Raw genomic sequence first — 115,343 nt, forward strand, 5'->3', positions numbered from 1 at the left:
GAGGCCCCTGACGCAAGACGGGGCGGGAGTTTCGACCATCAGCTGCTGACGATCCTCGGAGGATCTCGCGTGTGGAGAGCACGTAGTGTCCGTGCCTGCGCGTTGAGTGGCCCAGCTGACATCGTCACGATGATCGACTCCACGGCAGCTAGGTCTGCAGACATCGCGTCTTCGAGCCTGCCTTTGACTGCCAAGCGATTTCGCCGCGTGTCGCGGGCCGGACTCCGAATTTCACACAGCTGGAGTGCAGGTGGATAGTCACAGCGTCGACGTCAAGTTCCTCGGCCGCCGGGCCGAACCGGTCCGGCCCGCCCCCGCGCTGACGATGCCGGCGCACGGTGTCGCGATTCGGACGGAGCAGTGCTGACATCCGTGGCGAGAGGTGTCCGCGTAAACGGACTCGTATCCTTCGGTGTTCGAATACGTAAGAGCGGGCGCGGCGCCTCCACCTCGAGGGTGGGGCCGCTCGTACCACTGCGCGAAGGTGAGCTCCGATACGAAGACATTGATCGGCACGAGAGTCCTGGCATAGCAACGCAACTGCGGCAGTACGGCAGAACACCAGCAAATCGCGTTTCGATGCGGTGCTGCACCAGTACATTGGTGGCGACGAGTGGTACTCCGATTGGCGCCTACCCCCGCGGCAGTCGTGCCACCACACCCTCGACGGTGGCCGCCGCGATCAGAGCGCTAAGCGTCGACGTCTGCGAGGCCCGGAGGGACTGCGGGATCAACGAGGATTTATTCTGGTGCCGAAGAGTCGGACCGTATGGGAGATCGTCGTGTTTCCGCCCTGGCACTGTGGGTCGCCCGTGGTTACTGTTGTAACCGTGGTGAGCGCGGCTACGTGCCGGATCCTGGTGACTGCATTGGGCCGCTCGCGAGGCCGGCTATGTCGTCCTGCCGTCGCGGAGGCGAAGATCGCCCTCTAGTCACACAGTGTGGAGAAGCTGGGCGTAAGGCAGCGCACCGGGTACACGACTGAAGTAGCCGGGCGCAGCGACGGGAGTCGTTCGAGAGGCGAGGGTTCGGCGGGCTGATGTTGTTGGGCAGGGCGACTGCGTGCCGGACGCTCGACCGGCTGCTTTGCGAGACGCGATCGGGGCACAGTGGCACGCTCGTGTTGCGCGGGGACCCTGGCATCGGAAAGTCAGCGTTGCTGGACTACCTGGCGGAGCGAGCGTCAGGTTGCCGGGTTGTGCGCGCTCAAGGTGTCGAGTCGGAGATGGAGCTGGCGTTTTCAGGCTTGCATCAGCTTTGCGCTCCGATGCTCCACCAGCTCGAGCGCCTGCCAGCCCCGCAGCGAGATGCGCTGGGCATCGCGTTCGGGTTGCGCGCAGCGAACTCGCCGGATCGCTTTCTGGTCGGCCTGGCGGTCCTGAGCCTGCTGTCGGAGGTCGCGGAGGAGCAGCCTCTCGTGTGCCTGATCGATGACGTGCAATGGCTCGATCACGCCAGCGTCCAGGCGCTGGCGTTCGCCAGCAGGCGGCTGCTCGCCGAGCCGGTTCTTTTGGTGTTCGCGGTGCGTGAGATACGGCAGCAGGAGCTGCTGGGCTTGCCGGACCTCGTGGTTGGTGGAATCGGCGATCGCGATGCGCGCCAGCTGCTGACCTCCGCGATCCGTGGGCGGCTGGATGCGCAGGTACTCGACCGAATTATTGCTGAAACGCACGGCAACCCGCTGGCGCTCCTGGAGTTGCCCAGGGGGCTCACCTCTGCTCAGTTGGCGGGCGGCTTCGGGCTTCCCACCCGGCCGCTGGCGAGCCGCATTGAGCAGAGCTTCCGAACACGCCTCGAGGTGCTGTCGCCCGAGACGCAGCTGCTCCTTCTGACGGCGTCGGCTGAGCCGGTTGGCGACGCGAGCTTGCTGTGGCGCGCGGCTGGACTACTCGGGATCGACCCCAGTGCTGCGGCGCCAGCCGAGGACGCGGGGTTGCTCGAGCTTGGGGCCCGGGTACAGTTCCGGCATCCGCTCGTGCGTTCAGCGGCTTACCAGGCCGCGACCTTGAGCGATCGCCGGAAAGTGCATCGTGCACTGGCCGAGGCGACCGACCAGCACGCCGATCCCGACCGTCGGGCCTGGCATCGCGCCCGTGCGGCACCCGGGCCCGATGAGACGGTCGCCGCTGAGCTGGAGCACTCGGCCAGCCGGGCCCAGGGACGCGGCGGTATCGCGGCGGCAGCGGCGTTCCTGGAGCGCGCGGCCGAGCTGACGCCAGAGCCAGCCCGGCTGGGAACACGGGCGCTGGCTGCAGCCCAAGCCAAGTTCGACGCTGGCTCGCCTGACAGAGCGACCGAGCTCCTCGCGACCGCCGAGATGAGTCCGCTTGACGATTTGCAGCGGGCGCGGGCGGAGCGGCTGCGTGCCCAGATCACGTTTGCGCGCAATCGCGGCAGCGGAGCTCCAGCGCTGCTGCTCGGCGCTGCCACGCGCCTGAGTCAGCTCGACGCCGGGCTTGCCCGTGAAACCTATCTTGAAATGCTCGGCGCGGCGATGTTCGCCGGCCGGCTCGGCGGAAGCCGCGGGCTGCGCGAGGCGGCCGAGGCGGCTCGCGCCGCGCCTCCGGGGCCACGGCCGCCCCGAGCGATCGACCTGCTGCTCGACGGTCTCGCGACCCGGTTCATTGAGGGCTACGCAGCGGGCGTCCCGCAGCTTAAGAATGCGCTGCGCGCGCTAAGTCGCGACGCTGGTCTCAGCGAGGACGACGCCCGATGGCTTTGGCTAGCGTGCCGCGTCGCAACGGATGTGTGGGACGACGAGAGCTGGCACGAGCTCGCCTCACTTCAGGTCCGGCTCGCCCGTAGTGCCGGCGCGCTCAATGTTCTCCCTATCGCGCTCACCTACCGTGCCGGCGTGTGCGTCCACGCCGGAGAGTTCGCGGCCGCGTCGGCTCTGATCGATGAAGCGGAGACGATCACACAGGCAACTGGGAACGCACCCCTCCGGTATACATCGCTGGTGCTCGCCGCCTGGCGTGGGCAGGAGCCCGAGGTACTGAAGCTGACCCAGGCCAGCCTCGACGATGCGACCCGCAGAGGTGAGGGAAGGGCGATTACGCTCGCCGAGTACGCGACCGCAGTGTTATACAACGGTTTTGGTCAGTATCAGGCCGCATTTGAGGCTGCACAAAAGGCGTGCGAACTAGACGATCTAGGGCTGTGTGGCTGGGCGTTGATCGAGCTAGTCGAGGCGGCCGCCCGCAATGGCAGGACACAGGCCGCCGCGGCGGCATTCGAGAGGCTCGAGGAGCGGACACGGGCCAGCGGCACCGACTGGGCACTGGGAATAGAGGCACGCTCGCGCGCGCTGCTGAGCGACGCCGCCGCCGCCGATGCCCTCTACCGCGAGGCGATCGAGCGGCTCACCCGGAGCCGAATCGTTGTTCATCTCTTCCGCGCACGCCTCCTGTACGGCGAGTGGTTGCGTCGTGAGAACCATCGCTCGGCCTCACGCGAACACCTGCGTGCCGCCCACGAGATGTTCAGCCACATCGGGGCAGACGGCTTCGCCGAGCGTGCGCGCCGTGAGCTTCTGGCCACCGGCGAGACCGCACGCAAGCGCACAGTCGATACCTTCGGCGAGCTTACGGCGCAGGAGGGCCAAATCGCCAGGCTGGCTTGCGACGGGTATACCAATCCGGAGATCGGCGGCCAGCTGTTCATCAGCTCTCGTACCGTCGAGTGGCACCTGCGCAAGGTGTACACGAAGCTGGGGATCGGCTCACGCAGAGAGCTTCGTAACATGCTAGCCAGTAACGGAAACACATGCTAGCCAGTAACGGAAACGCGGCGCTGCCGACGTAACGATCGACGACGCCTCGACCACTCAAGAGATGCGATCCGGCAAGCCTTTCGAGGGGATTCTGTCATCTGACCGATGTCGGGTGGCCGCCTCTGGCCTAGCGCCTTGTGCTCCGTAGTGCGCAGGCGTGGGCGATCGCTTTCGTGGCTAGGGTCGGGGTCCCGCCGACTAGGAGGCGTATCGGCCCGTAACCGTGGTCGTGCATTGTGAAGCGACAGCCTCGAAAAGTGCTGCTATGTCGTTGATCACGTCGATTACGATGAACACGTAGCCGATCAATCCAGGCGGCGAGTCCAGCAACGGGGGTCCACTGCAAGTGCCCCACTCTCGTACGGCTCTTGTGAATCTGTGCGCGATGCCGCTGAAGGGGAGCGCGACGGACATGGCGCCGGTCGCGTCGGCGTCCCCCTGAATAACTATCATCGGCAGAAACACTTTCTCGACCCGATCACCGTCGAGATCAGCGGGAACGCTCAGCAGTCCCGGACAGCAGCGCCCAGCATCGACCGGTAAGCCCCAGTGCGTGCCCGTCCATTCGATGACCGCGTGTAACCGCGACACCATAGGGTCCCAACTCAATACGAGGTCGGATCGGTGAGAGCGTCCTACTGTCATCCGCCCAGCGGCCGCGGACAGCATCCACACTCGGCTAGTTCCCTGTTCATCGATGTAGGACAGGCAGGTTTCCTCAATTCGGTTCATGACTACCCCGCGGAATCCTGAATCGCCGAGCGACATGAGCGCTGCTCATTCGCCGATATTTTGTTTCTGTTTCGGCCCGCGATCGCGTTGCGGCGTCACGGGCGCGTGCGGCCATACCGTTCCGGAGTTCGGGTGTGGTGAGGAGCCGCAGCATTGCCTGGGCCATCCCGTACACATCGCCGCGACGGTAGACCAGTCCCGCGCTGGTGGGTAGAACCAGCCCCACGGTGGCGGGGTGTTCGGGGATAACCACTGCACGGCCGGCGGCTAAGACATCCAGTAGCGTCAGCACATCAGAGGTGTTGCTCGGCACGACGAAGTCTGCGGTGGCAATCAGGTCGGTCCACTGCTGCCCGGAGGGATCCTCGATCAGGTGAACGTCGGTCTCGACTTTATCCGCGGCCGCCTGCCGCACGACGGCGCCGCGTTGCGCACCGGTCCCGACGAGTAGGAGCTGCGCCTGCCGAATCTGCCGCACCACGGTGAACGCCGCGGCAAGTTGCTCGGCATGCCCGGGGTCGTCGAACGGGCCTAGCGCGACGATGGTCGGGAGGTCCGCGAGTCCGGCCGGCAACTGGTCGGGCTTCGGATGGTCGAGTGGGCGGTGCTGGTGATGGGTCGGCGGGCCTGCCTCGGTGCTTCTGGAATTGGTGTGTGTGTCGGGCATTCTCTGTTTCCTCGTTGTCAACGATTCGCACCTGTCGGCAGATCGTGGGTGTGGTCTTGACTGACCTATTCGGGCCAGCTGGAGTTCTCGATGATGTCGACGAAATCAATGTGGTGGAAGCCGGGAACGAAGTGCTCGAGCACGTCCGCATTGACGGTGCCGAAGGTACTGTCGGGGCGATGTCTGAAGCCGTCGGTGAAGGCATGCAGGATGTTCTTCTTGAAGTTGGGCCGCGGGTGCGCCTGAGTGATCTCGGCGAGGAGCGCTTCGGGGAGGTCGCCTCGTCCTATTCCGAGGACATCGGTCTCCACGCCGGCGGTGACCAGTGCAATTTCCGGCGCCAGCCGGTACGGCACTTCCGGGGTGGTGTGCAGCGCGATTGCCTCCCATACGGTTCGTACGTCGGCGGCGTGGATCCCGCGGCTGGTGATAAACCGTTCGGCTTCGTCTGCTCCATCGAGTTCGAATCGCTGGGTGTCGCCGCGGAAGGTCTCCGTCAGGCCGAGATCGTGGAACATCGCGCCGACATACAGCAGTTCCGGATCGGCTGTTCGTCCCAGTCGCCGTCCGTGGAGCGATCCGAATAGATAGACGAGACGCGAATGGTCATATAGTAACGGCGGCGCCGCTTCGCGTACGAGTTCGGTCGCATCGTTCGCCAGGGATGAATCAGGAATTGCGATCCCGGCTATCGCCTCGGTCATGGTGACTCTCTAAAAGTGTTAGTATTAAACGGAACTCGGTATCAAGGTCGAGAGTGCGCTCTGCGGCCTCTAGTGTTCTGCAGCCGGCTCGCATGGAGCCGGCTTTCCAGTTCGCCGATGATTCGCTGTCGGGATCGGCGGCGCCGGAGCGGATGGTGTTTGGCCACAGCGTGAACCCGGTCGGTGACGAGGCCGACCGCGCGGTTCACGCTCTCGCACCGTGCTCTCCTGCGGGTGTCCTTCGTCAAACAACAGCAGCGGTGGCGAAATCAATAGCAGTGTCGAAATAGTTCGGGCGGACCCATGGCCAGCGCTCGTGATTGTCGGCCAGCCTCTCAGCTGCGTCGTGCGCATCTTTGCGGGCGAGAAGGGCATGTACCAGTGCATCGTGCTGCTCCGGTGTCCGAGCCGGGTTGTCGATATCCGCCTGTAGCTCGTCATCGGTGTCTTGTTGGACGTGTCGCCAGAACTCACGGTCGGTCATCGACCTCATCGGCTTCCGAGATTCCATGCCCGGTCTGGATGGATCGACGACATCCTTGGCGAGGAGCTCCTCGAGGTCGGCGAAATTTCCTGCTTGTGCTGCGGAAAGGAACGCTTGTGTAAGGCGTCGATGCGGTGCCGAGTTCATCGCAGCCCGGTGCTCGCGGTGCCCTCGGTGCGCACGTCGCGCCGCGATTCGATTACGGGCACGTCTGACGAGTTGCCTCGTGTTGGCCACACCGAGTTGAAGAACTTCTGAGATTTTCCGGTATGGGTAGTCGAAGGCCTCCCGGAGAACATAAGCGGCCCGTTCCGAGGGTGTCAGGTCCTCCAGTATCAGCAGCGCCGATTGGACCTCCTCACGGAGTTCAGCTCCTGTCGCCGGGTCGATATGGGGGTCCACCGGCTCAGGTAGCCTACGGAGGTCGTATATCTCGTGCCGTTTCCTGGCGGATTGGGCAAGAGTGATGGCGAGCCTGGTCGTCGTTGTCGCCAGGAATGCCGACGGATTGATGACCACCGTGCGGTCGGTGCCTTGCCATCGAAGCCAGACGTCCTGAACGATGTCCTCGGCCTCGCTCGCGCTTCCAAGGATTCGATATGCGATTCCAAAGAGTCGAGGTCGAACGCTGAGGAAGGCCGAGGCAGCCTGATCAAGGTCGCTGATCTCCCGCCCGCTGCCGTCTGCGTACGTGTCCAACAGCTTCGCGTCCATGGTCTCGACTCCCTCTGCTCCTGTGTGGTGCCATCTGGCAATGTCACTGCAACTACAGTCGCGCTTCGGGCCTACCCATCGCGCCCTTGAAGTCCGTGGTCGGCACCCTGGTGCGAGGAAACCAGTGGGATCATCCGTGGCGCGAACTGAGCTGCGGCGCCTTCATGGCTCACAGGGCAGGCGGATGCGGCACTATTCATGGGAGCTGAGAGGGTGGTGCAGTCCGGGGTTGAGCGGAAGGCCTCGGTCCGCCCGGCTGACATTCTCATGCACTAGGGCTCAAAGGATCCACGACGAGGGTTGTGTGCTGACCCCCGCTGGACACTTGAATGCGTCGCGTTTTCCCTTCGCAGTCCTCGCCATAACGCTCCTCACGCGCTCTCCTGCCCGCGCCTGACTGCCGGCGGTGCTTTCCCGTTCGGTATCACCGTGCTTGTCGCCGCTCAGCCCTTCGGTTTCTTCGTGTTCGCCTACGGCCGTTGCCCCGTCTGGAGCGGATCCGGCGCACCGCGGTCGTCGCCGGGGCTCGAGACTGTCATGGGCTACAACGACAACGATCCCGACCCCTCGTAGGTCGAGGTCGAGGTCGATGACGAAGCACGGCGCGGGCGGCGTGTTTGCCTTGATGATGTGATCGGCGAGGAATCACTCACTCGCGGCACCGTTTCGAGCAGCCGGCAGGACGGGTGCTCCTCTCCGTGGAGCGCGATGACGTCATTGGGTGAGTTAATTCTGTGTGGCAGAGAATCTTTGGCGTAGTGTACGTGAGTCCGGGTGTTGTCGCCCGGAGCTACTGCCATCCGTCCTCATCTCGCCTGCGGAGGAAACTCCCTACTGAAGTCCGTCTCGACTGGTACGCGCCGGGCCGCGCCGACCTTCCGCGATCGTTAGCATGGGTGAACGCTCGGTGCCGGGCACGACGAGTAACCACTGGGGAGGCGTGTACGTTCCCTGAGTAGATAGGCGCTCGGTGCCTCTGGGCCGAAGGTGTCTGCTTCGTGTATGTTTCTGGCGGAGCCGAATTTGTTTGCGTTGTACGGGTGAGAGCGTCGTCGGTTTCCATATGCGAGATCCAGGCATGAAACGCATTCACGATCTACGCCAGGTAGCCGGGCATCCATGGCTATGTCTGTCGCTGTGTGGCCATCCCCGTTGTTGAACTGGTGACAACGAGAACGATGAGCACAACGCCGAGCAGAGTGCGGGGGTCTCCGTGCTCCTGGTTCCACCGGATCTGTCGGTCGCTAACCTAGTCTCAATCGGTCCGGTCGTTATCCTTTACCTCATTATTTTCCAACGCATTTCGTCAGTGTCATAACCCGCGAGGCTGTCACGGATAAGCCACGTTCAGATCGTGCATGTGTTCCCTGGCCACCAATGTGAGCGCTTCCGCACCCCGTAATCGCAGTGGTGCGCGTACTCTGGCCAGTTCTTCGTCGTGTGGATTCATTCTTCTGTGTCGCCCGTATCGCCGACCTGCGCCTGCAGCATAGTGTTCGATCAGCGGTCGCTTACTGCTCGCTGAGGAGCTGCGCGAGTTCTGTCGGCGAGCTCTCGCTGTAGGGCGGGAAGACTACGTCGATGGACTCGTCGGCGGGCGAGAACAGCACTGACTTGTTGTGGGTGAGGTTGTCGAAGCCTGCCTTGCCCAGATACTGGCCGATGCCCGAGCCGCCGACGCCTCCGAATGGAAGGCTGGGGAACATCAGATGCAACATCGTCTGATTGACCGCGCCGCCTCCGAAGGGCAGTGAGGTCAGTAGCGACGAGACCCGCTCCTTGTCTTGGCTGAAAATGTAGGCGGTGAGGCCCGACGGCCGCTCCTTGATCGACTTCACAACCTCGTCGAGGTCGCTGTAGCGCAGGATGGGGAGGATCGGACCGAAGATCTCCGCCTCCATTACTTTGTCGCTCTCCTGGACCGGATAGAGGATCGTGGGCGCGACATAGCGACCCTCGACGTCGACGTCGCCGCCGATGGCGACCTTTGCCGGGTCGATGAGGCCGGCAAGCCGCACGACGTCTTTCTGGGTGGCGATGAGCGACAGGTCGGGGTTCGCCGTTGGATCCGTGCCGTAGAAGTCTCGGACGGTCTTCGTCGTCTCGGCCACGAATTCGTCGGCGACGGATTCGTGCACATAGACGTAACCGGGGGAAACGCACCATTGCCCTCCGAACGCCATGGCTCCCCAGACGAGCTTGCGTGCGGCATCGGCCAGGTTTGCGGTCTGGTCCACGATCGAGGGGTTATGCCCGCCGAGTTCGAGGAGCACAGGCGTGAGGTGCTCCGCGGCTGCGTGCATCACGATCTTGCCGACCGGCACACTGCCGGTGAAGAAGATGAAGTCGAACGGCAGCTCCAGTAGCGCTGAGACGACGGTGCGGTCGCCGCGCACGAGTGCGACGTCTTCCGGCTCGAAGTAGTGCGGGAAGAGCTCGCTGAGCGTGTCAGCCGTGTGGCTGCTGACCTCGGAAGGCTTCACGATCGCAGGGTTTCCGCCGGCCACGATTGATACCAGGGGTGCGACGACCAGAGCGAGAGGTGCGTTGAAGGGGGCGATGAGCAGGGTGACGCCGTAGGGGTCATGGAAGACTTTGCCCTTGTAACCCTGTTTGGCGAAGGTTGCCGGCAACGGTGCGTCGGTGGGCTCCATCCACTGGGCGAGATTTGTTTTCGCGTCAGCGATCGCGCCGAGCGCGGCACCGAACTCGAATGCGATCTCGAAGGTGGCGGTCTTGAAGTCAGCCGCCAGGGCAGCAGTGAGTGCATCCTGGTTCTCGGTGATCAGGCGTTCGAGACGGGTCAGCTGCTTGAGCCGCCAGTCCAGTGACTTGGTGGCATCAGAGGCGAAGCGGTCCTTCTGAGTGCGGAACAGCGAGGTGAAGTCCAGGGTGTCGGACGTGCTCGGCGCCGCGATGGTGATCGTCATTGTTCATTCCTTTCAATGCAAGGCGCGGCGTGGTTTATAGCCGCTAAGGAGTCGACATGAATCCGTATGGGGTGGTGTCGGCATGAATCCATAGGGGGTGATTCCATATGGATGGGAATTGCGCAGGGTCTCATGTCGGCATCCTGGGTTGGTGACAGGGTTGTGCGAACGCGGCGTGGTCGAGACCCTCGGGGCGGTTATCGAAGAAGCTGGGAATCTGCGGCGTGCGATCGCCGCCGATGTCGAGGCGGGCAGCGGCGATCCGCACTTCTGGGTTCGAGGTGGTGGTTCGTCTGCGCCGGAGTCCTCAGCGCTCCCGACGGCTCACCGAGCCGGCGACCGATATGACATTTCCGCAGAGCAATATGACGTGGCTGATCGATGAGCTGGAGGCGGCCGGGTTTGTCGAGCCGATTGGCCGACCCCGGTGATCGCCGGGCGAAGATCGTGCAGCTCACGGATCTCGGATACGACCGGCTCGCCGTCGTCTGTACAGTCTGCGCTTCCCCGATCGCCTCCTGGATCGGAGTCCGCTTTTGCGTGTCGAACAGCTTCGTGTCCATCCTCTCGACTCCTCTGCTCCTGTGTTACCTGCGCCATCTGGCAATGTCACTGCAACTACGGTCGCGCTTCGGGGCTGCCCATCGCGCCCTTGAAGTCCGTGGTCGGCACCCTGGTGCATGGTTGTGGCCACTTGCGGATGGTGCTCGTCGAGACTTGAGGCCACCAGGTGAAGGCGGGGATCAATTGTGGTCTGACGGGGAGGAGCGGCTCGCTCCCAAGCGAAGGTCGAACTGTAGGCATCGGAACTCTGCGCACTCGTCTACGACCCGAGTGGTTACGCACAGCAGCTGTGGATCTCGCCGAAGGCGTGCACACTCCCGGCCAGGAGAACCTGCGGATACGGCCGAGCCGAATATGCGGTCTTGATTTCCAACTGGCACGGCCGAATGGTTCGTCGGCTGCGGCGACATTTGGCCCTTCCGCCGCACGGCCTATTCGACGCGCTGCCCACACCAGCCGAATGATCGGTCGGATCGGCCGGTCGGAAAAGCGTGAGGTCGACAGTATCCACTGGGGGCGAGCGTGCGCCCTGCGCGGCGGCGGAATCAAACGTCAGTTCGCTCTCATCTTTAGCGTCGCAGAAGTGGAAACATCCACGCCCACAACAAGGGTGGGTTGTCGGCAATGTGTAGCGGCGGCCTCGGCAGCAGGCGTCATCTCGCGAGCGGTGAGGACCCTGCGTGTCTCAAACGTGCGTTGCACCGCCTTGTATGTGGCCCGCTGGAGTCCCGGCGGCGGACGCCCTCGACGCTTCCGGGGTTGTGTCATCGTCAAGAATCGGGTGGGTCACCCCCGACTGCCTGCTCTGCGTCGGGTAGCGTCCCGCGGATCTGTTTGCGGGAACGGATGCCGAGTTTGGCGAACACTTTGCGTAGGTGCCATTCGACCGTGTGTGGGCTGATGAACAGCTGCGCTCCGATTTCCGGATTCGTTAGTCCGTCACCAGCGAGACGGGCGATCTGCGTCTCCTGGGCGGTGAGGGCATCGCGTGCTTCAAATGTGCGACTACGTACCGTCTCGCCGGTCGCCAGAAGTTCGCGTCGGGCGCGCTCGGTGAACGCTTCGGCCCCCATGTGGCCGAGCATCTCGTGGGCGATACGTAAGTGCTTGCGCGCGTCGATGCGCCGATTCTCGCGGCGAAGCCATTCGCCATACACCAGGTGGGCGCGGGCGAGATGAACGACGATCCTGGTGTGCTCGAGCCGTTCGATTGACTCGCGGAACAGGCAGTCTGCGGCCTTGCCGCTGCTCAGGAGCGCCCTCGATCTGGCCAGGATGCCAAGGGCCCAGTCGCTGCCGGAGGGGAGTGTTCGTTCCTCGAGGCGTCGCAGGGTGTCGACGGCCGCCTCGTGGGCGCCGCTTCTGACGGCCGCCTCGACGAGCTCGACGAGAGACCACCCGAAGAAGCCAAGATCCTCATGTTCGCATGCTCGTCGGGCACCGTCGAGGGCGTCCGGGTAGCGGCCGCGACCGTTGTAGAGGACCGCGGTGACGTAGCCGGCCATCCCAATGATTCTGCCCTCGCCCCTGGCGGTCGCGTTCTCGACGCCGGCCTCGATCATCTTGACGGCCTGGGTGTCGTCGCCGCGCCAGGCGGCCAGCACCAGCGACGTGTACTTCACGCGCGCGTAGCCGTTCGCCTCCGTGAGCGCATCGGCCTCCTCGATCAGGGCGGATGCGGAGGCGAACTCGCCGGCGTGCAGATGCACGCTTGCGCGGTAGATGAGCGCTACTGGAAGGACTCCGAGTGCGCCTGTATCGCGGGCAAGCTGGACAGCGCGAGTGGCCAGTTCATGCCATGCCTCGTCGTCCCACAGCTCGTGTGCGACCGACTGCGCTATGGGGCATGCGAGCCAGAGCCACCGTCTGATGTCGTCGTCGGTGGGGAGTACCTCTTGCCGAAAGGCCTTCAGTCCGCGCCGCAGGATGGGTGCTCCGGCCGGGTAGCCCTCGGTGAAGCGCGTGGCGAGCCCATTGAGGAGAAGGTCGAGCGGCCGCGCTGGCAGCGGTCCCGGTGGTGCGGCAAGCGCTGCTTGGGCTGCCTCTCGAACTACGCGCTCACCTCCGAGCCGGCTGGCGAAGATCGCCGCTCCGAGCGCTTCGAGGTATGTCTCATGTGCCAATTCGTCATCGAGACCCTCGAGTTGCTTGGCTGCATCGAGAAGTAGCGGCGTCGCGTCACTCCCGCGTCTGCGGGTGAATGCCATCCGGGCTCGTAACCGCGCCAGTCGGGCGCGCTGAAGATCGTTCAACGGGCTTAATTCTGCTGTTGCGAGAAGGTCGTATGCCGCATCAGGCGCTGCCGCCTCGAACTTGGCTTGTGCGGCGGCGAAGGCTCGCCTTCCCCGTCGGGCCGGATCAGGTGTCAACGCGGTCGCTCGCTCTAAGAATGCCGCCGCCGCTGCGACGCCGCCGCGGCCTTGTGCCCGGTTGGCGGATCGCTCCAGCTCGCTGGCAACGGCCTCATCGGGGCCTATCGCCGCGTGCGCGCGATGCCACGCTCGGCGGTCGGGATCGGATTCAGGATCGGTCGCATCGGCCAGGGCACGATGCACCGCCTGGCGGTCACCCAAGCCTGCCGCGCGGTATGCAGCTGAGCGCACCAGAGGATGGTGGAAACGCACTCGCACGCCGAGTTCGATCAGTCCCGCAGCTTCGGCTGGCGTTGCTGCCTCGGCTCCGATCCCGAGCCGTGCGGCTGCGCGTCTCAACAGGGGCACATCACCCACTGGCTCCGCCGCCGCGGTGAGAAGCAGTTGTTGCGTTTGGGCCGGAAGCGACTGGACGCGCCGTAGGAAGCTTTGCTCTATTTGGCTCGACAGGGGCTGCGCGTCGGGACTGCCGAACCCGCCCGCCAGCTCCGCAGCGGTCAGCCCCCGAGGCAACTCCAGCAGGGCGAGCGGGTTACCGTGCGTTTCGGCGATGATCCGGTCTCTCACGTGCTCGTCCAGTCGCCCGGGTATCGCCGAGTCAAGTAACGCACGCGCATCGTCGTCGCGTAAGCCCTGGACTGTGAGCTCCTGCAGCCCCATGAAAGCGCGGTCGTCGCGAGTACCTCGCACAGCGAACACGAGTGCGACGCGCTCTGCGAGGAGGCGGCGGGCGACGAAGACGAATGTTTGCGCGGATATGCGATCAAGCCATTGTGCATCGTCGACGAGGCACACGATCGGTTGCTTCTCGGCGGCCTCGGCCAGCAGGTTGAGCACCGCAAGTCCGACCAGGAAGCGATCCGGCGGGTCCCCGCTGCTGACGCCGAGCGCTACGGCCAGCGCACCGCGCTGTGGGGCTGGAAGGTGATCTAGATGGTCCATTAATGGCGCGCAGAGCTGCTGCAACCCAGCGAACGCGAGTTCCATCTCGGACTCAACGCCTGCTGCTCGAGCGACGCGACATCCTTCCGCGCGCTCTGCCAGGTATTCCAACATGGCGGTCTTGCCGACACCGGTCTCGCCGCGTAAGACCAGCACCTGACTCTCGCCGGTCTGCACACCCGCCACCAGCCGATCCAGCGCCGCGCATTCGCTTCGTCGACCACGCAGGTTCAGCGCCGGTTCGTTGTTCGACATCTGCACTGCCACCTCGTCGCGTATTTTACGCGCGACCGCGGGTGGTCGGGGGTCGAACACGTCGAGTGCAGAATCGGGACGGTACAGAACAGGTTCCGTGGGGACGCGTGGAGCAGGATCCGGCAAGTTCTGACTTTTCGGTTTGTTTGGGGTCGCGGCGGCGCAGTAGTGGCCGCAACCGGGGGCCGATGCATCCGATTCCGCTCCCACCGGAGGAGTCAGTCAAATCAGGGGCGATGGCGGATTCGAAACTTGAAACGGATCGTCCTGTCACAAGCGGCGAGGCTGTTCGGTCATAGCTGACAACACCGGACCAGACCGGTGATAGGAACAGGAAGGTTTCACCATGGCGATTGTCGTCATTGCCGGCGTGGCATCGCTTAATCGGCACGGCCAGGCAGCCGTCACACGGTAGATCGCCACCGGTGACACGATCTGGACGTACCGGCATCGGCGAGGGTGGGCGAAGTAGCTAACCGACCGCGGCCCTCGCGTTGTCGTTTGCGATACCCCAGTGTTTTTCGGCGGCTCTTGTTGCCGAGATGGGGCAGTCTCTCCGGCACATGGCTTGAGACCGCTGATGGTATAGAGCGTTTGCCCTTATCCGAGCCACACCCGCGACGAATTGGTCACCTCGAAACGCGAGCGGCATGACCTCCCTGAATCAGTTTCACTGACCTCGTAAACAACGGCGAACCGAATCCGGCTTGCCGACTGTCATTCTCGGCACTCAAGGCCGGGGCCAGTACAGAAAAGAGTTCGACATGAAGAACCTTGCTCGTAGCGCACTAGTCGCGGTCGCGGCCATCACGGTCATCGGAGGGGTCGGCGTCAGCGCGGCGGCGGCAGATCCTGCGGAAGCTGTCGATAGTCAATCGTTGGCCCACCAGTCGTCGATCCACAAGTCGTTCCCTCATCATCCTCACCATCCCCACAACCCCGTCGCTCCGCACCGACTCGGCCCCAACCCATTCGGTCACGACCGGGGGGGGCCTACAGAACGTCACAGGTTCAACCCGTTCCCGTGGGGTCTGTGCCCCGACGTCTCGCCCCAAAGTTACTGTCTCCCTCGCTACCTGTAGGGACAGCGACTCGAGAGACGAGAATCTGACGCTGCCGACTACCGCGATTCCGGCCCACGCAGGCCGGTACTCCCGAAAGGGCCGGATTTCGTATCACCTCGCTGTGCCTCTATCCGGCGACGCCGCAACGCGTCGTTAGTCACCCACCACGGGTGGCCGCAGAGCCGGTCGGAATCAGGGGGACCCGCATGTAGGCGGCCACTGCCACCCCACTCGTTTGGCCGTTCTTTCGACGGCACGACTCTTTCTCGTCCCGCGGCAGAACCCAACGCTGACAACTCCAGCACACCGCTTCACGTATCAAAGGCGAACACCATGACTACGATTCACCTTCACCAGACCACCATCGCCACTCCCGCACAGATCCTCGCAGCCTTCACCGATTTCGGACCAGGCCGCTCGACCATCTTCGCCAACAGCACCGACGAGTACCTCCGCGTGCACAGCCAAGGACCTGATCACGTCGACGTCACCGAAGGCTCCCACGGAGTCTGGGAGCGCCTACATTACAACTGGTCCGACCCTCACCGAATCCTGATGATTACCACTGATTCCAACATTTGGGGCCGGAACTCAGGCCACACCTACACCCTCACCAGCAAACCCGGTGGGATGACCGACGTGGACGCCGTCGTCGTCCGCGAGGGCAAGAACATCAGAGGGCGTCTCCTCGCGATCGTGCTCGGTGCCGGCGGCAGGCGCGTCCTGGAAAGGCAATTCGGGCAGACCATTAAGGCCGTGGAGGCCCGCTACCAGGACGCGAGCGCGGCCGACCTCTCGTAGACCCGGGAGCAGAAGACTGGGGGTAAGAAAGAAAGGACATGTCATGACTAATTCACGCCGTCGGTTCGAGGAGGTGCGGGAGTTCAAAGCCCCGCCCGCTCTGCCAAAGAACCTGCAGAAGGTCCTGGTTGATCTCATCGAACTTCAACTACAAAGCAAGCAAGTCCACTGGAATCTGGTCGGCACCAACTTTCGCGACTTGCATCTGCAACTCGACGAAATTGTCGATACTGCTCGCGAAGCCAGCGACACGATCGCTGAACGGATGCGCGCCCTCGACGCGGTACCCGACGGGCGATCCGACACCGTCGCGGCGTCCACGACTTTGCCTACCATCCCTCCCTCCGAGCTGAGCACCACCAATGCGGTCGACCACATTGGCACCCGTGTCGATGCCGTAGTCGCCACCATTCGCGCGGTTCACGACGAGGTCGACGCGGCTGACCCCACCAGCGCCGATCTCCTGCATCGCGTAATCAACGATCTGGAAAAGGCTGCCTGGATGCTCAAGTCCGAAAACCACACACCGTGGCGGCGAACATGGATTGACACGGAACTCTGAGGACGACCGGCGGGAGCAATCATGATCACGAGGTCCGGCAACCCGAGTTCCGTGCACTACCAATGGTGTCCCGGGTGTCCCAGTTGCACGCGGGGCGATGACCTGGCGTCGGGCCCCCGTCTCCCGCGGACCGGGCCCGAGGGACAGGACGGTCACCATGAACGGGGAGAGGAATGTGTCGACTCCGGCTCGCGTTGGTGTATGCGACCTCGAGGACCGAACCGCGGACATCGACTCTGACCCGATCGTGCTGGGCGTCAGTCCGATCAAAAAACCGGCTGAATGATGTACAAGCCGGTTTAGGTCTGGGAGAGAATGTACTCCGTGCGCTGGCTCCTCCTCTGGTCCGCCAGGATCAGCAGATGTTTCGATCTCCGATCGCCGAACATGACACGGTTCAGGGCGTGGATTCGCCGCGAACTCGATTCCCTCACCACCGATTAATCAGGTACGTGATAACCACACCTGAGCGGTCTGTATGTAGTGACGTCGGTTGACGGAGCGGTTCCAACGCACTGAGCAAGGCGCGGCCGGATTTCGTGGGACGCCGTCACAGCCGCCACGAGTAGAAGAGCGTGTGGGCGCAGCGAAAATTCAACGTCAGAGGCGCCGACTCGGATGAAACCGGGTGCAGCGAACGAGAGAAGCGAGTCATCCATGAACGAGAAGGCTTGGTCGGTGAACATCGTCATCGACGAGCAGAAATCCGAAGAGGCGGGTATCCAGACGCGAGCGCGCGCCCTTCTGCGTGCCAGTGACCGGACCACATTCGTAGGGGTGGGGCGCGCGAGACGAAATCCGCGACATACCGATGTTCTGGAAGTCAGCGAAGATATGGCAGCTGCCCGTGCCCTGGCAGATCTGTCGCATCAACTGTTCGAAGCAGCCGCCGAACGGGAAGGAGTCACGCGGAGCGTGCTCCACTCCGCGCGCCTCGCAGACTTTCGCCGTCCAGGTTCTTCCGCCTGAGGTGACACGCATTGCGCTACACGTTCGCACAACTGCGGGGTCTGGAGTGTCGCTACGTCAAATGGACGTTGGCATAAAGTTGTTCGCGATGATGGCAGCCAGTTCTGAAATGTCCGATGCGGGTCTCCCTAGAATCCCGGCTTCGGCGCGGCCACCCCGACGACATGTGGACGATGGAATCCGGCTCCGAACGGATTGGGCCGGTGCGGCTCTGTGCCCCGGGGCACGGTAGCGATAGACCGAATTTTCCGTCACTGAATATTCCGGACGGCGGTCGCGCATCGAGGTCGAGCAGTTTCGGACGAACGAGTCAGGTGATGGTGTGAGCGTCACTGTGGCCAAAAGGAGAGTGACAATGTGATGCTTCCTATGGTCCGGGGCAAGATGGGAAATCTGCCCGTGGAACTGACCAGTTTCGTGGGTCGTCGCCGCGAGTTGACGGAGGCGAAGCGGCTGCTGTCGCTCGCTCGTCTGGTGACACTGACGGGTGTTGGTGGTGTCGGCAAGACGCGACTGGCTGTGCGTGTGGCCGCTAACGTGCGTCGCGCTTTCGACGACGGGGTATGGCTGATCGAGCTGGGGGAGCTTAGCGATCCGGACCTGTTGGCGGACACCGTCGTCGCCGCATTGGGGTTGCGGAAACAGTCCTCCGACCCGTCGCTGGAGTTGTTGGCCGAGCATCTCGCGGATCGGCGGGTGCTGCTCGTGTTGGACAATTGCGAGCACCTGGTGGAGGCGGCCGCGGTGCTGTCCGAGACGTTGCTGCGGCAGTGCCCTGGGCTGCGTATCCTGGCAACGAGCCGCGAACCGCTGGGCATTGGCGGAGAAGCTGTGATGCGAGTGCCGCCGCTGACGGTCTCCGATCCGGACCGGCCGTCATCGTTGCAGGGCTTGGCCGAGCACGACGCTGTCACGCTGTTCGCGCAGCGGGCCGAGGCCACGGCTCCAGGATTCGTTCTCTCCGAGGCCAACCGGGTCACGATCACTCGGATCTGCCAACGCCTGGACGGGCTTCCACTGGCTATCGAGTTGGCGGCGGCCCGCCTGCGGGTCCTGAGCCCGCAACAGATTCTGGATCGACTGACCGATCGCTATCGGCTACTCACTGTGGGCAGCCGCGGTGCGCCGGTCCGCCAGCAGACCCTGAAGCTTTCCATCGACTGGAGCTACGACCTGTGTGAACCGGTAGAACAGCAGCTGTGGGCACGGCTGTCGGTGTTCGCCGGTGGCTTCGAGCTCGATGCCGCGGAAAGTCTCGGCACCGGGCTCCTCGCGCGGGAAGAGGTGATGGACGTAGTGGCTCGTCTGGTCGACCAGTCGATCCTGATCAGGGAAGAGGCGAGCACCGTAGCGCGGTACCGGCTACTCGAGAGCCTGCGCGAGTACGGATATCAGAAGCTGAGGGAGATGGGGGAGGAGGCGGCATTGCGCCGGCGGCACCGCGATTGGTGCCTGCAGTTAGTTACGCAGGCAGAGGAGGAGTGGATCGGCCCACAGCAGCTCGCATGGATCACCCGGTTGGAGCGAGAACAGCCGAATATGCGTGACGCTCTGCAGTTCTGCGTGACCGAACCTGGCGAAGACGAGGCTGAGGCCGGCCTGCAGGTCGCCGCCGCCCTACACACGCTCTGGCTCACTCACGGTCTGCTCAGCGAGGGCCGATGCTGGCTCGATCGGGTGCTGGCCCATCACAGCGGCCAACCCACCGCAGAACGGATCAAGGCGTTGTCCGCCAACGCTGCGCTGGCCGCAATTCAAGGCGACCTCCGGAAGGGCGCGGTGCTCGTCGAGGAGGGGGAGACCCTCGCTGCGTACCTGGGAGACACCGGGTTGCAGGCCATCGTCACGCACGTCGACGGACTCCAGGCGCTCTTCGGCGGCGATCTGCCGCGCGCCGTAGCCTGCTTCGAAGCCGCCCTCGAGGGATTTCGCGCCGAGGGCGACCTGATGCGGCTGATCGAGGATCTCGTCGGGTTGGAGCTGGCCAGCGGACTGCTCGGCGATATGCCCCGGGCGATCGCGTGTAAGGAGGAGGTGCTCGCGATCACGGAACTTTACGGCGAGTCAGTGCAACGGGCGTGCTCCCTGTGGGCGTTCGCACTTGCGGTATGGCAGACCGACCACATGCACGCCTCCAGGCTGCTCGAACAAAGCGTGCGGCTTGCACGGGTGGTGGATGACCGACTCAATGTGGCCATGTCTCTGGAGGCGCTGGCATGGATCGCCGCGGCCGACCACCTAGACCGGCGGGCCGCCGTCCTGCTGGGCGCCGCCGCCGCGCTGTCACAGACCGTAGTCGGCGCCACGATCGCCGTCCCGACCCTGCTCACTTACCACGACGAATGTGTGCGGCAAGCCCGTCGCGCGCTGGGGATGCAAGTGTTTGACGAGGAGGTGCGGCACGGCGAGGCCATGACATTCGAGAACGCGCTTGCCTACGCGCTCGACGAGCACCGGACGGCATCGCGGACTCGCGCCGACACCGCGACCGGGTTGACCAAACGCGAGCGGCAGGTCGCCGGTTTGGTCGCCGAGGGCCTGACGAACAAGGCGATCGCCGCCCAACTGGTGATCTCGCAGCGCACCGCGCAAGGGCATGTGGAGCACGTCCTCGCCAAGCTCGGCTTCACATCGCGTGCACAGATCGCCGCCTGGGTCGTCGAGCATGGGGGGACCGAGCGGACGGGCTAAGCCAGCCCTACGGTCTGATGATCGGTCAAGCGATCCTGGGGTTCTCCAGCACGAGGGCCCTGACCCGATCCGACGCACACGCCGAGCACGCCGTAGCGGGCTTCGCGGAGCCGGAGTTCGGTCGCGAGGGTGAGCACGTATCTGGTGCCGGACGATCCGAACGGGTGACCGATCGCGACGGCGCCGCCGTTCGGATTCAGGCGCCCCTCGGGAACTTCGAAGCCGTCGAGCTGATTCGGTAGCTCGCGGAGCACGCCGAGGGCTTGCGCGGAATACGCCTCGTGAATCTCCCACACACTGATGTCGCCGGGATTCAGGCCTGCCCGCGCGAGGGCCTTGGGGATCGCGAAGGCGGGCGCGATCCCCATGATGTGCGGATCGAGAGCGTACGTCGCCGACGCCACCACCCGGGCCAGCGGTTCGACGCCGAGGTTTTCTGCGGCGGCCGCGCTGGCGAGGACCACTGCGCTCGCCCCGTCGTTGAGCGGGGACGAGTTGCCGGCCGTCATCTGGGTGGTATTCGGTTGCGGCGCGAGCGCTGCAAGCTTCTCGGCGGTGGTGTCCCCCCGAATGCACTCGTCGTGCTCGAACCGGCGGGCCGGCGCTTTGCGGCTGGCAGGAATCTCGACAGGTTCGATCTCCATGGCGAGGCGGCCCGAATCGCGGGCGGCGGCAGCGCGCTGGTGTGAGCGTAGTGCGAAGGCATCGATTTCTTCGCGGGTGAGGTTGTAGCGGTCCGCGACGTTCTGCGCTGTCTGCATCATCTCGATGTATGCGTTGCGCGCGAGGAGTGTCGGGTTGGGAGGGCCGCCCGCGCCGGCCCACATCGTGTCGAGCATGAAGACCGGCCCGCGTGGCATGAATGGCGCGTCCACCTTCATCAGAGCCCATCCCGAGACCTGGAACTGGCCCACTGAACTGGAAAATTCGGTGACAGCCAAGAGGCACGCACGATGCGGAGATAACGGGGGTTGGGCGCCCTGGTTCAGGGCGGCCATTTTGGGGAGGGCGGCGCGTAGTTTTCGCTGCCGGAGACGAGTAACAGAGCTGGAAGGGCGATCGAGACGACGGAGTGGTGATGAGCATGGCTAACCCGTGCAGAAGCTGAACAGAAGCTTGGTTACCGAGGGATGTTTCCATGCAGTGGAGGACCAAGACTCCCCTACGCAAGTGGTCACATCCGGCTGGGCTATCGCGCGAGCGAGGGTATCCACCGTTGATCGATGGCGCGCTCGGCAGCGGCGCGGCTTTCCTTCGCCAGGGGGACGAGGTGCTCCATACTAGGTGTGACAGGTGCAAGGATGAGCTCGGTGGTGATGAACTCCGGTTCGAGGCCAGTCATGGCCAGTCCATGCGGGAGCCAAGGCTGCGCGTGGTCCCAACCGTCGCGGGGAGTGCCAGGGCCGAAGCCGCCGCCCCGGGTGGCAAGCACCAGCATTTCCCGGCCCCCGAGCAGCGGGGCGTGAGTGTGCGCGTCCAGCGAGAGCCCCGGCGCGATCAAGTAGTCGACCCACGCCTTCACGCTGCTGGGCGGCCCATAGTTGTAGAGCGGCAGGCCCAAGATGATCGTGGTCGCCTCACGGACTTCCTCTACGACCAGCTCGGACACTGCCCATGCCGCCGACTGTTCGGGACGGCGCTCAGCCGCGGGTGTCATCCCTGCCAGCGCCGATGCGGTGTTGAGATGAGGTAGTGGACTCGCGCCGAGGTCGCGATAGGTGACTGTCCCGTCGGGATGCGCCGCCTTCCAGGCAGCGGCCGCGCGTGCGGTCAGGGCACGGCTGACAGACGCGGGCCCGGAGATGCTCGAATCGATGTGCAAAAGGTGAGCCATGAGGGTCACACTTCCTTGTCGTAAGATGCAAATAGTCTGTTGATTTCAAATCGTGCAGGGGCCGGTGAGTTCGCCGGCCCTTCTTTTGCACGGCGTCGGGCGAATGACCCAAGGCCGTATCGCGGCCAGATCCCCTTCGGCCGGCACTCTGCACCGCGTATTGGCAACTGAACGAGCTCTGAGGATCTGCCCGGGCAGTCCCGATGTCGAGCCACCGTCCTCAATCTGCCGCCGTCACCTTCGCGGCCAGCGTCGCCAGTTTGGCGTCTAACTCCATGGCGGCCGTGCGAAGCGGTCGATTCGGTTCGACAACCATGAGTGATGACGGGCGAATATAGGTTAGGGCGCTTCGGCCGTGCTGTTCTTCGGTGAGTAGGAGTTCAACCGGAGCGAAGAGGCCCGCCGTCACGTCGTGGCGCAGCATGGTGATCGCGATCAGCGGGTTGCCGATCACGATCCGTAAGACTTTTCTTCCGAGACCTGCCTTCTTGATCCAACCACCATGGTTCCACAGCGCGAACAGCATGAAGCCACTCGGGCCGACGTGTGATTGCACCTCGTGTTCATACGATTCCCAGGTGTCGAATCGTGCTGCGATGTCGTCGATCGGTACTGGCTTGTCGCTGACGTCGGCAAGCAGCGCATCGACGAGATCATCGAATCTCTTTGTGCTGTCGAATCGTAAACGGACTCCAAGAAACGGGATTTCGAGGGGATCAGAGGCGGGCATGATCGGCATCCGCGGCGGCGTCTGGCTCTTGGTGTTCAACTCGCTCGTGCACATGAGCGGTCGCTGTGTGATCAACCAGCAGGCTGAGCAGTTCGGGGCGGCTGTAGTGTCCCCTGGCATCCATCTTCGCCTTTCGCCGGTCGATCAACGAGAAGTCGAGATCAGCGATAACCTCTCCCTCGCCGGAACGCGCCGGCTCACCGAGTAATTCGCCCATTGGTGACACGATCGCGGTGAAGCAGCCACCGGATATCGGGCCGATCGGGGACCCGGTGTCCGCCATGATCTGGGCCTGCTGACCGGGATCGAGCCAGGCGGTGGCATTGACGAAGAAGCTGGCCGACTCGAGTGCGTGATTGCGCACGCTGACCTCGGTCTGCTCGGCGAAAAGCGGGCCACCGAATGAGCCCGGGAACATTCCCGAGTGAATCTGCTCCCTGTCGGCGATGAGGGCGTAGCGGGCCAGCGGGTTGTAATGCTCCCAACAGGCCAACTGGCCGATGCGCCCGACCGCGCTGTCAACGGCCCGCAGTCCAGAACCGTCGCCCTGTCCCCAGATCATCCGTTCGTGGTAGGTAGGTGCTATCTTGCGCCGACGCTGAATCAGGGTGCCGTCGGCGTCGAACAGCAGTTGTGTGTTGAACAGGGTGCCACCATCCCGCTCATTCACCCCGATGGACACCACCATTCCCGCTTCTCTCGCCGCGTCAGCGATGACGTGTGTGACGGCCGACGGTATGGTCACCGCCTGATCGAGCAACCTGAGTTGCTCGACACCAATTTCGAACGGTCGCTGTACGAACGAGAAATACGGGTAGTACGGGACCACCGACTCAGGGAATGTGGCAAATTGCACGCCACGGCGCCCCAGGTCGGCGATCTTGCCCACCACCTTCTCCACGGTTCGGTCGCGGCTGTAGAGCACCGGACTGATTTGTACTGCAGCTGCTCTCACGATGGTCATTTCGACCACCCGACAAGTGTGGTGTTCATGCTCTCGCTTCCTCTGCTCTTGGTTGGAGTGTCATCTGGCGATTCCACTGCAACCACCGTCGCGCGTCGGGCCTGTCCGTCGCGCCCTTGAAGTCCGTGGTCGCCACCCTGGTATGTGCAAGCGGCCGCACACGGACGGTGATGGCCGGGACAGTGACCACGGAGAGGTCGCGAATCTGCGGGGCGGCAGCCGACACCCAGGTGACGTCCATCGGCACCACGATGCTGATCGCGATGCCCACAACGTCAACGTGCGGCTAGCGAGCTCGTCTTCGTCGATGAACAGGAGGGGTTCAGCAGCCGTGCCACTCGCGCGTGCGCGCAATGAGCTGCGCGGGTGAGAAGGGTCCGAAAGTCAGAGGCGGTGACGGCGAGGCGCGCTCGGTTCATGACTGCACGGGCGTGATCGCTGGAGTGTCCAGCTGCCGGCGGGGTGATTGTGGGAGTCCGCCACTGGTCATCCTGATCGGGCTGGCGAAGCCCGGCCATCGCAGCCGTCTCCGGAGGTAATGTGGTCCGGCAGGACATTTGCTGGTCGCACCCTCCGCCGGGTGTGAGCCTGTGAGCTGGGGTGATGGCATGTCCCGGGCAGTGTGGTGTCGGCGCTTTCGGGATAGCTCAGGGTGTTAGTGGGCACCCATGGGCCAGCCTAAGAATTCTTGAATTGTGTTGCACAGCGTAGTTTTGGATACGCGCGTGTTTGGTTGGCCTGTTCGAGCTCGTAGCGGAGACTCATGGATCCCGGCAGCCGCATTGCCGCTGCACACAAGAAGGTCCGACATACTCTCTGCTACTTGCCGCGCCGGCCGACGGCACACGAAGGCCATTCTCGGCGTCGATGAGGTGATCCGGAACACGACCGAGACAGGATGCGAAGGCCACCCGGCCTAGTTGGCTGCTGCGCTGAGCTGACGATGCAGGGCGCCACCATCCCAATAGTCGGTACTGGAAGTAATGGCATCGTTGCTGACTTCCACAATTTGGACGCCCGCTAGCCGCAAGCTCTGTCCAGCTGGCTGGTACGAGCCAAAGCGGCCGTGTAGGTGACCGGTCAGCTCGTACGTAATCGCAGCCCGGTTGCCATCCACTAGAATCGAATCGCACGACCAGTGCACGTCGGGTAGCGCTTCGAACAGCCAGGTGATGCCAGCCGCGATCTGCGCCGGGCTGTCGTGCTCCGCGCCGGCCGCGATATCTCGGTGTCGGCAGGCTGTGGCGTAGAGTTTCGCCACTTCGTCGGACCTATGGTCGTTGTAGGCCTGGTAGAGGCTGGTGACGAGCTGAAGGGTTGAACCCATTGGGGCGTATCTCCTTTGGGGTAAAGCTATCTGAGACGAAAAGTCTGCATCATTATTGTTGTGGAAGTGTCGGCGCAGAAACGACCCGGGCAGGTCAAATGCTTGCGCACTGCTAATGGTGATTGGTGTGAGCTCAGCAGGGCGTTTTGTCCACGTCCTGCTACCGCGATTGCGGAATGCGGACTATAGGGCAGGCGTTTTGATCCCCGTCCTGGAGGTGCCCCAACGCTCGTTGCTGATTCGGCTATGGTCAGATGACTTTGACTGGTAGCGAGGACAATCCGCGGGTCACATTGTTCAACTCGCGTTCAGGCTCACCCTGTATTTCGAATCGGGCCACACTCCGTGCCAGCGCGCCCAAGACTGCGTTACCCTCGAGCTTGGCCAGCCCTTGACCTGGGCAACCATGGATACCGTATCCGAATGCGACATGATCACTCGCATTGCGTCGTACGTCGAATACGGCGGGGTCCGTGTACTGCCGTTCGTCGCGGTTGGCCGACGCGAACATGAGCAGGACGCGAGACTGTGGCTCGAGCACAAGGCCGTCGGTGGCATAAGACTTGGTGGTCACACGTGCGAACATTTGGGCGGGTGACTCCAGGCGCAGTACCTCGTTGAATGCGTTCGGGATCAAACTGGGGTCCGCGCGAACGAGATCCCACTGCTCGGGGTGCTGAGCAAATAGCCAGATTGCACTTCCGATGGCGCTAATTGTGGTATCGAACGCCGGGATTGAATATCCGGCCATGAGTGGGACAACTGCCTCCTGTGGGATATCGCCTCGGGCTGCAGCCTCGTGAATGGTGGTCGCCAAACCGCCAGGGGCCATGCGGTCGGCTGTGCACTTCTCCGCAAGCCAGTTGAACATCTCACCGGCGATCGGCAGGTTTTCCGTGCTACGCGCGTTGTCAGGGCCCATTGCGTTGAAGGTGGCAGAACCCCATCGCAATAGCTCGTCTCGCCCTTCCTCTGGGAAACCAAGCATTTCGAGGACGACCGAGATCGGAAAGGTTCGAGCGAGGTCTAGGACCGCATCGAAGTTGCCGAGTGCGAGCAACCCCTCGATGTGCTTGTCTGCTTTCGCTTCGATTGCGGGACGCAGAGCGGCGAGGGCGCGTGGGGCGAGCCGCTCCTTCAGCACGTTCCTGAGTTGGGTGTGTCCCGGAGGATCCGAGTTGATGATGGTGCCGGCCATTGCACCGTTGATGGATGGGTTGAGCCCAACGCCCTTCGCGGAGGAAAACGTCTGCCAATCATCGAGGGCAGCCCGGACCTGCTCGTAGCGCGTCAGCACGTACATCTCGTACTTGGGTAGGTAGACGAGGGGCGCGATCTCGCGAAGCTCGCGGTAGAGCTCGTACGGATTCGCTAGGACTTCGTCGGTGAAGAGGTCGATATCGCTGTGCGGCATCAGCGAGGTTTGGGTTTGGCTAGTGGCCACGGGAAACCCTTTCGTCGAGGAGGAATCGGGATTTGGTAGGGAAAGTCTCTTCGTTTCACTCGCTTTCGCGAGATAGTGCCCGCAGTTTACGAACGGCGATCCTGTGGTTGACGGCGGCAACAGTGACCCCATGCTGGTTCCGCCAGCGGAACAGGCCGGTGCCGGCTCGTAGATCGCCGGCGAGCGTTTCACATTCGCCGGAGGCAGGGATGGGGCCGGAGATGGCAATCGCCAGTCCGAATGCCTCTGTCCAGTAGAAGGGGGCCGAAACATAGGGGCTCGCCGAGGTACCGCGGACAAGGGACTGGCCGGCAATCCGGGCTTGCTCCAGCGCTGCCGTCCAGAAGGGTGTACGTGGCGCCAGGACACGTGCACCTCGCACGCGTGTGACGTCACCCGCGGCGACGACTTCGGCGGTTGCCCGGCAATATTTATCAACGACGACGCCGTCGATAAGGTCGAGACCCGAGTCGGAAAGCCACTCTATGTTGGGTCGGCACCCGACAGCGGTAACGACGACATCGGCTTCCAAGGTCAAATGGTCCGATAAGGCTAGACCCGTTACGCGATCTGGACCAGTAAGCCGAATCTGCTGCGGCGCAGGTTCTAGAACGACCCCGGCGTTGATCGCAGCCCGGGTAATAAGGTCAGAGAGATCGGCCCCAAGGTGGGGGACAAGCGTGTCGTGCCGGCTGACCACGGTGGTCTCGAGTCCCGCTGCAACGCACGCAGATGCGACTTCAGTCCCCACGAACCCCCCGCCGATCACGAGCGCCGAGTGCGCCCCCCTGATCTCCTCACGCAGTCGGACTGCGTCATCCAGGGATCGCAGTACCGTTTCACCCGCACCGTCGGGGCGTAGCTGACGGGCGCGGGCTCCGCTTGCAATAACCACACCTGAGTATTCGAGTGCACCCCCGCCCGAAAGGGTTACGCGCTTTCGTTTGATGTCCAGTCCGATCGCGCGACCGGGCAGGAAGTCGATACCATCCTCCGGCCTCGGAAGATGAACCGACTCAGCCGGCTCAGTCCCGCAAAGCAGTGCTTTTGACAGGGCCGGGCGTGTATACGGTGGGTGAGGCTCATCTCCGATAATCGTGATCGGCCCATCGAATCCGGCGCGTCTGGCAGCTTCTGCTGCTGCGATTCCTGCCGCGGATGCTCCGACCACGACAACACCGGCTGGGCTCATCGGCTGACTAGGATCGCGGCGACCGGGCACACTCGCGCACCCGCGGAGGCCTCGCGCTCAAGTTCACTGGGCACCTGTGGTTGCAGGATCTCGACATCGTCCTCATCTGGGAGATGGTAGATGCGCGGGGCGGCTTCTTCGCACAATCCGTAGCCCTCGCATCGTCCTGGGTGGAGAGACAACTCCATTTGGTTACTCCTGATCCGTGCGCGTGTCATGCTCTGGTTGTCCGGTTGGTCGACGGGCATGACCCGTTGGAGGTCCTGGCTCGTCTGAGCAAGGACTATCGACGCAATCGCGGACTGACCGGTCACGCTTTCAGATGCCGACACGACGCCACTGCCTCGAAATCGATTCCTCTGTGTCACCGGAGTCCGAGATCGCCTCTTGTGTCCGACGCCACAAGCTTATGGTGATGAAATGCGCATCGTCCAACAGATGTCACGGATGTGAACCATCGACGACGGCGATGTGTTCGCGGGTGAGTTACTGAGCACCTGAATAATTCGGATCGATCCCCTCGCCGAGCGAGGGCTGTTCTAACGCGTGCTCGGAGTCTCAGAGGCCGTCGCCCTCCGTGCGCGATACCGGTTCAAGGGCTGCGGCGGTCGCTGCCACACGGGCCCTCAACCAGCGATGGCCTGGATCATTCGTGTGGCGGGGATTCCAGTAGATTTCCTCGTGGATATCTGGAACAGATATTGGAGGCTCGACTAGCTTCAGACCGTCCATCCGTTGCATCGCAGTTGATCGCTCCAATACGAGGCAGGCGAGCGAGGTGCCCCGGATCAAGAGCGGCGCCATGAGGAAGCTCTCGATCGTCAATTCCACCCGTCGTTCGATGCCGAGGCTGGCTAGATGCCGATCGGCCAGGTTGAGCTGTCGTTCGTTACCGATCGAATAGACCATATGAGGCAAAGTCAGGTAGTAGTCAAGATCGAAATCATCGAGAACCGATGGGTCATGCATTTCACCGTCCAACATGCACAACCACCGATCGGTGAACAGGGGAGTGCTTGGTAGCGACGTTGGACCCATCGTCTCCCGCGGTTCAATGATCAGGTCCGCGCGATCTAGCCGGACGAACGTTTGCACATCTGCAGTACGCGGAAGCACATTGATGGTGACGTTAGGTGCCTCTGCCGACAGCGTCCTAATAAGCGGACCGAGCACGACGGCGGTGGCGTAGTCCGATGCGCTGATCGAGAAATACCTCGTAGCGGTCGACGGAACGAATGTATCTTTCTCGTTGTCGAAGACCACCCCGATGGATATCAAAGCCTCTTGCACGGACGGGATCAGAGCTTCCGCGCGACTCGTTAGCGTCAAGCCTCGGCCGCTCTTGACCATGAGCGGATCGTCGAACAATCGGCGGAGGCGCGCGAGGGAACCACTCATCGCGGATTGGCTGAGGTTCAGCCGTCTCGCAGCCTCTGTGACACTTCGAGTGTTCAACAGGGCGTCGAGGTCTACCAGGAGATTCAAATCAATACCTCGGAGGTCCTGCACTGAACTATTGTATCGCTCCCGCCGATGGATCGCATCCGTGACATCTGTTAGACCGCGTGTGGTTCGCGCCATATGGTTTTGGTGTCAGGCGAGCGACTCGCTTCGAATGACATTGGCGGACTGAACCAATCCCTCTGCCATCCACGTATTTGCACGAGCCGTGACGGTCTTTGCATCAACCTAACCGACCAGCCGGCGGATCGTGCCCGATGTGGGAGGACCACATGGAACACAATGTCGTTCAACCCCTGGACCAAAAAGAGTTCCGTAACGTCGTAGGACATTTCGCGAGTGGTGTCACGATCGTGACAACTGAACACGCGGGGATTCGATATGGGGCGACGATCAGCGCCGTATCTTCCCTCTGCGCAGATCCTCCCCTGGTGCTCGCTTGTGTGAACCAGCGACTGGGCACGCACGCGGGAATTCTCAACTCTCGCCGGTTCACCATCAATATTCTCGGGGAGGGTCAGGATTCGATCGCGCATACCTTCGCGACCCCTGGAGCTGACAAATTTCGCGATGTCGAGGTTGTAGAGGGACCACATGGCCCGCGCCTGGCGGAGGCGCTTGCTCATCTCACATGCGAAGTTATCGACGAGGTTGAGGGCGGGACGCACAGGATCTTCGTCGGCAAAGTTCTTGAGGCTCAGGCTGGCACAGGGAGTCCGCTGTCGTATTTCAGGGGCCGATTCGGCAGCTTCGTGCCGTTCGAAAAGTCGTCCTGGCTTCGCACACAAGCCGAAAACTCAGTTTCCCACAAATAGGAGGTTCCTCGAATGAGGACAGGAAAACAGTATCTGGAGTCACTCCAGGACGGACGCCAGGTCTACGTCGGAGGTGAATTGATCGACGACGTTACAACTCACCCCAAGACCAGCGGGTACGCGAAGGCGATCGCTGAGTACTACGACTTGCACCTCGCTCCGGAACACCAGGATGTCCTGACCTTCGTCGACGACGACGGTGTGCGAAAGTCGATGCACTGGTTCCTGCCCCGGACAAAAGCCGACGCCGCCCGTCGCCGCGCCTATCACGAATTCTGGTTCCGGCACTTCAAGGGAGGTATCTTCACGCGGCCACCGGCCGGAATGAACGTCGTGATGTACGCCCAGATCGACGACCCGGAACCCTGGGAGGACAACGCGATTGTCGCTGACGGGCGCAAGATCCCGTTCGCCGACAACATCCGGGCACAGTGGGCGCGTGTCACCTCGCACGATGTGGCTCTATCGCCGATGTTCGTGGATGTGCAGTACGACCGGGGACGTGACGATGCCCTCGGCGAGACTCCGATGTTGAGCATCAGGGAGCAGAACGACAAGGGCATCGTCGTCCGAGGCTGGAAGGCGATGGGAACCTCACTTCCCTTCGTCAACGAGTTGCTCGTCGGCAACCTGTGGCGTCCGGGGCAGACCTCGGATCAAACTGTGTACGCGATTGTCCCGGTGAACACCCCAGGGCTCTCGCTGGTGTGTCGCCAATCGAACGCCACCCCGGATGCAGACCCCTACGATCACCCACTGTCGACCATCGGTGACGAACTCGACGGTATGGCGTACTTCGACGACGTCTTTATCCCGTGGGAGAACGTTCAGCACATCGGCAACCCAGACCACGCAAAGTGGTACCCGCAACGACAGTTCGACTGGGTCCACATCGAGACCCAGATCCGGCACGCGGTCCATGCCGAACTGATCGTCGGTCTCGCGCTCCTCCTGACCAACGCGCTGGGAACAAACAACAACCCGATCGTGCAATCGCAGCTTGCCGATCTCGTCCGCTTCCGGGAGACCTGCAAGGCATTCGCCATTGCCGCCGAGGAAACCGGCTTCACCACCGCGGGCGGGTTGTACAAACCCAACAACATCTACGTCGACCTCGGACGCGCCCACTACCTCGAGAACATCCACAACGCCGTCAATCAGTTGATCGAGTTCTGCGGTCGCGGTGTCGTGATGTCACCGACGAAGGCCGACTTCGATCATCCATTCCTCGGACCTCGGTTGGAGGAGGCGCTGCGTGGCACGTCGATCAGCGCGCGGGATCGCGTGGCAATCTTCCGGCAGATCAGTGAAAGGTATCTCACCCAGTGGGGTGCGCGGCATGAGATGTTCGAGAAGTTCAACGGTACCCCGCTGTACCTCGTGCGGTTGCTGACGATGCAGCGCACCGAGTACCAGGTCGACGGCCCGTTGACCGACCTTGCGCGACAGGTTCTCGGCTTCGGCGACACCGAGGCGCTCGCCGCTCGGGCGGCCGAGGTGGAGAAGAAGTCCAACTGGGCGTCCGTTGCGTACCAACCCGAGTACGCGCGGGAGCAGGACGTCCGCGACGGCTACTACAAGGCTGCTGAAAAGGTCTGATCGTAGTTGGGGGCTGCCGGGCTGGAGTATTTCTCGGCCCGGCAGCTAATCGGTACGTGAAGCAAGACCGGGGACCTTAGCTGGGTTGGAATCGATCTCGCACGTGGCCCAATGCTTTGGGTCGAAGCACACATCATGCGGTTAACGACAAACTATTGTCCGGCATCCAACTTTCTATTTTTGCGGTGTAGATCTGAGGGTCGCGGCTTGTGGCCAGGCGGAGGAGTAGCGGTATGGCGATGCATAATAGCGGCAATTCATTTAGCCCCCAGGTGTTGACCGAGACGGTCGTGCAATCATTCGCCTGCACATCAGATAGCCGACTCAAGGAAATCATTTCATCGCTCGTTCGACACCTGCATGGATTTGTCCGTGAGATCGAACCGACCCTCGTGGAATGGCAGGAGGGGATTGACTTTCTCACGGAGGTTGGTCAGAAATGTAATGCAGTCCGCCAAGAATTCGTACTGTTGTCCGACGTGCTCGGGATATCAATGCTCGTCGAGACGATCAACGACTTGGATTCGCCCGGTGCGACAGACAGTACAGTGCTCGGCCCCTTTCACATGACTGAATCTCCAGTCCGGAAGCTGGGTGAGTCGATTGACATGCTGGGGTCAGGCACACCGCTGCTGGTCACTGGATCGGTACGTGCCGTTACTGGTACGCCGATCCCATATGCCACAGTCGATGTGTGGCAATGCAATGAACAAGGTTTCTACGACGTCCAGCAACCTGACCTTCAACCGGCAGGCAATGGGCGGGGGTTGTTCACGGCGGACAGGCAAGGCCGATTCTGGTTTTTCACCGTTACGCCCAGCCACTACCCGATACCGACTGACGGACCAGTGGGGAAGCTTCTATCCGCAACGAATAGGCATCCGTTCAGGCCGGGCCACATTCACCTGATAGCCCATGCCGGCGGATTTCGCGAACTCACTACGCACGTCTTCGTTCCCGACAGTCCATATCTTGACTCAGATGCTGTCTTCGCAGTCAAGGAATCGCTTGTCGGGGAATTTGCGCGAGCAACGGACGAGGAGGCCTCCCAATTTGAGGTAGAAATTGAATCACCAGTCGCGAGAGTGCAGCTAGTTCTGAGCCCGGAGTACGAAAATGATTCGGGCACACGGATCGGCGCGGTTTGACGATGGCAAACCGCGATACCTGCGCAATTTCGGTGCCGGGCTTGCAAATTGCATTCTACGGATACGCTGGGTCGCCGGTCTGGGCGGCTTTGATGGACTTAGAGGGGCAATAATGATTAATAAACTGTATGCATTTGTACTCGCGCTAGCGGGTGTTTCGTTTGGTAGCTATATCGTGATCCACGAGGTGAGTGAAAGTGTCCGAGGCGACTCGGGAATGCTCGAATCGAGCGCAGCACGCCGATCGGAATGTTGAGAATCCGGAGAACGTTCGGGGTTGCTATCGACTTCGATTCGGTTCCGACGAGGGGGAAGAGCAGCTGCATGTGCATTTAACAAAATCGATGACTGCCAATGGATGTGCAGCTACGAGAGGAGTTTGTATATGCGTTCAACTGACACCATCCCTTTCGGTGATGCGCCAGATCTGAAGATACCCATGCCGAAGTCGTTCGCCAGAACGAGCCTGCCGGGCCGGCTTCTCTTTGGCGAAGGCGCACTTGACGATCTAGCTCATGAACTAGACAACGCGCGTTTCCGTAGAGCGATGTTGATCGTGTCGTCGAATCAGATCGTTCTCGCGCAGAGGAGTCGAGACGCCCTGGGGTGCCTGCTGGCTCTCGAATGGACTGAAGTAAGACAACACGTCCCTGTTGAGCTCGCGGACCGTTGTGGTGCATCCGCAGCGAGTGCTGACGTCGACGTTCTGGTGGCCATTGGTGGAGGTAGCACTATCGGATTGGGCAAAGCGGTCGCCGTCCGCACTGCACTTCCGCTCGTCGTCGTCCCGACCACATACTCAGGGAGCGAGATGACACCAATATACGGACTCACCACGGGGAGGGAGAAGAAGACCGCGCGTGACAAGGCGGCATTGCCGCAGATCGTCATCTATGATCCGCAGTTGCTGACAGGGCTACCCGCGTCGATCGTGGGAACCAGTGGACTGAACGCCCTGGCTCACTGTGCGGAAGCCATATGGGCCCTCAACGCGGACCCGATTACCGATTCGTTGGCCCTCGATGGCGCCTACCGCTTGCAGCGTTACCTGCCGATGGCTTACGGCACAACGGATGTCGCCGCTCGCGGCCAGGTTCTCGTCGCTGCCTGTCTCGCCGGCACTGCGCTCGGCGTTGTGGGCACGAGTCTGCACCATGCACTCTGCCATTTGCTCGGCGGGATGTTAGAGGCGCCGCACGCCGAGACGCATGCCATCCTCCTGCCCTATGTCATCAGCTACCTTCAGCCTGCGATACCCGACGCAATAGGGCGTCTGGCCGACGCGATGGGTCGCCAGCCCGACAGGTTGGCCCGCGACGTGTGGTCCCTGGCACAGGCAGTAGGAACACCACCAGGATTGCGAGCTGTCGGTGTCAGGGAGGAACAGATCGAGATGGTGACGGCCGCAGCTCTGGACAAGAACATCGCGAGCCCGCGGTCGCTCACGCATGAGGCACTTCAGGCCTTGCTTCACGCGGCATGGGCGGGCAAAGATCCCCAACCTGGTTGACCAGCAGCTTCCGGCAATGCGTTCGAAGGCGTGGTAGTAGAAGGCTATTCGATGCCTGTATTCTCCAACGTCGGAATACGAATCACGATAGATGGTGATCCAAAGGAAGTGCCGCATGTCTGGGCATCATCATGCCGAAGCAGCTCGACGCCTAGAAGATGACCGTTACTACGCGGTCCAAGCCGATGATGTTGATCCGTTCGCCTCGATATTCCATCCTGTTCTCCACCCATACCAGCGGATCCACCGACACGCTTGAGTCCTACACGTCGGAGTTGCGCCAGCCTTCCTACGTCCATCACTCGATCGAGCACCCGATTGATCAATCGTCGCTGTCAACGAGGTCGGCTCGGCTCATGGGAGATGAATGTCCGAATTACTGTCGGGACATCGAGAAGCAACTCAGTATCACATCGCTAGCAGGGCGGGTTCGTATGGCTTCGGTGGAAGCTACTGGCGTATCATTAGGTCCGAAACCGTCAACGGGGCAACGTAACCCGTCGACTGAACAAGTGATGACGCCTGCGGGCCGATCGCTTTAGTGCGGGTTCCGGTCAGCAGTGCTCGTCCAAGTGTCGATCCGGATTATCCGATAAACGGTAGCTAGGCAAGGGCTTCAATCGCGAAGCAGGGCCGGGTGAAGATTCTCACTGAGCGGGCTGTCAGCGAGAGGTTGGGGGACCCAACGGACCAGCGAAGGGCTGCAAGAACAGGTGTTACGTCTTTTTCGAACGGGTGTATCTCATTTCCGAATCGAGCACCGTGGTGATTCCGTCGGAAATGCCAGTACTTATGTCCAAGGAGCAGTCGTGTCCATCGTGTCCGAACCCACCACACCGCAGAAGGTCGAGCTGACCGACGAGGAGATCTTCGCCGGCCACATCGGGGGGAAGCTCTCGGTCGAGACCACGACCGCCCTCGATACCCAGCGCGCCCTGTCCATCGCCTACACACCCGGCGTCGCACAGGTGTCCCGCGCCATCGCCGCCGACGAAACCCTCGCCGACCGGTACACCTGGACCAGCCGCCTCGTGGTCGTCGTCAGTGACGGCTCCGCGGTACTCGGCCTCGGGGACATCGGCCCGCGCGCCTCCCTTCCCGTGATGGAGGGCAAGTCCGCCCTGTTCAAGAACTTCGCGGGCCTGAACTCGATCCCGCTGGTCCTCGACACCAAGGACCCCGACGAGATCGTCGAAACCCTGATCCGGCTGCGCCCGAGCTTCGGGGCCGTCAACCTGGAGGACATCTCCGCTCCGCGCTGCTTCGAGATCGAAAAACGCGTCATCGAGGCGTTGGACTGCCCGGTCATGCACGACGACCAGCACGGCACCGCCATCGTCGTCCTCGCCGCCCTCAAGGGTGCGGTCAAGGTCCAGGACCGCGACATCCACCAGCTGCGGGTCGTCATCTCCGGTGCCGGCGCCGCCGGAGTCGCCTGCGCGAACATCCTGCTCGCCGCCGGGATCGCCGACGTGACCGTCCTCGACTCGAAGGGCATCGTCTCCGCCGACCGGCAGGACCTGGGCGAGATCAAGGTCGACCTGGCCGCGCGCACCAACCCGGCCGGCCGCCGCGGCGGCACCGCCGAAGCCCTCGACGGGGCGGATGTGTTCCTCGGGGTGTCCGCGGGCACCGTGCCGGAGGAACTCATCGCGACCATGGCGAAGGATTCCATCGTATTCGGGTTGTCGAACCCGGACCCGGAGATCCACCCCGACATCGCCCGCAAGCATGCGGCGATCGTGGCCACCGGACGCTCGGATTTCCCGAACCAGATCAACAATGTGCTTGCCTTCCCCGGCGTGTTCCGTGGCGCCCTGGACGCCGGTGCCCGCCGGATCACCGAAGGTATGAAGCTCGCCGCCGCCGAGGCAATCCTCTCGGTCGTCGGTGACGAGCTGGCTGTAGACAAGATCGTTCCCAGCCCGCTCGATCCTCGCGTCGCCCCCGCTGTCGCGGAGGCAGTCGCCGCCGCTGCTCGTGCAGAAGGCGTCACCGACTAGCGAGAATCCACCCGAACACCCCGGACCGGCTAACCGGCGGGCCGCGGTGCACCCTGCTCGCTATCGAGAGCCTCCACGGCGTCACTGGCGACTGATGGTGTGGACGCTCTCCCGTGTGTGGTGCTGGGCGGACCTTTCCGTCGACTTGAGTCCGCAGTGCAGCAGGCCGCCGGCGGATTGGTTGGTGCCAGATGGAGGTGGATCATCCCTTACGGCGTGGAGGGTGATGGATGGTGCATCACACCGGGTGTTCCCGTTAACGTTCTTTGGCGCGCCGACGGGCATTGGGGTGGTGAGTGCCGCACTGCCGGATGCGGTGTGGACCATGTCGTGGTGGGGTTGGTCTCGGGGGAAGTAGACGCCCTCGGCGAACAGAGGGCCGAACAGATCATGCCGCGCCATCTCCGCACTCTGCTCGAACAACGCACCCAGCAAGTGGTGAAGGGCTCGGCGCGGTGCCCGCCGGGCAGCTACAGGAGCCGGACATAGCGGCTACGCCGATCGACGAGGGTGCCGATTGAGGACCTACTCGACCGTCCCACGATGTAGGGGTCGGACCGGGGCGCAGTGCCGGGATTGCCCGGTCCGTTTCCCCGGCCCACCCTCCGCCCCGGACGTGCGACTCTCATCGCATCCCGCGCTCCACGGACTGCCACTGTCAGGCGGGAACCGAAGTCCCCATGCTGGTCCACGGTGTGGGAAGTTGCTCGCCCGCCACCGACACCGAGTAATCGGAACGGTGGCGGTGTCGAACATGATAATCCCGTTCTCTTGCGGACGATTGCCAGGCCTGCCGGTCAGGAAGCGTCGGTAGAGATCCGCCCACGTGATCCGTTTGTGCCGTTTGAACAGCCATCGGGTGACCCGATGCCAGGCGAAGACATCGAGGTAACCGAAGGTCGCTTTCGGCACACCGTGACGGAAATACGCGAAGACTTTCGTACCGTTGGCAGCAACAACGACGAGCAGAGGACACGCACGCATGACGCAACAGGTGGAAGCTGGCCAGCTCGGTCTTATGGCGGCAGGTGGCCATGTCGGGTCACTGAACGAAGAACTCTGACTGTTGCGCCCAGGACTTCAGCGGAGACTGAATTCGAAGGTTCAATATTGGGGGCGCGGTTGATCGGCTGTCCGGTTTGTCAGCCCATCGATGTTCGATATTGCTGGCCGGGGACGGGTGGCCGGTTGCCGGCGTCAAGCCGCTTGTGGTGGCGTGTAGTAGATGATGTTGTGCCAGAGGGGTTTCCAGTCCACTTGTCGCGGCCAGAGCGGGTGGGTCCACGCTTGCGTGGAGTCGAACTGGAGAATTCCACGACCGAGAATCTGGTGCCTGCGTAGGTTCGTTTTGAGTAGCTGTGCGTATTAGCTCCTACTGCCGCCCATTGGCTGGCCACGCCTTTCGAGCTGGGAGATTGGTCCGGCTATACGCCGCGGTGAGTTGCTCGATGGTTTGGGCGTGGCAGCCAGTTTGGTGGAGTGCGTGCCGGAGTGCGTCGTGGAATCGGTTCTTGGACATTCCGAAGGCGACGAGGATGTCTTCGTCGGATGCTCCTCCGTACGGCGCCCAGGTGTTGGCGAAGTGGATAAGTTCGGCGTTTTCGCTTCGGGGGCTGAAGCGTTCGTTGCGGGTGCGGTCCCATTGCTTTCTTCTGCGTAGTCGTCGGTAGTTGTCGATTTGGTCGTCGTTCTTGGTGGCCTCTTGCGGGGGTGCGGGGCGTGGGCGGCTGTCGCGGTTGTTGGACATGTCGGTCCTGGGTGGGTAGCTAGTTGACGGGTCTGTGTGATGGTGCTTACACTGATTTCCAGTTTACTGGATAGAAATCCAGTTTGTAGAACCCGATGAGGGTGAACTTGAAGGGAGAGCCCATGCGGATCGGCATCGATGTCGGGGGCACCAACACCGACTCGGCGGTGCTGGACGGCACGCGGGTGGCAGTGTGGGCGAAGACTCCAACGACAGCGGATGTGCTGGATGGAGTCGCGGCCGTACTACGAAACGTTGCCAGCCAGGTAGACATGGGCGCCGTCGACGCCGTCAACATCGGCACCACGCACTTCGTGAATGCTCTAGTCGAGGTACGCGGGCTCGCGCCGGTGGTCGCGATTCGGCTGGCGACACCGCCGCAGACGCTCGCGCCAATGGTCGACTGGCCGACGGCGCTACGCGACGCCGTACTCGGTGAGGTCCACGTGTGCGCCGGAGGACACCAGTTCACCGGGGTTCCGATGCAACCGCTGGACGTCGAGACGCTGCGGACAATTGCACGGTCGGCGACCGCCCGAGGTTTGCGGCAGTTCGCGGTGAGCTCGGTGTTCTCTCCCGTGAACGCGGAAGGGGAACGGCTGGCCGCCGACATCATCAGGGCAGAGTGCCCGGAGTCATCGGTGACCTTGTCGCACGAGATCGGCCGACTCGGCATCCTCGAACGGGAGAACGCGGCGATCCTCAATGCCGCGCTGCGGCCGTTGGCGGCGCACGTCGTCGCCGGGTTTGCGTCGGCGATGGCCGAAGTCGGGTTGAACGTGCCGCTGAATGTATCGCAAAACGACGGCACCGTGATGGGCCTCGAACTCGCGCGGGAGTTCCCGATGCTGACCTTCGCGTCCGGGCCGACGAACTCGATGCGGGGCGCGGCGTTCGAGGCTGGCGCGGGTGACTGCGTGGTGGTCGACGTAGGCGGAACAACCACCGACATCGGCCTGCTGCAGGGTGGCTTTCCTCGGGAGTCGGCGGTCGCGGTCGATGTGGCCGGGGTGCGCACGAACTTCCGTATCCCGGATGTCGTCTCCCTCGCCATCGGTGGTGGGAGCATTGTCCGCCGCGCCGGCGACACTGTCACCGTGGGCCCGGACAGCGTCGGGCATCGGCTGACCGAACGGGCGCTGGTGTTCGGTGGTGACACGCTCACCTTGACCGATGTCGCGGTCGCCGCCGGGGTGGCCGTGGTCGGTGATCCGGCGCGGGTCGCCGACCTGGACCCGTCTGTCGTCAACGCCACCCTCGGGCTCGTCCAGGGTCGGATCGCGGAAGCGATCGACAAGGCGAAGCTACAGGCGGGCGATGTGGCGGTTGTTGCGGTGGGCGGTGGGGCGTTCCTCGTCGGTGACCGGATTCCCGGAGTTGCCGGGGTGACCCGTCCCGCCCATGGTTCGGTAGCCAACGCTGTCGGAGCAGCGGCGGCGAATGTCAGCGGTGAAATCGACCAGCTCTATTCGTTGACGGCCCAGACGCGGGACGAGGCACTTGCCGATGCCCGCGCTCAGGCAGTGGCCAAGGCAGTCCACGCCGGCGCCGCGGCCGACACGGTACGCATCGTCGACGAGGAAGACATCCCGTTGGCCTACCTCGAGGACAGCGCTGCGATTCGCGTGCGGGTCCGCGCAGTCGGCGACCTGCCCGCGACCGAAACGAACAACAGTAAGGACAGCGTCGATGTTGCTGGATGAGGAACTGCTCGAAGACATGGCCATCGGTGCCACGATCCTGGCGGTCGGCGGCGGGGGTGACCCCTACATCGGCAAACTCCTCGCACGCGAGGCGATCCGAAAGTATGGGCCGATTCCGGTGATCGATCTCGCCGACGTCCCAGACGACGCCCGACTGGCATTCGTCGCAGGGCTCGGAGCGCCCGGGGTTCTCAACGAAAAATTGCCCCGCGCAGAGGAAATCATCGCCGCGGTCGAAGTTCTCGAGGACCACCTCGGGTACCGGTTCACGCACCTGGTGCCCGGTGAGGCGGGCGGGCTGAACGCAATCTTGCCGGCCACGGCCGCGGCCGCCCACGGCATTCCCATGGTCGATGCCGACGGTATGGGTCGCGCATTTCCGTACATGGACCTGGTCACACCCACGTTGCACGGCGGGCGGATCAGCCCGATGTCGATCGTGGATGAACATGGCAACCGCATTGTTCTCACCAGCGAGACGAACGCGTGGGCCGAGGCGATCGGGCGTGCGGCCATGGTCGCTTCCGGGTGCATGACGATGACTGCGCTCTACCCGATGACCGGCGCTCAGGCCAAGCAGTGGCTGGTCGGCGGCACGGTCAGTCTGGCTGCCCGGCTCGGCAGGACGGTCAGGACCGCGCGCGCCGATCACCGCAATCCCGTCGACGCGATCGTCGACGAACACGGCGCCGTCCGGCTCTTCGACGGCAAGGTCGTCGACGTCGCCCGACGCATCGAAGGTGGGTGGAACCGCGGCGAGGCCGTCCTCGATGGCATCGACGCATTCGGTGGACAGTCCATGCGAGTGGGCTTCCAGAATGAGTACCTGATCGCGACGCTCGGCGGCGAGACCGTGGCCACCACACCTGACCTGATCATGACTGTAATACTCGAGACCGGCGAACCGATCCCCGCCGAGGAGATCCGTTACGGATACCGGGTCGCGGTTCTCGGGTTGTCGAGCGACCGGCAATGGCGGACCGATGACGGCCTCGCGCTGGCAGGTCCGCGCAGATTCGGCTACGACCTGGACTTCGTCCCCGTCTGCACCCCGGACGCCGCAAGGCCGGCGTCGTGAGCGGTCCGGGCCGGATAGTCCTGCATGGCGGTCAGGTCATCGACGGCACGGGCGCCGCGCCCGCGGCCGCCGATGTCGTCGTCGAAGACGGCATCATCGTCGATGTCGGTTCGGGGCTTGACGGCGACGAAGGCGTCGACGTGAGTGGGCTGACGGTGATGCCCGGCTTCATCGACTGCCATGTGCACACGGTGTTCTCCGGTGTCGAACAGCAACGGATGCTGCAGGAGCCTTTCTCCTACCAGTTCTACGCAGCGGCCCGAAACATGGCGCTGACACTGGACACCGGCGTGACCACCGTGCGTGATGCCGGCGGCGCCGACCTCGGCATGAAACAGGCCGTCGCCGACGGTTTGATCGAGGGCCCCCGATTGCTCACCGCGATCACGGTCCTCGGCCAGACCGGCGGACACACCGACGGCTGGTGTGCCAGCGGCGGGTGCGTTCCCTTGCTCCAGCCGCATCCCGGGCGTCCCGGCATGATCGTCGATGGCCCCGATGAGATGCGTCGCCGGGTCCGTGAATTGGTTCGTGCCGGCGCCGACACCATCAAGATTTGCACATCGGGAGGGGTTATCTCGCCCCGCGACGATCCCCGGCACGCCCACTTCAGCGCAGAGGAACTCGACATCTGCGTCGCGGAGGCCACGGCCGCCGGGCTCGACGTCATGGCGCACGCGCAAGGCGCACAAGGGGTGAAGAACGCGATCCGGTCCGGTGTCCACTCGATCGAGCATGGTGTGTTCCTCGACGACGAGGCCATCGATCTTCTCGTCGCGACTGGCACATGGCTCGTGCCCACCCTGATGGCCAGTCACGCGTTGCTTCGCGCCGCGGCCACGGGGACTCGACTCCCGCTTGCTGTACTCGACAAGGCCCGCGCCGCCGCGGACCAACACCAGATCTCGATCGCCCGAGCCGTCGACGCGGGGGTGCGCATCGCGATGGGCACCGACAGCGGTGTCTTCCCGCACGGCGACAACCTCGACGAACTCGACTTCCTCCACACCGCAGGCATGACTGCATTGGGCGCGTTGACCTCTGGCACCTCCGCCGCCGCCCAACTGCTCGGGATCGGCGACACGGTCGGAACGGTCCAGCCCGGGAAACTCGCCGACCTCGTGTGCGTCGAAGGCGACCCACTCGACCTCGTCGACTACCGGAAGAAGATCACCCAGGTCTGGCAACACGGGCACCGTCGCCGTTGATCTCACGAAAAGAAGGAAGCCGACTCATGCCGCTAACACCTGCGCCGACCGAGGTTCTGAAACTGGCCACGGACTGGTTCAACGCAGCGTTGAGCCGCGACCGAGACTTCGTCACCGCACACACCTGCACGTTCACGGCCGACTGGATCGTCACCATCGGATCCGAACCGTACGCGCACTATCGGTTCGACGATCTCCTCGCGCACCTGGGCGAGGTACCCCCACGGAGGTCAGTGACCTCGGCACCGCACGGATTCGTCGACGGAGACACAGCCTGGACAGTCGATTTCCCCGAAGTCGACATGCGCCACGACGGCATGATCACCGCCCGGCACACTCTCGTCATGCGTCGCGTCGACGGCGCCTGGAAGGTCGCACACTCACACCTGTCCGAAGGCGTCAAACGACTTCTCTGACTCCACCATCTCGCCCCGCACCCCGCGGAGGACGCATTCCGCGTCCTGCGCGTGGGCGGTCACTCAGGCTGAAGCGCGCCCCGCGCCCAGCCTTGTTCGCCCGCATCAAGGAGAGCCACTATGGCATCGAACGGCACTGACGATTACGCGTTGGACCGCGTGCCCGATACCGGCCGACGGGCGTGGTTCGGCATCGCCGTCCAACGCTTCGGACAAATATCCGCGCTGACCCAGTTCCTGGTCGGCGCCATGCTCGGATTCCGAATGGAATTCTGGAACGCCGTCCTGGCACTGACTCTGGGCGCCGTCGTCATCGAATTAGCGGCTATCCTCATCGGCATCATCGGTGTGCGCGAGGGACTGTCGACCACACTGCTGGCCCGATGGACTGGTCTCGGTACCGGGGGCGCGGCCCTGCTATCGCTGATGCTCGGATTGGCGATCACCGCTGGCTTTGGTGTCCAATCGGGGATCGCCGCCCAGGGCCTCGCCTCGCTGTTCGGCGCCCTTCCCGTCTGGGCCTGGGCGGTGATCTCGGGCCTGGTAGTCACCGTGATCGTCGTCTACGGCATCTCGTCTCTGGCGTGGACCGCCTACCTCGCAGTGCCGCTGTTCCTCGTGCTGGTCACCTGGTCGATAACCAGCGAAATGCTCCGCCACCCGCTCTCCGAGGTGATCGGATCGCTGCCGGCAGGCCCACCGATGTCACTGATCGCCGGCGCCACCTTCGTCGCCGGATCGTTCTTCGTCGGTGCAGTGATCACCCCCGACATGTCCCGGTTCAACCGCAGTGTCGCAGACGTCATCAAACAGACCGTCGTCGGTATCACACTCGGCGAATACGTCGTCGGTGTCGCCGGGATCCTCCTCGCCCTCGCCGCACGCACTTCGGATGTCGGCGCGATCGTCCTATCCTCCGTCGGGTGGGTAGGAGTGCTGGTCATCGTGCTCGGTACCGTCAAGATCAACGACTGGAATCTGTATAGCGGCAGCCTCGCCGTGGTCAATTGCATTGAGACGATCATCGGTCGACGCGTTCATCGTGCGACGGTCACCGTCGTCCTCGGTGCCGTTGGAACCGGTGCCGCCGCAGCAGGAATCCTGGGCTGGTTCGTCGAGCTCTCCTCGGCCCAGGGCTATGTGTTCGCCCCCGTCGGCGGCATCATGGTCGCCGAATACTTCGTGGTCAAACGGTGGCGGGCCGACCTCGACCGCACTCGCTCCACCGCGACCCTTCCCGACTCCGCCCCGCGCTGGGTACCGGCCACCATCGTCGTGTGGGTGCTATCCGCACTGTTCGGGGCGCTGGTTCCGGTCGGCATACCTCCGGTGAATGCCTTCGCCTTCGCGTTCGTGCTGTACGTGGTCGCGGGGAAACTGGGCCTGGTGAACGGATTCGGGGGATATCACCGCACCGAGCGTCTGCCCGCTGAGATGAGTAGCGTCTGACCAGTCATCGCAGCGGACGACGTGTGCTGATCGGGGCATAGGCTGCGACCCCGGCCCGCCCCGGGAGCAGGTATCGCCGACGCTGGGGCCGGGTCGTTCGCACCGATGTGCGCGGGGAACGACCCGGCTCCGTCCAGGTCTCCAGTCGCTGCCTGTCTAAACACCCTCCTATTCAACAGACGTCACGTGATCACCACGGAAGGACACCGCTATGGAACGTGCGACACCCGATGTCGTGGAAGTCGCTCGCGACTGGATTGCCGCCGGCCATGCGCGAGACGGGGCGAAAGTCGCCTCGTTGTCCGCGCCGCCGGAAGACACCGCAATCTTCACCGTGTCGTCGGCGCCCGACTCGAACCTGACACTTCAGGCGCTGCTCGACCACTTCGCCGAGTACCCGCCATGCGCATTGATCGGCTCTCAGCCCGCCGGGTACATGTACGGCGACTGCGCATGGGTTTTCGACAACCCCGGTGTAGTGGTGCCAGGCGAAGGCGCGATCTCGATCCGGATCACCGTGGTACTCCACAGATTCGCGGAGGGTTGGAAAGTCGTACACGGACATCTGTCCGAGGGCGTCGCACACCTCGAATGACAATCCTGCTGATCACCGTCCCGGGCGGAGGTGATGCGCGCCGCAGTGCCCCGTACCACCACCGCCGCCATCGGAAGCCGCGGCGAGTGTGAGTCATTCGGTAACCGCGCCAGCCTTGTTTGATAAACTAGAATAATGTCCAGCAAACTGGAAGACGTGTCGGATCCTACGGTGAGCAATACCCCAAACCCGTCGGAGGGGGAACCGTCGATCGGTCCCGCGCTCCGGGAAGTTCGACGGCGGCGAGGGCTGTCGCTACAGCAGGTCGCGCTCGCTACCGGAATCTCGAAATCGTTTCTATCCCTGGTCGAAAACGGAACGAACGACATCACGTTCGGCCGACTACGCCGGCTGATTGACCTTTACGGGATCGATATCGCCGACCTCCTTCCCGTTCAGTCATCCACCGAGACGGCGGTACGGCGCAGTGATCGCAAGAAGCTCTACTCACCGGCCGACGGCATCGACATCTACCTCGCGTCGCCCGACACCCGTGGCGACCTACTAGCCGGCATCGCCCACCTAGCCCAAGGGTCGGCCATGACCGAAGACGCCACCCACCCCGGCGACGAATGGGTCCATGTGACCAGCGGAGTGATCGACCTCGTCCTCGACCACGGCGTCACCACCGTCAGGCTGCAGGCCGGCGACAGCGCATACCTGCGAGCCGGGCGCGCGCATCGGTTCGGCGCACCCACCGAAGAACAGGCTGAGGTCATCACCGTGCTTGCGCAAGGCTCGCGATGGCGTCCGTCCAGCGAAACGCACTGACTGCACTAGCATGTCGAGGGAGGCCAATCGTTCAGAGACTCGCTCGTGGTCGCACGCCTCCACATAGACCAAGGAAATGTTGTCACCCCTACGATTCTTCGGCTGACCGATTACGACGGCCTCGACGCCTCCACCCTGCCATCCCGCCAGCAGCGGATTCTGGCAACGATCCGGGACTGGGTGGCTGCACACGGATGCCCGCCGAGCACCCGACAGATCGGGGACGCGGTGGGCCTGCGGTCGACGTCGTCGGTGTCCAAGCAATTGGATGTGCTCCCGTTCCTGTCCGGGGCGACGCACGGTCGCTCGTCTGACAACAATGTGACGGTACCGGTAGTCGGTGGCATCGCAGCCGGCACGCCGATCCTCGCGGAGGCACGCCGATGAGATGCTGACGCTCCCTTGCGAGCTGGTCGGCTCGGGCACCGTGTTCGGGCCGCGGGTGCGCGGTGAGTCGATGATTGACGCCGCGATCTGCGACGGTGATGTCGTTGTGGTGCGCCGCCAGGACGAAGCCTATTCCGGCGAGATCGTCGCCGCGATGATTGATGGCGAGGCCACTGTGAAGGTGCTTCGGCACCGCGATGGCCACGTCTTCCTCGAGCCCCGCAATCCCGCCTATACCGCGATTGACGGCGACGACGCAGTCGTCCTGGGCAAGGTGGTATCGGTGATGCGCCGGATCTGAGGATTGCGCAAATGTGAACGCTGAAACACGCCTCGAGGCTGGTTCTGTAATCGTGTCCGCTCCTCGAATGCTGTTGCCCGGCCGCGTAGCTCGTGACCGGGCAGCGCGATTATGGCAGTCAGGCGGTCATCACGCGTCGTTCCACTCGTCCGGATCTTGCCCCTAGTGGCAGCGTCGACCTAGGATCCGCTCACTCTCGATTGCAGGAGTCCTGGTCCAGGCGTCATTTCTACTCGATGATGCTTTCGGGAAGCCTGTCTGTGTCGAACAGTCGCGCGAGCTTTCCGAACGCCCCGAGATCACCATCGACACTGGCTGATGTCACCATGAGCCGATTGATCATGATCCGAGCCGCCTGCTCTTCCACCGTTCCGACGGCGAACAGGAGTGACCATGAGCAAACCTGCCCGTCGCGATGCGCACGACCCATCGTTTGGCGTGCGGCAATTCCGGAGTAGCGAGGCTGGTGGAAGAACCCGATGCGACGTGCCGATGAGGCGCGGGAACCGTCGACCATCAACTCGGACGCCTGCAGATTGGTCGCAGATGCGGTGTTGAACACCACGACCGGGTTGTGGCCGCGCTGAAATCTCATGCGCTCCGTCTCGAGATCGCCCCCGCCGAAGATGCGCGAGACGCCAATGCCGTGCTCCTCCAAGAGGCTGGCCACCGGGTCGGCGGCCGTGGTGACCAATTCGACGGCGACGAGTACCTGGTAGCCGCGTTCGACGTGTGCGGCTACCAACTCGGCGGTCTGCGGGGCTCGCAGCATGCCTGCCTTCTGCCGGAACCGCATCAGAGCGGCACGGCCGCGGGCGGTGTCGTTCCCTTGGCGGGCGATCCTCATCGCGCTCCGGAACTCACTCCAGTCCTGGTGGTACGCAGCCCATTGTGTGGCGGTGAAGTCGAGTGGCAGGCCGTCGACAGGTGGCGGCCCCCAGGGCGCGTCGCGATGCACCATGACGGGCGGGTCGCAGTCGGTCATCCACTTCCGGACGCGGGTGACGGCCTGATGCTGCAGCCGCTGAGAACCTTTTGCTTGGTCGTTCCAGTCCCATTTCCCCTTGTCCCACCCGGGAGCCAGGGGAAGTCCACGCTCGACCAGCTTCTGACCAAGATCGGCCCACCCGCCCGGCGGGTCATCGTGCAGCTGCGCGAAAAGCGAAGACAAGTAGGTGTATTCGCCTGGGTGATGACCCGGCGTCGCCGTCACGGTTATCACGAACGGCGCCTGGAGCGGTATCGGGTGACCGGGATGCGGGAGTTGGCGCCGACCTCGTGGTCGACGGAGGTCTCGCGGCTGCGCACGGTGGCGCGGGCGGTGACGCGGCGGGCGCCGTGGCCGGCGCCCGGCATGGGCGGGTCGCGGCGGGGCCTGTCGGCGCCGTACACGCACGAGCAGCTCGAGTCGTACTGGGCGGCCGCAGAGGCGCAGAACGGGCCGTTTCGGGTGCAGGCGATGACCGCGGTTCTGGCGTTGACGGTGGGGGTCGGTGCCCGTCCGGGGGAGCTGTTCGCGGTCACGGCGGCCGACGTGATCGAGGTCGACGGGGTAGTGGCGGTGGTCCTCGGATCGGTGTCGGCGGGCCGGGTGGTGCCGGTGCGGGCGGGGTGGGTCGAGAGGCTGAAGGGGGTCGTTGCGGGGGCGGGTGCGGGGCCGTTGGTGGCCTCGCAGCGGGCCGGCGCCGATCAGGCGGCGGCGCTGTGCGCCTCGTTCGAGTACCCGGCTGGGTTGCCGCGGTTGGCGGTGGCGCGGTTGCGGTCGACGTGGCTGACCGGTGTGTTGTCCGATTGTGGGGTGGCGGAGATCTTCGCGGCCGCCGGGATCGTGAGCGGAAAGGCGTTTTCGGATCTTGTGCCGTATCTTGCTGCGCCGGAAGTCGGGTCGCCCGGGTGGCGGCGGTTGGCGGGAGGGCGGCAGTGATGGCGCTGCGGACATCGGAGGAGATCATCGAGCAGTACACCCCGCGGATGCCGGCGCAGCAGTGGGAGGAGATCGCGGCGTTCGTGCGTGACGTCGTCCGGCGGGGGTTCGGTCCGTGTTGCACGCGGCAGTGGTTGAACCAGATCTCGACCGTGACGTCGATGGTGGCGTGGGCGCGCGAGCAGGGGTTGCCGCTGGATGTCGAGCAGATCTTTCATCCGGCGACGGTGAACCGGTACGCGGTCACCGTCCCCGGGTTGGCGGACGCGACACGGTCCTGTCGCCGGTCGGCGCTGACGGCGTTGTCGCGGCGGATCACGCGGGTGGCGCCGTGGGAGCCGTCAGGCGTTGCCGCACAGCCCGGTGTCGCCGCCGTACACGAGCGAGCAGGTGGAGACGTTGCTGTGGTGGGCGCCGCGGCAGGCGAGTGCGGTCCGTCGGCGGGGTCTGGCCGCGGCGGTGGCCCTCGGTGTCGGCGCCGGCCTGGCCGGCGCCGAGATGGTGTACCGCGAGGCGGTGCTCGGGTCCGCGGAGCAGGCGGGCGGAGGGCACCTGTTCCGGGATCCGGTGCCGCGGGTCGAGTTCGTCGGGGAAGTGTTGGAGCACTGTGATCTCCCGCCCGGTCTGCGGCCGGTGACGTCGTCGAGGTTGCGGTGCACGTGGGTGTTGGCGATGCTGCAAACGGTGCCGCTGCCGGTGTTCCGGGATCTGTCGGGGGTGGGCGAACGTCAGATCCTTGCGCTCTCGCGCAGTCTGGAACGCAGGCCGCGGCGGGCGTGGACGGCGGCCGAACTCGACGCCCTCGCGAAGGCGGTGCCCTGGTGAGCGGGAAGGGCAGGGTTCGTCGATTGCACGAGGTGTCCACCACTGTTCACCGGACCGAGCCGTGGCAGTTCGATCGGGTGATCGTGGTGATCGAGCACTGTGCGGCGCGTGAGTTCGTGCGGGAGGTGGGACTGCCCGCGCACGTCGAGATCAGCTACAAGAGCGTCAACGACGCGTTGCGGCGGTTGATGAAGGCGTGCCGGTCGCCGCGCCATCCGGAGTGGGACGACCGCGCCGTCGCGCAGGCCCTGCGCGATGCCACGTTGTGGTGTCACCTGCTGGACGCCCCGGCCGGGTCGGATGCCCGCTACATCTACACGATCGGCATAGACGCCCGAATGGGCTGGCGTAGTAGTGAGTTCGAGGAAGGTATATTCTTCTGCGGCTTCGACCTGCAAGTGATCACGGATGTACCGTCCGCTCCCGGCCGTGGCCCGGTTGTGCACGTGGCCCGGGCGATGAACCTCTCGCCGGCGGGGGCGAACAAGGGAGTCAGCGGCCTGCCCGGAGTCCAGGCACTCGGCGACACCATCGGGAAGGCGCGCCATCTCATCGCCGACCGTGCCTACAACTCTCGGTTAGAGAGATGCTTCCCGCAGTTTGTCGGAAGCGGTGTCCGAGTCGGGGTATTCGGTGATGGACGCTCGCGGTAGACGTTCAAATATGGTTTGAGCTGCAAAGGACCCGTGACAATGCCAGAGCGGGGGAGGACGATCAAGTTAGAAACCAACCGGTTTTGACAATTTGTGCTATCCGGATGGGCGAGATCCCAGCCGGAACCGAGCACGTCCAGCAGCGGATGGCCTTCCTGTGTCCTGGTGGACGGCTTCGTCGCCGCGCGCGGGCGGGCGCGAAGTGCTGGAGTAGTGATCCCTTTGTGCACGGCAACACGGCTTTTGAGGTTCGGGCAGGCTCGTTGCCGTGCAGCGTCAGGTCATCGGACGGTTGGTAGTGCGCTACTGGTTATGGTCTGCGACTACTTCAAAGCAACGGCGGCACGGTTTCGCCGCCCCGGGAGGCATCGGCCCACCGAATCGGCAATCGTGGTCGGCTCGCCGAGACAGTTGATCCCGCAGGAAGTTGTAGCCTCATTTGGGTTTGGCGGGTGATGGTATGTCGCGCGTCTTTCTGAGTCATTCGAGCCGGGATTCGCGAGCCGCTATCGCGGTGAAAAGGTGGCTGATCGAGCAGGAACCGGGTTTGGCTGGCGAGATCTTTCTGGATTTGGATCCGCACACCGGGATCCGGCCGGGTGAGCGTTGGAAGCAGGCGTTGCAGCGGGCGAGCAACCGCTGCGAGGCGGTGATATGCCTGCTCTCCGCGAGCTGGCACTCCTCGCGTGAATGCACGTACGAGTTCCGGTACGCGGAAGCGTTGAACAAGGCGATCGTATGCGCCCGGCTCGAGCCGGTTCCGGACACTGGTATCACCGGCGACTGGCAGCGTTGCGACCTGTTCGGCGATGGCCCCACCATCGAGATTGTCGTTGATGGTGGGGACCCGGTGGTACTCACGGTCGATGGTCTGCACCGGTTGCTTGACGGGCTGCGTGCGTTGGGGATCGGAGCAGAGTATTTTCCGTGGCCGCCGCCGGCGGACCCGGAACGGGCTCCGTACCGGGGTTGGGAACCACTAGATGAGGCCGATGCTGCGGTCTTTTTCGGGAGGGACGGTCAGATTCTGCGCGGATTGGACGCGGTACGGGGTATGCGCGTTTCCGGTGTGGAGTCGTTGCTGGTAATTCTAGGCCCCTCGGGAACTGGAAAGTCGTCGTTTCTGCGGGCCGGTTTGCTACCCCGGCTGCGTCGCGACGACCGCGCGTTCTTGCCGCTGAACATCGTGCGCCCCGAACGGGCCGTACTCACCGGCGAGCTCGGGCTCGCCCATTCCCTCTATAGTCTTCGCGCCGGCCTGGGGCTGTTACAGCCGCAGTTGGGGGAGATCAAGGCTGCCTGCCTCGAATCCGACGTCGACCGGCTGCTTGCGTGGTTCGCCGAAGCCCGACAGGCGGCACGCGCCCGTCTGCTCGATGCGCCCCCGGAAGCACCGGCGCCGACGCTGATCTTGCCGCTCGACCAGGGTGAGGAACTCTTTAGCGCCGATGCGGGACCGCAAGCCCCACGATTCCTGCAGATCCTGGCAGCACTATTACGCCAAGACGCCGAGGCTGCCCCCGGGTTGATTGTTGCGGTTACCATCCGCGCCGACCGCTACGAGCCGCTACAAACAGCACCGGAGTTGGCCGCGGTACAAAGTGTGGTGTTCGACGAACTCAAGTCGATGCCACCGGCCGAGTTCAAGGAGGTCATCACCGGCCCGGCCCGGCGCGCGACCGAGGCCGGACGAAGATTGACAATCGAACCAGCGCTGGTCGACCGCCTGCTGAAAGACAGTTCCGAGGGGGCGGACACCCTGCCGCTGCTGGCCCTCACCTTGCAGCGTCTCTACTGTGACTTCGGCGATGACGGGAATCTGACCGTGGCCGAGTACGAGACGATGGGTGGAATGCCACGAGTGGTGCAGACCGAGATCGACCTCCTGCTCAATCCCGACCCTGCTGCCCGGAAGGCTCAACTCGACACCTTGCACGATGCGTTCATCCCGTGGCTGGCCACAATCAACCCAGACAACGACCAACCGATGAGACGCCTCGCCCGCGGGTCCGACCTGCCGCCGGCTAGCTCCACCCTGATCGACGCGTTCGTCGAGAAACGGTTGCTGGTCAGGGATATTCGCAACGGACAGCCTGTGTTCGAGGTCGCCTTGGAAAGTTTGCTTCGTCAATGGCGTGAACTTGCCGAATGGCTACAAACCGAAAGCCGGAACCTAAAGGACGCTGACATCCTCGAGCGTGCCGCCGCGGACTGGCGAACGAACCATCGCCATGATGCGTGGCTACTCGAAGGGGAACGTCTTAGCGAATTCGAGAGACTCGCAACTCATGTGGGTTTCGAGGACAGATTGAGATCGACGCGCGAGTACCTTAGCGCGTCGCGACAGCGTGAAGATGCGCGGCAAAAAGAGGAAAAACGTCGACAAGAGATTGAGCTGCAGGCCGCGCGGGACCGGGAGCATGCCGCCCAAGCCCTCGCCACCGAGGCGCAACGCCACGCGGTGGTTCTCCGCAAGCGATCACGAGCGTTGAGAATTGTACTGGCGGTCACTGCGGTAATTGCGTTGGTCGCCGTGTATGGGTTGGTAGGCGCTGTACAGGCTAGGAACCAAGCAGAGGAGCGCACAAACCAGGCAACCGCTCTGCGGTTGATTTCCGAGGCCGAGCAGATTGTCGCCGGTGATCGGTCGGGAAGTGATGTTCAGGCACTGCAACAAGTTCTCGCAGCCACGGAGCTGCGAGAGAGGGCAGATGGCGATGCTCTTGTGAATGCTCGGATCGACGGCGCAGCATATGACCTGGTGAATGGACGGCGTGACCAAGTCCGGGTCATCGAGACTCCTTCACCCGTTGATGCAGTGGCTGTAAGCCCCGATAGTCAACAGATCGCCTCGGGCAGCGACAACGCCACTGTGTACCTCTGGAATGCTGGCAGCGGTCAGCAGGTAGGTGAGCTGCACCACGAGAAGTACCCGGTGCGCGGCATTGCATTTAGCCCGAACGGCAAGTGGATTGTAACCGGCGGCGGGGACCGGAACGTGCGGCTGTGGGATGCCAAGACTGGCGATCCGATCGGGGCGCCGATGAAGCACGATGAGGCGGTACATAGCGTCGACGTCAGCAGTGACAGTCGGCTCATTGTCTCCGGCGGAGAGGATTCCACAATTCGGCTGTGGGAGACGTCGAGCGGCCGACCGGCTATCGAACCGATCAGGGACGGCGGAGGAATTGTCCGAAGCGTCGCATTCAACCCCGCCGGTGATCGCATCGCTTCCGGTGATGAAGACGGCAATCTTCGGGTCTGGGACACCAGCGGTCGGCAGGTCGGTGAGGCACGGACCGGCACGAAGGTGTTGAGCGTCGCGTACAATCCTGCCGGCGATCGCATCGCCTCCGGCGACCTCGACGGCACTATTCGGATATGGGATGCGAACGGCCTTCCAGTGGACCAGACGTTTGCAACGGTAGGCGGCGTGCTGAACAGCATCGCGTTCAGCCCCGATGGAAGCCAAATCATCTCCGGCGGTGGCGCCAGCGCAGTTCAGATATGGGACCTAGCAACGCGCCAAGAGATTGGGGATCCGACAATCATCAACAGTGGTGCGGTGATGGGCGTCGCGTTCAGCCCGAACAGCCGCCAGATCGTGTCAGGCAGTAGGGACGGTACGGTGCACGTATGGGATCCGATCGCCGCCACACCGATCCAGACGAGCCAGGGCTCGATCCACGCTGTCGCCTACGGTCCGGATGGTCAGCAAGTCGCTTCGGCCGGCGAGGACGGCACGGTGCGAACGTGGGATGCGAAGTCCGCCAAACCGATTAGTTCACCATTCGGGGATCCGAGTGGTGGCGAGAACGCAGTACTCAGCGTCTCTTACAGCCCGGATGGGAAGCGTCTCGTCTCCGCCGGAAAAGATGGTGCAGTGAGGTTGTGGGACGTGACTACCCGCCAAGCAGTGGTGTTGCCGATGGTCCCCCCAGTTGGCGCACCGCCGACGCGCCCACCGCCGCCGCCCACCGAACCGCACTGGGTGCAAAGTGTCGCGTTCAATGACGACGGTTCCCGGATCGTGTCGGGCGGCAGCGACGGCGCAATACGTCTGTGGGAGGTAACCGGCCGGCCGATCGGTGCGATATACGGACATGCGGGGGTAGTCAGGAGTGTTGCATTCAGTCCGAACGGCCAACAGATAGTTTCCGGTAGCTGGGATTTCTCTATCAAAATGTGGAGTGCCAACAACCTATCCTCATTCGGCAATCCAATGACTGAGTCAGGGATGTATGAGGTATATGGCGTCGCTTTCAGTCCCGACGGCCATCGCATTGTCTCCGGGAGCTATGACTCAGCACTCCGCGTGTGGGATGCAGACAGCCAGCAGAAGGTCGCTGAAATCGAGGGTGATAACAATATGGTGTGGAGCGTCGCCTTCGCACACGACGGCCGGTGGATTGCATCGGGGAGTGACAATGAAGTGCGGCTCTGGGATGCCGACACCTACGAGGCGGTGGGTCAGCCGTTTGTGGGCGCTCAAGGTTTGGTCCGAAGTGTCTCGTTTAGCCCCGACGATCGACAGATTGTTTCTGCGAGTTGGGACGGACTCCTGCGATTCTGGGCGACACCATCAGATGTCAATGGAGCTCTGTGTGGGAAGCTCAATAGCAATATGAGCCGCCAGCAGTGGGACGAATGGGTCTCTCCGAGCATTGACTATGCAGAGGTTTGTCGCGGTCTACCAATCCCGCCCGACGAATGATGACTCCGACGGGACTACTCGTATCCGGGGGCGCAGACAGACCATAGATGGTTCGCAAGGCGCGCAAGACAGTCCGCCAGAGCACCTTGAGGGTAAGTCCCGGCACGGGATGTAGGACGAGGGTCGACCAGTGGCATTTGCCCGCCGCCCCAACTACTCTGGAATAGAGGATTGGATGAAGAATTACGGGTAGCCGTGGCGGAATCCTGAAAGGCGTCGGTGATGCCGAAACCAATCGCGTTCATGGTGATGCCCTTCGGAGTGAAGTCAGTTGATCGGGCCGAACTGCACGTCCCCGGCTCAGTGGACTTCGACGCACTGTGGGAGAGGGTGTACCTGCCGGTACTTGGAGAGATCGGTTACGAGGCGGTAAGGGCGGACCGCGACCTGGGGGCCCTGATTATCACCGAGATGATTCAGCGGCTCACGATAGCCGATCTGGTTGTCGCTGACCTCACTCTTCCGAATGCCAACGTCTACTACGAGGTGGGTGTGCGACATGCAGCACAGCAGCGCGGTTGCGTTCTCCTCGCGGCGGATTGGGCTAGGCCGATGTTTGACCTCGCACAAATGACTCAGTTGCGGTTCCCGCTCACCGACGGGTCCATCCCCGAGCATGTCGCCAAGGAAGCCCGGACCAAGCTCATTAAGGAACTCAAGCGCTTCGTTGACAGCACGTCCCCCGTGTTCGACGCAGTCACCGGCTATCCTGACCACATCAATCTAAGCCAGATGTCCGCCTTTCGTGCCACAGTCGATCAGCTGTTCGCCTTCGATGCCGACGTGCGGGAGGTCCGCAGCCTTCCGGCGCCGGATCGTGCCACGGCGGCACGCGCAGTCGCGGAGCGATACGGTTACGAACCAGCCGTGCGCGACGCTGTTGCCCTCCAACTGTTGAGGCTGCTGTGTGAGACCGCACAGGAGCGAAAAGACTGGGCATTTGAACTGAATTACATCAGGAACTTGCCCGCCCGACTTGTCCACCATCCGATAGTCGCTGAGCAACGCGCACTTGCGCTTGCGAAAAAGGGCGATGTGTCGGCCGCCGCGGCCGCCATTGAGCAGTTCATCTCCACGCACGGCGCCACTTCGGAACGTTACGGCCTCCTGGGCGGCCGATACAAGCAGCTCTTGCGGGCAGCGGTTACACCCAAGCATCGGCGTCACTATCTCGCCAAGGCTATTGATAGTTACGAAAACGGCATGTTGCTCGATCTGAACAACTATTACCCTGCATCCAATCTTCCACGCCTATATCGTGAGCGCGGTATGCAGGGCGATCTGAAACGCGCCGAGGAAGCAGCAATAATCACGACCGAAGCATGCAGGCGCGCAGATAAATTGGGCGCAGAGGACGAGTGGACCAAGTCCGCGATGTTGGGTATCGCGTTCTTTAATGGCGATCTCATCGGGGCACGAAAGCTGACGTCGCAGTTCGAAGCAGACGGACCCGGAGCTTGGCAATTGGAGGCGACGATCGGCGATCTGCAGATCGATACCGCTCAACAAGTCGATCCCGAGATTCGTGCGGAGCTGAACTCCGTTCTCGACCGACTTGTGGAACTGATATCCCCACCCACACCGATGGACAGACCACCATCAGTAGCCAAGCACGCGGCGGATCCGGGCGCGTCGACGAGTACGGACCGTGATGCCTGACATGCCAACTGTGGTAGTTGTCAGCGGCCACATGGTAGACACCCCAGATCGGTCCCGACCGCGATTTCCGCCTCAAGAGGTTGAGCGAGTCGCAGCTGAGGTCGATGACACCTTCGAAATGTGGGGCGTGGGGCCGTCGACCACCGTGATCACCGGCGGTGCGCGGGGCACGGACATCATTGCCGCGGAAGCAGGACTCGCCCGCGGGGCTCATCTGGTGCTCTGCCTCGCCCTACCTGCGACTGAATTTGAGCAACACTCCGTCACGATTCCTGACACCCAATGGCAACAACGGTTCAGGTCGCTTCTGGCACGCGCTGATGTCGAAGTTGTCAACTTCGGCGGGATTCCACAAGGCTACGACGTTTACGCCGCAACCAACATTCGGATCATTGAACGGGCACGTATGCTCGATCCGCGGCCACACGCGCTTCTGGTGTGGGATGGCCAGCACGGAGATGGCCGCGGTGGCACACATGATTTTGTCCACCGACTCGGGTATACCGGACCTGACCCCCGCGTCCGAGTCATCGATCCGACGGCCCGCCGCTACGAAGCTAGGCAGACCATGCCCGGTCCAAAGAGGCTTCTTGCCCTCGACGGCGGCGGCATCCGCGGCACACTCACCCTCGAGATACTGAGAAGTATCGAAACTGAGCTTCGTGAGCATCGGGGTTGCAATCTCGTGCTCAGTGACTACTTCGATTACATCGGCGGAACCAGTACGGGTGCGATCATCGCCGCTGCGCTTGCGCGCGGCAAGTCGGTCGGCGAAATACAAGATAGGTACGAAACTCTCGGCTCAAAGGTATTCAAGCGAAGGCTGTTTCCGATGTGGCTTCGCTCGATCTATCGCGACAGCAGGCTGACGAGTGAACTCGACGACTTCTTCGGTGCTGGCCTCACACTGGGCGACCCAGAGTTCCGATCACTATTGCTGGTGGTCCTCCATAACACTGTCTCCGATTCGGCGTGGCCACTGAGTAACTGCTCCAAGGCGCGGTACAATCGCGCCGAGCGATACCTCAAGCCAGCGCCCGACCGAAATCTCGATCTCCCGCTCACGAAGCTGATCCGCGGAAGTGCTGCTGCACCAGTGTATTTTTCGCCGGAAAGTTTGCGGATCGGCACAGATGACTTCGTGTTCCAGGACGGGGGACTGACGCCGTTCAACAACCCGGCACTACTAATGTTCTTAATGGCCACCCTTCCGGAGTACGGATTGCAATGGCCAGTTGGACAACAGAATATGCTGATCGTGTCAGTCGGCACCGGATCGGCCGCTGCAGTCCACACTGGACTTCGCGCTAAGAATGTCCACCTACTTTTCAACGCCAAAAACCTTCCCGCAGTGTTGATGCGTGGCGCCGCGGTCGGCCAAGACCTCATCTGCCGATCCCTAGGCCGGTGCCTCACTGGTCGACCGATAGATAGCGAGGTGGGTGACAGGCTCAATTGTGCCAGCGTAGCTGGAGAAAGTTTGTTCACCTACCTGCGGTACGACGCAGATCTATCCAGCGAAGCCCTACACCGCGCTGGCATCACATCTGTTCGCGAACAGGAACAGATCCGCAAACTCGATGGTGTCGGCGCGATCCCGCAGCTGCGGGCAATCGGAGAAGCGGTTGGCCGGGGAGTAGATCTAGGACATCATTTCCAGGGTTTTGTGTGACGCCTCGCCGCTACTGCACGCACACCGAGCGGCCCGTCGGTAACCTCCGGTCGCATAGGTCACAACCCGAAGGTGGCGAGTGACGTCACTAGCGGGTCGGGAAGTAGGCGCCGGCGTTGAGACTGACAGTGCATAGGCAGCGTGCTTCGACTGTCGGGAAGGTCTGACCCGGTCGGAGTGTGGGTGCCGGATCATGTGACTCGGCATGGAGGTCCATCTAGGAATTGGGTGCGGTAGACGATGCGAGACTCGATCTCCGCCGTGGTGATGCAAACTAAGCGTTGTCTCCTGGGCTGAAGTGTACGGATCGATGAAGAAGTCGGTATCGGTCGCAGACGAGCCATCGACCAACCAGCCCACCGCTCGTGTGCGAACGAGGATAGTCGGTGGCTCACCGGGAGGGCGCGACCTCGGAAAGGGTGGTGCCGTTTCGGTCGGTGGTGGATTCACTGGTGGCGCGATAGACCAGCGAGACCAATTGGGCCGTCGCCGGACCAGCCAGCGCGATCGTTCCGAACATCATCCAACCTACGACATCAGGGTGCGGGGAGGCGAGGTCCTCTCGCGGCTCCAGCAGCAAGTTATTGGCGATCGCGCCGAGTGTTCCGATCAGACCGAGTGCTGCTACTGACGATCGCCGAACCCACACGTTCTCGGAGAACACCACAGCACCGCCGAGTGCCAGTACCGAGACGACCGTCATTGCAGTGAATATCTAACGCTCCGAGGCCTGTCCATCGCGGACTGCGAACGATGTGGACAGAATTGCGGAAGCGGTCAGCACCACCCCGCCCAACAGTAGATCTACGATCGGGATGCACCTACGCACAGCACTCACTTTCGCTTTGGTCCGATTCTCGGCCGAGACAGACGCTTCAGATGTCATGGACAGATTCTTGCGTGGGGCACCGACAAGGTCCTTCGGTCCTAGTTCGAGCTTGCACGGGGAACGTCAACCGCCGACAACCCCGTCAAGAATCGCCGAATTGATCGTCTCGCGAGCACATGCCCCGTCGGCGGCAGATCGCCGCTCGCCGATCTGGCGGCCCCGCTGTAGTCCAGCCTCATAGATCTCCGTCATTTGGATGGTGGTGGCGGTACCGACGCTTGGAGCGTGGTCGTATCCGGGCATGCCAGTCGCATTGAGACCCGCATGAAAACGCGCCTCATGACGCTCTGCACCCACCAGTAATGATCTGCACCGACCACCACCAAACGTCGGTAGCGCGCGACCGTCTTATGTTCAGCAAGACCGCGCTCCGAGACCCGCTTGGCGCGGCTTCCAACCAACAGCCTCTCTGGTTATGCCCGCAGACTTTGTCGATAGTTGCGACTGCGTCTGCGGCCATTGCATGTCCGCGGCCGTGCGCGTCTCCGCCAATCACATCCAGCAACACAGGTCGGTCGGCTACCAATCCTGAGGACCGGCCGGCCACTGGTGGGGTGAATCCGCCAACGCGGGGGACCGGGTCGTCTAGCTGGTTTCGTCGACCAGACCCCATTCCAGCGCGGTGTCGGTGTCCTTGACGTCCACGATGGGGGACTGGGTGTCCTTCGGCTGGCGGTGAGCTGTTCGAGGGAGGTGTCCGTCTCGTCGGAGTCGGTGACTTTCGGTGCGTCGTGGTCGGTGGCCGTGCCTGTTGGTTCCTCATGTTCTGGGTGTTCGGATCCGCCAGGCTGTTGACTGCGCCTATGGTTGCTCGCCGCGGCTGGTGTGCGAGGTCAGTTCTGCGGGTGTCCATGCGGGCCAGGTGGCTTCGCCGACGAGGTGTCCGTCGGTGAACTGGGCGACGATGCGCGGGCCGGTGCTCGCGCTGTTGTCGTACACGCTCACGTGATCGCACCGTGGGAACGCCTGAGCGAGCAGACCCCACAATCTGTGGTATCGCTGGCGGATCTTGTCTTCGGGCACATCGTGTCCGCCGGCGCGCACCCGGTAGCGCACACGCTGGACCGCTAGCTCCTCGGGAATCATCAGCACATGCAAGATGACGGTGTAGTCGTGTGTGCGTGCTTCGTCGATCAGCTCCAGCTTCGACCGATGGGAGAACACCGTCTCGGCGATGAACGATTTCCCCAGGGTCAGCAGGTGTGCCCGGGTCTTCGCGGCGATCTCCGCGGCCTCATAGGAGTGTGCAGCCGGATTCGCCGGCCATCGTTGTTTGGCGATCTCGTCGGCATTGACGAACGGGCTGGCCGGAAGCAGTGGAGCGAGAGTGAAGGCCACGAAGGTGGACTTGCCGGCGCCGTTGCAACCGACCACCAGGTCGAGTCGTTTCACTCGGGCAGGACTGTGCGCGTGCCGTCGGGACGGTACTCGATGATCTGACCGTCCTCGGACAGCGCGACCGTGGTGACTCCCTGGGCCGCGAGCGCGGCACCGTAATCGGTGGTGGCCAGTTGTTCCTCGATCGCCGCGTTGATCTCGGCGTTGAACACTGTGCCTTCTTCGGGTCCGAGTTCACCGATCGGCAACCGGCCGGCTAGAGCGTCTTCTACTCGGCGCCGGGCTGCGGTCTGCCGGCTCGAGACCGCACGTCCCACCCGGGCCCAGTGTTCGAGTTGCTGGCGTCCGGTGCGGTGTTGCCGTTCTCCCTCGGCCATGGCGCTGGCCACCAGGTCCGCTGCCAGGCGAGTGACCTTGTCTCCAGTGCTGTGCATCACTTCACTCCCGGGTGTTGTAGCTAGTTGCTACAAGTGTAGCTGATAGCTACAGGCGCTGTCGGGTTCCTGTTGTCGGAAGGTCCGCCCGAATCCCGCCGACGATCGTCGGTTCTTCCTTCGAGGCCACGCCGCCGGGTGCGGTGAAGGTCCCCTAAACGACAAAAAGCCGCCCCCAACTGGCCGTTGAGGTCAGTCCGGAGGCGGTTTAACGTGGAGTGTGCGGGCCGTATCCCGTCGGGTCGAGACTTGGCATTCCGGGATACGACCCGCCGAGTTTTTGCTGACTCCTGCCTCCGCTGCGAGCCGCCTAGCTGAGCTGCTCTCGAACTATCCCTGCGCGCGGTGCTCCACGCATGGTTCGAGGGCTCAAAGGGTAACTGGCCGAGACTCGCCAAGTCGCCTTACCGCGAAGGGGTCGTCCCGGGGTAGATGGGACTCGCGGCGGGGGTGGGTGATGCACCGTGCATCACGGTGGGCGGCGACCTGGCCGACGATTCTTCTGGTTCGGGCGCTGTTCTGCTGACTGATCAGAAGGGCGGGTCGGTCCGCTCGATCGCCGGTTCCGGTGGAGCGAGACGGGGAGGCGTGCGATGGGACTGAGGGTGCGAGAAGTCGGGGTCTGGGATCGCCGTCATGCGTCTCGGTCCGGCGGTTCCACTAGGGGTGGCGTGTGGTCAGGATGCGTGACCTGATTTCCGGGGTGGTGGTGCAGACCATGCTGAAGGCGGCTTCCCGGATCAGCCTCTCGGTGGGTTCGCCGCGTTGGACGGATCGGCTCCCTGCGGCGGTGGCGACGTAGGTGGCGGCGGTGACGGTGAATTGGCTGGCGTGGGCGCGGGCGTCATGGATGTCCCCGTCGCCGGTGGCCGCGTTATTGAGGGCCTCGCGGATGGTGGTGTGTGTTTCCCAAAGTTGCGGGGTGGGGTGTCCGGTGTGGTCGGCTTCGGTCAGGCATGCTCGTGCCACGCCGAGGGCGAGGGAGCCGTTGAGCCGGAGAACCAGTCGGTCCGCCAGGCTGAGTCCGCCGCGACGAGCCTTTCGGACGTGGATGACCGAGGCGTGGGGGACGTGGTGTTCGTCGAAGGTCAGTTCGACGGTGTGGGAGGCGTCGGCCGCGGACAGGGAGATTCGGTTCGCGTGGATGTTAGGGCCGTCGGTTGCGTCCATGAGGAATGTGACGGTCTTCTGTGCTCGGCGGTCGTATGCGGTGACCCCGAGGACGTCGACGAGGCCCCATCCGGTCACGAACGGTGCCTGCCCGGCAATGGTGTATCCATCGTCTGTTTCGGTGGCAATGATGAGGGGGTTCTCCGGGTTGGCGTAGCCGCTGCCGGAGACCCCGGCGGTGACGGCGCCGCTGCGCAGGTCGGCGAGATAGCGGGCTTTGAGGGTGTTGTTCCTCGACATCATCATTCGGAGGAGGGTGCCGTGGTGTTGTGCCCAGACGAATGCGGTCGCCAGGCACCCGCTGACGAGGATTTCGCCGACGTCGGCGAGGGTGTGGACGGGATCTGTGGGAGCGAAGGCGAGGCCGTAGAAGCCCCGGTCGCGTAGTGCGTCGAAGTGGGATGGCGGGATCTTCCCAGACCTGTCGACCTCTGTCGCCGCGGGGCGCAGCACCTGGTCGGTGAGGTCCTGCGCTTCCTGCACCCAGTCAGTCATGGCTGACACCGTATCCATACTGCGCCGCACCCCGCCGACGCACTCCAACGGTTGGGCGGACGCCGTGAGGCGTGGGCAGCTGCCTAGACCATGCCTAACCGCAATTGTGGTCCGCTGCCATAACGTCGAAAGGGGTGTTCGCCATGTCGCGTCCGGTGTTGTCCCACAGCAATAACACTCGGTCGGTCACCTGAGGTGCGGCGGCTCGACAGCAGTGGACGAATGCCGGGGAATTTGGTGGACGTCCCTCTGGATGGCTCATTGGAGATCAATTCGACGATGTGTGGTGTGACGCAGGGTTCGGCGGATCTGTGCGAGGGTGGTTTCCCGCTGCTCCTGGGTTGCTTGCGTGGCGTTGCGATGGTGGATGGCGGTGTGGCGGGCTTGTTGTTCGCCGCGGAGGCGGGCGTCGGCTGCGGTGCGGTGCTGGCTGGGGGAGGGACCGGTCCAGTCGATGTGGGTGAGGCGCCAGCGGAGGAGGGCGACCGGTGAGCTGATCCGGTCTGCTGTGGGCCAGGTCCAGCCACGTTCTCGGGTGTCGCGGTCGAGGGTGTTTGCGATGTCGTGGCCGGTCCAGTGGGTGGTGTCGATGCCGGCGGCCTGGATGGTGTCGCAGATGTTGCCGATATGGCGGTGGGTGAGTCCGGGGGAGCGGGAGGCGAGGGCGGCGGCGGCTCGTTGGAGGTGGAAGGGTCGGGGTTGTGGGGTGGATGTGGTGGGCCGCGCGTGTGCGCGTTGGTGAGTACTTCGTAACGAAAGATTATGTGAAGGAACGGAAGTACTGGGGGATAGGGTGTCAGCGGTCGTGGCCTGGGGATGGTTCGCGGCGTTGGGTTGTTGGGGCCGGGTGCGGTGGCGTGCGAGGCGTCGGGTGGCGCGGGTGCGGCGGGGACGCGGTGGTCGTTGTGGGGGTGGGGGAGTGGCGTCGACGATTTGTTTTGGGGAGCTGAGTGCCCAGACGGATGCGGCTTGGTGTTGTTGGCCGCCGTGGTGGAGTTCGGCGGCCATGTATTCGTGGGTGCGGAGGGTGCGGCCGCGTTCGAGTTCGACGCCCATCTGGAGGGTTTTGAGGACGCGGCGGGCGCGGTTGATCACGGAGAGTGAGACGCCGGCGTGGTGGGCGATGAGTTGCCGGGATGCGGTGACACCGCGGCCGGTGGTGGAATCTGCGAACTGGGCGTGGGCGGTGGCGACGGCCATCAGGCGTTCGATGCTGATGCTGTGGGTGGTGAGTGCGGCTTGGCCGGTGGTGGTGTGGGTGATGTAGTGGCGGAGTTGGCGGAGCCATTCGGTGCGGCCGGACCAGACGGGGATGGTGGCTTCGCGTCCGGGTGTGGTGGGGAGGGTGAAGGAGTGGCCGCGTTGCCCGGTGTCGTGGTTGTACTGGTGGAGTTGGTTGATGGCTTGGGTGGCGGCGTGGACGGTGGCTTCCCAGGTGTCGACTTCTGCCGCCTGCGGAATGTGCGTACCGCCGTGGACGGATGACCGGATGTTGGTGGGCGAAATGGGTTGTTTAGGTGCTGATTCAGCGCATGCGTTAGCATCAGACGTACCTGCCACAGGTAAGTCCCTTCGGGGAATGCAGTACGAGTGTCGGAAGCGGGTAACTTCCGGTACTCACCCTCAGAGAATGTGACGGTTCGACAAGGCCTTCACCCTCTTGGTTGAGGAGGACCGGCAAGTCCTCCTCAACAACATGCCGCGGAGCGGTTCGTAATCTGAAACCACGCCCAACAAGGGGGTTTTCGCGTTTCTGAGGTCTGCGCTTTGAAATTTGGGTTATCGGGGTAGCGCGATGGTTACGCGGTCAGGGGCATCGCCTCGCTGTGGGCGTGGGTGGAAGCCGATCCACCAGCGCGGTCACCGCGAACTGTGGAGGTTCGCGCGGGTCCGCTGAAAGGGATCGGTGAAGGGTGGTTGTGGCCGCAGCCGTACCGGTTACGCCGACCGCGGTGCCGGCTTCACACCGAGCAACAGGTGCGCCGCGGCGGCGACCTCACGGATCTGCTCAATCGTGGCTGTTTCGGGCTCCGATGCGACGAGGTCGACGACATCTACGAGCGCGTCGCGTGATCCCGGGCTGAGACGACACCTGTCCGGTGCGAGGCGGATTGGGCCGTGCGTGTCGATGAGATCCGGAGCGGACATCACGGTCGGCGTCCTGGTGTCGGTGACGAGGAGTGCGCAGATGACGCTCTCTATCGCGATGAGGTCCCACGTTCGCCCGTGACGGTCGGTGGCGGTAAGCCCCCTCATGCGACTGCCCCTCTCGTCGAGGGACGGTGCAGTCGTGAATCCCAGGCCTCGATGGCCGCGGCGATGCACGTCTCGGCGACAGAGCCCGGTTTGGCGGCGAGGTGCGCCCAGAACGCGGCGGCGACAGCTTCCGCACCACTGAACTGATGGCCACTCAGGTAGTCATGAGCATCGACGGTGGTATCGGCGACCGCGGACCAGGCGTAGAGCGCCGCCGACTGAGCGCGGCTGGCGCCGATCGCCCCGAGCCGGTCCACCGCATCCCATCGGGTAGCAAGGGAGTTGACCGTGCCGGTCGGCATATCGCGGCACAACATAGAGATCTCGCATCCCACGGATACGGAGAAGCCGGGAATAGTGACCAGACCCCACACCGGGTGGGAGTACAGGTCAGCGAGCCAGTTCCAACGCAGGGAAGGAAGGCCCTCGGTGCCGGGGCACTCGATCTCGCCGGTCGCCATGAGCAGGACGCGGTCGGAAAGGCTGATCATGCCGCCGCCCCCCCGCTCGACTGCTCGTTGCCCTTCGACGCGGTTGCAGTACACCCGGAGCTCACGATCGGTCGCGATCACCGTTCCCTCGTGCCGGCACACGAAACCCGCCCAGATCATGGAATGCGGCCTGTCCCCAGCGGACGTCACCGTCGCGACATCCGCGCGACAGGCCTCCAACCGCGGGCAGTGCAAGCAGTCACACTTCGCATCGAAGGTGACCGGATGGGGACCCTCAACCATATTCGACGCCAAGAGTTCGACATCTGTGGCCTCGTGGAGGCGGATGGGGTAGATCTGCGGCGCCGTCAAGATGCCCGCCCCGCTGGCGCCGACATCGTGTGCGGTACAGGTAGTGCGGTGACCGGCGACGTCTGCTTCTGGTCGCGCAGCCGGATGCCGTCCCGCGTTCGCACCCACGCGGACAGCCCAGAGATTCCGATCGGCTCACCGTCGCGGTCGTAAGCCACCGCGGCCCACACCATCGATCGTGCCGGGCCTTCCTGCGCCTGTTCCTCGCAGGTCACGAAGAACGGGCAACTCTTGCACGCGTCAATGGCGGCCAACAGTTGGCCTGTGCTGGCGATGTCGGTGTCCCATCCGCGGGCATTGTGGGTGCAGGGGAGACGGTCATCAGCGGCTTTAGACCTGTCGACGCGATCGGGACGGTTTGAGCCGATCCGGCGAAAGAATGCCTCTTCGAGAGCTGCTCGGTAACTCGCGCACCGCCCTGAACTTGCTAGGCATGCGCACATCGAGTCGTGGGCTTGGATGAACCTTCGGATTTGATGGTTCGACCAATCCAACACATCTGTTTCGTCGACACCCCCGTCGACGACGCCTATCGTTTCCATTGGCAGACCTCCAGTTCTGCTAGCTGAAGAAGCACGCTGATCAGGGCTGCAACCCTGTTCGGTACGGCCCCCGTCCGGCTGCAACCGGGCGGGGGTTTCCCTCTGTTAGGTCATGGCGTCCGTTCTGAGTCGGTGCTGGATCGTGGGAGGATGCATGTACACCATAATCTATATCCGCCATTTAAATCCGCCGTATGTGCGGATGTCAACAGAAGCGAGGCATCGTGACCGCTTATGAGAGGGAAGAACGTCGGCGGTCGAAGTTGACTCGGCGTGTGACGCGCGGCTTTGTGCCATCTGCGTTGACTGCTGCGCGTGAGACTGCTGGTATGTCCATATCCGACCTCGCCCGCAAGTCGGACGTGGGAGAGACGACGCTCCGGCGATGGGAAAACGGCGGTGGCACCCCCCAGATCGATTCGCTGCGCACCGTGCTCCGAGTGCTCGAGGTCGAAGATTTGGGGACCGTGGTCTCGGTGCCACATGACGAACGATTTCCCGGTGACTGGCGGACGTTGGCCAAGTTGACTCAATTCGAGCTTGCCGATGCCGCAGGAATCAACGTCGCGAAGCTCGGACGACTTGAACGTGGTGAGACCTGGCCGGAGGACCCCGGTGTGACAGCACGAATCGCTGCCGCGCTGAACATTACGGTCGATGACCTGCGAGCAGCCTACGTTCGTGCTCGAAACCGGCCCCCGCAGACCCCTGCGTAGACCGGTGTAGGTCAGTTCAGGTACGAACTCGTGGGTGCTTGCGTTGGAAGAGATTCGCCGCGAGATGACTTGGTACCACCAGCCATCTCTCGGCGAGGTCGAGGGCAACATCAAGAATGAAGTCGCGCGACCAACCGCGGCATCTCGCAGCGTGCTTAGTGGGTAGGTCGGCGAATTCATCGGCACCTCGCTTTTTCAAAACGGCATGGACAAGGGAGCGTCACGAATGACGCTCAACTCTCGTCCGGTACCGTCAGCGACCTGTGCCGGGAAAACGCATCGAGGATGCGTGAGTTACACGGATGCTATAAGGCTCATGTGGTGGCTCGCAACACGAACGGTCCCCTCATTCGAGGCCTGGGTGGCCGTTATCGGTCGGGGGTACCGGGTCAGGTTCATTGGACGTGCCGGTGACGTCGAACTGAACCAATGCCAGCAAAGGACCCTCTCCTGCCGTGGGCAACACTCCTCCGGAAGCGTCGACAACGGTCCAGCCGCCACCGAACCGGCGTAGTCGAATTCCTTTCACCTCACCGCGCGGGGTGTGGCCGCCGAATACTTGCCCTGCGGTGTCGAAGATGCGTTGGACGTCGTCTGGATGGGGTGTGTCCCTGTTGTCGACCATGCCCTTCCACTGGATCTGTGGGATCGGATCGGTGATCCAGTCGATCAGTCGCATCTTGCCAATGTCCAGGAGAACGATGTGACTCTGCGATACGTGCCGCAGGGCGGCCAACGCACTTGACTCGAGACTCTGGGCCGGAGGGGTGGTGGTCGCGGAGACATCGTGTAGGACACCGCGCCACACTGCGCGGCCATCGGGAGATTCGTCCGATCCCACAACCAGTTGGGCGGCACTCTGGCCCAATGGCGTGAATACGGTCGCCAGCCCCACCCACGATTTGCCTGGCTCACGAGTGAGGATCGTGCGTATGAGAGATAGGCCGTCCGAAACCCTGACGAATCTGAGGGCTTCCGGGGCGGTGAGGCCGCGGCCGGCAGTGGACCATTCGGGTCGTCCAAACGCGCCAGCGGCTGTCTCTGTCAGATCGACTAGCCGTCGGTCGGAATTCCACGTGAATCCGATGGCGGCCGACGGTTTGTCCGTCGGTGCTGTATCCGCTCCGACCCCCACCCACAGGTGGACAGCGTGAAGTGCATCGCCGGGACCGACAACTGGCCTTCCAATCACGCGCACAACACGGCCGTTGTCCAGCGTGACGGGCTTATCGAGGGGAACTAAATCTTGCCGCATCTCCGTGATGCGATCGTCGATCCACGCTGCAGCTTGCTTAGAAGGCCGGTTCCCTCCGATGTCCTTGACCTCTCGGAGGATTCCAGCGAATGAGGTTCGACCGCTGGGCTTTCGATCCTTTTCGATGACAGTCAAACGGTTCGTCTGCAGGGTCTCGACAAGCACCCATCCCGACGTAGACAACAGGTGGCCCCCTGAATGCGATCGAATCCAATGTCATTCGAGGAGACTACACAGGCCTACTGTTCTAGCGTGCAATGGCAAGTGGTCAACCGGCGTATACGTTCAGCAAGCGAGTAAGTGAGCCACGAGTGCCGCAGGGCGAGCTCCGACCGCTCCTTCGTCGGACGCAGTCGTGGCCAACGAAGAAAGACGTGGCGCAACGCTTCGATGGCCTCCGTCTCAGCGAGCGAGGCGCCGATGCAAAAATGTCGGCCACGACCGAAGGCCAGATCGGGCCGTGCACCTCGCGCTGGGTCGGTATTCGCCGAGCGCAGCGATAGAATTACGGTCTCACCTCGGGGGATGGTGATTCCGTTGACCGTGATGTCTTCAGGAAATCGGCGCAGAGCATCGTTCACTGGGGCGACGTCACTGATGATCTCGCGCACGAGCTTTGGCAGAGATCCGGAGTCGGCGGAATCTACCGCCAAACGCGTCTCCGTGCTGCGAAATCGTACGGCTTCGTCAATGACGAGCGCGGTCAAAGCGGTGACGTTCTCGAATCCCCCTATGATCGTCGCAAAGGCGAGGGAGATCAGTTCCTCCTCACTCAAGCAGTCCTCACCGTCCCGGGCGGCGATCCATCACGAGAGCATGTCATCTCCCGGATGCTGTCGCTTGTCGTTGATGGCACCGGCGACCAGCATCAGCATGGCCCCGAGCGCCCCCTGAATCGTCGGATGTGTCGATCACAAACATGGGGCGGGCCGCGGTTTGGAAACGGTCCAGCTTGTTCTGAGGAAGCCCGAGCAGAGTGCCGATCACACGCGGCGGCAAGGGCTCGCACAACCCGCTCATCAAATCCAGCTCACCGAAAGCCGGCAGATCGCAATGAGTCTCTTCGCTGCTTCGCCTACGACGCGCTTGTGCGCAGCGTGATGCTCGGGAGCGAAGGCTTAGTCGCGAGTCGCCGCACTCGCCGGTGCTGCTCACCGTCGATGTTCAGCAGGTTCATATCCAAGGCTCTGGGTATGTTCTGGCCGCGAAAATTGGTAGTAGAGTCTGATTTAGCGGCCGACATGCGATGATCAGCAAGGAGTTTCGTTACAGCCTCATAGCCACCGATAATCCATACGGGGGAGCCGTTGGGAAGCTCGTCGCGGTGGACACCAGTATCTTGACGAAGACGGTCATGAATGCGGCCAACGGCATGGGTGCCAGCGACAAACGGGCACAGGCTCGAAGTCATACCGACAGTGTGCCCACTTGAGTGAGGAATTGATGGAGCCAAGGATCCTAAGTGCGGAAACGAACGATGAAGACCGGTGTGCTGAACTTCTTGCAGCCGCCTTTGCAAACGATCCGCTTATGGCCCAGATCTGGCCGGAGTCGGGGGAGCGGAAACGCTCGCTACCACTCTACTTCCGTACATCTCTGCGTTCCCATCACCTGGCAGGTGGGGGAGTCGAAATCGCTGTCGGTCAAGACGGCGCGGCAACCTCTGTTGCGGTGTGGGATCCACCGGACCACTGGCAGCAGCCCATCACCAGCACACTCCGGGCCGCTCCCGATCTCCTACAGGCACTCGGAACGCGAACACTCGCCGCGCTGCGAATCCGCCGCACACTCGACCATCACCACCCCAGAGCGCCGCACTGGTATCTCGTGAACATCGGGACACGACCAGCGCTCAGCGGACAAGGATTCGCAGGCGCTTTGCTGGACAACCGCCTCGCGGTGTGTGACGAGACGCAAATGCCTGCCTACCTGGTCTGCACCCGGGAAGAAAACCTCTCGCTATATGAGAAGTACGGATTTCGGGTCACAGAGGTGTTCGCTCTGCCCGCGTCCGGCCCCACGATGTGGTCGATGTGGCGGGATCCGGCAATCCCCTCATGACAGTGCGAGCAAATCGAGCCAGCTGCCCACTGGACACATCTCGTTGCTGTCCTGCGCGTACTGCCTGACAACAGAATCCTCCTTGGCGCGCTTCTAACCGAGTTGTTCGTAGGCTGCACGTGCGTAGGGGAGTGCCTCGGTGTACGTGTTGCGAACAGCGTCCTCGGTACGGAAATCAGGCAGGTTAGCGTCGTACGCTTCGCGGTCTTCGAAGTACACACGCCCACCCGAGTGGTCGGACAGTTGAATCGCTACGGCGTAGTCGACCGGGTCGTCGTTCTTTGCGGCATTCTTCGGGCTTACCGCACCGGCATAGAAATTCTCGATTGCGTCAGTGACTGCTCCGTCGTCGAGGGCAGGTCGGTCGTCCCACATCTGGCTCCAACCGAAGAGGTTCCGCCCTCCCGATCCGGAATGGTGAACCCGCCAGAATCCTTCAGCCCGCGAGGCGACGAGCGCCGCAATGATGGCGTTGTCAGACGCCTTCCTCTGGTTGCCGAGATCGATGATGCGGGTGACGGTTTCCTTCTGCGCTCCGTCGGCGGTGTCGTCGACGAAGGGATCGAGAACCTGGGTAGTGGCGTCGCTCGTGGGTGCTGGTTGTGATGCGGTGTCGTCGTCGGAGTTGTTGCCGCACCCCGCGATCACCGCGGTGGCGAGCACCATGACCGTCAGAGCTGTGGTGATGCGGTAGTTCAAGGTTCCCCCTCGTTTGTTCGGTTGTGTTCAGTAGGTGAGGTTATCGATCAACCACCGGCCGTCTGCTTCGGCGAGGGTGAGCCAGACGGTGGTGTCGGGTTCGACGGGGCGGGTGGTGTCGCCGGTGACCGCGGTTTGGGTGATCGTGGCCACCCGGTGTGCGGTGGTGTCGGTGTCGGGTGGACAGCCGGAGCAACCGATGGCGACATCGGCAATGACTCGGGCGTTGTCGTTGATCCATTGCTGCCATTGCAGGCTGGGTCCTCGCTCGTTTCGCACATCGGAGGTCAGGCGTGCAGCGAGGTCCGGTGTGAACCATTGTGTCGCGCGACGGAATCCGCTGGTAGGGCTTTCGTCGGTGATGGGGGCCCAGGTGAAGGCGACGGTCATGGCTTGGCGGGCCAGTTCTTCCGGCGATGTCGGTTTCGGTCGCTGAGGTGCGCTGGTGCCCGCTTCCGGTGTGGGTGTCGGTGCGGTCGTGGTGCTCTGCGGTGTCGCGGTTCCTGAGCGGTTGGCGTTGTCCTGGCAGGAGTAGAGCAGTGCCGCGGTCGCGGCGATGATCATTGCGAGCACAATCAGGGCTTTTCGCATCGTTCCTCTCCTTCTGGGGTCACATACGGCGGGCGCGCATGTCGGCCATTACCGGTGCTTGTTTGACGACGTCACCGGTGGTGGGTGCGTGGACCATCTGACCGTTCCCGGCGTAAATGCCAACGTGGCCGGGGCCGCCGGCCTCCCAGGATCCGAAAACGAGGTCGCCGGGTTTGGCCTCGGACAGGGGGATTTCGGTGCCGACCGTCCACTGCTGTTCGGAGGTGCGGGGAAGGACGGTCTTGCCGCCGGTGGCCCGGGCGTAGGCGTATTGGGTCAGTCCCGAGCAGTCGAACCCGCCCGCGGACGGGCCACCCCCGCCGCCGCCGCCCCACACGTACGGGGTGCCGAAGTACTGGCTGGCCGCCTCGACGACATTGCTGCCACCGGCGGTGGGGGAGGGGACGAACTCTCCGCGGCCTCCGGGCTGCTCGAACTCGGGAATGTAGGAGAAGACTTTCTGTACGTAGGGCCGGGTTTCGCTGGAATAGTCACCACCGGAGGGCATACCTCCGGCCTGCTTGATGGCCCCCTCACCGGCGTTGTAGCTGGCGATGTAGAGCGAGAGCGGGTCGCCCTTCACGGAGCCGTCGGCGATCCATCTGTCGACCGATCGCGCGATCTCGCAGAAGTATCTGCCCTGAGCCATCACGGCGTCTCCGACATCGCTTTGGGAGATCCGGCCGTTGCCGTCGTCGTCGCGGCCGTAGACGGCCCAGGTGCCATCCATGAACTGTGTATAGCCTCTTGCGCCTGCGGGGCTGGTGACAGCCCGGAAGTTGCTTTCGACTTTGGTGTCCGCGGCCAGCAGCGCCGGGCTGATCTGCGGGCACAGCGATCCGCCCTTGCGGAACCATTCTTCGAATGCCGGTGGGACACTGCCGGGCTTGAGATCACCACCGCCCGGTGTGCCGAAGCCCTTGCCGCAGTCGACGGGGGTGGATGCGGCCATGAGATCGATATTCGATCCCGGTGCACTCGCGTCCTGTCCGGATGGGGCGGGGGCGCCGCCGAGTTTGGTCGTCGGGTCGACCACTGTGCCGCCCTGCAGTCGGCCGCCGTCCCAGTACTCGAAGTGTAGGTGCGGGCCGGTGGATCCGCCGGCGTTGCCGATCTCGGCGATGTGGTCGCCGGCCTTGACGGTCTGCCCGGGTGTGACGTGGATGCCGTTGGCGTACATGTGCCCATAGACGGTGGAGACCGGGCGGCCGTCGACGACGGAGTCGATGATGATCCAGTTCTCGAAACCGACACCGGGTCCCTCCCCACTCGAGCCGGCGGCGGCGACGAGGCCGTCGAGGGCGGCGTAGATCGGGGTGCCGACCGGGCCGGCGAAGTCGATACCGTTGTGCATCGCTCCCCCGCGGGGTCCGAAACCGGAGGTGAACGTGGTAGTTCCCGGTGCGGTGGGTTGCTGGATCGGCCCGGACGAGGTCAGCGCCGCCGCCGGCTGATCATCGGGTGCGCTTTCTCCGCGCGTACCCCCGGAATCGGAGTGGACGGGCCGGCAAGGTTTGGGCAGGTCGATGATCGCCCCGCCGGTGCATGCGCTGGCCAGCCCGATAGTGAATGACGCGGCAAGCACAGCCGCAGTCAGACGTCGAGCGGTCATGCGATCGGGCCTGGCAAAGGTGTGTCGAGTTCGGGGATCGGGATGGGGCCGGGGACCGGCACAGGGGCGGGGCCGGTGGCCTGCTGGGCGGGCGGAACCGGATCCGAAGACGACTGGGACTCGGGGATGCGCTGCGGGCTCGGTGCTGTGACGGGGGACGGCGTGGTGGTGTCGGTTGTCGTGGTGGACGCTGTGGTACTCCCGGTGGTGGGAGCGGCCGCGGCCACGTCGTCGACGTGGAGCGTCGGGAGGGGCGAGTCGACCTGCCAGCCGTCGTCGGTGTCGGTGACCGTGACGGTCATGGTCCCCGCGCTGGTATCGATCTCCACGGTCGTTCCGGTGGTGCCGGTGTCCGGCAGGGTGCGGGTCGGCCCGAGAATCGACACCGGTGCGGTCGGCCGGGCCGCCGCGAGGGTGTCGTTGACGCGCTCGGGGCGGGTGACACGGCTGAGTGCGACTGCCCACTGAGTTGGCGATGCGGTGGTGTCGACGAACGCGTGTGCGTAATACATCGCCGCTGTCGCGGGGCTACGACCGATCGACCTGGCCGACATTGTCGCCACTGCGGTTTCGGTGACTTCTTCGGCTGCCGCAGTCGTCGAGGTCACTGAAGTGTTACTGGTGTCTGCGTCGTGGGCGCGCACGTCGCTTTCGCTGTTCTCCGCGCCGGTGAAAGCGGTGACCATCAGGCGGGCGAGGTAGAGGACCGCGACCATGATCGCGATCCCGCTGGCGAGCCGGCCGGGACTGCGCAGGACCCAGCTGCGGATCGCGGTGGTGATCGGGTTGGCACCTGTTCTCACCGGTTCACTCCCAGGTCCCGATTCGGCCGGTCGAGCACTCCCGTCGATTGCGCCGCCGCGGTGTCCTCACGCAATCCCGCCCGGTGCAGATCAGTGCTGACGGGCCTTGCCGACGACGAGGCCAGTGAGGGGCGGGTGATCGACACCCACGGACGCTGCGGCTTTCCGGACGCGTCGGGTTCCTCACTCGGCCGGTAGATGGTGGTCGGTGCGATGACCGCGTCCGGGCCGCCGTCCCACCGGTTCGCGTCCTGATGAGGAACGAAGACCTCGCTGTCACCGATGTCGAGGGACTCGAAACCGTCGGTGAAACCCGTTGCGGGGGTGTGTTTGCGCAGATCCGCGAGTCTGGTGCTGCGCTCGTTGCCGTCGGCCGGGCCGGCGGTGAGGTTGACACCGGGGAGTCGGGTGCTGGACTCGGGTCCCTCCGGGGACGCTTTGCGCAGATCTGCCAACGCTCCGCCCGCGCCGCCGCGTAGGGCGGCCAGCTGTGCTTGGCGGGCGCGGTCGCGGTAGTTGTCGGTGCGTGCGGCCGACAGTGCGCGACCTTCCTGCCGGATGATCGGAGGCTTGTTGCCGCCGATCATGTCGGACCACTGCCGCCCTGCCGCGTTTGCGATGCCGTTTGCGGCGCCGCCGCCGGCGCGGACGAGTTCGAGGCTCTTCTCGGCCAGCCCCATGGCGGGGTTGGTGACCATCGAGCTGGCGGTGAGCAGCTTCTGCTTCCAGGAACCGTGCTTGTGTCGGTCCATCGCGCCGCCGATCATGCCGCGATGCGACTGGGTGATGGTTTGTGAGAGCCGCTTGAACGGGCGCAACAACATCCAGAAGACGATGGTGAGGATGACCAGGAACCACAGACGCCAGGTTCCGTCGACCGCATCGTTGCGGTACAGCTTGATCAAGATCAGCAGGTAGACCGACATCAGCACCGCGGCACCGACCGCCCACAGGTAGATCCCGCCGAGGATGCGGCCGACGCGGAGCAGGATCGATCCGGAGACGATGGCGAGCGGAACCCACACGGGGGCGGTGATGATCGCCACCCGGATTGCCAGCAGCGCCGAGAGCTTCAGCACCGAGGACCCGATCCACAAGATGGAGGGCATCGACGTCTTGACCATCGATAGGAACCCGGTCGTGACCCGGCTCGAGTCCTTGCCCTGAAAGGTGTAGAACGAGAGCCCCTTGCTCTCCAACGGCTCGACGACCTCCCGCCGGAACTTCTCGGCCTTGGCCTCGTCGATCTCCTTCTGTGCGGAGTTGTCGGCCTTGATCCGGGCCTGCTCGTCGTAGGTGTAGGCGATTGACTCCCGCAACTTCGGCCACAGATCGTCGAGCGTCGTGTCGTTCGCGTTGGTGCCGAAATACCCTCGCTGCACGTCCGGGATGATGATCCGGTCGGTGATCACCAACCGCGGGTCATCGGTCATGCCCGCGGAGTTGAAGATCTCGCCCTGAGTCTTCGTGATCAGCGCGCTGAACGTGTCGTCGGAGATCTGGATCGCCTTCGCCGGGGCACCGACCATCAACCCACCGATCGCCAGCGCGCCGGCACCGATCGCGAGCTGCCGGAACACCGCCGGGGCATCTGATCGCAGACCGCGGTAGAGGATGATCAGCCCGGCCGCCCCCACCCCCAGCCCCAGCCACGGCCCGTAGACGGTCGGCCGCAGCGAGTCGGAGACCGCGAGCACGATCTCGTCGAACTGCGCGATCGCCCCCTGGCGGCCGGTCTCGCGGCCCTCGGCGGGGGTGTTGGCCTGCTCGTCGAGCCAGAACGCCGCGGCCGCGAACGATTGCCCGATCGTGAGGAAGGTGTTTCCGACGTCGGTCTTGTTGCGCACCAGCGATACCCCGGTGATGTCCTCGCCGCAGCCGAGGTCGTAGATGTGCCACGTCAGCCCGGCCCAGCCGTGGCCGCCGTACCCGGTGCCGGAGAGCTGGGATTCCGCGGGCTTGTCCACGGACCCGGAGTCGAAGAACGCCGGCGCCGCCGAGTTCGGGGACTGCGGTGCCGGCACGTCCTTGCAGTTGAAGCCCGCGGCGTGGGCGGTGCTCTGCCCGCACAGGGCACTGAGCGCGACCAGCAACATGACCGCGCACAGTTGGGTGATCCGCTGCAGCAGGAGTGCGGGCGAGCTGGTGGTACGGGCGGTGGCGGGCATCGGAAATGTCCTTCCCAAAAAAGGGGGTCAGGCGGCGGTGGCCCGGGAGTTCAGTGCTTGCGCGACGTGGGCGATATGGGTGAAGTTCGTCCAGTTCGCGCGAACCAGTTCGATGTCGCCGCCGAGGCGGACGACGTAGGTGCGGGCCTCGTCGGCGCCGCTCTTCGCGGCGCGCTGTTTGCGTGCCTTGTTCGCGCGCGGGTCATAGGTGTCGTTGCGGCCCCCGCCGAGCTGGTCGGCCAAGATCGTCTCGTACCCCTCACCCTCTTCGAGGCCGAGGAGTTTGAGTGCGTCGGAGATCGCCCGTTCGGACGAGCCGAGTCGGCCGATGATGATCTCGTCGGTCAGCTGTGACTGGTCCTGGTCATCCGCGCCGTCCGCCAATCCGAGGAAATCGCCCGCGAGCTGGCTGCATACCAGTGCACGGGTGCGGAACTTGCGAGTGTCGCGGCCGAGCCGGACGTAGAGGGTGCGGCCGGATCCGGACTGCTTGAGGTACTTGTTCTCGTCCAGGAACAGCAGTTTCGGCAGCGCGCGCGGCTTGTCGTAGACCAACCGGGTCGCCAACCATGCCGCCAGGTGGATCAGCGGCCCGGCCAGGCGTTGGCTGTCGGTGGCCGCACTGCCCTCGGCCTTGTCGTCGATCTGCAGGCCGGGCATGGTCAGGATCGTCAGTCGCTCGTCGAGGACCGAGTCGAACAGTTCGGCGGCAGCGTCGTCACCGGCCGTGGCCGACGGGAACAGTACCCGGGCGTCGCGCAGGCGCGACATCGTGCGCAGCATCGGCCCGACCCGGCCCGCGGCGGTGCGCAGTCCTTCGCCGATGACGGGGGTGTTCTCGGAGCTGTTGGTCTGCCAGTTGGTCTGGCCGCTGGTCGTGCCGTGGGCGGCCCCGCGGCCGTTTGTGTAGACCACGCCGGCGGCGATGTGGTCAATCGCGTCGAGGACCTTGCCCAGATGGTTGGTCGGCTGGCCCCCGACCATCGCCGCCGCCATCCGGACCACGCTCTTGGCGTCCCGGTCGCTGCGGTCGTCGGTGTCGAGCATCGAGATCAGCACCCAGGACGCGAGCTGGACTCGTTCGGCATGGGCGGCACCGCGATCGTCCTCGTAGGCCGCTACTGCAGCGGCTGCCGGGTCGGATTCGTTCGCGTACTCGGGATGGCCGGGGCGGTAGATCTCGTCGGCCGGGTCGGGCTCGGACACGACCCGGTAGACGTTGAGGACGCCGGGCTTGGCGCCGCGGCCGGTCAGCTCGTAGACCCGGGTGACCGGCTTGAGTTCGGGCAAATCGGCGAGCGCGCGCAGCGGCCCGGACGGATCCAGGATCACCGCATGCGCGCCAAGGCGCAGCGCCTGATAGGTGATCATCCCCGCCAGATGGGTTTTGCCGGCGCCCTGGACGCCGACCAGCGGGGTCAGGCCACCCTTGTCGAGGAAGTCGTGGGCGGCGAACAGGTTCCAGGCGACCGGGCGGACCGAGATCGACGCGGTTTCGCCGAGGATGATGCCTTCCTCGTCACCGATCCGGTCGGCCGCCGCCCCCATCCCCGCCGACATGGCGAGGACGCTCATCCTGCGCTTGTGGGCGGTGTTGGCGAGCTTTTCACCGGGCATGAACTCCTTGAGCAGGTGGTACTGGCCGTTCTCGACTTCGAGTTCGACATCCGGCGCGTACTGCTGCTGCAGCTTCGAGACACGGTCCCGCACCTGCTGCGGGGAGGAACCGGACACGGCGATCCGCCACCACCCCGATCCCCGGGTGGCCAGTGCCCCACCGTTCGACATCTCCGTCCGCAGCCGCCGGGACAACCCGTGCTGCGCGGCCAACTCATCGGGTGGGGTTTCGTCGTGCTCGACGGTGTAGTGCCGGTACTGCGACTCGATCGCGTTGCGCTGCTTCTGGATCTCGCCGAGGGTTTCTTCCGGGGTGTGCAGGGTGATCCGCTCGGACCACTCCAAGGGCAGCCCGAGCTGGTCACCGAGCAGCTGCCACGGCATCTTCTGCTCAGGGATGGCCAGCGGTGCCATCCGCCCCACCGTCAGCACCGTCACATACGACCGGTACGTGCGGCCGGCGATGGTGCCCTCGACGACGGTGTGTCCGGCGCCGGGCGTGTAATGCATTTCCGTCAGATTGCTCAGCGACAACAGATCGGACAGGCCCCACCCCGACGGTGCGTTCGCGGCCGCCGGTTCGGTCAACGGCATCCCCACCGCTGCCGAGCGGCGCAGCAGATAGTCCACCTGACCGCTGTCTGCCGGCAGGGCTTCGACACCGGGGGAGAGCATCACGCGCTCGATCTCGGCGATGTGTTCGGCCGCCGCGGCCTGCTCGGCGATCAGGACCTGCTCGGACCACTTCGACAACCGCGGCCCCACACCCTTCACCCCGGAGCACATGTCGGCCACCGCGACGATCGCCTGCGCGGTCATCGACCGCCGGCGCAGTTCGATGCCCCAGTAACGGCGCTTGCGGGTAGGGGCGGAGTCCAGCAGCGCGACTTGCTGACCGACGAGGTAGTCGTCCCACGCCAGGGCACCGGGAACGTCGGGGAGGCGGTCCTCGGCGAGCTGCGCGTGTGCGCGTCCCCATTCCTTGACCGGCCAGGGCTCGCGCACCGTGCGCCGATGGATACCGGAAACCCCTTTGCCGCGAAGTTCCGCCAGCACCAACGCTTCGTCCCGGATGAACCGCGACTGATCGGCAATCGCCCGCATGCTCCACGTTCCGGGCGATTGCACGAACCACAACGTGGCGGTGTCGTCGGTGACCGTGATGTTGTTCAGCACCGCCCGCAGCCGCCACTTGGACTGCTTCCGCAACCGCGCCCTGCTCCCGCGCTCAGCAGCCGCGCTGGTCGAGTGCCCCTGCGGGGCTCGCCGGCACTTCTTCCCGCCCCGCATGCTGCCCTTGCGGTGGGTGGGCTCTGCGGGCGCGTCCTCGTCATAGTCGGGGTTGGTGACCGGGGAGGGGTCGGTGAGCAGCGCATCACCCAAGCTCGCTTGCGGTGCGGCGGTGTGCGGGTCGGCGGTCTGCAGCCCGGCCTGGCGCGCCGCGCGCAGCCACGACTCGGGCAGCACCGGCGGGAGCGCACCGGGAGGGGGGACGAGGTCGGCCGGGTCGAACCGGTTACCGGGATAGCTCATGACCTACCTGCTCGTAGTCGAAGAAGTCGTGTGATCGCCGGCGGCGGGGGGCGAGGCGAACGCGCGCGATCTGGTCGGGGATCGACACCGTCTGCGACGTGTTCCGGATTTTCTTGTTGCGGCCGGCCGCGGGGCGTGGGGAGGTGAGGTCGTTGATCGCGGATCGGGCCAGCGACCGGATGGTGCGTTCGTGGCCGAGCCCGTCGACGATCCGTTTCGTCCCGAGATAGGTCAACCCCAGCATCACGGTGACGGACCAGCCGCTCCACGGCACCGACAGCACTCGCATGACGAGGATCCACGACAGGATCAGCAACAACGCACCGATACCCACCGCCTGCCACCTGACTGGTCTCGGGAACGCCCGCCCCGGAGGGCCTAGCCAGTGCTGATCCACCCGGTACAGGTCGTCATCGGTCTCGATCACCGCAAGCCCCTCATCGGCGCTCGTTGATGGCGCGGCCGATTGCGAACACGATGGCGGCGGCGATGACCAAGCCGAAGATGATCGTCATGAAAGACATAAGGGTTCATTCCTAGCGACGCTGGGGTGGGACCGGTTGTGGGTGGGAGCGCAGTCAGATTCCGGGGAAGACCAACCGGGCTATTCCGGTGCCGACGTTCATCGCAGCATCCGGGTTCGCCGACAACCCGAACCAGCCCAACGCGATCAGGGAAAGGCCGGCGATGGTGATGACGGCAGACCAGGAGGAACGAATCGCCTTCGCCAGAAGCACAATCGCTCCGACGCCGAGGATCGGAGGAACCACCTGCTCGCGGAGGAACACGCCCACCCCGCCGGTGTCGATCCCCTCCTGTGCCAGGAACGTCAGCTGCGACGCAGCCTCGAAAGACTCATGAAGCATGCTCTCCCCTAAAGATTCGCGGGCAACACACCGAACGGTGACGTCAGAAACAGTGGCACAGGGTGGCTTCGGCGCACGAAGACCCCCGCACGCGCTCGGGCGTGTCGCTGCGGGGTCCGCTGAGGGTGGGACCGGTTGACGGTGGGTCCACGAGAATGGGGCGTGTCGCGGCGGGGTTCGCTGAGGGTGGGGACCGGTCGCTGCGGGGACGGGAGCTCCACTATCCGGGCACGCTCTCTTCGGGCAACCCTCGCGAAGAACGTGATTGGCCCCATGCCGGCAAGGGTCGACGATTGGGGCATCGGGGATGCCTGCGCCCCCACTCCCTTCGGGAGACGCCTCCCCCCTACGGGGGGAGGCGAAGTTGAGAATAGCGCTCCGGACCGGTTTCGGCGAACAGTGGTCCAAACACCACTTGGCAGAGCGATTTTGGAGTTCTCGGGGTGGCTGGTCTCACGGCGGTCGAGGACGCACTCGCCGGGAATGCTGGTGGGGCGACACGCCCGAGCGCGTGCGGGGGTCCTTGGTGAATCCTCCGGCGAGCGGATTCACTGTGTGCGCATCAGCACGACGCAGATGTCCGACCGAGAAGGGGTTTCCGCGATGCCGTCGAATGACCCTGTGGGCGAGTTCTTCCGGGATGTGTTCGGTCTTTCCGGTACCTCGTCGGCCGCCGGCGGACGCAGGCGGCCCGAGCAGTCGGGGGAGGAAGAGGCAGCGCGGTTCACCCCGTGGGTGCTCGTCGTGCTGGTCGTCGCCATCGTCGTGTGGTGGGCGCCGACTCTGCTGGTGTCCGCTCAGGTCACCGAGCTGTGGCCGCGCTCGCCGCTCTGGGGGCAGTGGCTCATCGACTTTCGGTCCAGGCTCGTCGTCGCCGTGGCTTTCGTTGGTCTCCTGGACTTGAGCCGGTTCCTGCGGTACCGGCAGCGGCGGATCCTGTCCGCGGTGGTGAGGCAGACCACCGGTCACAGCCCCGTGCGGATCAGGCTCAGTGTGCGTACCGGGTGGCACAGCACCGCGTGGGCGGCGATCCGCCTGCCGCAGGGGTCGGTCGTCGATGCGAACCGGCAGGAGCGTCTGAATTCGGCAGTCAATGCGTTGATCGTCGGATCGCCGCTGTGGCACCGCGTGCGCGCCGCGCTACCGGCCCTCGCACCCAGCCGACCCTTGCGATTTCTGCTGCGCAAGACGCCGGCGCAGATCCACAGCGCCCCGGAGAACGAACCGGGACCCGACAGCCTGACACCCTCGACGCCGAAGGCGGAGCAATGAGCCGATTCCTCGGAACCACAGTCACCGACTGGAAGTACGTCACCGGCTTCCGGGCCGACAAGAGCACCATCACGATCACCCGCCAACCGGTGCTCCCAGACACCCGCAGCGCACGGCACCGCATGCTCGCCGAGCTGTTCTCCGACGGCAAGGCGCTGCAGGACGTGACGGTGTCGGTCGGCTCCTATGCCTACGACGGAACCGAAGCCTCCTACCGCATCCACTACAAGCCCACGCTGGCCACCGGCATGGAAGCCAACCGGCACAAGCTCTCCGAGGCTCTGCTCGCCGCCCTCGGCACCCACGAGTCGGGGCAGCTGTGGCGAGTGGACTGGGCCCCGGAGAAGCCGATCATCACCCTCTCGCTCCGAAAGCCGCTCGCGACCATGGTGATGCACTCGCTGAAGATTCCGGCGGCCGACCTTCCTGTTCCACAGCTCGACGAACGCGGAATCGCGCGACGCCAGCAGATGCCCTGGCCGGGAAGTGACCCCAGCGTGTCCGGGCAACGCCTGCATGTCCCGTACGCGTCCTGCGAAACCGATACCGGCGTCGTCGACGCCTACTGGAACATCTCCGACGATTCGTCGGCACCTCACATGCTGGTGGTCGGACCGACCGGCGGCGGCAAGACGGTTCTGCTGACCACCGTGATCACCGAACTCACACTCCGCGGAGTCCCGGTGATCGGTGTCGACCCCAAACGCATCGAGCTGCACCAATTTCTCGGCTACCCCGGTGTTCCGGCGATCGTGTTCGAGCCCTTGCGGGCCGCAGAGTTCATCTATGCGCTGTGGCGCGAAATGCACGCGCGGACCAAGTACATGCAAACCCAGCGTCTGAAGGCACGCAACATGCCGCTACTGGTGGCGGTGCTCGACGAGTTCTTCATCCTCTCCGCGGCCTGGACGCAGCTGGCCAAGTCCGGCACCGACGAGGAGAAGGAAGTCATCAAACGCTGCAACCCACTCGGGCGTATCGGCGAACTCGTCGCCCTGGCCCGCTCGGCAGGCATCCGCCTCGCCGTGGGAGTTCAGCGCCCCGATGCGCACCTGTTCGGGCGGGACTCCGGCAGTGTCCGCGACAACTTCCAGACCCGAGCAGCGCTCGCACGGTTGAGCAGTGACGGCGCCTACATGATGTGGGGTGAGACCACCGTCGGCCGCGACATCGACGCCAAGATCCGCGGCCGCGCCACGGTCAGTGACCCCTCCGGCGACCCTGCCCTCGCACAGGTGTGGTTCACCCCCACCATCGACGACCACCCCGCCGCCCGCAGCGACCTGTCCGCCGAGGAAGCACACGCCGTCGACAGCCTGCGCCCGACAAGGGATACGCCGGTGTACTGCTTCTCGGCCGAGCTGGCGCAGTTCATCGCCGACGAACAGCACCTGATCACCACGATGGCCGATGACGTCCGCGAGCCCGTCGCAGTCTCCGCGTCGTCGGTGACATCCCTGATCGACCACATCTCCGATGCGATCCCGGCTGGTGCCCTCGAGGAAGGCATGAACATCGTCCTCGGCCTCGACGACGAACCGGACCGCACCGGCACCGTCCTGACCGTCGAGACGGTCCGCAAGGTCGCCCGCGACAGCGACGGCACGGTCACCGAGGAGGGACTGGTGCGGGTGGGGGTGTCGGTGGAATCCACCGGCCGCCGGCCCGAGGTTCTGATCCTCGAATACAGCGGACTCGACACCGTCTTCCTCGCCGCGGTCGACCTCGCTGCCGCCGCCTGACCCCTGATGTCCCGGCTCTATCCGCTCCCACCACCGAAAACACGAGAGAGAGGCCACCGATGGCAGTCCGGCAGATCGAACGCGCAGTAATCCTCGAACCCGAGGACATCGAGGCCATGCACCGCCCATTCGTCAACAAGGGCAACTCCGACCCCGTCGTTCGCGCGTACCGCGAGGCGCTGCGGGCCTCCACACCCGGATGGCTGGCCGCCCTGGACACCGAAAGCAAGACCGTCTCCCGCAGCCGTCTCGACGAGCTGCTCACCGCGATCGGTCATCGGCGCGGCCTGGTGGGCGCGCTCCCCGACGGCGAGGTCAAGACCGAGGCACTCGATCAGCTCACCAGCCTCGATGAGCTGATCACCGAAATGCTCGCCCAGCTCGACGGCACCACCTCGGGCGCCGGGAATCTGTGATGGCTGCCCCGCAGATGACCGTCGCCATCGACGACGGAGGACGCCACGCCACGGCGTATGTGCCGTCGCAGGCCGCGACGCTCGACCTGCAAGGCGACACCGAGCAAGACCTGATGACCGCCGTCTTCGCCCAGGCCCACGCCGAAGCGCGAAGCAGCGGCCAGACGATCACCGTCGCGGTCAGCGGCGGCACCGACACCGCACCGATGCGGCTCGAGGTCGACCCCGACCAGACCATCCGCCCCGCCCAGGAGCAGGCGCCAGCACAGGAACCCGCCACCCGGGAACGGCCTCAGCGCTGCCCGGTCGGCGGCACTCCCGTCGTGCGGATCCAGGCCGAGGGCAATGAGCCCCCGGTTTCCGTGCGGCTGCCGGCGACCGATCCGCCACCCGCACGGGCAGCTGTATCCGCCGACCGCGAAGACGGATACGACCGCACACCACCCGCCCGGCCGCGGCGGCCGGTATCGGGGCTGGCCGCCCCCGAGATCGCTCCCGGGGAGGGTGAGCCTGCCCGCCTGGGAGTGCGAGGTCGGCTCAACGCCATGCTCGGGTTGAGTCTCGCCCCGAAAGCACAGTCGCCGGAGATGCGGCTGAGGGCCGCCGAGTCGGTGATCACCCGGGCGCTGCCCGATTTCTCCGTGATCACCGTCGCCAACCCAAAAGGAGGGGTCGGAAAGACACCGCTCGCCGCGGCACTCACCCAGACCTTCGCGGACCTGCGCGGCGGCAGCACCGTGGTGTGCGCGGATCTCGGCGAGGTCGGCGGCAGTCTCGCCAAACGGGTCGCCGTCCGTCCGTCGCCGGGCAACGACATCCCCGCCTTATTGGCAGCGCATCCCGACCCTGACGTTGCCATCCGACCCTCGGTGCTCTCGCAGCACCTGACCCGTCAACCATCGGGTGAGGACATCATCGCGGGACGCCGCGGCGACGCGACGAACGTTCTGGACGAAAACCATGCGGCGCATCTGGCCGCGATCGTGGCCCAGCACCGCGACATCCTCGTCGCCGACACCGGCAACAACCCCCTCGCGGGAACCTGGCAGTGGGCAGTGAGGACAGCGGACGCCATAGTCGTCCCCGTTCCCTTGCGCTGGGACGCCGCCGACGCCGCAGAAGAAATGATCACCGAATTGGCGTCGACCGCCACCGATGTTCTCGCGCGCACGATCGTTGTCATCACCGCCGGCCCCGGGGACGCCCCGATGGCCGAACAGGCCACCGTCGAGTCCCTCCGGGACCTGGGAGTACCGCTCGTGGCGCGCATGCCGTTCGAGCCGCTGTTCGCCTCCGGAGAACGCCTCGCACTCTCCCGGCTTCAACCCCAAACCCGAGCCGCGCTGACCCGACTGGCCGAAGAGGTCGTCAAGACGATCACCGGCCCCTGACTCAGCCATCACCCACCCACCTTCGATTCGCATCTGGCCACTTCACGAAAGGCACACAATGAGCAACGTCACCGGCGTCAACCGCGCCGTCCGCCGCGCCCGAGGCCGGCACCGCCGACAGAGCGCCACTCAGGCCGCCACGGCGTTGGCTGTCATCACCGCCGTCCTGGCGTCCGGAATCGCGCTCTCCCCGTCCGCGGTCGCTGATCCGATCCAAGGTGGTGTCACCGGGGAAAGCACTCAGGAAGGCGTCACCGGCGGCGACACCCCCAGCGGAACAACTGCCCCCACAACAGCACCCGAGCCCGCCTACGTGCCCGAGACCCCGGCAGAACCGGTGTACTGGGCCGCCCCGCCCGCCGAGTACCAGAACATCGAGTACCAGCCGCTACCGAACTACGACTACGACACAGGCGTGTACGTCGAGCCGGAGAACTACTCGATCGAGCCGGTGCAGTTCGACCAGCTGCACCCACCGACCCCGGTGGAGCCGACGAAACCTTTCACCGCACCACGCGACACCCTGCGCATCGGTGAGCTGCACGTCAAGCAGCCGAACTGGGTCAGCGACGTGGACAAAGATCGGACCAACAACACCTTCGCGCTGGTCGAGTCCGCCGTTTCCACGGGTTGGCGGTCGATCGGTGTGGAAACGTCTCGGGCCGACCGGATCGCCGCCGCACAGGTCGGGGCCGGTGCCGGGGGCGCGATCGCTACCGGGGCAGTGACCGGTCTCGTGGTCGGATCAGGGTGCGCACTTGCGGCCGGCACGGTTGCCGGGATCGGCGCTGCCGCGTTGGGCAATGTCTTCCTCCCCGGAATCGGATGGGCGCCGGTCGGTGTCCTCGCGACCGCCGCTGGAGCTGCCGGCGGCTTCGCAGCGTGCGGCATTCCCGCAGCTTTCGGCGCAGGGGTCCTCGGCGGTGCAGCTGCGGTTGCCGCAGTGACACCGATCGCTGCAGGGGACAAGGGCGAACCGAAGGAGGTCGAAGTCCCGGACATTGATCAGCCCGCGATTGCGGAGCAGACCGAGCAGGTCCTCGAGCAGTGGGAGGCCAACCCGATCGGTTCCCGGGTCGTCTCGGCGGTGCAGGACACAGTTGAAGCTGCGCCCGCGATCGACCAGCAGGCCCGCGATTTCGTCGCCGCCCAGCCCGGCGGCGAGCAGATCATCGAGCAGGTCGATGGCGCCCTGAACTCGTTCTTCACCGACGCCACGCCCGGATTGGCCGGAAACCTGTTGTCGGGCGCCATCGGCGGCGGCATTCCGGCCGCGAACTGAAACCACGAAAGGCGGGTGCGCACCATGAAGAAGCCGACCCTCGGCCGATCGACGCCGCGGCATCCGGCCGTGATCGACCTTCTCGGCACCACACCCCCCGGCGACCACTGGCCGGGCGCCCGCACCACGGCGCTCGGCGGCACGGGCACACCACCGCCCTCACCCCGGTCGCCTCTACCGCCGGCCCGCGGCGGCCGCGGGCCGGGAAAGAGAACGGTGGCCGCCGTCACGGCGGTCGCCGTCACGGCGGTCGCCGTCGCCGTGGCCGTCGGGCTGGCCGTCAGCCAGCTGCGCAGCGGAGACAGTGAAACCGCGTCGACCGCGGCCACAACCAGCGCCACCGCATCAGCTGACGAGAACGGGCTGCCGATCCTCAACCTGCCCGAACCCGAACAGGAACAGACATCCGCGTCGGACGGGGAGTGCCGGGCCGACCGCGGTGACCAGAAGAGCGGCGCCGGCGTGATCGCAGCGTTCAACCACGCGTACTACAGCCTGCGCAACGGGGAAACCGCCCGAGCACTCGCAGCACCGAGCTCATCGGTGCTCCCTGGACCGGAGCTGCAAAAGGTCATCGACGCGGTCCCAATCGGCACCAACTACTGCCTCCGCACCGTCGAGCTATCCGACGGGGTCTACCTCGTCGATCTGTCCGTGATGCAGCCCGCCCAGCCGACTAAACGCGGCACCCAAACCGTCACCACCCAGAAGATCGACGGGCGCTGGTACGTCGATGTCTTCACCTGAGTCCCCAGGCTCCGAGGCGGAGCGCGAGCCAACGGACCCGACCGAACGAGGACGTATTCCGTGCAGAGCACGCGCATCATGAGCACAGCCGCAATTGCGCCGTGGCGCAGGGGTTCCGCACACGATGTGCTCGGCGCAGCGCTGACGAGCGGCGGGCCACCGTGCGCCAGAACGTCGTCGCCCCGCCTCCGACGCACCGACCTCGGACGGGGCCGTTGCGGGTAAATGGGCCAGCACTGCCAGCTGCGATAACACGCGTTGCCGCGTGTGAAGTGGTGCCCCGGCGGACAGTGCAACACCGCAACACCCTCCGCAACACCGCAACGACCGTCCGCAATGCCACACAGGAAACCCCACCGGCAGCAACCAGTGGGGAGCCGTCGAGTGGGACCCCGTGGAAGGAGACCCCGAGCATGACCGACCTGAATATCCGCGCAGCACGAATGCAACTGCACGCCCTGATAGCGGCCCTCATCGCTGCGATCGCCATTGCGATCGGCATCACCACAGGCGCCTTTGTGCTGTCCTTCGCCGTGCAACGTGACCTGGCGTTGCAGGCGGGCATCCCGCAATACCTCACCTGGATCTTCCCGGCCATCGTCGACGGCGCAATCCTCGGCGCGACGATCGCAGTCGTTGCATTGAGCAAAATCGGCGGCAGCGCAACGGGAAAACGGTTCTTCCTCGGGCTCGCCGTAGTCGTGGTCTTCATCAGCGTCTTCGGCAACGCCTACCACGCACACCGCTCCGGGCAAGCCGCCGCAAGCAACATTGCAGCCGGCATCGAACTCGGTTACGCCCCGCTGTCGCCGACCGGCGCCTCGCTCATTGCAATCATTCCGCCGCTGCTGGTGTTGGCCTTCACCCACGGTGTCGGCATCCTCATCAAGGCCATCGGCACCGCCCACACCGAGTGCACCGCGGTCGTGCGCGACGCCCGACACCGTGAACAGCAGCGGTCCGACGAGGACACCGCGACCGACTACCGAATGCCGGCCCCAGGGCCGATGTCGTCGGTCGACCGCAACGCCGGACGCATTGCGCCGTCAGTTGACCCGACCGTTGCACCCATCGTCTTCGCTGCGTCGGCACCCGATTCATCCGCTCTCGACGACCGTACGGAAACCGCCGCTCCGGAACCGGAGGTTCGTCCTGCTGTTGCGGACGCCCCACAACCGGCCACTGCGAAGCCTGGCGAGCTCACCGATGTTAGAGCCCACGCCACGGAACACGAGGAGCACCTTGCACGCAACGCAACGGACAGTCGCAATGCCCACGCACCAGAAATCGGCAATCCACCGAAGGATTCGCAGGAGCGGTTCGTAATACCGGACAAGGCCCAGACCATCGACAACCTCCTCGCCTTCATCGATACCTGCGCCGACCTCGAACCGGTAGTCAAGGAGACGGCCCGGCTGCGGATAACCGAGCATCGCAGCTACGCCGAGATCGCCACACTCACCAAAGCCAAGGCCGCGAGCACGGCAATGCGCCGCTTCGACAAGGTCGCGCAACGCGCCGTGGAGGCCGGTTTCCGGAGGCCTCCGTTGCCCGAGCACGAGGACATCGCCGAGGAACGCAATGCGGCAACGCTTGACCACCAGTACACCTTGGTGGGGGCACGGTGATGACCTGCCCTGGCAAGTGCGGTGAGGACCAGTTCGTGCGCTGCAGCCTGAGTGCGAGAAGGCCGATCAATAGGCGACAGAAGATTCCGCCGGCACCGTGAACAGCGATCCGCAACTCGTCCAGGAATCTTTGCCTAACGCAGGCCTTTGTTGCAGCCCGGTCGGCTGAGGTCCTACGAAACGCCAGAGTGTGCAACGCAACGTCGGTGACGAGGCCGACGCCGCAATGCCGGATCTCGTTGCCGACGGGCACCGGCGTTGCGGTGCGGCGCAGGCAACATCTCAGCGGTGTGGGAGGCCGTTGCCGGCGGGGGAGGGGTCCGAGTGCACGCAAGCCCCTGTCTGACCGCATGTTGCGCCGGACGGTGCAACAGGGCGGCAGCCTGCATTCCGACGTTGCCGGGTGGACGCAACGCCGCGCTGCATACGGCCGTCAGGGTGGTGTCGATGCCGTCGCCGCGCTGATCGGCCGTTTCCCGCTCAACTGCTAGCGGGCTCGCGAAAACCCGGCATCTGCACGGCCCGGCCAGCCAGAAACTCGACCAGGCCCGGGTAGGAGTCCTCGAAGCGGACAGGCCTTCGGACGGACGGTAGCGGGGAGAAGGCCGCGGTCTGAGTCAAAGGCGACGTGGCCGTGCACAACGGTCCGAGGTCGGGCAGGACTTCCGCGTTCCAGTCGCGAACTCCGACAACGCGTTCAGGACGAGGGCGGCGAACTTGGCATGCCTCCTAACGACACCAGTGCCCCGCGTCGTTGCGGTGCCGGGAGCCGCACGCCACCCTCGACTACCCCGCAATAGCTTCGCCCGAGCACAGCGGCAGATCAGCCGATCTATGGGCCGCGTCGACCACGACGGCCGGGCGCCCGACGTTCGTCGTCTTCCTCTTGGCGGATCTGTGCGCCCAACCGCCGTGCGTCAGAACGTCGGCGCTCCACCGACACGCCCGACCGCGTGCGGGGGTCGTTGCTGGTAGACGGACTGCGACCGAGACTGACAGCCGGAAGGCACAGGCTGCAGCGCGATAGGAGTCCGCACATGGCATGGTTAGCGAGACGTGGGCTCGCGGCGGTCACCACCACTATGCTGTGCGGGGCTGCGCTGCTCACAGGGCCAGTGATCGCCCATGCCAACCCTGCCAACTGTGCGTCGACATTCAACTTGTTTATCCCCGGCACGTGGGAGACCAACGAGAACGCCGACCCGAACCAGCCCGTAGGCATGCTCGCCCCGGTCGCGGCGGCGATCAAGGCACAGAACGGTGCCCGCGCGCAGATATACACGCTGCCGTACATGGCACGCGCGTTCGACAACGGCCACACCTACGCCGACAGCAAGACCGACGCGGTCAGCAAGGCCACCGCCGTGTTGAAGTCCTACGTCGACGAGTGTAGGGGCGCGAAGATCACGATCACCGGATACTCCCAGGGGGCAGACGCTGCAGGCGATCTCGCGTCGGCGATCGGAAACGATCAAGGTCCGGTCGATGCGGACCAGGTCCTCGGTGTGGCCTTGCTCGCCGATCCCGGTGCCGGCACGAAGGGCGCCGCACCGGTCGGGCCGAAGACCTCCGGGGAGGGGATCGCCGGTCCCCGGTCGGAGGGCATGGGCAAGCTGTCGGGACGGGTCGCCTCGATCTGCGATCCGAACGACCTGTACTGCTCGATCCGCAAGGGCGCCAACCCGTTCCTCGGATCGCTCGGGTCGATCCTGTCGAAGACCCCCGGCAACACCGGTGCCGGCGCCGGTGGAGGGGACGCGGCGGTCGCCAACGCGCTGACCTCGGATTTCAGTGGCGCCGACCTGCCCGGTCTCGGATCGAATGTCGACGCGCTCGGAAGGCAACTGTCCGCCAGCGACACCGGCGGCTCGATCGATGTGAACCAGATCGCCGACTCCGCGACCTCACTGAGTAAGACGCTCAGCCCACTGGCCGACCTGTTGCAGTCCGGGGCCGCGAACACCGCCGCCACCGCGCGGCTGGCTGCAGCCCCGGTGGGCACACCGGAAAACGCGGCCGCACAGGTCCTCACCGCAGCCAGCCAAGCGAACCTGGCCGGTGCACTCGACTCGGTGGCCACGATCGCGAACACCGCAGCCAAACTCTCTAATAACGGCGACACCACACTGCCGGCCACCGCTGCCGAAATCTCTCAACTCGCGGGCACCGCCGCATCACTTGGTAGCCAACTCGCACCCGTCGCCGCCACCCCGGCAGATGCCCTCTCCTCCGCGTCGAGCGTGCTGTCGGTCCTCAAACCGAAGGTCGTCGTCGACCAGGCCCTGAACGTCGTCACCGGCGTCACTGCCCTCGATATTCCGAAGATCCTGCACAACCTGATCGTTCTCCCGCAGAAGATCGCCGCCGGCGATGTCCGCGCCGCCCGCGATGCCGCCCGAGAGCTGAACGTGCAGTTCGAGCCGCTGGTGAAGATGGTCGCCGGTGTCGACTTGAAGTGGGTCTCCCAGATCCTCGCGATCATCCCGGACCCGTCCGGATACACCCAGATCGCAGCGTTGGTCACCAGCATTCTCGGCAACGTCGACGTGATCAAGCTGGCCAACATCGCCGGTCAAGCCCAGGAAATTGCGTGGGCCGCCGCGGACAAGCTCTTTCCCCCGCCCGGGGTACTGCCCGACCCGGTCGGTGCTGCGGCGCAGACCACGGCGTTGATCCCACTCGGTCTCGAACTCGCCTCGGTGGCCGCGAACATGCTCACCGGCAAAGCCGGCAAGACCGACCCCGCGCTGCTCGGCAAGCAGACCAATCCCGTGGGCAACGCGATCACCACGCAGGCGCAGACTCTCGACCTCGCAGGACTCGCCGGGTCGGTGTCGACGATGGCGCAGTCGCAGGGGGCCGAGGATCTCGCCGCGGTAGTCGGCGAGGGCCTGACCGCGGCCAGCTTCTTCGCCTCCGGGGCACACCAGAGCTACCAGAACCTGGTCGTCGACAACGCCGGCCGCAACGCCATCCAGTGGGTCTCGGATTGGCTGAACCTGCAGATCACCCGCGCCGTCTGACGAACCGACCGCGTCCGAAGTCGAATAGGAGCACCGGAAAATTGGCCGCTCGAGTACACCGCCCCACCTCCTGTTGGGTGACCTGCCCGCACTGCGACAAACGCACCTACTTCACACGCAAGGATGCCCGCGCAGCACGCACCCATCACGAAAAGCGCCGCGGCCTGTCGATCTACCCCTGCCCACACCAAGACCAGGACGGCGACCGCTTCCACGTCGGGCTCCGGCCAGAAGGGTTGGGCCGCGGCGCCTTCGACCGCGACACGCTCGCGGACAAGCAGCGGACGGCACTGTACGAAGGCAGGTTCGCAGCCGGGGGTGCGCGGTGACCCTGATGAACGCCAAGGGATCACCCACTACCCCGATTCCACTCGACCCCGGTGGCCGGATCCGCTTCGGCATCGAACCCCGCCGCCCCTACACCGTCCGCGCAATCTCGGAGCACTTCGTCCTCTGCACCCGCCAACGCGACTTCGCCACCACAGGTGACTTCGTCTACACGGTCATCGACTGGCGGAACGGAATCCGCGGCCCGGTCAACGTGATCGGGCAGAGCTGCGACGTGAGCACCGACGAGCGGTGTCGCGACCTCCTTCACGACCTCGAAGCCGGCCGGTGGGAAATCAGCCACCGCAACCGCGTCCAACTCGACATTCTCGACCGGGCGAGTCATGAGTGACCACACACCTTCGAGCAGCTTTCTCGCGGTGCTGCGTCGAGACTGGATGGCATGAGGAGCGGAGACAATCCAGCACTCGTCGCCTCATCGTGTGCCGGACTGGTGGGTGTGGACATCTGATCGATCGGTACGATCCGCATCGTGTTCGTCGGGGAACGGGCACGGGGTTCATCGGAGGGGATCGTCGATGTCAATGTTCGCGGGCTCGCCAAAAGGCACACGTCTGAGGCAACGGTCCGTACTGGCCGTCGCCGTGTGCATAGGCGGGATAGTTCTCACTGCCGCACCCGCCGCCGCCCTGCCTGACGACATGCACCCGGCGGGCGCGTTGCTCGCCGAGCAGCCTGTCACCGCTGCGGTTCTCCCAGTCGGTGCCGCGGATACCAGCGCTGTCATCCGCTATTCCACCTTGCGTACCGCGACCGAAGCCGGTGAGTCCACAGGATCGGTGTTCCTGCCACAGGGCGCACCACCGGCCGGTGGATGGCCCGTCGTGGCCTACGCGCACGGCAACGTCGGAATCGACGACGAGTGTGCACCGTCGGTCACCGGATCCATTGACGTCGAACGGGAATTCATCGAACAGTGGCACGCCGCCGGATACGCGGTCGCGGCCACCGACTACGCCGGGATCGGCACCGACGGAGTCAACGCGTACACCGACGGACCCGCAGCCGGCGCCAACGCCGTTGACATCGTCCGCGCCGCCCACAAACTCTACGGCGACCAACTCAGCGACCGGTGGATCGTCACCGGCCTGTCCCAAGGAGGTCACGCCACCTACTTCGCCGCCCACCAGGCCACCACCCGCACACCCGAACTCGACTTCCGCGGCGCAATCGCCGTCGCCGCACCCACCCACCTCGACCAGCTCTTCCCGCTGGCCGGACCGAACTTCCCTTCCGTCCCCGTCGCCGGGATCGCCCACTACGTCCTCTACACCCTCGCCGGACTCGACGACGGCCGCCCGGAACTAGGAATCCGCCAACATCTGACCCCCACCGGAATCGACCTGATGGAAAAGGCCAAGGCAACCTGCAGCAACGACCTGAACGAATATCTGCGCAGCCACCCGGTCACCGTCGCGGAACTGTTTACCACCCCACTCGACACCCCGGACCTCCGCGAGGCGCTCGACCAGATGCAGCACGTCCCCACCAGCGGATTCGACCGACCAATCCGGGTCGTGCACAGCCTCACCGACACAAAGGTTCCAATCCCGCTGACCTGGGCGCAACTCGCCGAAATGCGCTCCGGCGGTGTCTACGTCGAGTACCAGCAGCTTTCCGGAACGGACCATGCCGACACCCTCACCGCCTCGATGCCCGAATCGCTGGACTTCGCCGCCCGCGTACTGCACTGAGCGCACCCGCCGCCACGCGGAGCCGGGGTGTGGTTACGGGGGCCACGCCGACAGCACGAGAACGGAATGAGATGACCTACGCCGATATCACCGGGGTCCCGCATGCCGACAGATACCTGTTCGGGATGATCATCCTGGCGGCTGTCGTCGCTGTCCTCACGGCCGCGGTGGTGCACCGCAGCCCGATGGGGCACCGCCCCGGCGAGCCGCGTCGCGATCGGATGCGGGGCGCTCGCGATCCTCGCAGGCGGGTCCGCAACGCTGACAACTCCGCTCAGCGTGCCGTGGGCTGCGACCGTCGGCGTTGCAGTGGGTCTGGTGCTGCCCAGCAAGGAGCGAGCGACGAGCGGTGATTGGTAGTCCGCACCGATGAGCGGGAAGTTTCTGGAGCTGACATGTCCAATGAGTTTGTTGAGCCATGTGCTGCTCTGCGAGACGTCGACGGCGCAGGTCCGACGGTAGGGCAAGCCCCGCCTGCCAGTGGTCGCGGCAACCAACGCGAGCTCTGGGGTGGATCCACCAAGGCAGCTGACTCTCACATTGACACAGGTGCGCTGAGGATCAGAGGTCCCACAACCCCAGCAATGCGGACCGGAGGCCAGGGGAGCGGACGTAGTGGTCAGTCCGCAGCCGTGAGCCCGGGTGCCCGAGATCGGTCAGCGTCTTCTCGGCGTCTGGGAGGGGGAGCGGGGACAGGCCGGTGCGCAGGCGCAGGAAGTACAGAACCGCTCCACTGGACCGCGGGATCTTCATTGGGTCGGACACCACGACAGCCGGCGCGTAAATCCACTCGTCATCCGCGAGGACGATCACGTCGTCCCGCTTCAACCCGCTGGGCCTGTCGAGGCGAAGCGATTCGAGCTGGTACTTCGCCGCCGGGCCGCCGCGGCTGTGGTGCCGGCCCCGCTGCTCGTCGAGGACCTGTTGTTCGGTGCGGGTGGGTTCGTAGTCGACGGCGTGTTTGACGAACATCCGGGTCACCGGTGTGGGCAGGAAATCGGTCTCGGTGCGGACACGGCCGGTGACCCCGGGCAGGGGGACCGCGCGGCCAATCTCCCACTCGAGGATTGCGTCGTCGAGGAACACCTGATCGACTTCGGTGATCTCGTCGAGGCTGTCGATGAACTTGCGGACACCGGCGATGATCTCGGGGTCGTCGGTGATGACCACGGCGTCGTCGGCGAGGGTGGAGTTTTCGGATGCGTTCGCCGACCCGATCACTGCCCGGGTGTTGGTCGCGATCACTTTGGCGTGCAGGGTCGGCGAGGACAGGACTCGCACCCCCTTGTTCACGTAGTAGGCGAGGGCGGCGGGGGAGGTGGCGTGCGCCCGGATCGCGGCCTTGGAGGCGTTGACGACAAGGACGTCCCCGGCGCGCAGCGGGAGCAGGGCGGGTGCGTCCTGTCCGAGGTAGCCGATCGCGGCGTATCGGGCGCCGCGGGTGCGGATGGCGCGGGTGATGTGTGGCCACGGACTCGGTCCGTGGAAGGTGGTCCCCATACCGACAGACGGTATCGGCCGACCGGCCCGAGTGCCGATGGTCCTGGTGGATGCCTGCTCAGTATCGGAGGCCGATGCTGTCCGCGCCCGCTGTGCACGCCCGCGGCGGGCTGGAGGGGGATCGGAAACGCTACCCAACCCTAAAGAAGCTAATAACACTAAAAGAAGCTAAAGGTGGCGCACCTACGCTGTAAGCACCACGACACCGGGAGAAGGCTCATGAGTTACGAAGCGATCTACGACGGGGTCCGTTATCCGCTCGCCGATGCGGCCGCCGCCCACGGTCTCGAGGAAGCTGTCCGGGGCATCTTCGAAGGTAACGGCAACGGTGGATTCGTCGGTTTCGTCAGCCAGAACTCGACGGTACGCCTCTTGATTACGCCGGCGACTCCGGTCGCGATTCGGGGCAGCGACGAGCTGAACCCGAGCGTCATCTACCGCTGGTAGCCCGCCCCGCAGCCGATACCCCTGCGGACCGCGACGGTGTGTCCGTCCTCGTGGATGAGTGGGTGTGCGCGAGACTTTCGGCAACGATCCACCGGTTAGCAGAAGGAGGGTATGGTCGCCAGCCTCATTCTCAACGGCATCACCTACGACATCAGCCGCACCAGATTCGAGGCCACCCGCGAGCTGCTCACACGGTTCGCCGAGGGACACACCAGGGGAGTGACCAGGTCCCTTACCCATGGCGGCGCTCGACACCACCTGTAAGCACCCCCGGGGTGCCCATCACGCTGGTGGAATGACGGGTCGGCCGATCCGGCAGGATCGCCGCCTTCGGCTTCGCGAGGAAGCTGCGGTGGTCATGGAACCGCGCGCGACGGCCTGCCCATCGGAACCGACCGCAGCAAGCGAGTGCATTCGACCGAGGGGGCACTGAATCCGGGGTTGCCGGGGCCATGACGGTCTCCTCGGGTCGACGTGCCCGAGCAGTTCAATAATGCGCGGGTGCGGGGAGGGGTGGTCCCCGTCGTGGGTGCGCGACTCGGCTGTTGCGATGACCGCGACCGCGGCGATCGGCGACCACGCCGTGTCGGCAGATGCCACCGGCAGCCGCCCACGATGACTGCAACGGCGGCGATGTCTGCGGCCGTCGTGACAGCGACCGGAACCGCGACTGTCGCTGCACCGGTGATGACGGCGTCCGCGACCCTTCCCTGCACCGGTCGTCCCGGCGGCTCGAAGGTCGCCGCCCCGGAGATGACCGCGTCCGCTGCGGCAGCTGCTCCGGCTCGGTCCGCGTCCTCGACAGTCCCCGCAGCCAAGGCAACGGCCCTGGCTGCCATGAGCACGCCGACCGTGGCTGCTGTGCAAATGAAATCGATGAAGGCTGTGGTCTCATCGATGTACACCCCGAGCAACACCGCGACTGCGACGCAGACGACGCCGATGGTCGCGGCTACGACGACCTACCCGGATTCCGTCGTGACGTCGAATGCGATGGTCATCAACGGGGGCGGACCGGGGCGTTCACCGTCAACGCTCGCCTGTACCAGACGAACTCGGCCATCGCGACGGCGCACCTCCGGAAGAATGGGGTGCAGAGCTGGCGGTGTGTGACGACGTCGCTCAGGGGGTGGTCTGTCTCGGCAGGACGTAGCCGAGTTTCAACAGGGCCCTGCGGAATTTCAGTTCGTGTTCGGGTGGGACCGCGAGATGGCGGTCGCCGATCGGGCGGCACAGCCTGCGGAGTGCGCGGTCGCGGGTGACGAGCGCGGCCAGTGCGTCATCGGTGCATTCGATCACCCGGGCGTGGCCGTGGTCGGTCAGCTGGGTGGTTCGGCGGGTGACGTCGGTGATGAGCGTCGTCATCGAGCCGGGCAACTCGTGCTCGGTCCGCTGGGCGAGGAAGGTGGTGAGGTCCTCGAGGTTGCGGCCGGTATCGATCGCCGTCAGCAGACTCGCGGCGGAGATGGTCCAGACCCGGTCCGCGGTGTGCGCGGCGTAGGCGGACAGGAGAAGCTGATCACCGGGGGACAGGGTTCCGGTGGCGACGACGTCGAGGTTGGGTAGGACCCTGAGCACCGCGGTGGTCTCGTCGTCGGTGGGCGGGTGGTAGGTGTCGGTCAGGCCCAGGGCGTAGCAGCCCAGGGCGGTGAGCCGGATCGACTGCAGTCCGTCGTACCTGCTCAGCGCGTCCAGATCGTCGCCGCCCCAGTTGTCGTGGAAGTCCGATCGGGCGCCGGTGGGGTGGAGGTATTCGAGGTCGAGCAGTCCCAGCGTGCCGGCGTACTCGAACAGCACCGCGGCCGTGTAGCGGCCCTCGAGGATCTCCCACCGGTGGTAGCCGTCGTAGCCCAGACTGCCGTACTGGGAGTCGACGAGATAGAGCTTCCACAGCGCCATCTCGCTGCGGGCGACGGTGGGGCTCATCCCTTTCCGCCGCATGGTCGTGAACAGGGAATCCACGCTGATCCACTCTCCGGGTGGGCAGCTTGCCAATCCCTGCGCGACCGTCTGTCGGCGCGTCTTGGCCGAGGTGAGGACATTGCGTGCGCGCTGGCCCTTGATCTGCTCGATTCGGCTGAACTCGTCGATCACCGCGTGGGTGAGCCAGCGCTGCCACAGTTGCCGGATGACCTCGGCCGGCGGCCGACGCAGGGCGGTGCGGCCCTTGGGCGTCAGCTGGAGGCGCCCGCCCTCGATCGTGGCGAGCCCACCGGCCTGGATGATCAGCGGCCACGCGAACGACGCGATCGAATCGTGCAGGTAGAAGTCGCCGTGCACGAGCTGAGAGCCCACGGCAGCGACCGTCGCCGCGGATGGGCGGCGGGTCTTCTCGCTGCACCGCAGTTCACCCGCCGCGCATAGCTGCAGCACCGTGTGCAGGTTCAGCGAGGCTTCCTGCTCGGTCGCTCGTATCCGGTGCTCGCCAATCACGCTCAGGGGTCCGGTGTTGCCGGTGTTGCCGGTGTTCACACTCATGCCCTCACGTACCTCAGCCAGTGGCGGTATGCCTCGATCCACTGCGCCCCGGCGGGCGGAGGCGTCGGCAACGGCAGATCGAGGATGGGGATGCGCTGTCGCGACCGACCACGAGCGCAGATCACCACGATGTACTCGTCGGCCAGGTCGATGCCCGACACGGTGACCTCGGTCCCCAACAAAGATGTCTGGAACGGCAGCTCGAGATGCTCGTCGAGCATGGTGTAGAAACCCGTGACGCATTCGCTGTCGTTGTAGCAGTCGACGGTGGCCTCGGAGATCAGGGCCGCGAGCGCCGCACGATTCGGTGACCTCACCGCGCCGAGGATAGCCGGACGCCAACCAGGCGTCCGGCCCGGTCCGCAGGAACGGTGCCACCCCGCCAGCTGAGAGCGGCGGGGTGGTTCACGCCAGCCCCAGGCCTCGACCCGTTCTCCACAACACAGCGCTCGTCGTGATGCGCCACCAGTGTTGGGGAATCTCATGATGGCGCTGCTTATGCGCGTCACCTGGTTGCACCTGCTGGTGGGGGCGCCAGCAAATGTGGGCTCAGTTATTCGATTGGCATGGTGCGCCGCCGTGGAGAGGCAGTTCCCGAGATGTGGTGGGTAGCCTCTCGTTGCGTGGGGCGGGGGACGCGCCTGGAGTGGGAACATTGTGTATTGGGTCGTGAGGGCCCCGACGACGTGATGCCTCTGATGGTGATGAAGGCGTTACTCGGCGGAGGTGTCGCGCCCTGGTCCCTTCTGAGGGTGTTTCGTCGCGGCCGCCGGCGACGGGAGTCGCCACCGATGCGCAACGGCCGGGGAGTCAGCAGCTCGCGAGCTGGTAGCTCAGCAACTGAATCGAGCAGGCGAATCGCCACCAGAGGGTGCCTTATCGAAACAGGGTTTCATTACCGGGGTAAACCCCGCCGCTGTCCCGGCTCGGCTTCGGGCTCCCGAAGCTGTCCAGACGACATGTAGCTCGATGAGATCAGAATGCTGCGATGCAATCTCGTGCTGCCTCGCGCGACCCCGCAGGTGCCCACTCCGGCGACCCCCACTGCACAACAGTGCACAAGGGAGCTAGGATGTGCATATGAGGTCGGTGGAGAAGGTGGATTCGCTCGACGCGCTGCTTGCCAAGCATCATGTCGACCTCTCCGCCCGTGAGATGCTTCGCGAACTCGACGCTGCGCTCACCGCGGTACCCGCCGCGTCGGACACGTTGTCGGCTGGAGAGATCGAGTTCCTCCGCACGCACGCCGGCGAGGGCGTCGGCGAAGTCCTCGACCAGTGGTCGTCGGTGGCCGAGATCCGCGCTCGTGCGGTGGAGATCGCGCGGCAAACCGTGACGGTGCTCGCGGATTCGTTGGACGTCAAGGAGGCAGCGGCGCTGCTCGGTATCGACAGGTCGGTGGTGTCCCGGCGGCTCACCGCGCGCACGCTGTGGGCGTTCGATCTGCACGGGCACCGCCGCATCCCGCGATGGCAGTTCGTCGGTGACGATGTCTTGCCGGGGCTTAGTACTGTCGTGGCGGCCATCCCCTCGACCGCCAGCCCCGTGTCGGTCGCCGCGCTCATGCACACCTCGCAACCCGACCTCGGCGACCGGACCCCGCTCGAGCATCTGGCCGCGGCGGCGGACCCGGCACCGGTGGTCGCGCTCGTGGAATCCCTCGACACCTGGTGAGCGGTCGGCACCCGAAGATTCCGCGGACCCCGCTCACCGTTGCTCCGGAGGACATGCTGGCCTACGACGGTGTGCTGTGGCGGATCCACCGCACCACCGGTCCTCACGTGGTGTCCTGGCGGACTCTGCGCACCTACGGGCCGATCGCGTCCATGCGCTACGACCCGCACCCCGGCCCCGCCCCGGCAGCGACCACCATCGGGGTCCTCTACGCCGCCTGCGATGTCGCCACTGCGCTGGCCGAGGTGTACCAGGCGACACGAACGATCGACACCACGATCGGGGCGCCTGCCCTGACAGGGTGGCGCCCGACCCGTCCCCTGAATTTGCTGAATCTCACCGAAACCTGGCTGGTACGTCACCAAGCCTCGTACGCTCTGCTGCACGGACCGCGTACCGTGTGCCGAACGTGGGCGCGCACCATCCACCTGACATGGCCGCATCTCGACGGTCTGTACGTATCGTCCACCATGACCGGCCGTCCGAACGTCGTCCTATGGAACCCCGCCACCGACTCGTTTCCCGCCGACCCCGAGTTCACTCGACCACTCGATCACCCGCGCGTGCGGCCGATCCTCCGCACCGCCGCACGCACCATCGGATACGCATCGACGGTGTAACTCTGTTGCGCCGTCCTCGGCTTACCCGTTGTGCAGTCGGCAACCAGTGGCCCACGCAAATGTGCGTGCAAACTTGCAAGCGAAGATACGTGCAAGAAGGCATGTAGTGGGTAGTGTGATCTCCGCGGAACTTCACGGGCGGCACTCGGAACAATAAGTGGGTGGGTATGGCGAAGGTGGGAAATTCCGGCGGCGGTGCCCGCCGACCGACCGGGAGCGGACGCGGACGTGCCGTGGGGGCGGGGAAGCGCGGTCCCGGTGCCGGAGACCTCGGTGGCACGGGAACGCCGAGTCCGGAGTTAACGGCGAAGTTGGAACCGCGAAAGGGACCGACGAAGGTTCCGCTCAACACCCGGGTGCTGGCCTCGACGGAGGCCCGGTTGACTTGGCTGGTGAACAATCGCCAATCCACGGTGACCAACGTCGTGGACGTTGCCCTGCAGGAGTTCTTCGATCGCTACAGCGTCCCTCCTGCAGATCTCGACGGCCGTATCGCCGAGCAGGAGTCATGAGCGGGCCGTGGGAGCAGATTCCTCTGTTCGGACTGCCCGAGGTGACCCTGACGGCGTCTCCCGCTTCCACCGATGACGTTGTCCCCGACGACGACTCTGCCTCCGTCGATGCTGGTGACTTCGTCGCAGCCGATCAGGCGGGCTCGGAGCCAGTCGTTGCTGAACACCCTGAATCGTCCGAGCAGTCGGATGTCGCCGAAGCCGACGACGCCCCGGCCCCGCCGTCTCCCGAGGTGGACAGCGAAGAGGTGGTCAGCGCTGCGGTGGACGGCGATGACGAGCCCACCGAAATCGCACCGGCGGAAACAGCTACGTCAGAAGCCGCCACGGCGGAACCTACGACGCCCGCTGATGCCCTGGATCTCCCCGCATCGGAGATCGAGCCGACGGCAACAGCCCGTACACCGGTGTGGGAGGGGTTGCCCGCCGGTGAGGAGGCCGATGGTCATGCGTTGATCGTGACCGCCGCGGGCACGTACACGCCGTCGGGGCGGGAGGTGACCGGTCCGGTCGATTCGGTCGAGAAGCTGGACAAGCTGATCCGCTGGGCCGCGCTGACACCATTGGGAGCCCCCGCGCAGATCTGGGTCGTCGGACAGGGCGCGTGCGAGCTGCTCGGGTGGATCATCGACCCGGGCAGCGAAGACGACGTCGACGACATGGAAGCCCTTCGCAACCGCGCCGCCCAAGAATTGACCGCCGTCCTGCACGCCACCCTCACCCCACTGCTGAGCGCGGGCTGGGAGTTGCGCGGCGACCCCGGGCACGTGGTGCACCTGTCCCGCTCGATCGGGAACTTCACCTCCATGGTCGATGTGGTGATCGAACCGTACGTGTGGACGTACTGGAACAAGGACTTCGGTTGGCACAACCGGGTCGGCGACATGGGCATCCTCGGCTCACCGACGGCCGGAACGTATCTCCCGGACGACGACCTCCCGGCAGCACGTGAACTCGGTCGCCGGTTGGCTTGGTGCGCCAAGTACCTCGGGGTGCTCCCGGGACCGACGCCCGCGCGGACCGGCGCCGCCCTCGTCGACAAGATCAAGCGTGAACGCACCCGCAGCGGCAAAGGCATCGTCGTCACCACACCCGGCTCGGTCCCACCGCTGGACGGTCCGCCGCGGGGAGATCTCGAACCCGCTGTCGGCTGGACACGCGTCCCGGAGTCCGACGACCTCGACAACGCCCACCGGTTGGTCTCGATCGACCAACGCGCCGCCTACCTCGCCTCCGCGGGCATGCTCGAATTCGGCTACGGTCAGCCCACACACCTGACCGGTGACAAGGCCGCGGCTGCGGCGGTGGGGGAGAAGGGTGCACCGTTCGGGCTGTGGCGGATCACCCTGCCTGCTGGACAGACGCTTTCGCTTCCGGGGAAGCTACCTCTTCCGCATCCCCACATGCTCGCGGACCAACCGGTGCAGACCTGGGTGACCACGGTCAGCCTCGACGGGCTGTGCTCACCGGTGGCAGATGGAGGAATCGGCGCCGACCTCGACGACCTCGACATCACCGAGGCCTGGGTCTACCCACAGCAGGGCCGGGCGCTGGACAAGTGGGCGAAGATCCTGCGCGAGGCCCGGAAGGCCGCGGTCGATACCGACGACGAGGCGACGAAGCGATTCCTCGGCACCTGCTACAAGGGCTACATCGGGCGAATGGTGAACCCGGACATGTGGACTGCGAAGCAGATGCACCATCACCACCAACCGCTCTGGCGCGCGGCGATTATCGCGCACTGCCGGTGGCGCGGCCGCCGGGTGGCGATGCGGATTGCCCGCGAGCACGGCCGCTGGCCGGTCCGCACCGTCACCGACTCCTGGGTGTATCTCCTCGCTGACGGTGAGGACATCGCCGACGCAAGCGAGGCACTAGGGAAGATGTCGGTCGAAAAGGACGTGATCCTCACCGACACACTCCTGTCCGCCTTCACTTCGGCCCAGGACGTGCACGATGTGAACCTCGCGATCAAGGCGGCATTCGCCGACAACGAGGACGCCGCCGCCGACGACGACGAAGGGGAGGGGGTGCTCTGATGGCCCTGCATCTTCCGAAGCCGCGCACCAAGAAGCCAGCACAGGAGGCGGTCGGTCTCGACGGCCTCAAGGTCTCCGTGGCTACCGCCGCGACCAGCGGTGTGGAAAAGTCGAAGCAGGTCAAGAGCGGGGGGCTGGCGGGGCTGACCAGCAAGGTCTCGGTCAAGCAGCTGCGCAAGGAGCTCGGCAACGAGGGCCTGCGGCAGGCGGCGATCGATGCCGGCCGTACACCGCCGTCGGCGCGCACGTTGCGCCGGTGGGCGCAGCAAGGCCGTATCCCGCACGCCGACGTCCTCGAGCGAGCGCAACGCCGTGCCGCGATCGAACGCCTCGGCGGCATCGATGCCGTGGCCGCGAAGATCGGCCGGTCCCGTTCCGCGGTCTCCCGGTACCGGTCCGGGGAAACGAACGAGTTGCGTGCCGATGCCAGCAAGAAGCTCAAGAACGTCAAGGCCGAGGACATCATGAAACGCGCCGGAGTGTTGCGCCCGGACGGAACACCGAAGAAGGCCGTCATCCGGGTCAAGGGCGGTGTCATGGTCCGTAACGGCGCCGACGAGGGCTACGACTACCGGGTCCGCACCCTGGATTTCGCGAACTCGGACACACCGTTCACCAGTGAGGAGTCCCGCGAACTGGCCGCCGCACTGGCGAATGACGATCACGCCCGAGTCGTGGCACTGCTCGAACGGCACGCCACACTCGACTACCCCGAGAACAAGGGCTTCGACAAGTACAGCGACCAGTTCGGATTCCACTTCGACCACATCGACTCCGTCCACATCGACTGGATCTAAACGCTGGGAACCACCCCCCACCAGCCCGCCGCGGCACGGGTCGGGTGGCCCTTGTCGCATCGCACGTGAAAACACCCGACTCCGGCCCATTCTCGCCGGTAAGCGCCCCAAAAAGGAGCGGGGGCACCCCGACACCCCGTTGAGGGGAAACGCCGAAATGGGTGAATGTAGGCATCAGTGTCCCTTCCGGTAATCGAGGTACCAATGCCCGCCAGACGTTCGAGAACCCGTCGCACGGTCGCGCTGATCGCCACTGCGACCGTCGTCGTCGGCGTCGCTCTTACCGCACCCGCGATCGCCAACGCCGCCCCGACCAACTGCGCGGCGACCTTCAACTTGTTTATCCCCGGAACGTGGGAGACCAACGAGAACGCCGACCCGAACCAGCCCGTAGGCATGCTCGCCCCGGTCGCGGCGGCGATCAAGGCACAGAACGGTGCCCGCGCGCAGATATACACGCTGCCGTACATGGCACGCGCGTTCGACAACGGCCACACCTACGCCGACAGCAAGACCGACGCGGTCAGCAAGGCCACCGCCGTGTTGAAGTCCTACGTCGACGAGTGTAGGGGCGCGAAGATCACGATCACCGGATACTCCCAGGGGGCAGACGCTGCAGGCGATCTCGCGTCGGCGATCGGAAACGATCAAGGTCCGGTCGATGCGGACCAGGTCCTCGGTGTGGCCTTGCTCGCCGATCCCGGTGCCGGCACGAAGGGCGCCGCACCGGTCGGGCCGAAGACCTCCGGGGAGGGGATCGCCGGTCCCCGGTCGGAGGGCATGGGCAAGCTGTCGGGACGGGTCGCCTCGATCTGCGATCCGAACGACCTGTACTGCTCGATCCGCAAGGGCGCCAACCCGTTCCTCGGATCGCTCGGGTCGATCCTGTCGAAGACCCCCGGCAACACCGGTGCCGGCGCCGGTGGAGGGGACGCGGCGGTCGCCAACGCGCTGACCTCGGATTTCAGTGGCGCCGACCTGCCCGGTCTCGGATCGAATGTCGACGCGCTCGGAAGGCAACTGTCCGCCAGCGACACCGGCGGCTCGATCGATGTGAACCAGATCGCCGACTCCGCGACCTCACTGAGTAAGACGCTCAGCCCACTGGCCGACCTGTTGCAGTCCGGGGCCGCGAACACCGCCGCCACCGCGCGGCTGGCTGCAGCCCCGGTGGGCACACCGGAAAACGCGGCCGCACAGGTCCTCACCGCAGCCAGCCAAGCGAACCTGGCCGGTGCACTCGACTCGGTGGCCACGATCGCGAACACCGCAGCCAAACTCTCTAATAACGGCGACACCACACTGCCGGCCACCGCTGCCGAAATCTCTCAACTCGCGGGCACCGCCGCATCACTTGGTAGCCAACTCGCACCCGTCGCCGCCACCCCGGCAGATGCCCTCTCCTCCGCGTCGAGCGTGCTGTCGGTCCTCAAACCGAAGGTCGTCGTCGACCAGGCCCTGAACGTCGTCACCGGCGTCACTGCCCTCGATATTCCGAAGATCCTGCACAACCTGATCGTTCTCCCGCAGAAGATCGCCGCCGGCGATGTCCGCGCCGCCCGCGATGCCGCCCGAGAGCTGAACGTGCAGTTCGAGCCGCTGGTGAAGATGGTCGCCGGTGTCGACTTGAAGTGGGTCTCCCAGATCCTCGCGATCATCCCGGACCCGTCCGGATACACCCAGATCGCAGCGTTGGTCACCAGCATTCTCGGCAACGTCGACGTGATCAAGCTGGCCAACATCGCCGGTCAAGCCCAGGAAATTGCGTGGGCCGCCGCGGACAAGCTCTTTCCCCCGCCCGGGGTACTGCCCGACCCGGTCGGTGCTGCGGCGCAGACCACGGCGTTGATCCCACTCGGTCTCGAACTCGCCTCGGTGGCCGCGAACATGCTCACCGGCAAAGCCGGCAAGACCGACCCCGCGCTGCTCGGCAAGCAGACCAATCCCGTGGGGAACGCGATCACCACGCAGGCGCAGACTCTCGACCTCGCAGGACTCGCCGGGTCGGTGTCGACGATGGCGCAGTCGCAGGGGGCCGAGGATCTCGCCGCGGTAGTCGGGGAGGGCCTGACCGCGGCCAGCTTCTTCGCCTCCGGGGCACACCAGAGCTACCAGAACCTGGTCGTCGACAACGCCGGCCGCAACGCCATCCAGTGGGTCTCGGATTGGCTGAACCTGCAGATCACCCGCGCCGTCTGACGAACCGACCGCGTCCGAAGTCGAATAGGAGCACCGGAAAATTGGCCGCTCGAGTACACCGCCCCACCTCCTGTTGGGTGACCTGCCCGCACTGCGACAAACGCACCTACTTCACACGCAAGGATGCCCGCGCAGCACGCACCCATCACGAAAAGCGCCGCGGCCTGTCGATCTACCCCTGCCCACACCAAGACCAGGACGGCGACCGCTTCCACGTCGGGCTCCGGCCAGAGGGGCTGGGCCGCGGCGCCTTCGACCGCGACACGCTCGCGGACAAGCAGCGGACGGCACTGTACGAAGGCAGGTTCGCAGCCGGGGGTGCGCGGTGACCCTGATGAACGCCAAGGGATCACCCACTACCCCGATTCCACTCGACCCCGGTGGCCGGATCCGCTTCGGCATCGAACCCCGCCGCCCCTACACCGTCCGCGCAATCTCGGAGCACTTCGTCCTCTGCACCCGCCAACGCGACTTCGCCACCACAGGTGACTTCGTCTACACGGTCATCGACTGGCGGAACGGAATCCGCGGCCCGGTCAACGTGATCGGGCAGAGCTGCGACGTGAGCACCGACGAGCGGTGTCGCGACCTCCTTCACGACCTCGAAGCCGGCCGGTGGGAAATCAGCCACCGCAACCGCGTCCAACTCGACATCCTCGATGGAGGCAAGCCCTGACCGCGCTCACACACGAGAGAACTTATCGCGCCACGGGTCTGGTCCCGGTCCTCCGGCCCCTGCCCGACGGTCACCGTGAGGCAATAATGCGCAACATCATTGGGGCGCCCACGGTAAGATGTTCCGTACCTGAGATGACGTGCAAGCTGCGTCGCCGTCGCCGTCGCCGTCGCCGAGCCAACATCGATACCGCCACACCGCCGGCTTCATTAGGCATGGGTTGCCATACCGAAAATGACACCATTGAACCTGAAGGAGACGGTCGCTGAGCTGGGCATTCGACTGGAGTAGGGCGTAGTGTCGTGCGCCGTTTGGCAAGAGCATACGACGTGGGTCGGGTTGGCGCCTCGGGAAAAAGAAGGGTTGCCGACGGGCTGAACGTATTCTTCCCGCAGCATCCATCCAGTCTGAAACGCCAGCTCAGCTCAGTTTTGATCCGAGAGCCTGTCGGAGTACCACCCGCTAGCATCGATGTCGCGGACGGTGAGCAGGCCTTCGAAGAGTCAATGGTTGGCAGTATGGAGTCATGTCTCGGACCAGCCCCACACTTTCCAGAATAGGATCAGTCCCGGTCGAGGAGATCGCCGCTCGCATCCTTCAACACTGTCTGATCGAAGACGGCTCCATCCTCACCCCAGATCGCGGGGTGTGGACCGCGGTGAACCTGCGAGAGCTTCACCGCGAGTATGTCGATGCCCCAGATGTGTCGGCAAAGAACTTCGGGGAGAAGCTCGCCAGCCAGCTCGCAGACACCTCAGACCCGGCCCGTCAATTATTCGCGGAGCTGTACATCCTCAACGTGCTCCCGCTCGACAATTTCCTCCAGACAACGAAGGTCGGGTACATCCAAGGCGTGCTCGACGAGTTGAAAACCCCGGTCGACATACCCGACGACATCGCACATGCGTTCAGCGGCGGCGTGTTCAACGGAGGGAGGGCATTCAGCAGCCGGCGGTGGGCGCAGCTGTCATTCTTGGTCGAGTTTGCCGAGTACTTCAAGTCGCAGTCCATTGCGATTCGAAGAGAAGCTGCGGATCATCCGAACGCGATGAAGCAGCTCGTCCGAAGCACCCGGCCACCGCGAACCGGCACAGCGACAGGCCCTGTTGTACATGTTCCACCCCGAGTACTTTCTGCCGATTGTCAGCACAGCGCAGAGACAGCTACTCCGTGACAAGCTGGCGGCGGACTACCTCTCGACCGGTGCAAGCGATGACCTCGACGCTGACCTGCGTGCAATCGACGATGCAGTCGTCGCCGAGACGGGCGGAGCAGTGGACTACTACACAGAGCCCTTGGTCTCTCGTTGGAAGCCGAAGGCGAAGAAGGACGCGACGAGCGGCGTCGCGCCAGCGGGGACCGTTGATGAAACGGGCGACGAAGACGACACATCCGAGGCGCAGCCGTACTCCGTCGCGGACATCGTCTCGGACGGCGCGTTCCACCCGGCCGACCGTCTCCAGCAGATTTTGAAGCGGTGGGAGAAGAAGAAGAACCTAGTCCTCCAAGGTGCGCCCGGGACCGGTAAGACTTGGCTGGCGAAGCGGCTCGCCTACGCACTGATCGGATCCGCAACCCCGGAGGCGGTTCGTGCCGTCCAGTTCCACCCGAATACGTCCTATGAGGACTTCGTTCGGGGCTGGAGGCCAACCGCGGGTTCTGACGGTGCTGGCCAGCTCGTTCTCAACGATGGTCCGCTCCTTCAACACGCAGAGCGAGCACGTCTCCAGCCGGACATCCCGCACGTGATCGTGATCGAGGAGGTCAACCGAGGCAACCCAGCCCAGGCTTTCGGCGAGATGCTGACCCTGATCGAGAGCACGAAGCGGAGCCCGAAAGATGGACTCACACTGGCCTACCCACGGTCAGAGACGGAACAGTACAACCTCCCCGAGAACCTGTTCATCATCGGCACGATGAACATCGCGGACCGGTCGTTGGCTCTGGTCGACTTCGCACTCCGCCGACGGTTCTGCTTCGAGACCCTCGAACCCGCCTTCACACCGCAGTGGGCGGAGCTGTTGAGCAAGCGCCTCCCGAACAATTCCAATCTTGTGAACAGCATCAAGACGAAGATCGACGCGCTCAACACGCAGATTTCCGAAGATCCAGCGCTGGGGGTCGCGTTCCAAATTGGGCACAGCTTTCTCACACCTGCTGAGACGGAGTCGAACGGCGCTGAGTGGTTCACAGGAGTGGTGGAGAGCGAGATCGCGCCGCTCCTCACCGAGTACTGGTTTGATAGCCCTGACACAGCCGACGCGGCGGTTACGGCTCTGCTCGCATGATCACGGTCGGACAAGGCAAGACACGGATCCCAGTGAGAAGTCTCTGGCTGCTGTTGATCTACGCATCCGACATGCTCGAAGACCTCCGGACAGACGAGCGCCAAGCACTTCTCGCGGGGTCACGAGACGCGGATCTCGCCGACGCGATCGCCGAAGTACTCGTGGTGGAAGTCGAACGTCGACTCCGGCACAACCTGACCGTGAAGTATCGAACCAGAGTCGATGACCTCACCAGGGTGAGAGGGAGGATCGACCACCTCCGGACTAGCTCAGCGCGACTTATGGACCGAGGCCAGGTCGCGTGCCGTTTCGACGAACTCACAGCGGATACCGTCCGGAACCAGTTCGTCTGCCGGGCGTTGCGCTGGGCGAGCCGGATCGTGCAGTCCATGCCACTTGCATCTCGTTGTCGGACAGCTGCATTCCGAATGGAGCGACTCGGCGTGACGGACCGCGCCCCGACCCGATCGGAGATGTCCCAGGACCGGCTCAGCCACCACGATGCTGCAGACCGACGGATGCTCGACGCCGCGAAACTGATCTACGACATGGCGCTGCCAGTCCACGCTGCCGGGAACCGTGTGCTGCCAACCCTCGAGCACGACGATCGCGTCCTTCGAGACCTTTTCGAGGACGCAGTTCGCGGCTTCTTCACGTACAGCCTCGACCGCAACGAGTGGAGGGTGTCTCGATCTACGCTGGTCTGGAAAGCCGCTGGTGATGCGACCTCCCTCGCCCTGCTTCCTCAGCTCAAGACAGATACAGTCCTGGACCAAAAGTCCTCCACGAGGAGGATCGTGGTAGAAACGAAGTTCACTAACGCCCTCACGGTCAACTATGGATCAACAAAGGTCAAGCCCGGGTTCATGTTTCAGCTGTACGCGTACCTGATGTCGCAGACTGGGGCAGGTGATCCAGCCGCGGACAGAGCCGAGGGAGTGCTCCTCTTCGCGCTCACCGAGGGGCAGACACCGGTGGAGAGCGAGGTGGAGATCCAGTCACACCGTGTCCGGGTGCTGTCAGTCGACCTCTCCGGCACTCCACCCGAGATCCGTGAACAGTGGCTGCGATGCGTGAGCTGACAGGGCGTATTCGCCTCGTCGCTGACGCCCGATCGATAGTAAGGTCAGTAACGGTCGTGCTGTATAGCTTGCGGCAGGTCCCGCGCAACGAAGCTGTCGTACTCCAATCCTGCTGACGACCGCCGTTGGCGGTAGACCGAATGGGTCGGCGGTGTCGGACGGGTGCAGTAGGTTGTCGCAATGGTCAACGACAACCAGATCGCGCCAACAACGAAGTTCGAGCAGACGCTGCGGGCGTCGGCCCAGATGCCCGGGGTACGGATCGATAGGAAGGCGTTCCTCCGCAGTGAGTTGAAGCGGTTCTGCTCCGACGACCAGATTGGGCGCGCAATCGCCACGACCCCCGCCGAAGCGGGCGTGCCGCTGAGCGTGATCGACCAGATCGCTAACAGTGTGATTAATTACGAGACAGGCAAAGTGACGACAATCTCGGCTGTGGCGGGCATTCCCGGTGGATTCGTCGCGTTCGGCACGATCCCGGCCGATATCGCGCAGTACTATGGTCACCTCCTACGCGTCGTCCAGAAACTCGCCTACATCTACAGCTGGCCGGACCTGTTTGATGACGATGGGGACGGAATGGACGCCGCGACCGAGAGCATGCTCACACTATTCATCGGTGTCATGTTTGGGGTGAATGCGGCGCAGGCTGGCGTGGCGCAAGTGTCGGCGCTGATCGCGAAGCAGGTGGCGAAGAAACTCCCACAGCAAGCGCTGACCAAGGGCACGGTTTACCCGATAGTCAAGAAGGTCGCGACGGTCCTTGGCGTCCAGATGACCAAGCAGATTTTCGCCAAAAGCGCTGCCAAGATCGTTCCGCTGGTAGGGGCAGTCGTCTCGGGCAGTCTCACGTTCGCCACATTTTTGCCCATGTCCAAGCGGCTCCGGAAGCACCTCGCGAGTCTGCCGTTGACCAAGCCGAGCCACGTGAGCGACCCGCAGTCGTTCGGACGCACGCTCATCGCGGAGTAGTACACGTGGCGTGTCCCCGATGATGAAGCTCCCTAGCCGACCTAATTTGATACCACCGGAAGCTCGTATCCGAGGAGCGATCGCTCGGGCCTGAGCGGTGCCTGACTCACGTTCGGTCCGTCGACCGCTTGACTACATTCTTGGGACCGGATCTACCGGAGTCGTCTAGGTTACTTCCTGCCGGTTCGAGTGTTCGTTTTGACCAGGGCCTAAACGGAGCCGATGACGCCAGAACTCCTCTCAGCCCGCTTCGCCTCTCGGCCAAGGCTCGGTAACAGCTGACAGGGACCGACGACCGCAACCGTCAGCTCTCTCGCCTACATGGCAGACGGACCCGCACGGGGAGAGGACGCCTCTCCCCATCGGGGTCAGTTAACCCGAACGATCATGTAAATGATCGAAAGCAGAGCCAGAACGAGAATCACCTCGGTCATGACCCAACCTCCCTCCGCTACGCAGGGCACCAACCACCGACCGGCAGAAAGTGTCCATCCGCCACGCGTGGGGAGACGGGAGCTTCCCATGGATGATTATACGGCGTCCGGCAACCGAACTTCCTCCGTTGCAGGAGATCTCGAAACACATTCGGTCCGGAACGACGTAGCCATAACAGACCCTTGTGGCCGTAGAACGGCGCTCAGCCTTTCTTGTCTCCTCGGTCGGAATCGGTAGCAGCTGGAGGAGTCAATGCCCGCGCCGCCAACTACAAACCCCGTCGTGCGCGTTCGATCTCTGCTAACGCTGCGGCGCGACCCCGTTCGCTCGCATTGTCGACGGCGGTTGTGGGCGGATTCCGGAGTGGGTCGCTGGGTGAAGCTTCCTGAAGGAACCCAGCTCGACGGAGCACCAGTTCGGCGGACAGATACGGGCTTGAGCTCGCTATCTCCAGGACTTTTGTATAGGCGGACTGTAGTTCGGCCGAGGTTTGGAATCTGCTCGCGAGACCGTCCTTATCGATAATTTGTAGGCACTCACGATATGAGTTCTCTTCACGATCTGCTCTTTCAGCTGCTCGTAGAGCCGACTTCGTCTCCGGTGATCGGTGGTTCTGTGCAAACCGAGCGGTGACAACGGGGCCTCCGCACGCCGGGCAATGCCACTCGTTGTACTTCGAAGCTGCGAGCGACGCCGGTCCGATCAGACCAGTCGCTGCGACAGCCAATGTATTCCGAACGCGGGAGGTGGCCTTCTGTGCGGCGACAGGCTTATCACATGATTGGCAGTACATCCCGCCCTTGACCTTCATTCCCATGTCTTACACTCCTTGCGCAGGGCCGCCGCCGATCACGCGGGCTCTCAGAGTTATACCCCCTGCAGTTGGCGGGTCAGCGATGACTCCCTTATCGCAGCGATGGAGACACTCGGCGTCGCCCCGCCCCTGACTCTGGTGTGACGGCGTCCGCAGCGGTCGTGTGCACTGTCCAATCGTTCTCCTGCTGGAGGTCGTGCGGATACTTGCCTGAAACCTGAATCGGTGCGCCGTGGAGCGCCGTCCCGCGTGTGTCGGTGAAGCGTTGCCAATACGGAACCCTGGTCACCTCAGAACGGCGCTCGGCCCGTTTCGCCTCCGTAACCAGGGTGGGTAACAGTTGGCAAATACCAATGACCGCGACCGGACAGGCCTCGCGCGCAGATGCTGAGCTGGATCATGGTCTGCGACCAAGTCGTGCCCACCCGTCTGGACTCGCACTCCAGTTGTCAAAGCGGCCTTATGTCGCGCAGGGCGGCGACTCCGCCGACCGCGGTGAGCCGAGGTGGATCAGCTTGATCGCCCAGGGCAGGACCCCGGGTCGCCAGAATTGCCGAGCACATCCCAAGGGGTGAGTGACGTGATCCGACTCTCGGTAGGGGCTCGGAAGCGCTTCGGTTTGCCACTCAAAGTTCCTCGCTGCAGATCGAGACACCCGCCTCAAGGACGATTCGCTGGCACAGGACATCGACCGTGCCGGGCACGATGTAGCTACCGGTGGGGTCGATGACCTCGGAGTCCGTGTCGGCGTCATCCTCGGCAATGCCCAGATAGCCGCGATCCAGTCATCTTCGATGAGAACGGTGTCGTTCGGCAGGCGCGGTGTTGGTCGTGCATGGGGCGGGCCTGTCTGCGATGACGGTTCATGCGGTCTCATCGTTGCCACGTGACGTGAATCACGCATGTTCGTTCCCGTCTCCCCCATGCCCGCAGAGCATGGCAGCGGGGTCTTGTTGCCGGTTTCGCCTATCACTGTGCTCCGTTGACGGGCTACTCTCGGCCGGTGGACATGCCCAAACTTCTCGACGGGCGGCTGAAGCTTCGGCACCTGATCCTGGTCGATGCTCTGACCAGGCAAGGGAGCGTCATCGGCGCGGCGGCCGCCTTGCACGTTACCCAACCGGTCGCCACCCGTAGCCTGCACGACCTCGAGTCGATTCTTGGCGTCACGCTGTATGAGCGGGGACCACGGGGGGTCACGCCGACCATCTTTGGCGAGGCGTTCACTTCCCATGCCCGGGCGGTACTAGCGCAGCTGAACCAGGCGGGCCGCCACGTTGTCGAGTTGGCCGACGCCGATCGAGGTACGGTAGTGGTCGGCACCCATCTGGCTGGCTCTAACGTCTTACTCCCGGTGGCGATCGCGCGATTGAAGGCGGAGCGCCCGCTGCTCACTGTGATCGTGCGGGAGGGGTCCCCCGAGGTGCTAATGGTCGAGCTCGAGGCCGGCCGCGTCGACCTCATCGTCGGCCGGCTCACCTCCCCCACCGACGAGTTCGCCGTCCGCAGCACCCTGTATGAGGAGTCCGTCGAGCTGGTCACCCGCGCGGACCATCCGCTCGCCGGCCGGACCGCGCTCACCCTCGACGATGTGCGTGCGTTCCCCTGGATCCTGCCCGGCACCGAGACCGCGCTGCGGCGCGAACTTGAGGAGTTCTACGTACGCCATGGCATTCGGCTTCCGGAGAACCGCGTGGAGGCGACCTCATTCCTCACGGTGCGTCGGCTGCTGGTCGAGACCGACATGATCGCGGTACTCCCGAGCCTAATCGCCCGAGACGATGACAGGCTGACGACCGTTCCCGTTCCACTGGACCCGATCGGGCACAGCGTTGGCATCACTCTCTCGGCCAGCCGGACCCTGAGCCCGTCCGCCGAGGCTCTGGTCGGCAACCTGAGACAGATCGCGGCCGAGATGATTCCCGGACGCGGCAACTGAGTGCACCGCGCCCCTGGCGACACCCGGATCGAGTACACCAGACCCAGGTTTCGGTGCCTATCGGGCGTCGCGACTGCCTTGCACCGCCTGCTGTGTAGAAAACGCAGCCACGCCCCACGGTGATCTTGTAGCTGCGCAGCTCTTCCCTGCCGCGACCGCGTTCGATCGGGACGGACCAACGCCACCGATGGGCGTAGCACGCTGCGCCGGGCTCACAACAGGGCTCACCAAACCCGTGCTATGCCTTCACTGCATAGCGTGAACCGGATTATGCATTTGATTGGCATCGTTGCTCGCGCCACAGTTGACGCATGACGAGATCGAGTGAGGGCTGGATTCGCAATTTCGTGGACGGCGGATTCGTCGATCCAGACGAGAACCGCGGATTTGACAAGTCCGATCCGGCGACCGGTCACGTGTTCACCCGGGTGCACGAGGCGGATGAGGCATTGGTCGATCGCGCGGTCGCGTCCGCCCGCCGTGCGCTCGACCACGGTTGGTCTGACACACCAGTGCGCGAGCGGGTGGCGCTGCTACGGCGCGCCGCGGACCGGATTGAGGAGCGGTTCGAGGAGTTCGTTGCGGCGGAGATCGCGGACACCGGAAAGCCGGTTACGCAGGCTCGCGAACTCGATGTTGCCAGGGCACCGGCCAACTTCCGTGCCTTTGCCGACATCGCGGCCACGGCAGGGCAGGAATCGTTCATCACCGACCTCACCGGCGGGAAGCAGGCGCTGAATTATGCGGTGCGCAAGCCGCTCGGGGTGGTGGCGGTGATCGTGCCGTGGAACTTGCCGCTGCTGCTGCTGACCTGGAAGGTCGCGCCGGCGCTGGCCTGCGGCAACGCGGTGGTCGTCAAGCCAAGTGAGGAAACACCCTCGACCGCCACTCTGCTCGCCGAGGTGCTCGAGGAGGTCGGACTGCCACGGGGTGTGTACAACGTGGTCCACGGTTTCGGATCCGGCTCGGCGGGAGAGTTCCTGACCGCGCACCCGGGCATCGACGGAGTGACCTTCACCGGATCCTCCGCCACCGGCACGCACGTGATGAGAACCGTTGCGCCGCGCGTTCGGCCGGTGTCCTTCGAACTGGGTGGCAAGAACGCCGCGGTGGTGTTCGACGACGTCGACCTCGATGAGGCACTCACCGGGCTGAGCCGGTCCGTCTTCACCAATACCGGGCAGGTGTGCCTGTGTACCGAGCGGGTGTATGTGCAGCGCAAGATCTTCGACGACATCGCAGACGGCCTCGCCGAGCGGGCCGCGCGTTTGCGGATGAGCACCCCGGCGGACGCCGCCACCACGACGGGACCACTCATCTCTCAGGCTCACCGGAAGAAGGTCCTCGGCTACTTCGAGCTAGCGGAGCAGGCCGGTGCCAAGGTCATCGCCGGCGGCGGCGTTCCCGATCTGGGTGCTGCGCTGAACTCCGGATCCTGGATCGAGCCGACCCTGTGGACCGGCCTGACGAACGCCGACCGTGCGGTGCGTGAGGAGATCTTCGGCCCGGTCGCGGCGTTGATCCCTTTCGACACCGAGGAGGAGGCGGTTGCGCTCTCCAACGACACCGAGTACGGGTTGGCGGCCACGGTGTGGACCAACGACATCCGGCGGGGTCACCGGGTCGCGCAGCAGATGCGTGTCGGCATCTCCTGGATCAACACCTGGTTCACGCGAGAGCTCCGCGCGCCATTCGGCGGTGCCGGGCTTTCCGGGATCGGACGTGAGGGTGGCGAGTCCTCGCTGCACTTCTACACCGAACCGACGAATGTGTGCGTGCAACTGTGACGGGACAGGGGACGATCATGAGCACGAACCTGATCGCGGCAGCGGCCGATCGGCTGCGCCTCGCGGACGAGACCGGGAGGGCTGCCGCACCGGTGCGAGAGTTTTTGGGTGAGAACGACCTTGACGCGGCCTATGCGGTGCAACGCGAAGTGATCGGTGCGCGGGTCGGCGCGGGTGCCCGCGTGGTCGGCGCAAAGATTGGCCTGACGGCGCCGGTGGTCCAACAGCAGTTCGGTGTCTTCCAGCCCGACTTCGGGATCCTGCTCGACGACATGATGTATGGCCACGGCGAGACTGTGCCGTACTCGCGGTTCCTGCAGCCGCGTGCCGAGGGCGAGATT

Annotated in this window: 94 protein-coding genes and 2 pseudogenes (1 of these 96 only partly in view); 55 read left to right on the forward strand and 41 right to left on the reverse strand. The window is 64.4% G+C overall.

Features of this window, described 5'->3' with window-relative positions; all coding sequences use genetic code 11:
- The first annotated feature begins 1,039 nt into the window (after nt 1-1,039).
- Nucleotides 1,040-3,772: a helix-turn-helix transcriptional regulator gene (locus tag OYT95_RS40565; RefSeq protein ID WP_268793159.1), complete on the forward strand. Its 2,733-nt coding sequence runs from the start codon at nt 1,040-1,042 to the stop codon at nt 3,770-3,772.
- A 198-nt stretch (nt 3,773-3,970) separates the two neighbouring features.
- On the opposite strand, the gene OYT95_RS40570 is transcribed toward OYT95_RS40565, so the two are convergent.
- The 6 genes from OYT95_RS40570 to OYT95_RS40595 form a co-directional block, all read right to left on the reverse strand.
- On the reverse strand, nt 3,971-4,540 hold the full coding sequence (locus OYT95_RS40570; RefSeq protein ID WP_328286591.1) for an FHA domain-containing protein: 570 nt from the start codon (nt 4,538-4,540) through the stop codon (nt 3,971-3,973).
- Nucleotides 4,491-5,171, reverse strand: coding sequence for a glycosyltransferase (locus tag OYT95_RS40575; protein WP_268793160.1), 681 nt, complete (start codon nt 5,169-5,171; stop codon nt 4,491-4,493). The genes OYT95_RS40570 and OYT95_RS40575 overlap by 50 nt, the downstream gene beginning before the upstream one ends.
- 65 nt (nt 5,172-5,236) lie before the next feature.
- The gene (locus tag OYT95_RS40580) at nt 5,237-5,875 is read right to left on the reverse strand and encodes an HD domain-containing protein (protein ID WP_268793161.1); all 639 of its coding nucleotides are present in this window, start codon (nt 5,873-5,875) and stop codon (nt 5,237-5,239) included.
- Between the two features lie 244 nt (nt 5,876-6,119).
- Nucleotides 6,120-7,073, reverse strand: coding sequence for a sigma factor (locus tag OYT95_RS40585; protein ID WP_268793162.1), 954 nt, complete (start codon nt 7,071-7,073; stop codon nt 6,120-6,122).
- 1,511 nt (nt 7,074-8,584) lie between these two features.
- Nucleotides 8,585-10,003, reverse strand: coding sequence for an aldehyde dehydrogenase family protein (locus OYT95_RS40590; RefSeq protein WP_268793163.1), 1,419 nt, complete (start codon nt 10,001-10,003; stop codon nt 8,585-8,587).
- A 1,334-nt stretch (nt 10,004-11,337) separates the two neighbouring features.
- On the reverse strand, nt 11,338-14,136 hold the full coding sequence (locus tag OYT95_RS40595) for a helix-turn-helix transcriptional regulator (RefSeq protein ID WP_268793164.1): 2,799 nt from the start codon (nt 14,134-14,136) through the stop codon (nt 11,338-11,340).
- A 1,397-nt stretch (nt 14,137-15,533) separates the two neighbouring features.
- On the opposite strand from OYT95_RS40595, the gene OYT95_RS40600 reads away from it, so the two are divergent.
- From OYT95_RS40600 to OYT95_RS40615, 4 genes are all read left to right on the forward strand, one after another.
- Nucleotides 15,534-16,001: a hypothetical protein gene (locus OYT95_RS40600; protein ID WP_268793165.1), complete on the forward strand. Its 468-nt coding sequence runs from the start codon at nt 15,534-15,536 to the stop codon at nt 15,999-16,001.
- Between the two features lie 43 nt (nt 16,002-16,044).
- Nucleotides 16,045-16,563, forward strand: coding sequence for a Dps family protein (locus OYT95_RS40605; RefSeq protein WP_268793166.1), 519 nt, complete (start codon nt 16,045-16,047; stop codon nt 16,561-16,563).
- Nucleotides 16,564-17,220: 657 nt separating this feature from the next.
- The gene (locus OYT95_RS40610; RefSeq protein ID WP_268793167.1) at nt 17,221-17,532 is read left to right on the forward strand and encodes a dsRBD fold-containing protein; all 312 of its coding nucleotides are present in this window, start codon (nt 17,221-17,223) and stop codon (nt 17,530-17,532) included.
- 399 nt (nt 17,533-17,931) lie between these two features.
- The gene (locus tag OYT95_RS40615) at nt 17,932-20,223 is read left to right on the forward strand and encodes an ATP-binding protein (protein ID WP_442972603.1); all 2,292 of its coding nucleotides are present in this window, start codon (nt 17,932-17,934) and stop codon (nt 20,221-20,223) included.
- Here OYT95_RS40615 and OYT95_RS40620 read toward each other — a convergent pair.
- The 9 genes from OYT95_RS40620 to OYT95_RS40660 all read right to left on the reverse strand — a co-directional run bounded on the left by OYT95_RS40620 (nt 20,220) and on the right by OYT95_RS40660 (nt 29,223).
- Nucleotides 20,220-21,083: a thiolase family protein gene (locus OYT95_RS40620; RefSeq protein WP_268793169.1), complete on the reverse strand. Its 864-nt coding sequence runs from the start codon at nt 21,081-21,083 to the stop codon at nt 20,220-20,222. The two genes, OYT95_RS40615 and OYT95_RS40620, sit on opposite strands and share 4 nt — an antisense overlap.
- A 329-nt stretch (nt 21,084-21,412) precedes the next feature.
- Nucleotides 21,413-22,057, reverse strand: coding sequence for an FMN-dependent NADH-azoreductase (locus tag OYT95_RS40625; RefSeq protein ID WP_268793170.1), 645 nt, complete (start codon nt 22,055-22,057; stop codon nt 21,413-21,415).
- Nucleotides 22,058-22,277: 220 nt separating this feature from the next.
- Nucleotides 22,278-22,787, reverse strand: a complete 510-nt coding sequence (locus tag OYT95_RS40630; protein ID WP_268793171.1) for a DUF302 domain-containing protein — start codon at nt 22,785-22,787, stop codon at nt 22,278-22,280.
- Nucleotides 22,774-23,751, reverse strand: coding sequence for a nitrilase-related carbon-nitrogen hydrolase (locus OYT95_RS40635; RefSeq protein WP_268793283.1), 978 nt, complete (start codon nt 23,749-23,751; stop codon nt 22,774-22,776). The genes OYT95_RS40630 and OYT95_RS40635 overlap by 14 nt, the downstream gene beginning before the upstream one ends.
- A 916-nt stretch (nt 23,752-24,667) precedes the next feature.
- Nucleotides 24,668-25,078, reverse strand: a complete 411-nt coding sequence (locus tag OYT95_RS40640) for an ester cyclase (RefSeq protein WP_268793172.1) — start codon at nt 25,076-25,078, stop codon at nt 24,668-24,670.
- 250 nt (nt 25,079-25,328) lie between these two features.
- Nucleotides 25,329-26,522, reverse strand: coding sequence for a cytochrome P450 (locus OYT95_RS40645; RefSeq protein WP_268793173.1), 1,194 nt, complete (start codon nt 26,520-26,522; stop codon nt 25,329-25,331).
- A 55-nt stretch (nt 26,523-26,577) separates the two neighbouring features.
- Nucleotides 26,578-27,714: an NAD(P)/FAD-dependent oxidoreductase gene (locus OYT95_RS40650; protein ID WP_268793174.1), complete on the reverse strand. Its 1,137-nt coding sequence runs from the start codon at nt 27,712-27,714 to the stop codon at nt 26,578-26,580.
- Nucleotides 27,711-27,962, reverse strand: coding sequence for a ferredoxin (locus OYT95_RS40655; protein ID WP_328286593.1), 252 nt, complete (start codon nt 27,960-27,962; stop codon nt 27,711-27,713). The genes OYT95_RS40650 and OYT95_RS40655 overlap by 4 nt, the downstream gene beginning before the upstream one ends.
- Nucleotides 27,963-28,272: 310 nt before the next feature.
- The gene (locus OYT95_RS40660; protein ID WP_268793175.1) at nt 28,273-29,223 is read right to left on the reverse strand and encodes a LysR family transcriptional regulator; all 951 of its coding nucleotides are present in this window, start codon (nt 29,221-29,223) and stop codon (nt 28,273-28,275) included.
- A gap of 224 nt (nt 29,224-29,447) precedes the next feature.
- Between OYT95_RS40660 and OYT95_RS40665 the strand changes: the two genes are divergently transcribed.
- The 5 genes from OYT95_RS40665 to OYT95_RS40685 all read left to right on the forward strand — a co-directional run bounded on the left by OYT95_RS40665 (nt 29,448) and on the right by OYT95_RS40685 (nt 36,250).
- A complete protein-coding gene (locus OYT95_RS40665; protein ID WP_268793176.1) occupies nt 29,448-29,990 on the forward strand; it encodes a flavin reductase family protein in 543 nt (180 codons plus the stop codon).
- Nucleotides 29,991-30,002: 12 nt separating this feature from the next.
- The gene (gene npcA / locus OYT95_RS40670; protein WP_268793177.1) at nt 30,003-31,589 is read left to right on the forward strand and encodes a 4-nitrophenol 4-monooxygenase/4-nitrocatechol 2-monooxygenase oxygenase component; all 1,587 of its coding nucleotides are present in this window, start codon (nt 30,003-30,005) and stop codon (nt 31,587-31,589) included.
- A 233-nt stretch (nt 31,590-31,822) separates the two neighbouring features.
- On the forward strand, nt 31,823-32,737 hold the full coding sequence (locus tag OYT95_RS40675) for a dioxygenase family protein (RefSeq protein ID WP_268793178.1): 915 nt from the start codon (nt 31,823-31,825) through the stop codon (nt 32,735-32,737).
- Between the two features lie 385 nt (nt 32,738-33,122).
- Nucleotides 33,123-34,247 carry a maleylacetate reductase gene (locus tag OYT95_RS40680; protein WP_268793179.1) on the forward strand — a complete coding sequence of 375 codons (1,125 nt, stop codon included), beginning with the start codon at nt 33,123-33,125 and terminating at the stop codon, nt 34,245-34,247.
- 809 nt (nt 34,248-35,056) lie between these two features.
- The gene (locus OYT95_RS40685) at nt 35,057-36,250 is read left to right on the forward strand and encodes an NAD(P)-dependent malic enzyme (RefSeq protein ID WP_268793180.1); all 1,194 of its coding nucleotides are present in this window, start codon (nt 35,057-35,059) and stop codon (nt 36,248-36,250) included.
- Between the two features lie 525 nt (nt 36,251-36,775).
- Here OYT95_RS40685 and OYT95_RS44910 read toward each other — a convergent pair.
- Nucleotides 36,776-37,234, reverse strand: coding sequence for a group II intron maturase-specific domain-containing protein (locus OYT95_RS44910; RefSeq protein WP_442972604.1), 459 nt, complete (start codon nt 37,232-37,234; stop codon nt 36,776-36,778).
- Nucleotides 37,235-37,622: 388 nt separating this feature from the next.
- Entirely contained in the window at nt 37,623-37,997 is a 375-nt protein-coding gene (locus tag OYT95_RS40690; protein WP_268793181.1) for a hypothetical protein, read from the reverse strand.
- Between the two features lie 122 nt (nt 37,998-38,119).
- Between OYT95_RS40690 and OYT95_RS40695 the strand changes: the two genes are divergently transcribed.
- The 8 genes and pseudogenes from OYT95_RS40695 to lexA all read left to right on the forward strand — a co-directional run bounded on the left by OYT95_RS40695 (nt 38,120) and on the right by lexA (nt 45,905).
- On the forward strand, nt 38,120-39,700 hold the full coding sequence (locus OYT95_RS40695; protein WP_268793182.1) for a hydantoinase/oxoprolinase family protein: 1,581 nt from the start codon (nt 38,120-38,122) through the stop codon (nt 39,698-39,700).
- A complete protein-coding gene (locus OYT95_RS40700) occupies nt 39,687-40,778 on the forward strand; it encodes a DUF917 domain-containing protein (protein ID WP_268793183.1) in 1,092 nt (363 codons plus the stop codon). The genes OYT95_RS40695 and OYT95_RS40700 overlap by 14 nt, the downstream gene beginning before the upstream one ends.
- Entirely contained in the window at nt 40,775-41,986 is a 1,212-nt protein-coding gene (locus OYT95_RS40705; RefSeq protein WP_268793184.1) for a metal-dependent hydrolase family protein, read from the forward strand. Before OYT95_RS40700 ends, OYT95_RS40705 begins: the two co-directional genes overlap by 4 nt.
- Before the next feature lie 26 nt (nt 41,987-42,012).
- The gene (locus OYT95_RS40710; protein ID WP_268793185.1) at nt 42,013-42,402 is read left to right on the forward strand and encodes a nuclear transport factor 2 family protein; all 390 of its coding nucleotides are present in this window, start codon (nt 42,013-42,015) and stop codon (nt 42,400-42,402) included.
- A 120-nt stretch (nt 42,403-42,522) separates the two neighbouring features.
- The gene (locus OYT95_RS40715) at nt 42,523-43,851 is read left to right on the forward strand and encodes a purine-cytosine permease family protein (RefSeq protein ID WP_268793186.1); all 1,329 of its coding nucleotides are present in this window, start codon (nt 42,523-42,525) and stop codon (nt 43,849-43,851) included.
- 211 nt (nt 43,852-44,062) lie between these two features.
- Complete coding sequence (locus tag OYT95_RS40720) at nt 44,063-44,446, forward strand: nuclear transport factor 2 family protein (RefSeq protein ID WP_268793187.1); 384 nt, start codon at nt 44,063-44,065, stop codon at nt 44,444-44,446.
- 135 nt (nt 44,447-44,581) lie between these two features.
- On the forward strand, nt 44,582-45,217 hold the full coding sequence (locus tag OYT95_RS40725; protein ID WP_268793188.1) for a helix-turn-helix domain-containing protein: 636 nt from the start codon (nt 44,582-44,584) through the stop codon (nt 45,215-45,217).
- 63 nt (nt 45,218-45,280) lie between these two features.
- Nucleotides 45,281-45,905: pseudogene (gene lexA / locus OYT95_RS40730) on the forward strand (transcriptional repressor LexA).
- Between the two features lie 229 nt (nt 45,906-46,134).
- On the opposite strand, the gene OYT95_RS40735 reads toward lexA, so the two are convergent.
- Entirely contained in the window at nt 46,135-47,076 is a 942-nt protein-coding gene (locus OYT95_RS40735; RefSeq protein WP_268793189.1) for a hypothetical protein, read from the reverse strand.
- Between the two features lie 21 nt (nt 47,077-47,097).
- Here OYT95_RS40735 and OYT95_RS40740 point away from each other — a divergent pair, with 21 nt between their 5' ends.
- The 6 genes from OYT95_RS40740 (at nt 47,098) to OYT95_RS40765 (ending at nt 57,352) form a co-directional block, all read left to right on the forward strand.
- Nucleotides 47,098-47,829, forward strand: coding sequence for a hypothetical protein (locus tag OYT95_RS40740; RefSeq protein WP_268793190.1), 732 nt, complete (start codon nt 47,098-47,100; stop codon nt 47,827-47,829).
- Nucleotides 47,830-48,177: 348 nt separating this feature from the next.
- Nucleotides 48,178-48,654 (forward strand): hypothetical protein, encoded by a 477-nt coding sequence (locus tag OYT95_RS40745; protein ID WP_268793191.1) that lies wholly within the window; start codon nt 48,178-48,180, stop codon nt 48,652-48,654.
- Between the two features lie 32 nt (nt 48,655-48,686).
- Nucleotides 48,687-49,307: a hypothetical protein gene (locus tag OYT95_RS40750; protein WP_268793192.1), complete on the forward strand. Its 621-nt coding sequence runs from the start codon at nt 48,687-48,689 to the stop codon at nt 49,305-49,307.
- Between the two features lie 460 nt (nt 49,308-49,767).
- Nucleotides 49,768-54,021, forward strand: coding sequence for an nSTAND1 domain-containing NTPase (locus OYT95_RS40755; RefSeq protein ID WP_268793193.1), 4,254 nt, complete (start codon nt 49,768-49,770; stop codon nt 54,019-54,021).
- A 222-nt stretch (nt 54,022-54,243) separates the two neighbouring features.
- Nucleotides 54,244-55,680, forward strand: coding sequence for a tetratricopeptide repeat-containing protein (locus OYT95_RS40760; protein WP_268793194.1), 1,437 nt, complete (start codon nt 54,244-54,246; stop codon nt 55,678-55,680).
- 127 nt (nt 55,681-55,807) lie between these two features.
- On the forward strand, nt 55,808-57,352 hold the full coding sequence (locus OYT95_RS40765; RefSeq protein ID WP_268793195.1) for a patatin-like phospholipase family protein: 1,545 nt from the start codon (nt 55,808-55,810) through the stop codon (nt 57,350-57,352).
- Nucleotides 57,353-57,743: 391 nt separating this feature from the next.
- Here the strand turns inward: OYT95_RS40765 and OYT95_RS40770 are convergent, their stop codons facing one another.
- The 9 genes and pseudogenes from OYT95_RS40770 to OYT95_RS40805 form a co-directional block, all read right to left on the reverse strand.
- Nucleotides 57,744-58,055 carry a hypothetical protein gene (locus OYT95_RS40770; RefSeq protein ID WP_268793196.1) on the reverse strand — a complete coding sequence of 104 codons (312 nt, stop codon included), beginning with the start codon at nt 58,053-58,055 and terminating at the stop codon, nt 57,744-57,746.
- 804 nt (nt 58,056-58,859) lie between these two features.
- Nucleotides 58,860-58,984 (reverse strand): annotated as a pseudogene (locus OYT95_RS44570) (dUTPase); the annotation flags it as partial.
- A gap of 58 nt (nt 58,985-59,042) precedes the next feature.
- Nucleotides 59,043-59,633 (reverse strand): AAA family ATPase, encoded by a 591-nt coding sequence (locus tag OYT95_RS40775; RefSeq protein WP_268793197.1) that lies wholly within the window; start codon nt 59,631-59,633, stop codon nt 59,043-59,045.
- On the reverse strand, nt 59,630-60,013 hold the full coding sequence (locus OYT95_RS40780; RefSeq protein WP_268793153.1) for a TA system antitoxin ParD family protein: 384 nt from the start codon (nt 60,011-60,013) through the stop codon (nt 59,630-59,632). The genes OYT95_RS40775 and OYT95_RS40780 overlap by 4 nt, the downstream gene beginning before the upstream one ends.
- Nucleotides 60,014-60,673: 660 nt before the next feature.
- Nucleotides 60,674-61,678, reverse strand: coding sequence for an acyl-CoA dehydrogenase family protein (locus OYT95_RS40785; RefSeq protein ID WP_268793198.1), 1,005 nt, complete (start codon nt 61,676-61,678; stop codon nt 60,674-60,676).
- Between the two features lie 258 nt (nt 61,679-61,936).
- Nucleotides 61,937-63,238 carry a Rep protein gene (locus tag OYT95_RS40790; RefSeq protein WP_268793199.1) on the reverse strand — a complete coding sequence of 434 codons (1,302 nt, stop codon included), beginning with the start codon at nt 63,236-63,238 and terminating at the stop codon, nt 61,937-61,939.
- Between the two features lie 378 nt (nt 63,239-63,616).
- On the reverse strand, nt 63,617-63,934 hold the full coding sequence (locus OYT95_RS40795) for a hypothetical protein (RefSeq protein ID WP_268793200.1): 318 nt from the start codon (nt 63,932-63,934) through the stop codon (nt 63,617-63,619).
- Nucleotides 63,931-64,575: a hypothetical protein gene (locus tag OYT95_RS40800; RefSeq protein WP_268793201.1), complete on the reverse strand. Its 645-nt coding sequence runs from the start codon at nt 64,573-64,575 to the stop codon at nt 63,931-63,933. Before OYT95_RS40800 ends, OYT95_RS40795 begins: the two co-directional genes overlap by 4 nt.
- Nucleotides 64,576-64,733: 158 nt before the next feature.
- Complete coding sequence (locus OYT95_RS40805; protein ID WP_268793202.1) at nt 64,734-64,991, reverse strand: hypothetical protein; 258 nt, start codon at nt 64,989-64,991, stop codon at nt 64,734-64,736.
- Nucleotides 64,992-65,503: 512 nt separating this feature from the next.
- Between OYT95_RS40805 and OYT95_RS40810 the strand changes: the two genes are divergently transcribed.
- Entirely contained in the window at nt 65,504-65,995 is a 492-nt protein-coding gene (locus OYT95_RS40810) for a helix-turn-helix domain-containing protein (protein ID WP_255221405.1), read from the forward strand.
- Nucleotides 65,996-66,341: 346 nt separating this feature from the next.
- On the opposite strand, the gene OYT95_RS40815 is transcribed toward OYT95_RS40810, so the two are convergent.
- From OYT95_RS40815 to OYT95_RS40825, 3 genes are all read right to left on the reverse strand, one after another.
- Nucleotides 66,342-67,415, reverse strand: a complete 1,074-nt coding sequence (locus OYT95_RS40815) for a GAF domain-containing protein (RefSeq protein ID WP_268793203.1) — start codon at nt 67,413-67,415, stop codon at nt 66,342-66,344.
- 74 nt (nt 67,416-67,489) lie between these two features.
- The gene (locus tag OYT95_RS40820; protein ID WP_268793204.1) at nt 67,490-68,026 is read right to left on the reverse strand and encodes a hypothetical protein; all 537 of its coding nucleotides are present in this window, start codon (nt 68,024-68,026) and stop codon (nt 67,490-67,492) included.
- A 299-nt stretch (nt 68,027-68,325) separates the two neighbouring features.
- Nucleotides 68,326-68,661, reverse strand: coding sequence for a hypothetical protein (locus OYT95_RS40825; protein WP_268793205.1), 336 nt, complete (start codon nt 68,659-68,661; stop codon nt 68,326-68,328).
- A gap of 119 nt (nt 68,662-68,780) precedes the next feature.
- Between OYT95_RS40825 and OYT95_RS40830 the strand changes: the two genes are divergently transcribed.
- Nucleotides 68,781-69,311: a GNAT family N-acetyltransferase gene (locus tag OYT95_RS40830; protein WP_268793206.1), complete on the forward strand. Its 531-nt coding sequence runs from the start codon at nt 68,781-68,783 to the stop codon at nt 69,309-69,311.
- Nucleotides 69,312-69,404: 93 nt separating this feature from the next.
- Here OYT95_RS40830 and OYT95_RS40835 read toward each other — a convergent pair whose 3' ends face one another.
- The 8 genes from OYT95_RS40835 to OYT95_RS40870 all read right to left on the reverse strand — a co-directional run bounded on the left by OYT95_RS40835 (nt 69,405) and on the right by OYT95_RS40870 (nt 79,200).
- Nucleotides 69,405-69,974 (reverse strand): hypothetical protein, encoded by a 570-nt coding sequence (locus OYT95_RS40835; RefSeq protein WP_268793207.1) that lies wholly within the window; start codon nt 69,972-69,974, stop codon nt 69,405-69,407.
- Between the two features lie 63 nt (nt 69,975-70,037).
- Nucleotides 70,038-70,601, reverse strand: a complete 564-nt coding sequence (locus OYT95_RS40840; protein ID WP_268793208.1) for a hypothetical protein — start codon at nt 70,599-70,601, stop codon at nt 70,038-70,040.
- A gap of 19 nt (nt 70,602-70,620) precedes the next feature.
- Nucleotides 70,621-72,213 (reverse strand): peptidoglycan DD-metalloendopeptidase family protein, encoded by a 1,593-nt coding sequence (locus OYT95_RS40845; protein WP_268793209.1) that lies wholly within the window; start codon nt 72,211-72,213, stop codon nt 70,621-70,623.
- A complete protein-coding gene (locus tag OYT95_RS40850; protein ID WP_268793210.1) occupies nt 72,210-73,016 on the reverse strand; it encodes a hypothetical protein in 807 nt (268 codons plus the stop codon). Before OYT95_RS40850 ends, OYT95_RS40845 begins: the two co-directional genes overlap by 4 nt.
- Nucleotides 73,013-75,184 carry a hypothetical protein gene (locus OYT95_RS40855; RefSeq protein ID WP_268793211.1) on the reverse strand — a complete coding sequence of 724 codons (2,172 nt, stop codon included), beginning with the start codon at nt 75,182-75,184 and terminating at the stop codon, nt 73,013-73,015. The genes OYT95_RS40850 and OYT95_RS40855 overlap by 4 nt, the downstream gene beginning before the upstream one ends.
- A 27-nt stretch (nt 75,185-75,211) precedes the next feature.
- Complete coding sequence (locus OYT95_RS40860; protein WP_268793212.1) at nt 75,212-78,334, reverse strand: ATP-binding protein; 3,123 nt, start codon at nt 78,332-78,334, stop codon at nt 75,212-75,214.
- Entirely contained in the window at nt 78,318-78,761 is a 444-nt protein-coding gene (locus tag OYT95_RS40865; RefSeq protein ID WP_268793213.1) for a hypothetical protein, read from the reverse strand. Before OYT95_RS40865 ends, OYT95_RS40860 begins: the two co-directional genes overlap by 17 nt.
- A 151-nt stretch (nt 78,762-78,912) precedes the next feature.
- Nucleotides 78,913-79,200, reverse strand: coding sequence for a hypothetical protein (locus tag OYT95_RS40870; protein WP_268793214.1), 288 nt, complete (start codon nt 79,198-79,200; stop codon nt 78,913-78,915).
- Nucleotides 79,201-79,803: 603 nt separating this feature from the next.
- Here OYT95_RS40870 and OYT95_RS40875 point away from each other — a divergent pair.
- The 13 genes from OYT95_RS40875 to OYT95_RS40935 all read left to right on the forward strand — a co-directional run bounded on the left by OYT95_RS40875 (nt 79,804) and on the right by OYT95_RS40935 (nt 93,096).
- Complete coding sequence (locus OYT95_RS40875) at nt 79,804-80,472, forward strand: hypothetical protein (RefSeq protein WP_268793215.1); 669 nt, start codon at nt 79,804-79,806, stop codon at nt 80,470-80,472.
- The gene (locus tag OYT95_RS40880) at nt 80,469-82,214 is read left to right on the forward strand and encodes an FtsK/SpoIIIE domain-containing protein (protein ID WP_268793216.1); all 1,746 of its coding nucleotides are present in this window, start codon (nt 80,469-80,471) and stop codon (nt 82,212-82,214) included. The genes OYT95_RS40875 and OYT95_RS40880 overlap by 4 nt, the downstream gene beginning before the upstream one ends.
- A 59-nt stretch (nt 82,215-82,273) precedes the next feature.
- Nucleotides 82,274-82,630 carry a hypothetical protein gene (locus tag OYT95_RS40885; RefSeq protein WP_037228703.1) on the forward strand — a complete coding sequence of 119 codons (357 nt, stop codon included), beginning with the start codon at nt 82,274-82,276 and terminating at the stop codon, nt 82,628-82,630.
- Nucleotides 82,630-84,021, forward strand: a complete 1,392-nt coding sequence (locus OYT95_RS40890; protein WP_268793217.1) for a MinD/ParA family ATP-binding protein — start codon at nt 82,630-82,632, stop codon at nt 84,019-84,021. The genes OYT95_RS40885 and OYT95_RS40890 overlap by 1 nt, the downstream gene beginning before the upstream one ends.
- Nucleotides 84,022-84,079: 58 nt before the next feature.
- Nucleotides 84,080-85,303, forward strand: coding sequence for an insoluble domain protein (locus tag OYT95_RS40895; protein WP_268793218.1), 1,224 nt, complete (start codon nt 84,080-84,082; stop codon nt 85,301-85,303).
- A gap of 24 nt (nt 85,304-85,327) precedes the next feature.
- Nucleotides 85,328-86,050: a hypothetical protein gene (locus tag OYT95_RS40900; RefSeq protein WP_268793219.1), complete on the forward strand. Its 723-nt coding sequence runs from the start codon at nt 85,328-85,330 to the stop codon at nt 86,048-86,050.
- Nucleotides 86,051-86,463: 413 nt separating this feature from the next.
- Nucleotides 86,464-87,678, forward strand: coding sequence for a DUF2637 domain-containing protein (locus OYT95_RS40905; RefSeq protein ID WP_268793220.1), 1,215 nt, complete (start codon nt 86,464-86,466; stop codon nt 87,676-87,678).
- 350 nt (nt 87,679-88,028) lie between these two features.
- Entirely contained in the window at nt 88,029-88,169 is a 141-nt protein-coding gene (locus OYT95_RS40910; protein WP_268793221.1) for a hypothetical protein, read from the forward strand.
- Between the two features lie 591 nt (nt 88,170-88,760).
- Nucleotides 88,761-90,701, forward strand: coding sequence for a cutinase family protein (locus OYT95_RS40915; protein ID WP_268793284.1), 1,941 nt, complete (start codon nt 88,761-88,763; stop codon nt 90,699-90,701).
- 77 nt (nt 90,702-90,778) lie between these two features.
- A complete protein-coding gene (locus OYT95_RS40920) occupies nt 90,779-91,030 on the forward strand; it encodes a hypothetical protein (protein WP_268793222.1) in 252 nt (83 codons plus the stop codon).
- A 5-nt stretch (nt 91,031-91,035) separates the two neighbouring features.
- Nucleotides 91,036-91,380, forward strand: coding sequence for a hypothetical protein (locus OYT95_RS40925; RefSeq protein WP_268793223.1), 345 nt, complete (start codon nt 91,036-91,038; stop codon nt 91,378-91,380).
- 187 nt (nt 91,381-91,567) lie between these two features.
- On the forward strand, nt 91,568-92,743 hold the full coding sequence (locus OYT95_RS40930) for an alpha/beta hydrolase family protein (protein ID WP_268793224.1): 1,176 nt from the start codon (nt 91,568-91,570) through the stop codon (nt 92,741-92,743).
- A 71-nt stretch (nt 92,744-92,814) separates the two neighbouring features.
- Nucleotides 92,815-93,096 carry a hypothetical protein gene (locus OYT95_RS40935; protein ID WP_268793225.1) on the forward strand — a complete coding sequence of 94 codons (282 nt, stop codon included), beginning with the start codon at nt 92,815-92,817 and terminating at the stop codon, nt 93,094-93,096.
- A gap of 208 nt (nt 93,097-93,304) precedes the next feature.
- Here OYT95_RS40935 and OYT95_RS40940 read toward each other — a convergent pair whose 3' ends face one another.
- On the reverse strand, nt 93,305-94,243 hold the full coding sequence (locus OYT95_RS40940; protein WP_268793226.1) for a phospholipase D family protein: 939 nt from the start codon (nt 94,241-94,243) through the stop codon (nt 93,305-93,307).
- A gap of 219 nt (nt 94,244-94,462) precedes the next feature.
- Here OYT95_RS40940 and OYT95_RS40945 point away from each other — a divergent pair, with 219 nt between their 5' ends.
- Together OYT95_RS40945 and OYT95_RS40950 are read left to right on the forward strand one after the other, a co-directional pair.
- Nucleotides 94,463-94,690: a hypothetical protein gene (locus OYT95_RS40945; RefSeq protein ID WP_037228686.1), complete on the forward strand. Its 228-nt coding sequence runs from the start codon at nt 94,463-94,465 to the stop codon at nt 94,688-94,690.
- 111 nt (nt 94,691-94,801) lie between these two features.
- Nucleotides 94,802-94,954 (forward strand): hypothetical protein, encoded by a 153-nt coding sequence (locus OYT95_RS40950; RefSeq protein ID WP_268793227.1) that lies wholly within the window; start codon nt 94,802-94,804, stop codon nt 94,952-94,954.
- A gap of 858 nt (nt 94,955-95,812) precedes the next feature.
- Here OYT95_RS40950 and OYT95_RS40955 read toward each other — a convergent pair.
- On the reverse strand, nt 95,813-97,168 hold the full coding sequence (locus OYT95_RS40955; protein WP_268793228.1) for a helicase-associated domain-containing protein: 1,356 nt from the start codon (nt 97,166-97,168) through the stop codon (nt 95,813-95,815).
- Nucleotides 97,165-97,485 carry a calcium-binding protein gene (locus OYT95_RS40960; protein WP_268793229.1) on the reverse strand — a complete coding sequence of 107 codons (321 nt, stop codon included), beginning with the start codon at nt 97,483-97,485 and terminating at the stop codon, nt 97,165-97,167. The genes OYT95_RS40955 and OYT95_RS40960 overlap by 4 nt, the downstream gene beginning before the upstream one ends.
- A gap of 763 nt (nt 97,486-98,248) precedes the next feature.
- Here OYT95_RS40960 and OYT95_RS40965 point away from each other — a divergent pair.
- The 14 genes from OYT95_RS40965 to OYT95_RS41030 form a co-directional block, all read left to right on the forward strand.
- Nucleotides 98,249-98,842, forward strand: a complete 594-nt coding sequence (locus tag OYT95_RS40965) for a helix-turn-helix domain-containing protein (protein WP_268793230.1) — start codon at nt 98,249-98,251, stop codon at nt 98,840-98,842.
- Nucleotides 98,839-99,462 (forward strand): RES family NAD+ phosphorylase, encoded by a 624-nt coding sequence (locus OYT95_RS40970; protein ID WP_268793231.1) that lies wholly within the window; start codon nt 98,839-98,841, stop codon nt 99,460-99,462. Before OYT95_RS40965 ends, OYT95_RS40970 begins: the two co-directional genes overlap by 4 nt.
- A 508-nt stretch (nt 99,463-99,970) precedes the next feature.
- The gene (locus OYT95_RS40975; protein ID WP_268793232.1) at nt 99,971-102,013 is read left to right on the forward strand and encodes a hypothetical protein; all 2,043 of its coding nucleotides are present in this window, start codon (nt 99,971-99,973) and stop codon (nt 102,011-102,013) included.
- Nucleotides 102,013-102,810 (forward strand): hypothetical protein, encoded by a 798-nt coding sequence (locus OYT95_RS40980; RefSeq protein ID WP_268793233.1) that lies wholly within the window; start codon nt 102,013-102,015, stop codon nt 102,808-102,810. Before OYT95_RS40975 ends, OYT95_RS40980 begins: the two co-directional genes overlap by 1 nt.
- A 204-nt stretch (nt 102,811-103,014) precedes the next feature.
- A complete protein-coding gene (locus OYT95_RS40985; RefSeq protein WP_268793234.1) occupies nt 103,015-105,009 on the forward strand; it encodes a cutinase family protein in 1,995 nt (664 codons plus the stop codon).
- 77 nt (nt 105,010-105,086) lie between these two features.
- On the forward strand, nt 105,087-105,338 hold the full coding sequence (locus tag OYT95_RS40990) for a hypothetical protein (protein ID WP_268793222.1): 252 nt from the start codon (nt 105,087-105,089) through the stop codon (nt 105,336-105,338).
- 5 nt (nt 105,339-105,343) lie between these two features.
- A complete protein-coding gene (locus OYT95_RS40995; protein WP_268793235.1) occupies nt 105,344-105,685 on the forward strand; it encodes a hypothetical protein in 342 nt (113 codons plus the stop codon).
- A gap of 526 nt (nt 105,686-106,211) precedes the next feature.
- Nucleotides 106,212-106,859, forward strand: coding sequence for a hypothetical protein (locus OYT95_RS41000; protein WP_268793236.1), 648 nt, complete (start codon nt 106,212-106,214; stop codon nt 106,857-106,859).
- Entirely contained in the window at nt 106,798-107,973 is a 1,176-nt protein-coding gene (locus tag OYT95_RS41005; protein WP_268793237.1) for an McrB family protein, read from the forward strand. The genes OYT95_RS41000 and OYT95_RS41005 overlap by 62 nt, the downstream gene beginning before the upstream one ends.
- The gene (locus OYT95_RS41010) at nt 107,970-109,055 is read left to right on the forward strand and encodes a 5-methylcytosine restriction system specificity protein McrC (RefSeq protein ID WP_268793238.1); all 1,086 of its coding nucleotides are present in this window, start codon (nt 107,970-107,972) and stop codon (nt 109,053-109,055) included. The genes OYT95_RS41005 and OYT95_RS41010 overlap by 4 nt, the downstream gene beginning before the upstream one ends.
- Before the next feature lie 180 nt (nt 109,056-109,235).
- Nucleotides 109,236-110,027, forward strand: a complete 792-nt coding sequence (locus OYT95_RS41015; RefSeq protein ID WP_016881299.1) for a membrane protein — start codon at nt 109,236-109,238, stop codon at nt 110,025-110,027.
- A gap of 2,252 nt (nt 110,028-112,279) precedes the next feature.
- Nucleotides 112,280-113,215 carry a LysR substrate-binding domain-containing protein gene (locus OYT95_RS41020; RefSeq protein WP_268793239.1) on the forward strand — a complete coding sequence of 312 codons (936 nt, stop codon included), beginning with the start codon at nt 112,280-112,282 and terminating at the stop codon, nt 113,213-113,215.
- A gap of 311 nt (nt 113,216-113,526) precedes the next feature.
- Nucleotides 113,527-115,002: a 2-hydroxymuconic semialdehyde dehydrogenase gene (locus tag OYT95_RS41025; protein WP_268793240.1), complete on the forward strand. Its 1,476-nt coding sequence runs from the start codon at nt 113,527-113,529 to the stop codon at nt 115,000-115,002.
- A 17-nt stretch (nt 115,003-115,019) separates the two neighbouring features.
- On the forward strand, nt 115,020-115,343 hold the 5' portion of the coding sequence (locus OYT95_RS41030; RefSeq protein ID WP_268793241.1) for a 2-keto-4-pentenoate hydratase. 471 nt of this gene lie beyond the right edge of the window; 324 of the gene's 795 nt are visible here — the first part of the coding sequence; it begins with the start codon at nt 115,020-115,022; its stop codon lies beyond the right edge, outside the window.

This window comes from Rhodococcus sp. JS3073, assembly GCF_026810085.1.
GTDB classification, from domain to species: domain Bacteria; phylum Actinomycetota; class Actinomycetes; order Mycobacteriales; family Mycobacteriaceae; genus Rhodococcus_F; species Rhodococcus_F wratislaviensis.

Bases quoted from the DNA above. Each gene is read 5' to 3' on its own strand.
- OYT95_RS40925 (WP_268793223.1), top strand. From the start codon at position 91,036: ATGAACGCCAAGGGATCACCCACTACCCCGATTCCACTCGACCCCGGT.
- OYT95_RS40840 (WP_268793208.1), bottom strand. From the start codon at position 70,601: ATGCGAAAAGCCCTGATTGTGCTCGCAATGATCATCGCCGCGACCGCG.
- OYT95_RS40665 (WP_268793176.1), top strand. From the start codon at position 29,448: ATGGAACACAATGTCGTTCAACCCCTGGACCAAAAAGAGTTCCGTAAC.
- OYT95_RS40675 (WP_268793178.1), top strand. From the start codon at position 31,823: ATGGCGATGCATAATAGCGGCAATTCATTTAGCCCCCAGGTGTTGACC.
- OYT95_RS40885 (WP_037228703.1), top strand. From the start codon at position 82,274: ATGGCAGTCCGGCAGATCGAACGCGCAGTAATCCTCGAACCCGAGGAC.
- OYT95_RS40855 (WP_268793211.1), bottom strand. From the start codon at position 75,184: ATGCCCGCCACCGCCCGTACCACCAGCTCGCCCGCACTCCTGCTGCAG.
- OYT95_RS40630 (WP_268793171.1), bottom strand. From the start codon at position 22,787: ATGCCCGCCTCTGATCCCCTCGAAATCCCGTTTCTTGGAGTCCGTTTA.
- OYT95_RS40755 (WP_268793193.1), top strand. From the start codon at position 49,768: ATGTCGCGCGTCTTTCTGAGTCATTCGAGCCGGGATTCGCGAGCCGCT.
- OYT95_RS40695 (WP_268793182.1), top strand. From the start codon at position 38,120: ATGCGGATCGGCATCGATGTCGGGGGCACCAACACCGACTCGGCGGTG.
- OYT95_RS40720 (WP_268793187.1), top strand. From the start codon at position 44,063: ATGGAACGTGCGACACCCGATGTCGTGGAAGTCGCTCGCGACTGGATT.
- OYT95_RS40640 (WP_268793172.1), bottom strand. From the start codon at position 25,078: ATGGGTTCAACCCTTCAGCTCGTCACCAGCCTCTACCAGGCCTACAAC.
- OYT95_RS40940 (WP_268793226.1), bottom strand. From the start codon at position 94,243: ATGGGGACCACCTTCCACGGACCGAGTCCGTGGCCACACATCACCCGC.
- OYT95_RS40760 (WP_268793194.1), top strand. From the start codon at position 54,244: ATGCCGAAACCAATCGCGTTCATGGTGATGCCCTTCGGAGTGAAGTCA.
- OYT95_RS40785 (WP_268793198.1), bottom strand. From the start codon at position 61,678: ATGACTGACTGGGTGCAGGAAGCGCAGGACCTCACCGACCAGGTGCTG.
- OYT95_RS40950 (WP_268793227.1), top strand. From the start codon at position 94,802: ATGGTCGCCAGCCTCATTCTCAACGGCATCACCTACGACATCAGCCGC.
- OYT95_RS40700 (WP_268793183.1), top strand. From the start codon at position 39,687: ATGTTGCTGGATGAGGAACTGCTCGAAGACATGGCCATCGGTGCCACG.
- OYT95_RS40580 (WP_268793161.1), bottom strand. From the start codon at position 5,875: ATGACCGAGGCGATAGCCGGGATCGCAATTCCTGATTCATCCCTGGCG.
- OYT95_RS40985 (WP_268793234.1), top strand. From the start codon at position 103,015: ATGCCCGCCAGACGTTCGAGAACCCGTCGCACGGTCGCGCTGATCGCC.
- OYT95_RS41025 (WP_268793240.1), top strand. From the start codon at position 113,527: ATGACGAGATCGAGTGAGGGCTGGATTCGCAATTTCGTGGACGGCGGA.
- OYT95_RS40975 (WP_268793232.1), top strand. From the start codon at position 99,971: ATGAGCGGGCCGTGGGAGCAGATTCCTCTGTTCGGACTGCCCGAGGTG.
- OYT95_RS40965 (WP_268793230.1), top strand. From the start codon at position 98,249: ATGAGGTCGGTGGAGAAGGTGGATTCGCTCGACGCGCTGCTTGCCAAG.
- OYT95_RS40770 (WP_268793196.1), bottom strand. From the start codon at position 58,055: ATGACGGTCGTCTCGGTACTGGCACTCGGCGGTGCTGTGGTGTTCTCC.
- OYT95_RS40955 (WP_268793228.1), bottom strand. From the start codon at position 97,168: ATGAGTGTGAACACCGGCAACACCGGCAACACCGGACCCCTGAGCGTG.
- OYT95_RS41010 (WP_268793238.1), top strand. From the start codon at position 107,970: ATGATCACGGTCGGACAAGGCAAGACACGGATCCCAGTGAGAAGTCTC.
- OYT95_RS40905 (WP_268793220.1), top strand. From the start codon at position 86,464: ATGACCGACCTGAATATCCGCGCAGCACGAATGCAACTGCACGCCCTG.
- OYT95_RS40860 (WP_268793212.1), bottom strand. From the start codon at position 78,334: ATGAGCTATCCCGGTAACCGGTTCGACCCGGCCGACCTCGTCCCCCCT.
- OYT95_RS40625 (WP_268793170.1), bottom strand. From the start codon at position 22,057: ATGGCTCACCTTTTGCACATCGATTCGAGCATCTCCGGGCCCGCGTCT.
- OYT95_RS40930 (WP_268793224.1), top strand. From the start codon at position 91,568: ATGTCAATGTTCGCGGGCTCGCCAAAAGGCACACGTCTGAGGCAACGG.
- OYT95_RS40680 (WP_268793179.1), top strand. From the start codon at position 33,123: ATGCGTTCAACTGACACCATCCCTTTCGGTGATGCGCCAGATCTGAAG.
- OYT95_RS40725 (WP_268793188.1), top strand. From the start codon at position 44,582: ATGTCCAGCAAACTGGAAGACGTGTCGGATCCTACGGTGAGCAATACC.
- OYT95_RS40635 (WP_268793283.1), bottom strand. From the start codon at position 23,751: ATGACCATCGTGAGAGCAGCTGCAGTACAAATCAGTCCGGTGCTCTAC.
- OYT95_RS40715 (WP_268793186.1), top strand. From the start codon at position 42,523: ATGGCATCGAACGGCACTGACGATTACGCGTTGGACCGCGTGCCCGAT.
- OYT95_RS40620 (WP_268793169.1), bottom strand. From the start codon at position 21,083: ATGCCACGCGGGCCGGTCTTCATGCTCGACACGATGTGGGCCGGCGCG.
- OYT95_RS40870 (WP_268793214.1), bottom strand. From the start codon at position 79,200: ATGCTTCATGAGTCTTTCGAGGCTGCGTCGCAGCTGACGTTCCTGGCA.
- OYT95_RS40740 (WP_268793190.1), top strand. From the start codon at position 47,098: ATGACCCGGCGTCGCCGTCACGGTTATCACGAACGGCGCCTGGAGCGG.
- OYT95_RS40915 (WP_268793284.1), top strand. From the start codon at position 88,761: ATGCTGTGCGGGGCTGCGCTGCTCACAGGGCCAGTGATCGCCCATGCC.
- OYT95_RS40845 (WP_268793209.1), bottom strand. From the start codon at position 72,213: ATGACCGCTCGACGTCTGACTGCGGCTGTGCTTGCCGCGTCATTCACT.
- OYT95_RS40585 (WP_268793162.1), bottom strand. From the start codon at position 7,073: ATGGACGCGAAGCTGTTGGACACGTACGCAGACGGCAGCGGGCGGGAG.
- OYT95_RS40795 (WP_268793200.1), bottom strand. From the start codon at position 63,934: ATGAGGGGGCTTACCGCCACCGACCGTCACGGGCGAACGTGGGACCTC.
- OYT95_RS41005 (WP_268793237.1), top strand. From the start codon at position 106,798: ATGTTCCACCCCGAGTACTTTCTGCCGATTGTCAGCACAGCGCAGAGA.
- OYT95_RS40945 (WP_037228686.1), top strand. From the start codon at position 94,463: ATGAGTTACGAAGCGATCTACGACGGGGTCCGTTATCCGCTCGCCGAT.
- OYT95_RS40825 (WP_268793205.1), bottom strand. From the start codon at position 68,661: ATGACTTCGAGCCTGTGCCCGTTTGTCGCTGGCACCCATGCCGTTGGC.
- OYT95_RS40995 (WP_268793235.1), top strand. From the start codon at position 105,344: ATGAACGCCAAGGGATCACCCACTACCCCGATTCCACTCGACCCCGGT.
- OYT95_RS40575 (WP_268793160.1), bottom strand. From the start codon at position 5,171: ATGCCCGACACACACACCAATTCCAGAAGCACCGAGGCAGGCCCGCCG.
- npcA (WP_268793177.1), top strand. From the start codon at position 30,003: ATGAGGACAGGAAAACAGTATCTGGAGTCACTCCAGGACGGACGCCAG.
- OYT95_RS44910 (WP_442972604.1), bottom strand. From the start codon at position 37,234: ATGCGTGCGTGTCCTCTGCTCGTCGTTGTTGCTGCCAACGGTACGAAA.
- OYT95_RS40690 (WP_268793181.1), bottom strand. From the start codon at position 37,997: ATGTCCAACAACCGCGACAGCCGCCCACGCCCCGCACCCCCGCAAGAG.
- OYT95_RS40890 (WP_268793217.1), top strand. From the start codon at position 82,630: ATGGCTGCCCCGCAGATGACCGTCGCCATCGACGACGGAGGACGCCAC.
- OYT95_RS40570 (WP_328286591.1), bottom strand. From the start codon at position 4,540: ATGTCGCTCGGCGATTCAGGATTCCGCGGGGTAGTCATGAACCGAATT.
- OYT95_RS40590 (WP_268793163.1), bottom strand. From the start codon at position 10,003: ATGACGATCACCATCGCGGCGCCGAGCACGTCCGACACCCTGGACTTC.
- OYT95_RS40710 (WP_268793185.1), top strand. From the start codon at position 42,013: ATGCCGCTAACACCTGCGCCGACCGAGGTTCTGAAACTGGCCACGGAC.
- OYT95_RS40830 (WP_268793206.1), top strand. From the start codon at position 68,781: ATGGCCCAGATCTGGCCGGAGTCGGGGGAGCGGAAACGCTCGCTACCA.
- OYT95_RS40900 (WP_268793219.1), top strand. From the start codon at position 85,328: ATGAAGAAGCCGACCCTCGGCCGATCGACGCCGCGGCATCCGGCCGTG.
- OYT95_RS40565 (WP_268793159.1), top strand. From the start codon at position 1,040: ATGTTGTTGGGCAGGGCGACTGCGTGCCGGACGCTCGACCGGCTGCTT.
- OYT95_RS40980 (WP_268793233.1), top strand. From the start codon at position 102,013: ATGGCCCTGCATCTTCCGAAGCCGCGCACCAAGAAGCCAGCACAGGAG.
- OYT95_RS41015 (WP_016881299.1), top strand. From the start codon at position 109,236: ATGGTCAACGACAACCAGATCGCGCCAACAACGAAGTTCGAGCAGACG.
- OYT95_RS40875 (WP_268793215.1), top strand. From the start codon at position 79,804: ATGCCGTCGAATGACCCTGTGGGCGAGTTCTTCCGGGATGTGTTCGGT.
- OYT95_RS40655 (WP_328286593.1), bottom strand. From the start codon at position 27,962: ATGCCCGTCGACCAACCGGACAACCAGAGCATGACACGCGCACGGATC.
- OYT95_RS40605 (WP_268793166.1), top strand. From the start codon at position 16,045: ATGACTAATTCACGCCGTCGGTTCGAGGAGGTGCGGGAGTTCAAAGCC.
- OYT95_RS40910 (WP_268793221.1), top strand. From the start codon at position 88,029: ATGTTGCGCCGGACGGTGCAACAGGGCGGCAGCCTGCATTCCGACGTT.
- OYT95_RS40895 (WP_268793218.1), top strand. From the start codon at position 84,080: ATGAGCAACGTCACCGGCGTCAACCGCGCCGTCCGCCGCGCCCGAGGC.
- OYT95_RS41000 (WP_268793236.1), top strand. From the start codon at position 106,212: ATGTCTCGGACCAGCCCCACACTTTCCAGAATAGGATCAGTCCCGGTC.
- OYT95_RS40935 (WP_268793225.1), top strand. From the start codon at position 92,815: ATGACCTACGCCGATATCACCGGGGTCCCGCATGCCGACAGATACCTG.
- OYT95_RS40610 (WP_268793167.1), top strand. From the start codon at position 17,221: ATGAACGAGAAGGCTTGGTCGGTGAACATCGTCATCGACGAGCAGAAA.
- OYT95_RS40600 (WP_268793165.1), top strand. From the start codon at position 15,534: ATGACTACGATTCACCTTCACCAGACCACCATCGCCACTCCCGCACAG.
- OYT95_RS40650 (WP_268793174.1), bottom strand. From the start codon at position 27,714: ATGAGCCCAGCCGGTGTTGTCGTGGTCGGAGCATCCGCGGCAGGAATC.
- OYT95_RS40780 (WP_268793153.1), bottom strand. From the start codon at position 60,013: ATGCACAGCACTGGAGACAAGGTCACTCGCCTGGCAGCGGACCTGGTG.
- OYT95_RS40595 (WP_268793164.1), bottom strand. From the start codon at position 14,136: ATGTCGAACAACGAACCGGCGCTGAACCTGCGTGGTCGACGAAGCGAA.
- OYT95_RS40880 (WP_268793216.1), top strand. From the start codon at position 80,469: ATGAGCCGATTCCTCGGAACCACAGTCACCGACTGGAAGTACGTCACC.